Raw genomic sequence first — 111565 nt, forward strand, 5'->3', positions numbered from 1 at the left:
GTAGTGGTCCGTCGCCTTGGTGCTGATGACGTGCGGGATCTGTTTCGAGTGCGCCGTACCCTGGAGTTGCAGGCCATCGCCAATGCTCGCCCGCTACGCGAGTACCAGTCCGATCGCATGCTCGATGCCATGGAAGCGGCGGAGCTTGCCCGGGAGCGCGAGGACTGGCGCGCCGTGGGAACCCATGGCCTGCGTTTTCACCAGCATGTGGTGGGGTTGCTGGGCTCGCCACTATTCGATGAGTTCTTCACCAACGTGGTGGCGCAGTTGCGCCTGGTGTTTTGTACGGCGCCGGATGAGGCGCGGTTTCAGGCGCCCTGGCTGGTCCGTGACCGACAGATCCATGAATGGCTTCTGGGGGGTGACAAGGCGGCCGCCATCGAGGCCATGGAGTTGTATCTGGACGACTCGGAGCGCCTGCTGTTGGACATGCTCGACCAATCCCTGTGTCACTGAAAGAGGGCGATACCCATGTACAAAGACTATCCAGCGGCTTATCAGGTCAGTAAAGGTTCGGCGCTACAGGTGGATAAGGCGTTTTACGAGCGCATTCGGCACAATCAAGGCCAACGCCATCTGATCGAGCAGTTCGAGGTTCCGATTCGTACCGGACGCGCCTGGAAGGTGCCCGCCGGGCACGTATTTCGGGTGACCACCCCGGTAGGGCCGCAGGTGGGCGACTTCAACGTATGGAATGCCAACGATCCGCGTGAGCGCCTCTGGGCTGCGCGCACCCGGCAGTTGCAGGGGGCGCATGTCAGTACCCACGACCGGCTCTGGTCGAACCTGCCTTTTCTGCGGCCGCTGGTGACCATCACCGATGACAGCCTGGCCCATTACGGCATCGACGAGCATGGTGGCCGCCTGCACGATCTACTGGGCACCCGTTGCGACCCCTATGTGAATCGCATGCTTACCGGCGAGGACTTTCACCATCACTGCCATTCCAACCTGACGCGGGCAGTGCTGCCTCATGGCCTGACCGAGTTCGATGTGCATGATGTGTTGAACATCTTCCAGTGCACGGGCCTGAACCATGACGACATGTACTTCATGAAGGCCTGCCCGGCGCAGAAGGGGGATTATCTGGAGTTCTTCGCCGAAATCGACCTGCTCTGTGCATTGTCGACCTGTCCGGGCGGAGATCTGTCCTTGCCGATGTGGGGGCCTGAAGCTCAGGATCCGTTAAGCGTGTGCCGTCCACTGGGAGTGGAAATCTATCGTCTGGACGAGTCGCTGCTCGAAGGCTGGAGCCAGCCGCAACGTGCAGCCTATAAGGGCCAGCACGGGTTGCACATTGCCAAGGCCGAATGGGAGCGCTGAGCATCCAGGCAACCCCTGCACGTTAGGGTGAAGGGGCTGTAGGCTTAACGATCCTGCGCTTCCTTGGCATCCATTTGTGCGTTGCGCTCGGCCACGCGCTTGCGTTGCTCATCGGTCAGCTCGACCTTGTTGGCGGTGTCGCGCAGCATCATCAAGCCGCCAACGATAGAACCGATAGCAACCACCAGAATCAACCAGGCATACCAGGGCATAGGGCTCTCCTTAATGGGCAGTAGCCCGCAGGCGAAGGTTCGCCTTCGGGCCTGCCTATAACGCTTTGAGTTAAAGCGCTTCGCAGTGGTTCCATTGTATGCCTGATCCGCCTGGTGCGAGCAGAGCGCGGTTCAACGGCCGGTGAGCATGGCGTCCACCGGTGCGTCGGCCCGCAGTTGCCCGGTCAGCAGGAAGTAGATGAAGCCCAGGGCCATGAACACCAGAAATATCAGGCCGATCAGGGCATTGAACCAGGCCATGGCCACCAGGCAGACCGCGGCCAGTGCCAGGGCGATGGCCGGCACCAGCGGATAGCCCGGGGCGCGGAAGCTGCGTGGCAGATTCGGTTCCGCCCTGCGCAGTTTGAACAGGCTGAGCATGCTCATGATGTACATCACGATGGCACCGAACACCGCCATGGTGATCATGGCGGCAGTGAGGGTCATGCCGCCAAGGTTGATCAGACCATCGCTGTAGATGGCGGCGATGCCGATCAGGCCGCCGGCGATGATCGCCCGATGTGGCGTCTGAAAGCGCGACAGCCTGGCCAGGGAGGCAGGCAGGTAACCGGCCCGGGCCAGGGCGAAGAACTGGCGCGAGTAGCCGAGGATGATCCCGTGGAAACTTGCCACCAGGCCGAACAGGCCGATCCATACCAGCATGTGCAGCCAGCCGGAACTGTCACCCACAACGGTCTTCATCGCCTGGGGCAGCGGGTCGTTGATGTTCGACAAGCTGCGCCAGTCCCCCACGCCGCCGGCGAAGAACATCACCCCCATGGCCAGCAGCACCAGGGTCAGGATGCCGCTGATATAGGCTTTGGGAATGGTGCGCTTGGGGTCCTTGGCTTCTTCGGCAGCCATGGCCGCGCCTTCGATGGCCAGGAAGAACCAGATGGCGAAGGGAATGGCGGCGAACATCCCGGCAATTGCCGGGGCGCCGAAGGCGTCGGCGCCTGCCCAGCCATTGAGGGCGAAGTTGCTGAAGCTGAAGGCCGGGGCCACCACGCCCATGAACACCAGTAGTTCGGCCACCGCCAGCACGCAGACCACCAGTTCAAAGGTGGCTGCCAGTTTCACCCCAAGAATGTTCAGGCCCATGAATACGATGTAGGCGCCAACCGCGGCATGTTTCGGATCCAGGGCCGGGAATTGCACGTTCAGGTAAGCGCCGATGGCCAGGGCGATGGCGGGAGGGGCGAAGACGAATTCGATCAGGGTGGCCAGCCCCGCGATCAAGCCGCCTTTTTCACCAAAGGCGCGACGGCTGTAGGCAAACGGGCCTCCGGCGTGGGGAATCGCCGTGGTCAGCTCGGTGAAACTGAATATAAAGCAGGTATACATGGTCGCCACCATCAGCGAGGTCACGAGAAACCCCAGGGTTCCTGCCACGCCCCAGCCATAGCTCCAGCCGAAGTACTCCCCGGAAATCACCAGTCCGACTGCGATGCCCCATAAATGCAGCGTGCCCAAGGTGGGCTTGAGTTGTGTGTTCATCGGTTGCTCCCTGAACGATTAGGACGTGCTCGCGGCTGTTCTGTGCAGTGCCCATGCCAGTTCCTGGAACACCGTCGTAAAGCACGAAAAGCTGTCGTATCGAGGATGTTTCGCCGATTTTTAGCACTATTGACCTTCAGTGCATGGGGGCGTGATGCCTCGCATCGGGGCAGCCGCGCTCCAGAGGCGAGCGATGCGCTTCATCGCCCCTCGTAAAGGCTGGATGACGCCAGTCTTTACGCTTTCTTTATGCGCTGCCCGCTCCGTCGATCTCGTTCCTTTACAGGCACCCTGCGGACAATGCCTGCATTCGCGGCAATCGCCGTACCACGGAGACATTCCATGAACATTCTGGACGCGGTGTCGCTGCTGCTGGCAGTGGGCCTGTTCATTTATCTATTGGTTGCGCTGCTGCGCGCGGATCGGAACTAGGAGCTGCGGTTATGCACAGTTATGACTATTGGCTGATCCTCGCCTTCTTCGCTCTGGTGCTGTTGCCCGCACCTTGGCTGGGGCGCTTCTACTACCGGGTGATGGAGGGCCAGCGCACCTGGCTGACCCCGGTTCTGGGCCCGGTGGAGCGTGTCTGCTATCGAATCTCCGGGATCGATCCACAGGTTGAGCAGAGCTGGCAGAAATACACCCTGGCTTTGCTGGCCTTCAATCTGGCCGGGTTTGTCCTGCTGTTTGCCATCTTGCTGTTTCAGGATCACCTGCCGCTCAATCCGCAGCATCTTCCGGGGCAGGAATGGACGCTGGCGTTCAACACCGCAGTCAGTTTCATGACCAACACCAACTGGCAGTCCTACAGCGGCGAAGCCTCCCTGAGCTACCTCAGCCAGATGGTCGGCCTTACCGTGCAGAACTTCGTCAGCGCAGCCACCGGGCTGGCGGTGCTGGTTGCCTTGTGCCGCGGCATTGGCCGGCGTTCGGTGCGCACCCTGGGCAACTTCTGGGTCGATATGACCCGCGCCACCCTCTACGGCCTGTTGCCGCTGTGCCTGCTGCTGGCGCTGTTCCTGGTCTGGCAGGGCGTACCCCAGACCTTTGCCCATTACGTGGATGCCCTGACCCTGCAGGGCAATGACCAGGTCATTCCGCTGGGCCCGGCCGCCAGTCAGATTGCCATCAAACAGTTGGGCACCAACGGTGGCGGTTTCTTCGGCGTCAACTCGGCGCACCCGTTCGAGAACCCCACGGCCTGGAGCAATCTGTTCGAACTGGTATCGATCATCCTGATTCCGGTGGCCCTGGTGTTCACCTTCGGCCATTACGTCAAGGACCTGCGTCAGAGCCGGGCGATCATCGCCTGCATGTTCGCCTTGTTCCTGATCGGCGGTGCTACCTCGCTGTGGGCGGAGTATCAACCCAACCCGGCGTTGCAGAACGCAGCGGTAGAGCAGGCTGCGCCCCTGGAAGGCAAGGAAGCCCGCTTCGGCACCACTGCCACGGTGCTCTGGTCGGTGACCACCACTGCGGCCTCCAACGGTTCGGTGAATGGCATGCACGACAGCCTCAACCCGCTGAGCGGCATGGTGGCGCTGATCAACATGATGGTCGGCGAAGTGATCTTCGGCGGCGTCGGCGCGGGCCTCTACGGCATGTTGCTGAACGTGTTGATCGCAGTGTTCCTGGCCGGGCTGATGATCGGTCGCACCCCGGAATACCTGGGCAAGAAGCTACAGGCCAAGGAGGTGCAGTTGCTGGTAGTGACCCTGATGGTGATGCCCATCGGCGTCCTGGTGCTGGGCGCCCTGGCCGCCAGCTTGCCGGGGCCGGCAGCAGCCATCAGCAACCCGGGGCCCCATGGCTTCAGTCAACTGCTCTACGCCTACACTTCGGCCAGCGCCAACAACGGCTCGGCGTTCGGTGGCTTCAGCGCCAATACCCCGTTCCATAACCTGATGCTGGGCCTGGGCATGCTGATCGGTCGCTTCGGCTACATCCTGCCGGTGCTGGCCCTGGCCGGCAGCCTGGCGATGAAGAAGACCGCACCCATCGGGCAGAACAGTTTTCCCACCCATGGCCCGCTGTTCGTGGCCTTGCTGACCGTGACCATCTTGCTGGTGGGCGGCCTGACCTTCCTGCCGACCCTGGCGCTGGGCCCAATCGCCGAACACCTGAGCATGGGCTTCTGAGGACCTGATGATGAATATGCATGTTCCTGCCTCGAACAAAGCCGCCGATGCGCTCGCCAAGAGCCAGCCGGCCAAGGCCGAAGTGGCGAGTACCGCAATCTCTGCCCTGTGGCGCCCGGCGCTGATCCAGGCTTTCGTCAAGCTTGACCCGCGCCAGTTGCAGCGCTCGCCAGTGATGCTGGTGGTGGAACTGACAGCGATCCTGACCACCGTGCTGTGTTTCATTCCGGACACCGCAGTGCCGACCTTCGTCGCCGCCCAGATTGCTCTCTGGCTGTGGTTCACGGTGCTCTTTGCCAACTTCGCCGAGGCCCTGGCGGAAGGCCGCGGCAAGGCTCGCGCCGACAGTCTCAAGGCCGGCAGTGAGGGCTTGAGCGCTCGCCGCCGGGCCAGCGACGGAAGCTATCAGCTGGTGCCGGCAGTCAATCTGCGCAAAGGCGACGTGGTGCGGGTTGAAGCCGGCGAAATGATTCCCGGCGATGGCGAGGTGATCGAAGGTATCGCCGCGGTCAACGAAGCGGCAATCACTGGTGAATCGGCTCCGGTGATCCGGGAATCCGGCGGTGACCGTTCGGCGGTGACCGGCAACACCCGGCTGGTCTCCGACTGGCTGCTGGTGCGCATTACCAGCAACCCCGGCGAGTCGACCCTGGACCGCATGATCGCTCTGGTGGAAGGTGCCAAGCGGCAGAAGACACCGAACGAAGTGGCCCTGGATATCCTGCTGATCGGCCTGACCCTGATCTTCCTGCTGGTGGTGGTGACCCTGCAGCCCTTCGCCCACTTTGCCAATGGCAGCCTGCCGCTGGTGTTCCTGGTGGCGCTGCTGGTCACCCTGATCCCCACCACCATCGGCGGCCTGCTCTCGGCCATCGGGATCGCCGGGATGGACCGCCTGGTGCGCTTGAACGTGATCGCCAAGTCCGGGCGTGCGGTGGAGGCGGCGGGGGACGTGCACGTGTTGCTGCTGGACAAGACCGGCACCATCACTTTCGGTAACCGCCGTTGCAGCGCCATCTACCCGGCGCCGGGCGTCAGTGCCCAGGTACTGGCCGAAGCGGCCTTGATGGCCTCCCTGGCGGACGACACTGCCGAAGGCAAGTCCATCGTCGAGTACCTGCGGGAGCTTTATCCACAGCCCGAGCCGGGCAGCGATCTGCTGACGGCAGTGCCTTTCAGCGCTGAAACCCGATTGTCCGGGGTCGATTACCAGGGCCGGGTCTATCGCAAGGGGGCAGTGGATTCGGTGTTGAGTTTCGTCGGCCTCAAACGCAGCGAGCTGGCACCGGCCCTGTCCCGGGAGATCGACAAGATCGCCCAGAGCGGCGGCACCCCGCTGCTGGTCTGTGCCGAGGGCCGGATGCTCGGCGCCATTCACCTGAAGGACGTGGTCAAGCCCGGCATTCGCGAGCGTTTCGCCGAGTTGCGCAAGCTGGGTATCCGTACCGTGATGGTGACCGGCGACAACCCGCTGACCGCCGCGGCCATTGCCGCCGAAGCCGGAGTCGACGATGTACTGGCCGAGGCCACGCCGGAGAAGAAGCTGGCGCGCATTCGCCACGAGCAAAACGACGGGCGTCTGGTGGCCATGTGCGGTGACGGCGCCAACGACGCACCGGCATTGGCCCAGGCCGATGTCGGCATGGCCATGAACGACGGCACCCAGGCGGCGCGCGAGGCGGCCAACATGGTTGACCTGGACAGCGATCCGACCAAGCTGCTGGATGTGGTGCAGATCGGCAAGGAGCTTCTGGTGACCCGGGGTGCCCTGACCACCTTCTCCATCGCCAACGACGTGGCCAAGTACTTCGCCATCCTGCCGGCACTGTTCGCGGCGATTTATCCACAGCTGGGGGTGCTCAACGTCATGGGGCTGGCCAGCCCGCAGAGCGCAATCCTTTCGGCCATCGTGTTCAACGCCCTGATCATCGTGGTGCTGATCCCCCTGGCATTGCGTGGGGTGCGGGTACAGGCGGCCAGTGCCGCGCACCTGCTGCGGCGCAACCTGTTGATCTACGGCGTGGGTGGCATTGTCGTGCCCTTTGTCGGGATCAAGCTGATCGACATGCTGTTGACTGCGCTGCACCTGGTGTAACCGGCCTGCAGATCTGAGCGAATCGAGGAGTGAGAGATGACTAGCGTAGTGCGTCCGGCCTTGAGCCTGATTGTGTTGATGACCCTGATCACCGGTGTGGCCTATCCCCTGGTGGTGACCGGCGTGGCCCAGTTGGCCTTCCCGGAACAAGCCAATGGCAGCCTGGTGCGCGATGCCGACGGCAGGGTGCGGGGTTCGGCCCTGATCGCCCAGGATTTCGTCGGTGATGCCTGGTTCCATCCGCGCCCTTCGGCGGGGGCCTTTGCCACGGTATCCAGCTCTGCCAGCAACCTGGCGCCGAGCAATCCGGCCCTGGCCACGCGGGTGATCGAGGATGCCAACAAGCTCCTGGTACCGGGGCAGGGGCCGGTGCCCCTGGCATTGCTGACCACTTCGGGCAGCGGCCTCGATCCACACTTGCCACCGCAGGCAATTGACTATCAACTGGCGCGGGTCGCGGCGGCGCGCAACCTGTCGCCAGCCAAATTGCAGGCCCTGGTGGACGCCCATATAGAGCAGCCGCTGGTGGGGCCGCCGGTGGTCAATGTACTGGCCCTGAACCTGGCCCTGGAACAGCTGTAGCCGCTGCCGAACCTGCGAGGCTGCAAAATGCCCCGCGGGGGCTTCCAGCCTCAGGGAGCGCTGGCAAACGCAACTGAAGTGAGCGCAGATTGAACCGAATGTCTTGTCGCAGAGAGATAACCCATGAGTGATTCCGGTCGCGCCGACGCGCTGCTAGCCGAGCTGCCACGGGACGGCCGCGGCCGGCTCAAGGTGTTCCTGGGCGCCGCCCCCGGGGTTGGCAAGACCTACGCCATGCTCCAGGCGGCCCATAGCCAACTGCGCCAAGGGGTCAAGGTGCTTGCCGGGGTGGTGGAGACCCACGGCCGCGCCGAGACCGAAGCCTTGTTGAGCGGGCTGCCCCAGCAGCCCTTGGTGCGTTCGGAATACCGTGGCGTATTGCTGGAGGAAATGGACCTCGATGGCCTGCTCAAGGCCAAGCCCAAGCTGGTACTGGTGGACGAACTGGCCCACAGCAATGCCCCGGGCAGCCGGCACGCCAAGCGCTGGCAGGACATTCAGGAGTTGCTGGCGGCCGGGATCGACGTCTTCACCACGGTCAATGTCCAGCACCTGGAAAGCCTCAATGACCAGGTGCGCGGCATTACCGGGGTCCAGGTGCGCGAAACCCTGCCTGACTGGGTGTTGCAAGAGGCCTATGAGTTGCTGCTGGTGGACTTGCCGCCCCGAGAGCTGCTGGAGCGTCTGCGGGACGGCAAGGTCTATGTGCCGGAGCAGGCGCGGGCGGCCATCGATGCATTTTTCACCCAGACCAACCTCACCGCCCTGCGCGAACTGGCGATGCAGACCGCCGCCGCCCAGGTGGACAACGACCTGGCCCAGGGCTATCGCCAGTTGGGGCAGGCGGCACCAGCGGTGCGCGGGCGGCTGCTGGTGGGTATCGACGGCGATGCCCAGGCCGAGCGGCTGGTACGTCACGCCAGCCGTGTGGCTCAGCGTCGCCACCTGCCCTGGAGCCTGGTGCATGTGGATAACGGCCGGTTGCGCGACGAGCAGGCACGCTTGCGCTTGCAGGCTGCTCAACAACTGGCCGAGCGCCTGGGCGGGGAAGTGGTCTTGTTGCGCGCCGGCGAGGTGGCCAAGACCTTGATCCAGCACGCCGCGGAGCGTCGCGCCAGCCTGCTGCTGGTGGGGCAGTCCAGGCGCCGCTGGCGCCGGCGCTGGTTCGGTGGCGGCTTGGCGGCGCGCTTGCTGCGCAATGCCGATGGCCTGGAAATCAATGTACTGGACAGCGAGCCCCAGCCCCATCAGCCGGGCCTGCGGGTCAAGCATTCGCTGATCTGGTTCGACTACGTCCTGGCAGTCCTGGCCACCCTCCTGGCCAGCGCCCTGGCCTGGGGGGTGGCCAGTGTCCTGCCGTTGCCGAACATCTCCCTGGTGTTCCTCGCCGCGGTGCTGCTGGTGGCAGTGCGCAGCAGCCTGGGGCCGGCCCTGGCTTGCGCGGCGCTGTCCTTTCTCAGTTATGACTTCCTGTTCATTCCGCCGAACTTCTCCCTGGCCATCCAGCGGGAAGAAGATGTACTGACCCTGCTGTTCTTCCTGCTCATGGCCGCGCTGACCGGCAATCTGGCGGCCCGCCAGCGCCGGCAGTTGCAGGCCTTGCGCGATACCCAGGAGGAAACCGGCGAGCTCCTGGACCTGTCGCGCAAGTTGACTGCCGCCACTGACCGGCAAGCGGTGATCAGCGCCGCGGCCCAGCATTTGAATGGTCGCGACGAGTTGCGTGTCTGCCTGATCAACCGCGACGGGCAGGGTGGATGGAAAGTCGAGACCGGTGGTTCGCCGCAGTTCTCCGAGGCCGAGCGCGCGGCGGCCGACTGGGCCTGGCAGCATGACCAGCCGGCGGGGCTGGGCACCGGGACCTTGCCCTTTGGTCGATGGTGGTGGTGGCCGCTGTCGGTGGATGACGGGCCCCTGGGGTTGCTCGGTGTCTGCCCCCGTGAGGGCGAGGAGTTCAGCGGCCAGCGCCGGCGCCTGCTCACTGCGCTCAGCCAGCCACTGGCCCAGGCCCTGGCACGGGCGCGGCTGGCCGAGGACCTGGAAGCGGCGAGGCTGCACGGGGAGACCGAACAGTTGCGCAGCGCCTTGCTGGCTTCGGTATCCCATGACCTGCGCACACCGCTGACCTCAATGCGCGGCAGTATCGACAGCCTGCTGGCCCTGGGGGAAGCGATCCCCCTGGAAGATCGGCGAGAGCTGCTGGAGGGCACGCGGGATGAGGCCGAGCGCCTGGACCGCTATATACAGAACCTGCTGGACATGACCCGGCTCGGCCATGGGGCCCTGAAGCTGGCCCGGGACTGGGTCGCGCCGGGGGATATCGTCGGCAGTGCCCTGAACCGCCTGCGGGCGGTGCTGGCGCCGTTGCAAGTGGCCACCGAACTGCCAGCGGACTTGCCCTTGCTCTACGTTCATGCGGCGCTGATCGAGCAGGCGCTGGTCAATGTGCTGGAGAATGCTGCCCGCTTCTCGCCACCCCAGGGCCATCTGCAGTTGAAAGTCAGTGCCAGCGAGCAGGAATTGAGCTTCGCCGTCAGTGATGAGGGCCCGGGGATTCCCGAGGATGAGCGGGCAAAGATCTTCGACATGTTCTACACCGCTGCCCGTGGCGACCGCGGCGGGCAAGGCACCGGCCTGGGCCTGGCGATATGCCAGGGCATGGTCGGCGCCCATGGCGGGCATATCAGTGTCGCTGAGGGCATTGGCGGCAAGGGGACATGCATCACCTTGCACCTGCCGTTGCAGACCCAGCCGGAGCTTGAGTCCGACCTGTGAATACCTGTAGAACGCGCTGCGGCCTTGCCGCGTCAGCGCCACACGGATGCGGCATGCCTTGCGCTACGCTTTTGCCTCTTAATTTGTCTTGAACTGAAACCATGAGCCAGACCGCGACCATCCTGGTCATCGACGACGAGCCGCAGATTCGCAAGTTCCTGCGCATCAGCCTGGCGTCCCAGGGATACAAAGTGATTGAAGCCGGGACCGGCACCGAAGGCCTGGCCCAGGCCGCCTTGAACAAGCCGGACCTGCTGGTACTTGATTTGGGGCTGCCGGACATGGATGGGCAGCAGGTGCTGCGCGAGTTTCGCGAGTGGTCGGCGGTGCCGGTGCTGGTGCTTTCGGTGCGTGCCAGCGAGTTGCAGAAGGTCGAGGCGCTGGATGGTGGTGCCAACGACTATGTGACCAAGCCTTTCGGTATCCAGGAGTTCCTGGCGCGGATTCGCGCCCTGTTGCGCCAGGCGCCGAGCGGGGAAGTGCAGGAGGCGGCGTTGCAAGTGGGGCCGCTGACGGTCGACCTGGCTTATCGGCGGGTGCTGCTGGACGGTGTCGAAGTGGCCCTGACCCGCAAGGAATATGCGGTGCTGGCCCAGCTGGCGCGGCACCCGGGGCGGGTAATTACCCAGCAGCAACTGCTCAAGGACATCTGGGGCCCGACCCACACCGAGGACAGTCATTACCTGAGGATCGTGGTCGGGCACTTGCGCCAGAAGCTGGCGGACGATCCGACCCGGCCACGCTTCATCGTCACCGAGGCGGGGGTCGGCTACCGCCTGCTGGGCGCCGATTCCTGAGTTTGCGGCCTTTCGCTACTGGTCCTGCTCGTAGCGGTCCAGGGTATCGCTGGCAATCTCACGGCCCAGGGCGATCAGCTCCGGCGCCTTGTAGAACTCGAAGAAGCGGCAGACGCGCTTGGGCACGTTGATCAGGATATCCGGCGGGTAACCGGCGATCTTGTACTGCGCCAGGGAGGTCTGCATGACCTCGAAGCTCTGGTTGACCAGGTCCAGCAATGACGCCGGGCCGACGTTGTCGATGATGAAGGAGCCGCTGGCGGATTTCGGCGCGCCGTCGGTTTGCGGCGCGGCGGCCGGTTGCTGGGCTTCCGGCTCGGCGCCCTCGACCCATGGATTGATCTCCGCGGCTTCGCTCTTGAAAGCTTCCTGCTCGAGCAGTAGCAGTTGTTCGGCCTGCTTGCGGCGAAACGGCAGGTGTGAGCCCAGGGAGTTGATCAGGCTGTCAAAGCGGCTCTTGAACGCGGGTGGGCGCTGGATCACCGGTAACTGGTAGTGGCGCTGGTTGGTAGAGTTGAGGTTCACCGCAATGATCAGGTCGCAGTGGCTGGAAACCACCGGAACGATGGGCAGCGGGTTGAGCAGGCCGCCGTCCACCAGCATGCGGTTGCCCTGCATGACCGGGGTGAACAGGCTGGGGATCGCGGCGGAAGCACGCATGGCCTGATGCAGGCAGCCTTCCTGGAACCAGATTTCCTGCTGGTTGGTCAGGTCGGTGGCGACGGCGGTATAGGGGATGCGCAGGTCTTCGATGTTCACTTCGCCGACGATCTTGCGGATCTGGCCGAAGACTTTCTCGCCGCGAATCGCCCCCAGCCGAAAGCTCACGTCCACCAGGCGCAGCACGTCGAGGTAGTCCAGGCTTTCGATCCATTCCCGGTACTCGGCGAGCTTGCCTGCGGCGTAGATGCCGCCGACCACTGCGCCCATCGAGCAGCCGGCAATGCAGGCGATGTCATAACCGCGTTTTTCGATTTCCTCGATGACGCCGATATGGGCGTAACCGCGAGCGCCCCCCGACCCAAGGACCAATGCGACACGTTTGCTCATGATTCGTCCCTTCGACAAACAGGCTGCAACAATGCACCCATAGCGCCTCGTGGTTCAATTACTGATGCGCTGCGGGGCCTGTGAGTTTTTTTCTAGGGCCGCCGGGGCCGCGAGGCTATGCTCCTGCAGCTATATTTTCCAAGGGGTGGGACTGGCACTTTTTCCTGCGGCCATCGTCTTAACCTGTACGACTGTTTTCCCTATCTTGAGGTGTCATCGATGAAAGCCTGGATCTGCCTGCCCCTGATTGCGTTGGTATTGACCGGTTGTGCAGGCAAGACTGCCTACCGTGACAGTTGCGGCACGCAGCTGGACGCTGCCTGGCACGAGCTGGACCTGGCCAAGGCCGAAGGTTTCGCTGGCACCGTGAGTTACTCCAAGGCGTTGTCGCTGCTGACCGGCGCCAAGACCCAGCAGCAGTTCGAAGCCTTCGAAGGCTGCACCAACAAGGCCGAGAAGGCGCGTTTCTACATTCGTGAATCCCGGGCCGGGCGCTGAGCCGCGACAGCCGCTAAGCTGGTCCGACAATCATCACCGCGAACCTGAATGATCTGGCGCAATGCCTGTCGCCGGTTCGCGGTGCCGTTCTTGGAACTGGATAAGCCGAAGTCAGGCTTTTGACTCGTGTTGGGGAAGCCTTGATGTCTGCCTTGGTTGATCGTTTGGTGGCTCAGGTTCTGGGCCTGGAAGTGAGTTTGCTGGCTTGTCAGGCCCGCTTGTCGGCCGCCACGGATGCCGAGGCCTTGCATGATCTGCGCATCAGCGTGCGACGCTTGCGCAGCCTGTTGCGCCCGTTGCGTGGCCTGCCCGGAGTGGAGCAACTGGAAGCCGCGGCCAGCGAAGTGGGGCGGGTGACGACGCCGATTCGTGATCGTGAAGTATTGGCGGCCTATCTGCATCAGCATGGCCAGCATGCCGCTGCCGACCGTCGTACCTCACAGCTGTTGCATGAGTACTCGGCAGTGGCCGCGGGGGCGGAATTGGCGCAGTTGTTTCTGGTGCTGGATGTCTTCCCCAGGTTCCTCCGGGCCTCTGAGCGCCAAGGTTTGCTGCGGGGCCTGCGCGGCAGTATCGAAAAACGCCTGGCCAAGCAGTGGAAAGCCTTGGGCCAGGCGCTGCTGGACCCTGCCCACGACCGTCATCGCCTGCGTCTGCTGATCAAGCGGGTGCGTTACGCCGCCGATGCCTATCCCGAGCTGGATCGCTTGCCCTTCCAGGCGATGAAGCGCCTCAAGGCGGCTCAGAGCGCCCTGGGCGATTGGCATGATTGCTGGCAATGGCTGGCCCAGGCCGAGCAGCAACTGGATTTACTGCCCTGTGTGGCGGTCTGGCGCAGAACCATGCTCAAGGCCGAGGCCCGTTCCGATCAGGTGCTGGAGCAACTGCATCGCGATTGCTTCAAGCGGTGAGGGCCGAAGGGCGGCTTATCTGTCCGCTGCTTTGGCCGGAATAATGGCTGTGTGGCTCTGCGACGCTGGTTAAGATCCCTCAGTCTATTTTTTGTCCCCCGAGGTTTTCATGCGTTTCTATGATTTGCTCGAAGCCGTTCGCGGCCAGCCCCAGGCGCTGACCATTCCGGCGGAATGGGCCCAGGGGCGCGCCAGTTTCGGTGGCCTGGTGGTTGCTCTGCAGTATGAAGCGATGCGGGCCAAGGTTGCGGCGGACCGCCCCGTGCGGTCGCTGGCGGTCACCTTTGTCGGCCCGGTGGCGCCAGATGTGCCGGTCAGTTTCGAGGTGGATGTGCTGCGCGAAGGCAAGGCCGTCAGCCAGGTACTGGGGCGGGTCATGCAGGAGGGTCAGGTGGTGACTCTGGTGCAGGGCAGTTTTGGCGCTTCCCGTGAATCGTCCGTCAGTGTGGCCGCCGAACCTGCGCCCGAAATGAAACACTGGGATGATTGCCAGGAGCTGCCTTATATCCAGGGCGTGACGCCGGAGTTCATGCGTCATCTGGCAATGCGCTGGAGCATCGGTGGCCTGCCATTCACCGGCAATCGTTCCCGCGACATGGGCGGTTGGGTGCGCTTGCGTGGGGATGTGAAGGAAGAACCGGTCACCGAGGCGCATATCCTGGCACTGGTGGATGCCTGGCCGCCAGCGCTGTTGCCGCACCTGACCAAGCCCGCCGCGGGCAGCACCCTGACCTGGACCATCGAGTTCGTCCAGCCGTTGCTGGAACTGAGCACTCTGGACTGGTGCAAGTACCGGGTGGAAATCGAACACGCGCGTGACGGCTACGGGCATGCGGCAGCGGCCTTGTGGAATGCTGAGGGCCAATTGATCGCCCTGAGCCGCCAGACGGTGACCATCTTCGCCTGAGCCATCAGTGCCGGTGGCGCTGCAACCAGGCACGCCACCAGGCACCGCTCAGGACAAAGCGCGGAAAGGTCACGAACTGTTCCACCAGCAGCCGTTGCACGGCATCCTTGCGATCACTGAAGGGCTCGGCGGCCTGGGCCTCCAGGCTGTGTCCGTGGCGCTGCAGGCCCAGGGCTGCGAGGATGCCGACCACACCGATGGCCAGGCTCAGGAAGCTCAAGGAAAACACGCCCGAAACAATCAGCAGAAAACCGATGATGAATAGCGGTACGGCAATCAGGTGCAATACCAGATTGGCAGGGTGCTGGTGATTCTGCGGGTAGACGCGCCATTGCCAGGCGGGGAGGTTGGGGTGACGTTTGCCCATGATGATCATCCTTAGTTCTTTAAGACTCATGAACCAAGGATAGGGGCCAGTTGGGATGGCGGCGAATCAAGGCTGGCTATCGGTGCGATAGCCAGTAGAGGGGGGTCGAGGCACTCGGATCAGAGTTTCAGCTGGCCTATGGCTTTGCTCAACTCACCGGCCAGGGTCGCCAGTTCACTGCTGGTGGTGGCCGAGGCAACGGTCTGTTGCACGGTGTTCTCGGTGACATCGCGAATGCTCACCACCGCCCGGTTCATTTCTTCCGCTACCTGGCTCTGCTGTTCCGCTGCGACAGCGATCTGCGTGTTGCTTTCGCGCATCTGGGCTACGGCGCCGGTGATTTCCGCCAGTGCCGCGCCGGCTTCCTGGGCCTGTTGCACGCAGTCATCGGCCTTGAACGAGCTTTCCTGCATGAAATCCACGGCATCCCGGGTGCCGGCCTGCAGGGCCGAGACCATGCTGGTGATCTCGTCGGTGGAGGTCTGCACACGCTTGGCCAGGTTGCGTACTTCATCTGCTACCACGGCAAAACCGCGGCCCATTTCCCCTGCTCGAGCGGCTTCGATGGCGGCATTGAGGGCCAGCAGGTTGGTCTGCTCGGCGATGCTGTGGATAACGTTGACCACGCCATTGATCTTCTGGCTGTCCTCGGCGAGCTTCTGAATCATCTCGGCGGTCTGCTGCACGCCATTGGAAAGCCCGGCGATGGATTTCTGCACCCGGCCCACCACTTCATGGCCGGTACCGGCCAGGGTGTCAGCGGTCTGCGACAGGTCCCGGGTGGCACCGGCATGCTGGGCGATGTGATAGACGGTGGCGGACATCTCGTTGATGGCCGTGGCGGCCTGATCGGTTTCGCTCTGCTGGCCGAGCATGCCGTGGCGTACATCGTTCATGCTTGAGGCCAGGCGTGCGGCGCCCTGGTCCAGCTGCCGGGCGGTATTGGCCACGGTATTGACTACCCGCTGGTATCCGGCCTGCATGGCATTGAAGGCGCTGGCCATCTGACCCACCTCATCCTTGCAGGACAGCGGCACGCGAGCAGACAGGTCGCCGGTCTTCTCCACGTGCAGCATTACGTCCTTGAGGGTGTTGAGCTGGCTGAGGAGAAAACGGATCAGCAACTGCGAGGCGCAGAGCATGGCGAACATCAGGATGAACACTGCGACGGCGTAATTGGTGAAACGATCGCTGAAGACCTGGGCCAGGCTCGGGGCGTAGGCCAGTACGGCGACCTGCTGGCCGTCGGCGCGCTGGATCACGTCAGCGCCCAGTAGCGGATTTTCACCGAACAGCGGCATAGGGTTGAGCTCGACCCAGCCGTTGGCGCCGTTGAGTTCGCTGAGAGTCTGCTCGTTGAGGCTGGGTGTCTGTCCCCGGGAGAAATACAACAGGTGTTCGGCGCTGGGCAGCGCCTGTCCTTCGGGCCAGGCGCCGAGCAGCTTCGCCTCGGCCTGGGCGGCAGCCTGGGCTGTCTGGCTGCGAGCCTGTTGCTCCAGTTGCACGGCGTACAGCACCAATAACAAGGTGGTGACGAAGGCGACTGCATTGACCGCCCAGAATTTGTACTTCAGCGAGATATTGCTAAGCCAGGCACCCATGGAAGGTCTTCTCTGATTGAGCGAAACAGTATTGGCAAGGTGCCATTATTGTGCCGCCATGATCTCGGAAAAATCTTGATGTGGGTCAAGCAATCTCTGGCAAGCGAAAAAACGCCCGAGAGCAGGCGGTACTGTGGCTTGCAAGGTCTTCTAGGGTTTCACCGCGGTGCAACGCAACTTCTCGTAAAACCTCGGTCAGATAGGCCGGTTCGTTACGACCATTTTTCGGCTTTGGCCGCAAGCTGCGGGGTAGCAGGTAGGGGGCATCGCTTTCCAGCATCAGGCGCCCGCGGGGGATGTCGCGTACCAGCGGGTGCAGGTGGGTGCCGCGGCGTTCGTCGCAGATCCAGCCTGTGATGCCGATGTGCAGGTCCAGGTCGAGGTAGCTGAACAGGGCCTTTTGTTCACCGGTAAAGCAGTGGACTACAGCAGCCGGCAAGCGATCACGGAAATCCCGCAGGATGTCCAGCAAGCGCAGGTTGGCGTCACGTTCGTGGAGAAACACTGGCAGCTGCAACTCGACAGCCAGGGCCAGGTGTTCTTCCAGGACTTTTTCCTGTTGCGGGCGGGGAGAGAAGTCCCGGTTGAAGTCCAGGCCGCATTCGCCCACGGCGCGTACCCGTGGCTCTCCAAGCAGAGCGCGCAAGCGTCGCGGGCTGTCGGCATTCCAGTCGCTGGCGCTGTGGGGATGCAGCCCGGCGGTGGCAAACAGTCTCTGCCCGTCGGCGTCCAGTTTCTGGCACAACTCCAGGGCCTGTTCACTGCCTTCGACGCTGGTTCCGGTGAGGACCAACTGGCACACCCCAGCCTCATAAGCACGATTGAGAACGGCTTGGTGTTTTTCGGCAAAACTGGGATTGGTCAGGTTGACGCCGATATCGATGAGTTGCATGGTGCTATCTCCGCCTGCGGCCGGAAAGCATATCAGAGCTGTAGATTTATAAGAAAAACCAAGAACTACAACGAGTTATAGCTGTCTTTTGCTGCCGGACCAGAGCAACGGCCACGTTCTTCAGCGCCATTGCACGGGTCTTTCGCAGCTTGCCAGCGCTCAAGGCGCTCTGTTTCTGGCAATCAATTCTTCAAAAAGCGACGAAGGGTTGAACAGTATTCTTTGCGGAGAACGGATGACCCGATCCTCGATATTGCTCGCGCTGTGCCTGTCATTGCTGCTGCCCTTGCCGGCGCTGGCGCGCTTGCCCGGGCCACTGGAAGCGCACGCCACGGGAAAAGTGCGCGACCTGGCGGAAATCCGCAGCAGCCGGGTACTCCGGGTGCTGGTCAATCAGAGCCGCAATAGCTCCGGAGAAGTCCAGGGCCAGGCCATAGGTGTCGAGTACCACCGCCTGCGCTCGTTCGAGCAGTACCTCAATGGCCATGCTCGCGACGGCCAGGAAATCAGCCTGAAGATCATTCCCAAAGCCAAGGATCAATTGCTGGGTGCATTGCAGCGGGGCGAGGGCGACCTGGTGGCGCCTGGTGAGCTGCTGGAAGCCCAGCCCGGAAATGCGGTCAGTTCCAGCGACCCGATCGTCAGTAATGTTCCCCTGCTGCTGGTCGGGATCAAGGGTGAGCGCCGTTATACACGGATCGAACAGCTGTCCGGCAAGACCCTGACCCTGACTACCGGTAGTGCGGCGGGGGACGCGGTCAGCCAGATCAATCAGAAGCTGGCCCTGCACAAGCTGGCGCCGATCAAGGTGGAGTGGGTCGACCCCAGCCTGGCGGTGGAGGATGTGCTGGAAATGGTCCAGGGCGGCATTTTTCACCTGACGGTTGTCGAGCAGCCGATTGCCGAACGCTGGAGCAAGATCCTGCCCAAATTGCGTTTGGACAGGCAGTTGAAGATCAGTGAGCCGGGTGAAGAACACTGGTTTGTCCGGCGCGATGCGTCGATGCTGCGGGCGAGTATCGACCGCTTCCTCAAGACCTATAAGGCGCCGGCGGATCAGGATGTGGCGTTCCTGCGTATCTACCGACGCCAGTATCAGGTGCACTATCCCCTGGCCCGGGCCGACCGTCAGCGTCTGGAAAAACTGCGTCCGGTTTTGCAGAAGCATGCCGGCGAACAGGGCATGGACTGGCTGAACCTAGCGGCGCTGGCGTTCAAGGAGTCAGCGTTGCAACCCCCTTCCAGAAGCGGCAGCGGCCCTACCGGGCTGATGCAGATCACGCCTTCGGCAGCGCAGCGGGTCGGGGTCAACAATATTCAGTCCGTAGATAGCAATGTGCAGGCAGGGGCCAAGTACCTGGCGATGATTCGCCGTAAATTTTTTGCCAGCCCCAAACTCAATGAGCGCGAGCGCATGGCATTTGTGCTGGCGGCCTACAACATGGGGCCGGAGCGGGTGCAGGGTATGCGCAGTGAAGCCCGGCGGCGGGGGCTCAACCCCAACCAGTGGTTCTTCCAGGTGGAGCGCATCGCCATGGAGCAAGTGGGCATGGGGGCCGTCAGCTATGTTAATAGCGTCAACAAATACTATCTGGCCTTTGATCGTGAACGAGACTCCCTGGAGCCTCCGGAGCGAAAAGTTGCGTCACGTAAATGATCTAAAAAATCGATTATTTTCTTGAGTAATTTCCGCTTTTAACATGATTAAAACTGATTAGTATGGCGACCAACTTTCCTACCTTCACACAGGACTACACAGCATGAGCACACTGACCAACAAGCTACTGGGCACTCGCGCGGGCTACGGCTTGACCGTACTGCGGATCTTCGTCGGCATCATCTTCGTGGCTCACGGCTCGCAGAAACTCTTTGGCTGGTTTGGTGGTGGCGGTCTGGCGGGAACGGCGCAGTGGATGGAGAGTATCGGCCTGGCTCCCGGCTATTTGATGGCGTTGTTATCGGGGGGCACCGAATTCTTTGCCGGTCTGGCACTGATCATTGGCCTGCTGGCGCGTCCCGCTGCATTGGGCCTGTCGTTTACCTTGCTGGTGGCGATTTTCTCGGTGCATATCAGCCATGGCCTGTTCATGGCCAACAACGGTTATGAGTTCGCTCTGGCACTGCTTGGCGGCACTGTCGCGGTTCTGATTGAGGGGGCCGGCAAGCTGTCCCTGGATGCGGCAATCGCCAGGTAAGTCGATGCGCGGGCGGTGTTCCAGAGGCTCTGGATCAGCCGTCGGCAAAGTTATCCCAGGCCTGCGAATGCAGGCCTTTTTCGTTGCTGACAAATCTTGACACTGACCTGTCGGCTTCTCTAGGATGCTGCTCATGCGCCGATTTAAACAGCTACTTGCGGGGCGCCAGGTGAGTCGAAAGATCACTGATAGAAGCTATAGTCAGGCTTCGAAATACCGCTAAAGCGCTGGTTCGGTGTTGCCTCTCACCTGCCCGGCAGAAATCTGAGGCAGAGACACAATACGATGAATGCACCACGCCCCCTTGTACGTCTTGCGCCGATCACGGCGAGTCTTTCCCAGCGCAATCCGAAAATCCTCCTGGGTGGCAAGCACCAGCCCACACTATTGCGTTATCTCGACGGTTGGCCACGACGTTCCCCGGGCCCAGCGGCGTTTCTGATTCAATTTGTCGAAGAAGGTGAGTCCCTGGCACGCTTTGCCAGTGACAGCTTCGATCTGGCGGTCATTCCGGCACCCAGTGCGGCGGATGCTGCGGAAGTCATCAAGCAACTGACCCGCGTCGCTCGCCAGGGGTTGATCATCCGCCGCCAGTTCAGCAGTTGACCCGCCGGTAGTGCATCACGGCTGCTGAACTGCGCCTTGTACAGATCGGAACTCCATTGGACAGACACCGGCTGGAAAGTCTTCAGTCGTGGCGGTTGTCCGTCATTTGGTGGCGATTAATGGCTTGATGATCAAACTACGGCATTGCGTTTGGCCAATTCGGCCAAGGCCACCAGGTTGGACACATTGAAACGCTTGAGTAACCGCACTTTGTAGGTGCTGACGGTCTTGTGACTGATCAACAGCGCATCGGCAATCTGCTGGTTGTTCAGACCGGTAGCCAGCAGTTTCAGCACTGTTATCTCGCGGTCGGTCAGGCGGGAAATCAACACACTCTCCTGGTTGGCGGCGTTGGTGTTCTGCTGCAGGATATTAATGGTGTCTTCCGGAAAGTAGCTGTACCCGGAAAGGATGGCCTTTACCGCATTGGCCAATTCGTGAAGGTTCTCGGTCTTGCACAGAAAACCTGCGGCTCCGGCTTGCAGGCAGCGCAGGGCGAAGTTTTTCGAATCACTTGAGGTCAGTACCAGGGTCTTGACGTGCAGCCCGGCGGACTTGATGTGCGCGATGACCGAGAACCCATCCAGGTTGGGGATGCCCAGGTCGAGGATCAGCAGGTCCGGCAGGTGTTTGCGCACCAGTTGCACGGCATCGGCACCGTTGTCGGCTTCGGCGACGATATTGTGATGATGAGGATCCAGCACCGACCTGATGGCCAGTCTGATCAGTGGATGGTCATCGACGATAATGATGTTGCCCATGTGGTACTTTCCCTTTGCTTTTGAGGTGTTGGTAGTTATTGGCTAGCTCTGTGGGGAATGGGTATCAAGCAGTGTGGCGTGCCGATTGCCGACGCTCTTGTCGAACCTATGCCCTGGGCCGTACGGCTCGGCTGTTTGGCCCTATGATTGGCTGACCTCTCTGAAATCTAAATCGGACAAATCTGATAGTGATGTCCATAGATCGGTGGCAGATGCCGCTCATGACGTGCCGGCTTTGTCGGCTCATACAACTAATGCGCAGCATGTGCATAAGGCTGGAGGCTGATTAGCCAATTGAGTACCAAGCTCATCACACAGGATGGTTACGACGCTCTGAAACAAGAGCTGGACTATTTATGGCGGGAGAAGCGCCCGGATATCACGCAGAAGGTCACCTGGGCGGCCTCGCTGGGCGATCGCAGCGAGAATGCGGACTATCAGTACAACAAGAAGCTTCTGCGGGAAATCGACCGTCGGGTGCGCTACATACGCAAGCGCCTGGAAGACATGAAGGTGGTTTCCTACGCGCCTGAGCAGGAGGGGCGGGTGTTCTTTGGTGCTTGGGTCGAAGTCGAAAACGAGGTGGCCGAGATCAAGCGCTTTCGTATCGTCGGTTACGACGAGATCTACCTGCGCAAGGACTACATCTCCATCGATTCGCCCATGGCCAGGGCGTTACTGAAGAAGGAAGTGGGTGACGAGGCCGTTGTCCACACCCCGGCAGGTGAAACCTGCTGGTGGATCAACCAGATCGATTATGTGAAGTAGGCTCGCCGACCTGGGCAGGCGAGCCTTGGGCTTTCAACCTTCGCGTAATACATTCAGCGGGCTGGCGTTCAATGCTCGACGGGTACCGAAAACTCCCGCCCCGCCTACCAGCAGCGCCCCCACCAGAGGCAACAGTAACAGCCATGGATGCGGGTGCCAGGGCAGATCGAAAGCGAACCGGTAGAGCACCAGGCTGACCAGTTCGCACCCCAGTGCCGCTAGCAGGCCGCTGACTGCACCCAGCAGGCCGAACTCGATCCGCCTGGCTTTCACCAGCAGTTGCCGCTCGGCCCCGAGGGCACGCAGCAGCGCCCCCTGGCGAATGCGTTCGTCCAGGGTGGCCTGGAGCCCGGAAAACAGCACTGCCATTCCTGCCGCCAGGACAAACAGCAACACATATTCCACCGCCAGGGTGACCTGGGCCAGGATGCTGCGCAGTTGTTCCAGCAGGGCTTCGACCTGAAGGATGGTCACTGCCGGGAAGGCCCGGGACAGCTCGACAATCTGCTGATCGTGCCCAGGGCTCAGGTAGAAGCTGGTCAAGTAGGTGGCGGGCAGATCCTTCAAGGTGCCCGGTTGGAAGATCATGAAGAAGTTCGGCTGGAAGTTGTCCCAGTTGATGCTGCGCAGGCTGGTGACCCGGGCCTCCCGGTTGGCGCCGGCGACCGTGAAGGTCAGGTGATCACCCAGCTTAAGCTTCAGGCTCTGCGCCACCTTGGCCTCGACCGAGACGCCGGGCAACCCGTCATCCGGCTGGGCTGACCACCAACTGCCCTCGATAATGCTGTTGCCGCTGGGCAGATCGGCGGCCCAGGTCAGGCTCAGATCGCGTTGTATGGCCCGATCACCGCTGGAATCCTTGCTGACGATCTCCCTTACCGGCTCGCCATTGATGCTCACCAGGCGCCCCGGAACCACGGGGTACAAGGGCGCCGAAGGGGCGGAGAGCTGCACCAGGCGCTCGCTGAAGGCCTGTTTTTCCGCCGGCAGAATGTTCAGTGCGAAGTAGTTGGGGGCATTTTTCGGCAATTGGTTTTGCCAGGTGTCCAGCAGTTCGCCACGCAGCAGGGCAATCAGCGCCATGGACAATAGAATCAGGCCGAAAGCCAGGGATTGCCCGGCCGCAGCCAGGGGGTGACGCAGCAACTGGCCCAGGCCCAGGCGCCAGGGCAGGGCGGCGCGGGCCAGCAGGCGCCGCAGGCTTTGCAACAGCAGCAACAACAAGCCACCCAATACCAGTGCCGCCAGCAGGCCACCGCCCAGCAGGGCGAAGGTCAGCACCAGGTCCAGGCTCAAGCGCCACATGATCAGGCCCAGGGCCAACAGAGCGGCGCCGTAGATCATCCAGGTGCTGGAGGGGATTGGCAGCAGGTCGCGCCGCAGTACGCGCAGCGGCGGCACCCGTCCCAGCGCAGCCAGTGGCGGCAAGGCGAATCCGGCCAGGGCCACCAGCCCGGTACCGATGCCGGCGATGGCGGGTAGCAATCCTCCGGGTGGTACGTCGTTGGGCAGCAGGTCATGTAGCAGGTAAAACAGGCCGAGCTGGGCCAGCCATCCCAGCAACGCCCCACTGAGGCTGGCCAGCAGACCCAGAACGCCCAGCTGTACGCTGAACAGCAGCATGGTTTCCCGGCGTGAGAGGCCCAGGCAGCGAAGCAGGGCGCTGGCATCAAAGCGTCGCGTGGCGAAGCGATTGGCCGACAAGGCTACTGCAACCCCTGACAGCAGCACCGCTACCAGGCTGGCCATGTTCAGATAACGTTCGGCCTTGCCCAGGGCTCCACCGATCTGCTGGTTGCCATCGCGGGCATCCTGCAGCCGCTGGTTGGCGGCCAGCGCCGGCTTGATCTGTTGACGATAGGCTTCAAGCGCCGGAGCCGGTCCGCGCCACAGCTCCTTGAAGCTGACCCGGCTGCCAGGCTGGACCACGCCGGTGGCTTGCAGATCTTGCAGGTTGATCAGGACCCGGGGCGTCAGGCTGTAGAAGTTGCCGGCCCGGTCAGGCTCGTAGGTCAGCACCCTGGCCAGGCGCAAGGTTTTCATGCCGACGTCGATGCTGTCGCCAATCTTGAGGTCCAGCGCAGTCAGCAAGCGCGGTTCGACCCAGGCGTCTCCGGGCGCGGGACCGCCTCCTGGCTCCTCGACCCCATAAGGGGCTGCGGCACTCTTGAGCTGCCCCCTCAGGGGGTAGGCTTCGTCGACGGCCTTGATGCTGGAGAGCTGGATCGCATTGTCGGTGGCAATGACGCTGGAGAACTCGACAATCCGCGCATGATCCAGCCCCAGTTTCAGGCCGCTGTCGAGCTGTTCCGGGCGTGCTGGGGAACTGCCTTCCAGCAGCAGATCTGCGCCGAGGAACTCGGTGGCGCGTAACAGCATGGCGCCGTTCAAGCGTGCACCGAAGTAGCCGATGGCCGTGCTGGCCGCAACCGCTACCAGCAAGGCGAAGAACAGTACCCGCAACTCTCCGGCACGGGCATCGCGCAACAGTTGGCGGACAGCGAGGCTGAACAGGCGCGGCAGCGGCAGACGTGCCATCAGGGCTCCAGAGGGGCGACCAGCAGGCCCGCTTCAAGACGGATCAGGCGCCGGCAACGATGGGCCAGGCGTTCATCATGGGTCACCAGCACCAGGGTGGTGCCGCTTTCCTTGTTGAGTTCGAACAGCAGGTCACTGATGCGTTCACCGGTATGGCTGTCGAGGTTGCCGGTGGGTTCATCGGCAAACAGCACATCGGGTTCGGCAGCGAAGGCCCGGGCAATGGCTACCCGCTGTTGTTCGCCACCGGAAAGCTGGCGTGGCGAGTGGCTAAGGCGCTGGCCAAGGCCGACCCGCTGCAGCAGTTCGGTGGCCCGCTCGCGGGCATCGCGACGGCCGTCCAGCTCCAGGGGCAGCATGACGTTTTCCAGGGCATTGAGGCTGTCGAGCAATTGGAAGGACTGAAAGACAAACCCTACATGCTCGGCCCGGATACGGGCCCGCTGATCCTCGTCCAGCTGGCTCAGAGCCTGGCCCGCGAGGGTGACTTCGCCGCTGCTGGGCAGGTCGAGCCCCGCCAGCAAGCCCAGCAGGGTCGATTTGCCGGAGCCGGAGGCGCCGACGATGGCCAGGCTGTCGCCCTGGTTCAGCTCGAGGCTGAGTTCATGCAGGATGGTCAGTTCACCTTCCGCGCTGGGAACCACTTTGCTAAGGTTCCGCGCAGTGAGAATGCTTGCGCCCATGGAGAATCCGATGCGTGTATGGTTTTTGAGTGCCGGCCTGGCCTTGATGTGCATGGCCCAGAACGCAGCGGCGGGTACGGTCCTGATCGTTGGCGATAGTATCAGTGCGGCTTTCGGCCTGGATACCCGCCAGGGCTGGGTAGCCCTGCTGGAAAAGAGGCTCAAGGACCAGGGTTTTACCGACAGGGTAGTCAATGCCTCGGTCAGTGGCGACACCAGTGCCGGGGGCCAGGCGCGGCTGCCGGCGCTGCTTGCAGAGCATAAGCCTGAAGTGGTGATTCTCGAGTTGGGGGGTAACGATGGCTTGCGCGGCCAGCCGCCCCGGCAATTGCAACAAAATCTTGCTTCGATGATCGACAGCTCCCAGGCCCAGGGTGCCAAGGTGCTGCTTTTAGGCATGCAATTGCCGCCCAACTATGGCGTGCGCTATACCCAGGCCTTTTCCCAGGTCTACAGCCAGTTGGCCAGCGAGAAAAAGGTAGCCTTGGTGCCGTTTTTTCTTGACGGGGTCGGGGGGCATTCCGAACTGATGCAGGCAGACGGTCTGCACCCTGCGGCAGCGGCCCAGGGCAAGTTGCTGGAAAATGTCTGGCCGACGCTAAAACCGCTGCTTTGACGCTTTTCTAGTGACAGTGTTTCGGCTAATGTGGCGCCCCCGATTTGGAGCCCCCGATGCCGCGTCCCGCCTGGTCCCTGTTTGCCTATCAACTGATCGAGCCTGATGAGCAGCTTGACCTGTTCGCCTGCCAGGAAGTTCGGGTGCATCTGGTGACGCGTCAACTGGAGTTGGGCGGCTCTGCCGACCGCACCTTGTGCGGCACTTTGTTGCCCGCGCAACCGCGCTGGTCGAGCGTGGATCGGACGATTTTCCAGGACCAGCGACTCTGCCCGTTGTGCCGGGCGATTCTGGAGTCGCAAAAACGTGGCACGCCGCCAATCTGGCCTGAGCTGCGTTTCGAGTTGTAGGCGGTCGCCAGCAGGCCGTTTCGACAGGGAATTCATGTGTCTGCGCTTGTCTCCCCGGCCTGGCTGCCGAAGCCGGAGGGCGGGGTGTACAATCGTGTTTCTTTCATTCGTTGTTCATGCGAAGGATTATCCGGATGTTGCCCCGCCTCCCTGTCGTCACCCGCTGCCTGACACTCGCCGCCTTGTGTGTGGCCGGTCCTGTTGCCGCATTGGAATTGCCTCTACCGCCGCCGGGTGAAGACATCGTCGGCCAGGTACAGGTGATCAAGGCCAAGTACGAGGATACCTTCGCCGACCTGGGCACGACCTACGACCTGGGTTACCTGGAAATGGTCGCGGCCAACCCGGGGGTCGATCCCTGGCTGCCGGGGGCGGGCACTGAGGTGATCCTGCCTACGCGTTTCATTCTGCCGCCCGGGCCGCGCGAAGGCATCGTGATCAACCTGGCTGAGTATCGACTGTACTACTATCCCAAGGGTCGGAACGTGGTTTACACCTTCCCGCTGGGTATTGGTCGTGAAGGCTGGGGGTCACCGATCGCGCACACCAGCATTACCGCGAAAACCCCGAATCCGACCTGGACGCCCCCGGCTTCGATCAAGGCCGAGCATGCCGCCGACGGTGACCCCTTGCCGAACGTGGTACCGGCTGGGCCGGACAACCCCTTGGGGCCATTCAAGTTCACCCTTGGCACACCGGGTTACCTGATTCACGGTTCGAACAAGAAGTTCGGTATCGGCATGCGCACCAGCCACGGCTGTTTCCGCATGCTCAACAACAACGTGCTGGAGATGGCCGGCATGGTGCCGGTGGGAACTTCGGTGCGCATCATCAATGATCCGTACAAGTTCGGTATCAGCGGCGGGAAAGTCTACCTGGAAGCTCATACGCCGTTGGATGACAAAGGCAATCCTTCGGTGGTCGACAAGCACACTGCAGTGATCAATGCCTTGCTCAAGCGTGAGGACTTGGCCAACAACCTGCGCATGAACTGGGATGTGGTGCGTGATGTAGTGGCAGCCGAAGATGGCTTGCCGGTGGAGATCGCCGTGCCGACGACAGCGCCTGTGACAACAATGTCCAACGCGACCTACGATTTGCAGCAGTAAGCGCTTAAGTGCAACCCGCCGATACCTGCTGGTAGCGGCGGGTTTTTTATTGCCGGTGAAGAACTCCGGGCAATAAAAAAGCCGATCCAAAAAATGGATCGGCTCGATAACAATCCCGAGGGACTATTACTTGCGGCTAGCTTTTTCCAGCATACGCAGAGCGCGCTCGTTAGCTTCGTCAGCAGTCTGTTGTGCTTTTTGAGCAGCAGCCAGAGCTTCATCAGCTTTACGATAGGCTTCGTCTGCACGAGCCTGAGCACGAGCTGCTGCGTCTTCAGTAGCAGTCAGACGAGCTTCGGTTTCTTTGGATACGCTGCTGCAACCGGTAGCCAGAACTGCGGCCAGAGCCAGAGCAGAGAATTTCAGAACGTTGTTCATCGTGTTCCCCTTCAAGGACTTTCTATTAGTAGCTATCACCTCAGAGTGAGGAAATAGCCGGCGTACATACTACCCATTACTTGTAGTAAGTAAACTGACGTAGCGCAAGAAGCAAAAAAAATTCTAGGCGTTGTTTCTTTTTCGAGCAACTTTTTAGCGGGTTGTATAAAAAATATTCAGCGACGAAGCTCCGGGGCCGAATGCTGCTTGTTTGCCAGCATCGTTATCGGAGTTTCCAGGCGCTGTTTCAGAGCCTAGGCTAAAGTCGGTCTATATTGTGTCGACTGCACTTTTCTTCAGAATTTGTTCAGCCCTGAACCTATGTTTAAGCATCTTGTGGGTGACTTTAAGAGGCGGCGCTCGTCTTATGTTTCAGCATCCGGCGATGTACCGTCTCAAGACGTTTGGGTATCGATCCCGACTAAGGATCGTACACAGCCTCAACAAGGTTTTGCGCCGATCTGTGACGAGTGTGGCTTGAGCATTTGTGCCAATGGCGCCTATATTTTGTAACGTGCTGATGGCGCAAGGACGAGAGCTTCTACGGGGCGGCCGACAGGCACGAGGTGGCGTAAGTTGTTCCTTCGCCGGAAAAACATCGGTAAGGTAGGGGTCAGCATTCCAGACCCGCAAGGAGTAGTGATGAGCGAGGCGTTGTCCATCCACCATGACCAGGCTGGTCATCAGTTCGAGACCAATGTGGACGGTCATCGTGCCTACCTGACCTATATGGACCTGGGTAAGCAGACCCTGGATATCTATCGTACTTTCGTGCCCAACGCACTGCGTGGGCGCGGTATTGCTGCGGCGTTGACCGAGCAGGCGCTGGAGTACGCCGAACGCATGGGCTACACAGTGATTCCGTCGTGCTCGTACGTAGAGCGCTATATGGAGCGTCATCAGCGCCACGCAGCAAAGCTCTGACCGGGGCGACCATGAAAAACGCCGGGCTTGGCCCGGCGTTTTTGTGTCTGCAGGAAAGGGTCAGCTGCGATCGCGTTTCGGCAAGACGTCCTTGAGCTTGGCGTGCATGCCGCGCAGGGTCTTCTCGGTACTTTCCCAGTCGATGCAGGCATCGGTGATCGATACGCCGTACTGAAGTTCCGACAGGTTCTTCGGAATCGCCTGGCAGCCCCAGTTCAAGTGACTTTCCACCATCAGGCCGATGATCGACTGGTTGCCCTCGAGGATCTGGTTAGCCACGTTTTCCATGACCAGCGGCTGCAGTGCCGGGTCCTTGTTGGAGTTGGCGTGGCTGCAGTCGATCATGATGTTCGGCTTGATCTTGGCCTTGCTCAGGGCCTGCTCGCAGACGGCGACGCTGACCGAGTCATAGTTGGGCTTGCCGTTGCCGCCGCGCAGCACCACGTGGCCGTAGGCGTTGCCCTTGGTGGTTACGATCGACACGCCGCCCTGGGGGTTGATCCCCAGGAAACGGTGAGGGCTGGAAACCGACTGCAAGGCGTTGATTGCCACAGTCAGGCCACCGTCGGTGCCGTTCTTGAAGCCCACGGCCGAGGACAGGCCCGAAGCCATTTCGCGGTGAGTCTGGGATTCGGTGGTACGTGCACCAATGGCCGACCAACTGATCAGGTCCTGCAAGTATTGCGGGGAGATCGGGTCCAGGGCTTCAGTGGCAGTAGGCAGGCCCATTTCAGCCAGGTCCAGCAGCAATTGGCGACCAATGTGCAGGCCGTCCTGGATCTTGAACGAGTCGTCCAGGTAAGGGTCGTTGATCAGGCCTTTCCAGCCGACGGTGGTCCGCGGTTTCTCGAAATAAACGCGCATCACCAGGTACAGGGTGTCGGAGACTTCAGCCGCCAGTGCCTTGAGCCGCTCGGCGTATTCGTGGGCTGCCTTGATGTCGTGGATCGAGCAGGGCCCAATGACGATGAACAGGCGGTGATCAGTGCCGTCGAGGATATTGCGGATCACTTCGCGACCCTTGGTCACGGTGCGCAAGGCGGTGTCGCTCAGCGGGATGTCTCGTTTGAGTTGATCAGGGGTGATCAGGGTCTCGTTGGAGGCGACGTTAAGGTCGTTGATCGGTAAATCAGCCATCGTGTTACTCGTCAGGTCACGGGTGCCGGCCGCCAGCGATCCCCGCGCGGCGGAGCACAGCGGATTTGAGCGCGTCGGGGAGCGGAACCTTAGCGCGTTAGCCGGTGACTCTACAATGGGCAGGTGGCGGTTTTATTGGGCTATGGCTGTACAAAGGCCTGGTGCACACGGTCTTCGGAATAGTCTTCTGCGTGCTGCTCGACCCAATTCAGCGCCAGTGCCTCAATGCATTGCTGTTCGCTCTGAGGTTCATGCAGGCGACAGTAGCGGGCGATCTGGCACACCTGCTCACCCATGCGCGCGCCAAACAACGTTTGTTCGTCGACGAAAGCGATGCCCACCAGGTAGCCACGCTTGCGTTTCAGGCACCAGGCGACATAGCCGTTGTAACGGGCGTTATCCCCCAACGTTGGCATGTACACCTCCAGCGCGGTACCGCGGCGCCAGGCACGGTGGTAATTGCACGCCATGCCACCGAGGCTGATAGTGTGCAACCGCTGGCGTGAAATACAGGCGTGCTTGCGCAAGGTCAGTTCAACCGGAACATCATCAGGATGAGGCAGAAAACGTCCCATGACCGCAGACTCCGAGTGTCGTCCATTTGACATTGTTTCCCCCAGTATAGTGCTCGAATTGGAACTGACCGATTTCGATATCGACCAGCAATTACTGGGCCTTGGCGGCGTTTCCCTGGTTGTTTTCACCAGTGTCGGCTGTTCCAGTTGCCGTTGGGCCCGGGCGCGGTTGCCGGAGTTGGAGCTACCCATCGACCGTCTTTGCTGGGTCGATGCGGGTGATAATGGCGGTGCGGTTCAGCGCTATCAGGTGTTCCACTTGCCAGCTTTGTTCGTGGTCCGCGACGGTGAGTTTCATGGAGCGCTACAGTCGCGCCTGACGCAGCAGGATCTCAGCGAGAGCCTGCGTCAGGCGCTTAATCGAATACCAGAGGAGTTGCCTTGATGGGTGCAGGCCGTAAACCGCGTGTAGGCATTATCGGGACCGGAGCGATCGGAGGTTTTTACGGGGTGATGCTGGCACGTGCCGGTTTCGACGTGCACTTTTTATTGCGCAGCGAATATCCGGCAGTGCTCGAGCATGGGCTGCAAGTCAACAGCAGCCAGCACGGCAAGCTGACGTTGAAGCCGGCGCAGGCCTACGCCAATGCCGAACAGATGCCGCCTTGCGACTGGCTGCTGGTGGGCGCCAAGACCACCAGCAACCTTGATCTGGCGCCGGCGATCATTCAGGCCGCGGCCACCGATGCCAAGGTTCTGGTGCTGCAGAATGGGCTGGATGTCGAAGACGACCTGCGCGCGGTGCTTCCCGATTCGCTGCATCTTCTGGGCGGCTTGTGCTTTATCTGTGTGCACCGCGCCGGGCCCGGGCAGATCGAGCACCAGGCGCTTGGCGCGGTAAACCTGGGTTACCACAGTGGCCCGGCCAGTGCCGATGCGACCCTGAGCCAGGCGATAGTCGAGGAGGGCGCCGCGCTGTTTCGCGAGGCGGGGCTCGATTCCCAGGCCATGGGCAACCTGCAGCAGGCGCGCTGGCAGAAGCTGGTGTGGAATGTCCCGTATAACGGCCTGTCGGTTCTGCTCCGAGCCAGTACCACGCCACTGATGGCCGACCCCGCCAGCCGCGAGCTGATCCAGGATCTGATGCAGGAAGTGCTGCAAGGGGCGGCGGCTTGCGGGCATGTCATCCCTGCGGCCTATGCGCAGCAACTGTTCAAGTCCACCGAGCACATGCCGGATTACTGGCCCAGCATGTACCATGACTTCCTGCACCAGCGTCCTCTGGAACTGGCAGCTATCTATGCTGCACCCTTGGCGGCAGCGCGGGCCGCAGGTTGTGAGCTGCCGAAGATCCAGGCGTTGTACCAGGCCTTGAGTTTCATCGACCGGCACCACGCCTGAGTTGGGCTTATTACCTTTAAGGGGATGAAATATGGCAAAGGGCCTGGATGGCAAGCTGGTGGTGGCGATCTCGTCGCGGGCGCTGTTCGACCTGGGCGACAGCCACAAGGTCTATCTGGCCCAGGGGGTCGAGGCCTATCGGCAGTACCAGATCGAACATGAAGAGGAAGTCCTCGAGCCCGGTGATGCCTTCCCTCTGGTCAAGAAACTCCTCAGCCTCAATGCCAGCCTGGGCCGAGCCCGGGTCGAAGTGGTGCTGGTCTCGCGCAACAGTGCCGACACCGGGTTGCGTGTGTTCAACTCGATCGAGCACTACGGCCTGGGCATTTCCCGAGCAGCCTTCGTCGGCGGGCGCAGCCCTTATCCCTATCTGGCGGCCTTTGGCAGCGACCTGTTTCTCTCCACCCATGCCGATGATGTGCGCAGTGCACTAGAGGCCGGCTTTGCTGCGGCAACCATTCTGTCCGGCGGCACCCGGCGCGCCGAAAATGGCGAACTGCGCATAGCGTTCGACGGTGATGCGGTGCTGTTTTCCGATGACTCGGAGCGTATCTACCAGTCCGGCGGCCTGGAGGCATTCCAGGCCAGTGAGCGGCAGTCGGCACGAGAACCGTTGCCGGGCGGGCCGTTCAAGGGGTTCCTGGCGGCACTCAACCTGCTGCAGGGAGAGTTTTCCGATGAGGCCAGTCCGATCCGTACCGCCTTGGTGACAGCCCGTTCCGCGCCGGCCCATGAGCGGGTAATCCGCACCTTGCGCGAGTGGAACATCCGCCTGGACGAATCGCTGTTCCTTGGCGGGCTGGAAAAAGCCGCCTTCCTCGAAGCCTTTGCAGCCGACGTGTTCTTCGACGACCAGGCCGGTCACTGCGAGCTGGCTCGCGAAGTGGTCGCCACCGGTCACGTGCCGCACGGCGTGAGCAACGAAACCAAGGCTTGAGTCCTAAAATCCGTGGTTTTTCCTCGGACCTCCCACAGTTCCAGGCACTGCTAAGCTGAATCAATCTCCGCCATCTTGGCAGTTGAGGAGGTCATATGATTCGTTCGATGCTGTATGCCACTGACCTCGGTCTGTATGCGCCCTTTGTGATGCAACATGCCCTGGAGCTGGCTCGAACGTTCAATGCCGACTTACATGTAGTGCACGCCGTGGAGCCCATGGGCCTGTTCGCCGAATCAGTGTTGCAGAGCTACCTGGATGAGCAGTCGCTGAATGAGTTTCACCGCCAGGGCCTGAATACAGTGATGGCCAATATAGAGCAACGGGTGCTGGACAGTTTTCGCGAGGAACTGGGGGAGGGGATGCAGGACCTGACCTTGATCCAGTCGGTGCGGGTGCTTCAGGGGGACCCGTCCCAGGTGATTCTGGAGCAGGCAGGGAAACTCTCTGTGGATTTGCTGATCGTAGGAAGTCACAGCCATGGGGTGGGGGCGCAAACGCCTTTGGGGCGTACCGCAACGCGAGTTCTGCAACTGGCCAAAGTCCCGGTTTACCTGGTGCCTCTGGTGCAGCGTCGACGTCAGGGCGATACCTGAGGATGGAATGGAAAATTCTGAATAAAAGTTCTAGATTTATTCTCCTGACCATTAATATAGTTATATACCGTCGCTGATACCCGTGGCGTCTACCTGCTTTGAGGGATTGATATGAAGCTTCAACAATTGCGCTACATCTGGGAAGTGGCGCACCACGACCTCAACGTCTCCGCTACCGCGCAAAGCCTTTACACATCGCAACCGGGTATCAGCAAGCAGATCCGTCTGCTCGAGGACGAACTCGGGGTCGAGGTCTTTGCCCGCAGTGGCAAGCATCTGACCCGCGTGACCCCGGCCGGCGAGCGCATCATCACCACCGCCGGCGAGATCCTGCGCAAGGTCGAAAGCATCAAGCAGATCGCCCAGGAGTTCTCCAACGAGAAGAAGGGCACCCTGTCCATAGCCACTACTCACACCCAGGCGCGCTACGCCTTGCCACCGGTGATCAGCAGCTTTATCAAGCAGTACCCGGATGTGGCCTTGCACATGCATCAGGGTTCGCCGATGCAGATTGCCGAAATGGCCGCTGACGGCACTGTGGATTTCGCCATCGCTACCGAAGCCCTGGAGTTGTTCGGTGACCTGGTGATGATGCCGTGCTATCGCTGGAACCGCTGCGTGGTAGTGCCTCAGGGCCACCCACTGACCAAGCTGCCGAAGTTGACCTTGGAAACCCTGGCCGAGTACCCGATCGTCACTTACGTGTTCGGTTTTACCGGTCGTTCCAAGTTGGACGAAGCCTTCAGCCATCGCGGCCTGACGCCCAAGGTAGTATTCACCGCTGCCGACGCCGACGTGATCAAGACCTATGTGCGCCTGGGCCTGGGCGTGGGCATCGTGGCCAAGATGGCGGTCGACACCAAGCTCGACAGCGACCTGGTGGTGCTGGATGCCAGCGAGCTGTTCGAATCGAGCATCACCAAGATCGGTTTCCGTCGCGGCACTTTCCTGCGTGGCTTCATGTGCGATTTCATCGAGAAGTTCGCCCCGCACCTGACCCGCGAAGTCATGGCCAAGGCCATTGCCTGCCATAACAAGCAGGAACTGGAAGAGCTGTTCGACGGCGTCGAATTGCCGGTCCACTGATCCCCAGCCTGCCTAGCGGACCTCGGTGACAGTGAACTGTTGCCGGGCGCCCGCCACCACGATCTCCACCTCATCGTCCTCGAACTTGCCCAGCAGGCTGTTGCCCAGGGGCGAGCGGGGGGTGATGACGGTCACCAGTTGCCCCACTACGTAGACCTTCAGGCCCGCGCCATCCGGGCCGAGAAACAGCCACTGTTCGTGGCCGTTCTCATCTTCCAGCCCCAACAGCGCACCGATCTGAATCCCCTTCTGCGGGTCATAAGGGCGCAGGCTCAGGTTCTGCCAGAGGCCCAGGGCCTGGCGGATTTCCTCGACCCGTCGAGCCTGGCCGGCGGCCAGGTAGGAAGCTTCCAGCCCCAGGGTGTCGTACTTGTTCTCGGCGATATTTTCTTCGTGGGTGGCGGTTTCGTAAGCGGTTTGTGCCGCTCGCACCGCGACCTCCAGGTCGTCCCGGAGCTGGTGCAGAATCAGTTGGCAGACGGACTGTTTATTCATGGTCAATTACAGAATTGCAGGACGTTGGCCCGGCTTTTTTCGCTCGGCGCGGTCTGGTCCTGCTGCAACCAGAACTGGCATTTGGGGTTGGACAGGTTGCGCAGGTTGCTGCGGGCGTTGTCCAGGGATTGCAGTTCCTCGTTCTTGCGCAGGTTTTCCTGGTACTGCTCGAACATTCGGTTCTGTGGCTCAGGTGGCGCGGCCACCGGTGGTTTTGCCAACTGCTGCACCGCTTGTGCGACCGGAGCCAATTGCTGGCTGAAAAGGTAGTGCGAGGCCAGCCAGCAGGTCAGGGCGATCGCCAGGAAACCCAGCCACAGGCCCAGGGCAATGCTGGCGGTGAGCGCCAGGAAGTTGAAACTGATGCGCAAGGAGCGACGTGCGGTGGGACGATGGGACATGGCTGCCTCCTGGCGGGCGGTGTTGGGCAAGGGCCGATTGTCGCACGAAGATAATCGCGGTTGGCTCTTCTGCGCAGGAGCATTTATGCGGACAATCGGCGCCTTTGCCAATCGGGGAGTGGAATGAAAGCCTCCTGGGATATTTTCTGCAGCGTGGTCGACAACTACGGCGACATCGGCGTGACCTGGCGCCTGGCCCGGCAACTGGTGGCCGAGCATCAATGTGCGGTGCGGCTGTGGGTCGATGATTTGCGCGCTTTCGAAAAGATCTGCCCGCAGATCGATAGCCAAAAGGCCAGCCAGATTCAGGATGGCGTCCAGGTGCGGCACTGGCCCGTCCAGTGGCCGGACGAGGCGGCGGCCGATGTGGTGATCGCGGCTTTCGCCTGCCAGTTGCCCCACGCCTACATGGACGCCATGGCCGACCGTGCGCGTGCGCCACTGTGGCTGAACCTGGACTACCTGAGCGCCGAGGACTGGGTCGGCGGGTGCCATGGCCTGCCTTCCGTGAAGTTTCGCGGGGTGCAGAAGTACTTCTTCTTTCCCGGATTCCAGGCCGATACCGGCGGCTTGCTGCGCGAGGCCGGGCTGCTCGAGCAGCGCCGGGATTTCCAGGACAGGCCCCAGGCCCGGCTGGATTTCCTGAAATCCCTGGGCGTATCGCCTGTTGCCGGCAGTCGCTTGATCTCGCTGTTCGCCTACGAAAATGCCGGGGTTGCCAGTTGGTTGCAGGCCCTGGCCGACGACGGGCAGCCGACTCATCTGCTGGTGCCCGAAGGCCGCGTTCTGGCCGATGTGCAGCGCTGGCTGGGAGAGGAACCGCTGGCGCCGGGCTGTCCCCAGGTACGCCAGTCGCTGACCGTTCAGGTGCTGCCCTTCGTGCGCCAGGAGGATTACGACCGGCTGCTCTGGTGCTGCGACTTCAACGCGGTGCGCGGGGAGGACTCCTTCGTTCGGGCGCAATGGGCCGGGCGTCCGATGCTCTGGCATATCTATCGCCAGGATGAAGACATCCACCTGGACAAGCTCGAAGCTTTTCTCGGCCTCTATACCCGCACCCTTTCCCCGGGGGCCAAGGCTGCAGTACTGGCCCTGTGGCAGGCCTGGAACAGCGAAGCATCGATGGCCGAACCCTGGAAAAACCTGCTGCAATACTGGCCGGAAGTCGCCGGGCACGCCGAGCAATGGTGTCTGGAACAAGGCTCCCAGCCCGATCTTGCTGCGGCGCTGGTGCAGTTTTACCTAAATTGGATATGATACGCGGCCTAGATTTTTGTAAATCCCATCCAAATTCGGATATTCGCAATGAAAACTGGTAAAGAACTCAAACCCGGTACCGTGATCCGTATCGACAACGATCCTTGGCTGGTTCAGAAAGCTGAATTCACCAAGTCCGGTCGTAACAGCGCGATCATGAAGACCAAGCTGAAGAACCTGCTGACCGGTTACAAGACTGAAACCGTTTACGGTGCGGACGACAAACTGGACGACGTGATCCTGGATCGCAAAGAAGCGACCCTGTCGTTCATCAGCGGCGACACCTACACGTTCATGGACACCACTGACTACACCATGTACGAGCTGAACGCCGAAGACATCGAAGCGGTTCTGCCGTTCATCGAAGAAGGCATGACCGACGTTTGCGAAGCCGTGTTCTTCGAAGACCGTCTGGTTTCCGTTGACCTGCCGACCACCATCGTGCGCCAGGTTGACTACACCGAAGGTTCCGCGCGCGGCGACACTTCGGGCAAGGTGATGAAGCCTGCCAAACTGAAAAACGGTACCGAGCTGAGCGTTGCGGACTTCATCGAAATCGGCGACATGATCGAGATCGATACCCGCGAAGGCGGTTCCTACAAAGGCCGCGCCAAGGTTTAAACCTGGCTCGCCCCTGTAGACGAAAAAGCCCGACCTTGAGTCGGGCTTTTTTATGCCTGGAATTTGCCGTTTCAGACCGAAACGTGCAGGCGCACATCCACATTGCCACGGGTGGCATTGGAGTAGGGGCAGACCTGATGCGCGGCATCCACCAGGCTTTGCGCTTCGTCCTGGGCCAGGCCGGGCAGGCTCACATGCAGGTCGATATCCAGGCCGAAGCCGCCGGGGATCTGGCCGATGCCGACATGGGCAGTGATCGAAGCGTCGTCCGGGATCTTGCGCTTGCTCTGGCTGGCGACGAACTTCAGGGCACCGATAAAGCAGGCCGAGTAACCGGCTGCGAACAGCTGTTCAGGGTTGGTCGCCTGGCCACCGGCACCACCGAGTTCCTTGGGGGTGGCCAGTTTGACGTCGAGGATCTGGTCATTGGAAACAGCGCGGCCATCACGGCCACCGGTGGCGGTTGCAACGGCGGTGTAGAGAGTTTGCATGGTGGAAGCCTCGTGGTAGGTGATTTTCGCGCTAATTATTTGCGCGCTAAGTAAGTGCGAAATAAATGTATCTCGCTAATATTTAGCGCGCAAGATAAATTTTGCTGAAAATCTCTTCATTAGCCTTGAGTCATGGGCAACTCATTGATTCTGAAAAAGATATTTTTTCGGTTGAGAAGCTAGCCCTAGCCGTAGGGGGCTGGCTTGCCAGTAAAGCGTCAAAGACTGTCCTGCAGATGCCCGCGCAACACCTGCAAATCTTCCTGCAACTGACGCAATTGCTCCACGCTCCGGCCGCTGGCCCCGAGGATGCACTGGGGAATGTCCCGGGCTTGCTCGCGCAGCACCCGGCCCTGTTCCGTCAGTTGGACAATCACCACCCGTTCATCTTCCCGACTGCGGGTGCGGCTGAGCAGACCTTCGGCCTCCAGGCGTTTGAGCAGCGGGGTCAGGGAACCGGGGTCGGTCAGCAGGCGCTGGCTGATCTCGCCGACCGTCAGCCCGTCCCGTTCCCAGAGCACCAGCATTGCCAGGTACTGCGGGTAGGTCAGCCCCAGCTTCTGCAGCAGAGGCTTGTAGACCTTGGTCAGCATCAGGGAGGTGGAGTGCAGGGCAAAGCACACCTGGTTGTCCAGCAGCAGTTGATCGCAGGAGTCCAGGGGGGAGCGTTCGGTGGTCATGTTGGCGGCCTTGATCATTAATGGTCATGAATCTAGCGGGCGAGTCTTTAATGCGCCAGATAATTCTCCTCAGGTCTCAGCCCATCGCGCTTTGCAATGCCAGGTCCCAGGGCGGAACCGGGCTGAAGCGGCTTTTCAGGTACTCCAGCAGCAGGCGGCTACGGGCATTGGGGTGCTGTTCCATGCGCAAGGCGTAGATGCCGGCGGTTTCCGGCTTGGGCAGGCCGCCTTCGCAGAACAGCGGCACCAGTTCGCCGCGCAGCAGGTATTCACTCACCAGCCAGGTGGGCAGGTGGGCAATGCCCAGCCCGGCCAAGGCCCCGGAAAGCAGGGCTTCAGCGTTGTTGGCACCAAGGCGTATACGCTGCGGACGATGGCTCTGCACCTGGCCGTCAAGCTCGAAGCGCCAGGCGAACAGCGGCGCCAGGCCATCCCAGTCGAGGCCGTCGTGCTGGCTGAGTTCGGCGGGGTGGCTGGGGGTGCCGCGGCTTTTCAGGTAGGAGGGGCTGGCACAGGCGATACGCACGATGCTGGCCAGGGAGGTGGCGACCATCCGCGTGTCCACGCGCTGGCCGGCGCGCAGCACCAGGTCGACCTTGCCCAGGTGGGAGCCCTGCATGTCGACAAAGCTGTCGATCAGGTGTAACTGCACATCCAGCCCGGGGTAGAGCACCAGGAAATCGGCAATGGCCGGCGCCAAGTGGCGGCGCCCGAAGGCAGCGGGGGCGTCGATGCGGATCAGGCCTTCCGGGGCATGGCTCAGGGAAACTGCCTCGGCCCGAGCCAGTTGCAGCTCGGCAACGATACGTCGGGCCCGTTCGGCAAAGGCCTGGCCGGCGGCGGTGGCGACCACGGCGTGGGTGGTACGCATGAACAGAGTGGTGCCCACGGCGTTTTCCAGGCTGTCGATGCGCCGGGCCACGGCGGAGGGCGTCAGCGGATGGCGGCGTGCCGCGGCGGAAAAGCTGCCCGCTTCCAGCACATCAAGAAACAGCCCCAGTTGTTCGGTCAATGTATTGGGATTCATGATCAACTCGCTTATGCGAAAACGGCAAAGCCATTGTGCGTTGCTATGCGTTTCCGTGCCAGGACCGACTGCGTAGCATGCAGCTCTCAGGTGAGGAGAGCGGTTGTGATCGAGTTGATGATGTATCTGTTGTTGGGCGCGGCGTTGGGTACGGTGGGCGGGCTGTTCGGTATTGGCGGTGGCTTGATCGCGATTCCGGTGCTCGGCGTGCTGTTTGGCCTGGACCAGCAGATTGCCCAGGGCACGGCGCTGGTCATGGTTGTACCCAATGTGCTACTCGCGCTGTGGCGCTATCACCAGCGCAACCGCATAGAGGCGCGCCACGCCTTGCCCCTGGCCCTGATGGGGTTCAGTTTCGCCTGGCTGGGCTCGATCTGGGCGGTGGGCATCGATGCACAGAAGATGCGCATCGGCTTTGTCGCCTTTCTTCTGGTGCTGTCGGCCTACAACCTGCTGCGCATGTTCATGGCCAGTGCTCCGGCCAGCAGCGGGATGCGTTACCCCTGGCCTTGGCTCGGGGTATTGGGCGCCGCTTCCGGGGCCATGGGCGGGCTGTTCGGGGTGGGGGGCGCAGTGGTTGCCACGCCGGTACTGACCAGTGTCTTCGGCACCACCCAGGTGGTAGCACAGGGTTTGTCCCTGGCGCTGGCGCTACCCAGCACCGGGGTCACCCTGGTGACCTATGGCTTTCACCATCAGGTGGACTGGGCGATCGGTCTGCCGCTGGCAGCCGGTGGCTTGCTGAGCATCAGTTGGGGGGTGAAGGTCGCCCACGCCTTGCCCGAGCGGCTGTTGCGCGGCCTGTTCTGCGGCTTCCTGGTGGTGTGTGCGGTGATGCTGGCGTTTAAAGTTTGAAGCCTTCGACGATGTGTTCGGCCAGGCATTCGGTGATGGGCGAGGGCTGGTTGAGGTTGCGCAGCAGCATGATGCTGGCCTCGGGCAGCTCCGGCAGCCCTTCGTTCTCGCCAAGGATGCGCAGGTCCGGCGTGATCAGGCTTTCCAGCTGCGCGGTGATCGCCAGCCCGGCGCTGACCACCGCCATGATTGCCGACAGGCTGGAGCTGTTGTAGGCAATGCGATAGTCGAGGCCGATGGCATCCAGGGCGTTGCAGGCCCACAGCCGGCAAAAGCAGTCGCTGTTGAACATCGCCAGTGGCAGTGGCGTCTGTTCATGGGGCGTGAAGCACTGGGCCACGGCCCAGACGAAGCGCTCCTTGCGCAGCAGTTGGCCGATCTCGCTGCCCGGCTCTCGGGTGACGATGGTCAGGTCCAGGTCCTGGCGTTGCAGCAGTTGCTTGGACGATTCGCAATGCACTTCGATCTGGATCAGCGGGTAGCTCTGGGCGAAGCGCGACAGAATCCCCGGCAGAAAACGCATCACATAGTCATCCGGCGTGCCAATGCGCACCAGCCCCACCATGTGCGGTTCACGCAGGGTATTGAACACTTCGCTATGCAGTTTCAGGATGCGCCGGGCATAGCCCAGCAGTACCTGGCCCTCGGCGGTCAGCTTGACCTGGCGTCCGTCGCGCTGGAACAGCTGGCGTTGCAGCACGTCCTCTTCCAGGCGCTTCATCTGCATGCTCACCGCCGACTGGGTGCGGTTGACCCGTTCTCCAGCCCGGGTAAAACCGCCTTCATCGGCGATGGCGACGAAGGTGCGCAGCACTTCGGTGTCGATGCTGGGGAACTGGGACATTGATCAGATCCTGAGATACATGGGGCAGGAAGCATTCCTGGGCCTGATCTTATTCCTCGAAAGGCCACGGCGTCATCCCTGGCGTTGCGCTTGCAGCCAGGCCAGCACCTGCCGGGCGTTCTGGTCCGGTGGAAACACCGGGTAGAACACCTTTTCGATCTGCCCGGCCTTGAGAATCAGAGTCAGGCGTTTCAGGAAGCGGGTGGCGTTCAATTCGAACATCGGCAGCCCCAGGGCCTCGGTCAATTGCCCCTGTGCATCGGAGAGCAGGGCAAAGGGCAGGTGCAGTCGCTCGACGGCTTCACGTTGATAGTCGCAGTCCTGGCTCGAGAGGCCGAACAGGTTCGCCGCCCCGGCGGCCGCGAGTTCCTCGGCCAGGTCGCGAAAGCCGCAGGACTGCGGGGTACAGCCGCGGGCGCCGGGGGTCATGTCCCAGCCCTCCAGCAGCGGCAAATCCGGTCGTCCCATGCGCGGGTAGACATAGAGCACCGTTATGCCGGGCAGCGTCGACAGGTCGACCCCTTCGCCCGAGGTGGAGGGCAATCGCAGCCCTGGCAAGTGCAGGCCTTGCAAGTGACGGGCTGCGCCATCGTCCTGGGGGGGCGGGATACGCGACCAGTCCACGCTCAGCATGTCTCTCATGACGCTTCCTCCTGATCAGTAGTGCTGGGCAATCGCAATAGGGATAGCTGGATAACAGAGTGTCGATAGTGCTCCTTCAGTTCAAGTAGTACTGCGGATAAATGATGTTCGATCCAGCAATTAATGCTCGTGGCTTTTATTGGTTTTGTCTTTGGCTTTAGTTGTGCTGTGTTATTGGCGATAAGCCTTATCGGTGCTGGCTATAAGTTTTCAAAAAGGTCTGGAGTGTTGGCTATAAGTTGTCGTTTGCTAATTTCGCTGCGCGATAAAAATCAATGAATATGCCCTGGGCCGATTAATGGTCAACTTTGTCGTTGTTTGGGTTTGCCTAAAGAAACATCCGCTACTAGTGTTGCGCTTGCCATGTACAGATGGTCTGTACTGGGATTGCGACCAACTTTGGAGGGTCCTTTCATGAACGTGAAAACGGAACACACTGAGCCAACCACTGCCGAGCTGACACAGCTCAAGACCAAGCTCAAGGCCGGCAAGCTGGCGCCGGAAGACCTCAAGGCGCTGGTGGGCCTGGTGGAACGTACGGAGAAGGCGGCGAAGCAACTTAGGGCAGCCATCGTCGAGTAAATGACGCTAACGCTTTGGAGGGCAGGATCAGAAATGGACCTCACTACTCGAACTACTCATATCGATATATCTGAACCGTTGCGTAGCCCTCCATTTTTAGCGCGCAGCACTATCGGCAGTCACTCGGTACTGCTGCTGGGAAGTCTGGAAGCGCCTATCTCTACACTTAGTGATAATGCTTTTATTGTCGAACGCATTGCCCAGAGTCTCAACTTGTCGGCGCTGGGCGCCCAGTTCAATGCGGAAGAAGTTATTTTTCTGCTGAACGAGCAATATACCGCTGCAGAAGAGTTTGTTTATGGTCACCCCATCTGGCGAAAGATAAGAGAGGGTGATCAAGCTGCGCTCTACGCTTATATCCTGGAAACCCGGCACTACCTGGCTGCCGCGGCCTCGAGGATGTGCCCCTCGGTCAGCCCGGGCATAGGGTTGTCGCCGATCTCCCTGATGCTGTCCAGGCATGCGCTGGAGGAGTGGGATCATGCGCAGTTCTTCAATGAGGCCCTGGAGCTGATCGGCTGTTCCGGCGACATGGTCAGGCTGGCCCGGCCTTTGCCCGCAACCCTGGAGTGGATTCACCTGTCCCGGCAGATCGCGGCCATGGGCGAGCTGGTGTCGGCGGCCTGCTCCGGTTTCATGGAGCACTCCTCGGTGGAGCAGGAGGCGGTGCTGGGTTGGCATGAGTTGCTGGTGGGCCACAACCTGTTGAGCCGCAAGGCGACAGACAAGGTGCTGGGGCATTTTTCCACCGACATCCAGTATGGGCATTCGGATAACTGGAAGAAGGCCGTGCGCACCCAGGACTGCTACCCCGCGCCGGTAGTGGCCACGGTGCTCAATGCAGTCTGCAGCCTCAGCGAAATGATCTACCGCTGGCTGACTGCGCTGGAGCAGGGATGTGCCAGCTCCATTGTCACCGCGGCCCAACTGGTGGCCGAGGAGGGGCTGGACCAACTGTTGCACGCCGCTGATTCGCCCCTGGACGTGGAAATTTTCCAGGGCCTGCCGGTCTGGCCGTCCAGTGTGATGAGCCTGGTCAACGGTGAGCGTTGCGGCGATGACAACCCTGCCGATACCGTCGTTGCGTCCTGCTATGCCCTGGGGCCGCGAATGACGCAACTGGTCATGAGCCCGGCGCCTTTTGGCGCACTGATCAGCCAGGTGCATGAGCAGTTGCTCAATGGCCAGAGCTCCAGCGCCGAGAGTGTGGCGGCCATCGAACAGATGACCACCGACTGGCTGGTATCGGTGGACGGCCACGGCCTGTGGCAACAGATGACCGAGGGCTGCGCAGATGAGCTGATCATCGGCTACATGCTGGAGAACTATCATTACCTGGCCTCGGCGACCCGACATGTCAGCCCGGCCATTGCCGCCTGTGCGGATGCGCGGATCCGCGAGAACCTGTTGCAGCACCTGCAGGATGAGCTGACCCACTGCGACATCCTCAAGCCCAGGCTGCGCGAACTGGGAGTCCGGCGCCCGGAAGCGATGCGACCCTTGCCGACCACCACTGCCTTTGTCGGTTATCTCAGCGACCTGGCACGGCATGACTGGAAGGGCTACCTGATCGGTTCGACCTATCTGCAAAAAAGCCTGAGCGAATGCCGTGGCGATGATCGTCACCTGCGTTTCTACTCGCAGGTGTCCGCCAACAACCCGCGCTGTGCAGCGTTGCTGGGGGCCATGGCGGCCCATGACGAACTGGATGACGAGCTGGGCCACGATCAGCGGCCGTCGCTCAACATCGAGTACCTGCTGGCGCGGGGCGACGTGGGCCGTGACTCGGTGGCACGTGCGGCCATGCTGCCGTCACTGGCCTGGAGCTTTCTGGATGGCATCCGCCAGCACTATTGCACCGGCAAGGACGCGGTGCTGCAGCGCCAGGCCTGGAGCGCAACATGAACCAGCCCTATTTCCAGAACCTGGAGCCCCTGGCGCAGTTGCAGGAATTGTTATTCGAGCGTGATGACTTCGAGGCCCTGGCCAGGCGCTTGCCAGAACCCAGGATGGCTCTGGAAAAGTGGCGCGATGTGTTGCATGGCGAGCTCCTGTCGCTGTTTCGCTGGGGGCTGATTCGCGCCAGGGAGAGCCTGGATGACCAGGGGGCGGGTCAGGGCTATGGCCAGGAAGTCCTGTGCCTGCTGCCCTATTACGGCTTTTGTCTGCATGCAATCCGCCGCGCCGCGCCCTTTGCCTTGATGGGCATACCCACCACGGTGTCGGTGCGTCACGACCGTTATCAGGAGGCCAGTGCAGTGATTGGCGAGTTGGCGGCCGTGCTTGGCGTACAGGATTGGCTGCGGGTCAGTGAGGAATCCTCGGCAGAGCTGGTGCGGCAGTTTCATGGGCGCGATGGCCTGATCGTGCTCACCGGCAAGCAGTCCACCTACAGCAGCCTGCGCAACCACTACCCGGACGCGCGGATCATTGCTGCAACCGGCTGTTGCGGGGTGGTCCTGTCGGTGGAGGAGCAGCCGGCCCGCGTCATCGAGGAACAGCGCCAGGAACACCGGTTGCCGGTCAGTTGCAGTAACCATGGCTACACCGTCCTTGCCGAAGCCCTGACCCCGCAGGCGGCGGTGCTGGCCATCAACGGCGCCCGGCCCGCGGTCAGCAGCACGGTGCAAGAGTTGCTCGGGCAACTGCACCCGTCCATTGTCCTGACTCCCCCTTCGGCTCTGCCGTTGCCCGATGATCTTGGCGGCTACAGCCTGCTGGCCTGTGAAGAGTCGGCGGCGGCCAGCCTCGATGGTTTCGGTCGCGACCCACTGGGCGGCTGGCCCGGGGATTACCGGATCTGAAAGCGGTCCCTGGAAACACCGGTGGGGAACCAGGGCATCAAACTCTGAGATGTATTGCATAAGAAACATTCGTTGGATTGATCCTTGTTCGGGGAAGAGACTGTGCTCATCCCCACTGGAGGACAGGATCATGAAAGCGCAAAAGGGTTATCTGCTGGTTCACAAACTGCCAATTCAGGCGTTGTCGTTACGTGCACTATGGCGCCAGGTGGTCCGCTGGCACGAGTTGGCGCAGGAGCGCCGGATGCTTGCCGGCCTGAGCGATTCGGCCCTGCATGACCTGGGGTTGAGCCGGGCGGATGTGGAGCATGAAGCGGTCCGCCCGTTCTGGGACGATCCGATGCACAAATAACCCGGTGGCCACTACACAAGCCGGTCCAGGGTGCGCTAGCGTGCGGGCAGACCAGGAGACGCTCATGCCCGCACTACCTTCTTTCTCGCTAAAGCAGGCCCGCCGGCTGGCGCTGGCCGCCCAAGGCTTCGGCGGGCGCCAGCCGCCGGCATCGATCAAGGCCTCCCGACTCAATCAGCAGATCGAGCGCCTGGGCCTGTTGCAGATCGATTCGGTCAACGCCCTGGTGCGCGCCCATTACTTGCCGCTGTTTTCCCGTCTTGGCAGTTATCCACAGCAGCTGCTCGATCAGGCCGCCTGGAGCCAGGGGCGCCAGCGCACCTTGTTCGAGTACTGGGGGCATGAGGCCTCGCTGCTGCCGATGTCCATGTACCCCTTGATGCGCTGGCGCATGCAGCGTGCACGCCAGGGGCAGGGTATCTACTCGCAACTGGCGCGTTTCGGCCAGGAACGCCAGGCCACTCTGCGCCGGGTGCTGGCGGCCGTGGAGCAGCAGGGCGCGCTGGGGGCCGGCAGCCTCTCCACCCGCGAAGAACGGGCCGGCCCCTGGTGGGACTGGAGCGATGAGAAGCATGCCCTGGAATGGCTGTTCGCTGCCGGTGAGGTGACGGTGTCCGGCCGCCGCGGTTTCGAGCGTCTGTATGACTTGCCGGAACGAGTGATCCCGGCGGCGATCCTCCAGCAGATGCCGTTGGAGGAAGCCCAGGCCCAGCGCCGGTTGCTGCTGCAGGCGGCCGGGGCACTGGGGGTAGCCACGGAAAAGGACCTGCGGGACTACTTTCGCCTCGATCCCGGCGATAGTCGCGCGCGGCTTGCTGAGTTGTGCGAGTCCGGCGAACTGCTGGGCTGTGAGGTCCAGGGCTGGAAGCAAAGTGCCTATTGCCTGCCCGAGGCGCGGGTGCCGCGCAAGGTCGAAGCCAGCGCGCTGTTGTCACCTTTCGATTCCCTGATCTGGGAGCGTAGCCGTACCGAGCGGCTGTTCGATTTCCGCTACCGCCTGGAGATCTACACGCCTGAGCACAAGCGGGTCTATGGCTATTATGTGCTGCCGTTCCTGCACAACGAGCGGATTGCCGCCCGGGTCGACCTGCGGGCGGAGCGGGCCCAGGGGCGTCTGGCGGTGCACGCGGTGCATGAGGAGCCATTCGGTCTGGACGACGAGGGTGTCCGGGCATTGGCCCTGCAATTGCGAAAGATGGCCGACTGGCTGGGGTTGGAACAGATTCAGCTCAATTGCCAGCGTGATGGCGCGCGACGCCTGCGTGAGGTGCTGGGGTGAAGAGCTTCGCGGGCCAGCCCGCTCCTACACAGCCCTTGCAGGAGCGGGTTTGCCGGCGAAAGCGCTCTTAGCGTTTGACCTGCTTCAAGGTCTCGGCAATCAGGAAGGCCAGTTCCAGAGACTGGTCGGCATTCATCCGCGGGTCGCAATGGGTGTGGTAACGGTCCGACAAGCCATCCTCGGTAATCGGCCGGGCACCGCCGATGCATTCGGTGACGTTCTGCCCGGTCATCTCGATATGGATGCCACCGGCATAGCTGCCTTCGGCCTGGTGGACCTGGAAGAACTGCTTGACCTCGGTGAGGATCTGCGCGAAATCCCGGGTCTTGTAGCCGCTGCTGGCCTTGATGGTGTTGCCGTGCATCGGGTCCGAGCTCCACAGCACCTGCTTGCCTTCGCTTTCCACCGCGCGAATCAGCTGTGGCAGGTGATCGCCAACCTTGTTCGCCCCCATGCGCACGATCAGGTTGAGGCGGCCGGGATCGTTTTCCGGGTTGAGGATATCGATCAGGCGGATCAGTTCGTCGGTGTTCATGCTCGGGCCGACCTTGACCCCGATCGGGTTATTCACCCCGCGCAGGAACTCCACGTGGGCGCCGTCCAGTTGCCGGGTGCGATCGCCGATCCACAGCATGTGCGCCGAGCAGTCGTAGTAGTCGTTGGTCAGGCTGTCGCGGCGCACGAAGGCTTCTTCATAGTTGAGCAGCAACGCTTCGTGGGCGGTGAAGAAGCTGGTTTCGCGCAGTTGCGGCGCGCTGTCCAGGCCGCAGGCACGCATGAAGGCCAGGGTTTCGTCGATGCGGTCTGCCAGTTGGCTGTACTTCTCGGCCAGGGCCGAGTTGGCGATGAAGTCCAGGTTCCACTTGTGCACCTGGTGCAGGTCGGCGAAACCGCCCTGGGCGAAGGCTCGCAGCAGGTTGAGGGTGGCGGTGGCCTGGTGGTAGGACTGCAGCAGGCGGTCGGGGTCCGGCCCCCGGCTTTTTTCATCGAAGCCGATGCCGTTGACGATGTCGCCGCGATAGGCCGGCAAGGTCACGCCATTGATGGTTTCATCGTTGGCCGAGCGCGGCTTGGCGAACTGGCCGGCCATGCGCCCGACCTTGACCACCGGGCAGCCGGCGGCAAAGGTCATGACGATGGCCATCTGCAGCAGCACCTTGAAGGTGTCGCGAATCTTCGCCGCGGAGAATTCGGCGAAGCTCTCGGCACAATCGCCACCCTGCAACAGGAACGCCCGGCCCTGGGTGACTTCGGCAAACTGGCGACGCAACTCCCGGGCTTCACCGGCAAACACCAGCGGTGGATAACTGGCCAGGCTTTGCTCGACCTGCAGCAGGTGCGCGGCATCGGGGTAGTGGGGTTGTTGCTGGATCGGCAGGGCGCGCCAGCTGTCGGGGCTCCAGGGTTGGCTCATCGCGGACTCGAGTGCTTTAACGGTGGGAGGGGCATGTTAGCAGCAAATTAGTGCGTGACCTGCTCCTCTCGCTTGGCCGACAATCGCGCCTTTCCCGCTCGCTGCCGAGCGGTTGGTTTATCGCGCCGGCAAGGTTCTGTGCCCGCGCGGCTAGGAGATGAAATGACTGAGGAGCGCGTCGAGCGCCTGCTCGCCGAAGTGCATGACGAATTCGGCATGATCCGGGTCCTGGAAGTGGCGGACTATCGTTTTCTCGAATTTGGCGATGCCATCGAGCAAAGCTGTGTGTTCACGGCGGACCCCAGTTGGCTGGAGTACGACTACACCCGGGCCATGCTGATCGGTGCCCTGTGCCATGAGGCGCCGGAGAGCGCGTTGTTTCTCGGGCTGGGCGCCGGCACCCTGACCCAGGCCTGCCTGAAGTTCCTGCCCCTGGAAGATGTGGAAGCCATCGAACTGCGACCGGACGTGCCGCGCCTGGCTATCGAGTACCTGGGGCTGGACGACGATCCGCGTCTATATATAAGAGTCGGCGATGCCCTGGAGCTGCTGGACAGTGCTGAATCCGCCGACCTGATCTTCGTCGACCTGTACACCGACGTCGGCCCCGGCGTCGGGCATCTGGCCTGGGGGTTTCTGGAGAACTGCCAGAAGCGCCTCAACCCCGGCGGCTGGCTGGTGATCAACCAGTGGGCCACCGATGATGGCAAGCCCTTGGGCGCCGCCCTGTTGCGCGGGCTCTATCACCGCCATTACTGGGAGTTGCCGGTGAAGGAGGGCAACGTGATTCTGATCGTGCCGTCCGACCTCGACCAAGAGCTGGACCTGCCAGGCCTGAATGCCCGGGCCCAAGCCCTGGCCCCACGCTTGGGCTACTCCCTGCAACCCTTGATCAAGGCGATCCGCCCGGCCACATAAGCCCTTGCTGGCGCCGGCTGGCCGGCGAAGCCGATCTGCCGGCCCCTGTTCAACAGCCCTTGAACACCCCGGGCCGTTTTTCGATCATCGCTCGCACGCCCTCTTTGGCGTCCTCACTGTTCATCAGTTTGTGCACCAGCGGCGCCAGCCCCTGGGCGGCCACCGTTTCCCCTTCGAGCCTGGCCTGGCGTGCCGACATCAGAGTCGCCTGCACCCCCAACGGTGCCTGGCGGGCAATCCGTTCGGCCAGTTCGATAGCCCGGGGCAGCAGGTCTTCGCTGGCCATGACCTCCTGCACCAGGCCCAGGCGCAGGGCTTCATGGGCATCGAATTCGTCCCCGGTCAGCAGCCAGCGCATGGCATTGCCCCAGCCGGCCAGTTGATGCAGGCGCAGGGTCGCGCCGCCGAAAGGGAAGATTCCGCGTTGCACCTCCATTTGCGCGAAGCGGGTATTGCTGGCGCAGAGATTGATGTCGGAGGCCAGCATCAGCTCGATGCCGATGGTCAGGCAGTAGCCTTGTACGGCGACGATCACCGGCTTGTTCACCCGTGGGCCGCTGAACACGCCCCAGGGGTCGCAGCCACCGGCTGGTGCTTGCCAGCCCTGGGCCAGGGCGGCGCCGACATTGGCCAGGTCCAGGCCTGCGGTGAAGTGCTCGCCGTGGCCGAACACCACCGCCACTCGCGCCTCGCTGCTGGCTTCGAACTCGCCGTAGGCCAGGCTCAACTGGTTGAGCAGCTCGAGGTCGAAGGCATTGCGCTTGGCCACCCGGTCCAGGCCGATAAGGAACAGGTGACCACGTAGTTCACGGCTGACACGGCTGGCACTGGGCTGATTCATGAGCGCTGTCCTGGGAATAAAGAGGGGAGGTTGGCGCGGGCGGTTTCGTGCACAAAGGTGAACCGTTTAAGCGCGATGACCAACAGCGCCGGGCCTGAGCAAAATAGCGCGCCGCCGAAGTCTGCGCAAAGCCCATGACAATCGGGTGTTCAGCGGATTTTTCCGATAAAAAAAACTCCCTTTTTTGAGTAATTCCGGTATAGTGCGCGCCGGCCTTTAGCCGGGCCACGTTTAGGTAATGCAATTCCCCGAAGTCAGCTTCGGCTGCTTGTCCGCTGCGCGGACTATCCTTGACGATCCATTCATCCAATCGTTTTCGCAAATCCCCGCCGACAAAGCTGCCAGGGTGACTCTTGAGTCTTACACGGCATGCGCAGCTTTGGAGCATGGGTCTTTGCGGATGCACTTAGAGGCAGACCCATGACCCAGGAAATCGGCGGCTTCGCCGCTCTTGAACTTCATCCCAATATTGTCGCTGCAGTAGTCGCTACCGGCTATGAAGAGCCTTCGGCTATTCAGCAGCAGTCGATCCCGATCATCCTTGCCGGTCACGATATGATTGGTCAGGCGCAAACCGGTACCGGTAAGACCGCTGCCTTTGCCCTGCCTATCCTGCACCGCATTGATCCGTCCAAGCGCGAGCCGCAAGCTCTGATCCTGGCCCCAACCCGTGAGTTGGCGCTGCAAGTAGCAACCGCTTTCGAAACCTACGCCAAGCAAATGCCGGGCGTGACTGTTGTGGCCGTCTACGGCGGTGCGCCGATGGGCCCACAACTGAAAGCAATCCGTAATGGCGCACAGATCGTTGTCGCCACTCCGGGTCGTCTGTGCGACCACCTGCGTCGCGACGAAAAAGTCCTGGCCACCGTGAACCACCTGGTTCTCGACGAAGCCGACGAGATGCTCAAGCTGGGCTTCATGGATGACCTGGAAGTGATCTTCAAGGCCATGCCGGAGACCCGCCAGACCGTACTGTTCTCGGCCACCCTGCCGCAGTCGATCCGGGCCATCGCCGAGCGTCACCTGAAGGACCCTAAACACGTCAAGATCCAGAGCAAGACCCAGACCGTCACCGCAATCGAGCAGGCTCACCTGCTGGTTCACGCCGACCAGAAGACCTCTGCCGTTCTGAGCCTGCTGGAAGTTGAAGATTTCGACGCCCTGATCATGTTCGTGCGCACCAAGCAAGCGACCCTGGACCTGGCCAGTGCCCTGGAAGCCAAAGGCTACAAAGCCGCTGCGCTGAACGGCGACATCGCCCAGAACCAGCGTGAGCGCGTGATCGACTCCCTCAAGGATGGCCGCCTGGACATCGTTGTGGCGACCGACGTAGCCGCCCGTGGTCTGGACGTACCGCGCATCACCCACGTATTCAACGTGGACATGCCTTACGACCCGGAATCCTACGTGCACCGTATCGGCCGTACCGGCCGTGCCGGTCGCGAAGGCCGCGCGCTGCTGCTGGTGACTCCACGTGAGCGCCGCATGCTGCAAGTGATCGAGCGTGTAACCGGTCAGAAGGTTGCCGAAGTTCGCCTGCCGGACGCCCAAGCCGTTCTCGATGCCCGCATCAAGAAGCTGACCAACAGCCTGTCGCCGCTGGTGGCTGATGCTGAAGCGACCCACGGTGATCTGCTCGATCGCCTGACCGCCGACATCGGTTGCAGCCCGCGTGCCCTGGCCGCAGCCCTGCTGCGCAAGGCTACCAACGGTCAAGCGCTGAACCTGGCCGCGATCGAGAAAGAGCGTCCACTGGTGCCCAACAGCGCCCCACGTGGCGATCGTCCTGAGCGTTCCGGTGACCGTCCTGATCGTGGTGACCGTGAGCGTCGCGCGCCAATGCCTCTGGGCGAAGGTCGTGCACGCTGCCGCACCGCGCTGGGTGCCCGTGACGGCATCGCTGCCAAGAACCTTCTGGGCGCGATCCTCAATGAAGGCGGCCTGGCCCGTGAAGCTATCGGCCGCATCCAGGTGCGTGACAGCTTCAGCCTGGTCGAGCTGCCGGAGGACGGTCTGGACCGCCTGCTGACCAAGCTCAAGGACACTCGCGTTGCCGGCAAGCAACTGAAGCTGCGTCGCTATCGCGAAGATTGATCGGCCCCTGGGCTGATTGATCAGGCATAAAAAATCCCCGACTGGTTCGGGGATTTTTTTTGCCTGTCATTTGCCTTGGCGCTGGCGGCCATCAGCCAAATCGGTAGATGTCCATGCCCAGGGCGCCCAGGGTGAAGCCCTGGTGGGCCACGCTGAATTCGCCACCGGCGCCCCGGGCGAAATACAGCGGCAGCAGGTGTTCATCACTGGGGTGGCTGCGCACGGCATTCGGTGCCTGCTGGCGGTAGTCGTGCAGGGCCGCCTGGTCATCGGCCGCCAGCTTGTCGATCATCCAGTCGCGAAAGGCCTTGGCCCAGGGTTCGACGCTTTCCGGGCCAGCGTGCCAGTCCAGGTCCCGCAGGTTGTGGGTGATGCTGCCGGAGCCGATCAGCAACACGCCCTGTTCCCGCAGGCCCGCGAGGGCATGGCCGATACGGGTCTGCAGGGCCGGGCCCAGGCGGCTGGGCAGAGACAGCTGGACCACCGGGATGTCCGCCTGCGGGTACATCAGCGACAGCGGTACCCAGGTGCCGTGGTCGAAGGGGCGCTGGCTGTCCAGTTGGGCGGGCAGGCCTTCGGCCTGGAGCAGCTCCACTACCTGGGCTGCCAGTTCCGGATCGCCCGGGGCCGGGTATTGCACGGCAAACAGCGCGGCGGGGAAGCCGCCAAAGTCGTGCCAGGTTTCCGGGTGCGGGTTGCAACTGACCCGCAGATCGGAGCTTTCCCAGTGGGCCGAGACCACCAGGATCGCCCTGGGCCGGGGCAGCTCGGCTGCCAGGCGAGCCAGGGCCGGGCCGCTGGCGCCGGGTTCCAGCGCCAGCATGGGAGAGCCGTGGGAGATGAACAGGCTGGGAAGCATGAAGAGGCTCCTGAAGGTTAAGATGCGCCATCTTCAATCAGATCAATGATCTAAATCTAATATAAGTTTTAGCGCTTTTTGATCGAATTTTAAGGACTTCTCATGCAAGCGGACTTTTGGCAAAAGCGCTGGGAGCGCGATCAGATCGGCTTTCACCTGGCAGAGGTCAACCCTTACCTGCAGCAGTACTGGCCGGCCTTGGGCCTGGCGGCGCAAAGCCGCGTGCTGGTGCCCTTGTGCGGCAAGAGCCTGGACCTGATCTGGCTTGCCGACCAAGGGTTCGAGGTGCTGGGCATCGAACTGGCGGAAAAGGCGGTGGAGGATTTCTTTCGTGAGCACCAGTTGCAGCCGCAGATCAGCCAGCACGGGGTGTTCAAGGTCTACGCCCACGGGCCCATTGAGCTCTGGTGCGGTGATTTCTTTGCCCTGACCGCCGAGGACACCGCTGATTGCACGGCCCTGTATGACCGTGCAGCCATGATTGCCTTGCCCTCGCCCATGCGACAGCGCTATGCCGCTCACCTCAATGGCCTGTTGCCGAATGGCAGCAAGGGGCTGCTGATCACCATGGATTACGCCCAGGAGCAGTTGGACGGCCCGCCATTTGCGGTGCTCGACGATGAGGTCCGGCAACGTCTGGGGGGCGTCTGGCAACTGCAGGTAGAAACGGAGCGCGACATTCTTGGCGAGAGCTGGAAGTTTCTCCAGGGTGGCGTGACCCGGCTGGTGGAGAGGGTCTATCGCCTGAGCAAGCAGGGTACCGCGAGATAGGTTTTTGGCGGCCAAGCAAAAGGGCGACTTGCGTCGCCCTTTTGGGTATTGCCTTGCAGTGGATCAGCCGCGACGACGCAGGGCCTCGATACGCTCTTCCAGAGGAGGGTGGCTCATGAACATGCGAGCCAGGCCCTGCTTGATGCCACCGTTGATGCCGAAGGCATTCAGGGTGTCGGGCATGTGCACCGGCAGGCCCTGTTCCGAACGCAGGCGCTGCAGCGCGCCGATCATCGCGTTGGTGCCGGCCAGGCGGGCGCCGGCTTCGTCGGCGCGGTATTCGCGTTTGCGCGAGAACCACATGACGATGGCGCTGGCCAGGATACCCAGAACCAGTTCGGCGAAGATGGTCGCCACGTAGTAGGCGATGCCCTGGCCTTCTTCGTTCTTGAAGATCACCTTGTCGACGAAGTTGCCGATGATCCGTGCGAAGAACATCACGAAAGTGTTCACCACACCCTGGATCAGTGCCAGGGTCACCATGTCACCGTTGGCGACGTGGCCGATCTCGTGGGCCAGCACGGCTTTCACTTCATCGGGCGAAAAACGTTCCAGAAGGCCCTGGCTGACGGCTACCAGCGCATCATTCTTGTTCCAGCCGGTGGCAAAGGCGTTGGCCTCATAGGCTGGGAAAATACCCACTTCGGGCATCTTGATGCCCGCTTCGCGGGACAGTTGCTCGACGGTCTGCAGCAACCATTGCTCATGGCGGGTGCGCGGTTGGGTGATGATCTGCGTGCTGGTGCTCATCTTCGCCATCCACTTGGAGATGAACAGCGAGAACAGCGAACCGGCAAAACCGAAGACCGCACAGAAAATCAGCAGCTGATTGAGGTTCAGATCAACCCCATTGGCCGCCATGAACCCGTTGAAGCCGAAAAGGCTCAGGGTGATGCTGGCAATCAGCACGACCGCAAGGTTAGTGGCCAAAAACAGCAGGATTCGCATCATGGTTGTAGAAATCTCCTCAAGCTAAAGATGTAGCGTACTGCGGGGTATATAAGGTGCGACAACCGCCTATTCAATACGGCTTCTATTTCAAACTGTGTCGCACAGGCCGGGTCTAGACGCTTGTAGTTCAACGCCATGAGCCAACGCCAGGGCGGCCGCCACCCGGCTGCGGTGCAGAGGTGTGACAGTGGGCGGGACGGAAAGTGCAAGCTTATAGAAGGGGAGTGGAGCAGGGCAGTGAAGATGTGTTGCTGAATTAATCGCAGTGCGACCAGAGAAGGATCGCACTGCGATTTTTCCGTTACTGGCGGTAGGACTTGAGGAAGCTGCCGATCCGACCAATGGCCTGCTCCAGGTCATCCACCCGCGGCAGGGTCACGACGCGGAAGTGATCCGGCCATGGCCAGTTGAAGGCCGTGCCTTGCACCACCAGGAGCTTTTCCGAGAGCAGCAGGTCGAGGACGAACTTCTCGTCGTTGTGGATCGGGCAGATCTTCGGGTCGATCCGCGGGAAGGCATACAGCGCGCCCATGGGCTTGACGCAACTGACTCCGGGAATGTCGTTGAGCAGTTCCCAGGTGCGGTTGCGCTGTTCCAGCAGGCGGCCCGGGGGCAGCACCAGGTCGTTGATGCTCTGGTAGCCGCCCAGTGCGGTCTGGATGGCGTGCTGGCTGGGCACGTTGGCGCACAGGCGCATGTTGGCCAGCATGTCGATGCCTTCGATGTAGCTCTGGGCGTGCTGCTTGGGACCGGAAATGGCCACCCAGCCGGAACGGAAACCAGCTACCCGATAGGACTTGGACAGGCCATTGAAGGTCAGGCACAGCAGGTCCGGGGCCAGCGAGGCGGTGCAGATGTGTACGGCGTCGTCGTAGAGGATCTTGTCGTAGATCTCGTCCGAGAACACCACCAGGTTGTGCTGGCGGGCCAGCTCCAGCATGCCCAGCAGCACTTCCCTGGGGTAGACGGCGCCGGTGGGGTTGTTCGGGTTGATGATCACCAGGGCCTTGGTGTTCGGGGTGATCTTGGCCTTGATGTCGGCCAGGTCCGGCCACCAGTTGGCCTGCTCGTCGCACAGGTAGTGCACCGGGTTGCCGCCGGCCAGGCTCACCGCGGCGGTCCACAGCGGGTAGTCGGGGGCCGGCACCAGCACTTCGTCGCCGTTGTTGAGCAGGGCCTGCATGGCCATCACGATCAGTTCGGAAACACCGTTGCCCAGGTAGATGTCTTCAATGCCGATACCTTCCACCTGCTTCTGCTGGTAGTACTGCATCACCGCCTTGCGGGCACTGAACAGGCCCTTGGAGTCGCTGTAGCCCTGGGCAGTGGGCAGGTTGCGGATCACGTCCTGGAGAATTTCGTCCGGCGCTTCGAAACCAAAGGGCGCCGGGTTGCCGATATTCAGCTTGAGGATGCGGTGGCCTTCCTCTTCCAGACGTTTGGCGTGCTTGAGCACTGGGCCGCGAATGTCATAACAGACGTTGGCGAGCTTGTTCGATTTGCTGACCTGCATGGCGATGTGTTCCCGAAAATGAACGATCCAGGCGGAGGATGAACTACCGTACTGGGAATCCTGCCGTGTCACACCGGCCTGTAACCCGCACCGGCTGCGGCAAAATCCGTTTGAATGGGTGTAACGCGGCTGCCAGACTGGCGTCTGACGAGGCGCAATCATACGTGCCGCCCGATCCGTGGAAAAGACACAGATCGGGCTTTTTCCGTTGCAGAGGAAGGACCATGGAAAAGCTGGAAAAAACCCTGGAAGAATGGCGGTCGATGCTCGACCCGGAGCAGTACAACGTCTGCCGGCTCAAGGGCACCGAACGGCCCTTCTCGGGCAAGTACAACGGCACCAAGACCGATGGGGTCTATCACTGCATCTGCTGCAATGAGCCGCTGTTCGATTCCAAGGCCAAGTTCGATTCCGGGTGTGGCTGGCCGAGTTTCTACGAGCCCATTGCCGACAGCGCCATGGTGGAGATCCGTGACATGAGCCACGGCATGATCCGTACCGAAGTGGTCTGCGCCAAGTGCGACGCGCACTTGGGCCACGTGTTCCCGGACGGCCCGCCGCCCACCGGCCTGCGTTACTGCATCAACTCGGTGTGCCTGGACCTGGTGCCGCGCTGACCGGTTGGCGATTCTTCGGAATCGCCTTTTGTTCAATTAAATTGCATGCAATTTAATTGAGCGCTATTTTGCTGCCTCTTACTTCCACACATGGAGTTGCCGTCATGACCGACTCACTGCTGACCATTCCCTGCACCACCATCAAGGGTGAACAAAAGACCCTGGCGGACTTCGCCGGCAAGGCCGTGCTGGTGGTCAACACTGCCAGCAAGTGCGGCTTCACCCCGCAATACAAGGGGCTCGAAGAGCTGTGGCAGACCTACAAGGATCAGGGGCTGGTGGTATTGGGCTTTCCCTGCAACCAGTTCGGCAAGCAGGAACCAGGCAACGAAGGGGCGATCTCCGAGTTCTGCGAGCTCAACTACGGTGTGAGTTTCCCGCTGTTCAAGAAGGTCGAGGTCAATGGCGCCGGGGCCCATCCACTGTTCGCGCAGTTGAAAAAGCGCGCACCCGGCGTGCTTGGCTCCCAAGGCATCAAGTGGAACTTCACCAAGTTCCTGATCGGCCAGGACGGCAAGCTGGTCAAGCGTTTCGCTCCGGCAACCAAACCCCAGGACCTGAGCCGCGAGATCGAAGCCCTGCTCAAATGAACGACCTGTCCGTGGATTCACTGAAACTCGATTCCCAGCTGTGCTTCAAGCTGTACGCCGCCTCGCGGGCGGTGGTCCGTGGCTACAAGCCGATGCTCGACCGCCTGGGCCTGACCTACCCGCAGTACCTGGTGATGCTGGTGCTGTGGGAATGGCAGGCAACGCCTCCGTCCCTGCCGACGGTCAAGGCCCTGGGCGAGCGCCTGGCCCTGGATTCCGGGACCCTGACCCCGTTGCTCAAGCGTCTGGAGCAGTTGCAACTGGTGCAGCGCCAGCGGTCCGGGCGCGACGAGCGCGAGGTGCACTTGAGCTTGAGCGATAGCGGCCTGGCTCTGCGTGAGCAGGTGCCGCCGCTGAAGGCGGCGCTGCTGTGCGACAGCGGGATCGATCTGGATAACCTCGATCAGCTGCGCGCCGGCCTGGATCAACTGCTGCAGCAGATCAAAGCTTTGTCGTAGTCGGCACCCAGAGGTCGAGCAGGGCGATCAGTTCCTCGCGCCGGAACGGTTTGGCCAGGTAGTCGCTCATGCCGGCGGCGCGGCAGCGTTCGCGTTCCTCGGGCATGGCGTTGGCTGTCAGGGCGATGATCGGCAGATCCGGCCAGCGCCCGCTGCGCCGGATCTGCCGGCTGGCTTCGTAGCCATCCATGACCGGCATGTTGCAGTCCATCAGCACCAGATCGAAACGATGCAGCTCCAACTGATTGAGGGCTTCGGCGCCATGGGCGGCCACGGTCACCGCGCAGCCGAGCTTGCTCAGCATGCCCTTGGCCACCAGTTGGTTCACCGGGTTGTCCTCCACCAGCAGAATGTCCGCCCGGCGCCGTTGCACCGGCATTTCCAGCTGGGCGTCGTTGAGGGTGATGGTTTCCCCCAGCAACGAGCGTCGCAGGGTCTGATACAACGCATTGCGCGCCAGGGGCCGGGCCTGCTGTTGCAGCGGCGCCAGGGCGTTGGCCTCTTCGCTGGGCAGGAAGCTGCCATAGGCGGTCACCAGCAGGATTGGCGCGCGGATCGCCGGGCGCAGGCCGAACAGGCATTCCGGGCAGTCGGTGATCAGCAGGTCGGGGTCGAGGCCGGCCAGGGAGTCCTCGATATCACAGCGCTGATAGCTCAGGCCCCAACTGGGCAACAGGCTGGCCAGCAGCTCGGCGAGGCCGCTGCCGGCCTCGGTGATGGCGATGATCTTCCCGGCCAGCGCCGGCGGCGGGGCGGCCGGAGTGTGGCAGGGCAGCGGCAGGTCGGCGCAGAACTGGCTGCCGAAGCCGACTTCCGAACTGATGCTCAGGCGGCCGTCCATGGCTTCGCAGAGGTTGTAGGTCAGGGCCAGGCCCAGGCCGGTGCCGCCGTATTGGCGAGTGATGCCGGCGCCGGCCTGGGTATAGGGCTGGAAGATGCGCACCTGGGCTTCCTGGGCGATGCCGATGCCGGTGTCGCAGATCTCGATGCGCACCCCGTCGCCCAGGGTGCTCAGGCGCACATCGACGCGGCCGAAACGGGTGAACTTGAGGGCGTTGGACAGCAGGTTGCTGACGATCTGCCGCACCCGGGTCGGGTCCCCCAGTACCAGGGCGGGGAAGTCCGGGGCGATCAGGCAGGCCAGCTCCACGCTGGCCGCGGCGTTTTGCGACAGCAGGTTGGCGGTGTCCTCCACCAGTACCCCGAGATCGAAGGGAATTCGCTCCAGCTCCAGTTGCCCGGCGTCGAACTTGGACATGTCGAGAATATCGTTGAGCAATTCCACCAGGACCTTGCCGGAGTCATGGGCAATCGACAGCTGCTGGCGCTGCTCGGGGTTCAGCGGGCTGTCCAGGGACAGCGCGATCATCCCCAGCAGGCCATTGAGCGGGGTGCGAATCTCGTGGCTCATGTTGGCCAGAAATGCCGCCCGGGCCTGGGCCATGTCCAGGGCAGTGCGCCGGGCGATCTCCAGTTCCTCGTTGGACTGGCTGAGCCGGGCATTGCTGGCCTTGAGCTCGGTGGTGCGTGCCGAGACGATGTTCTCCAGCTGCCCGAGGTATTCGGTCAGGCGGTTTTCGGCGTTGCGTCGCTGCTGGATCTCGGTGGCCATGATGTCGAACTGCTGGTTGGCCACCTTGACCAGCACCCCGACCTCGTCGTTCTCGTGGCCATGGGGAAAGTCCAGCTTGGCCTGTTTCGGGCTGCGCGGGTCGCGGCTGCTGAGCTCGCGGATCACCCGCACCAAAGGCTTGGTCAGCATCACGTAGAACAGCGCCAGGAGAATTCCGGTGAGGATCAGGCTGCGGGCGAACCCGTTGATCAGGGTGACTTCGGCACGCCGCAGGAAACGGCTGCCGAAGGCGTAGGTATCCACATCCAGGTGCAGGGTGCCGAGGGACTCCTCCGGCAGGTGGCTCAGATACAGGCGATCCTCGAACTGGCGATCGGCGCCGAACAGGAAGTCGCTGATGGCCCGATAGCGGCTCTGTTGCGGTGGCCGTTCGACGTTGGCCAGCAGGGTATTGTTGTTGTCGATCAATTGCGCGCGAATGATCGCCGGGGAGCGCAGCAGGCCCAGGGTCAATTCCTGGGCCAGCTCGGCGTCGATGTTGTAGGCGATGCGCGAGGCCGGATTGTGGCTGATTTCCAGCAGCGATTGGATTTCACGATTGATGGAGGCGTCTTCGCTGGCATAATCGATGCCGATTTGCAGCAGACTGAGCGCGGTCCCCAGAATGAAACCCACCAGCACGGTGAGCCGGGCCTGTTTATAGGACAGGCGGTTGGTGAACTTGATATCCATGGGGGGTTGAACCACTTTCGTTTCCCTTCGCTGCGCAAGCATAGCTGATCATTTTCGGTTGCCGGGCTGGCCGGGCAGCAGCTGATAAAGCGATAGACCCCTTGATCGGGATTGCGTTTGCTCTGTGTGCCGCATCATTACCTTGAACGTGCCTGAGGAAAAGTCGTGGATGCTCGATTGAATGCATTTCTTGAACGTGCCGATGCGGTTCTGGCGCGGATTGAACCCTTGTTGCCCACCCTGCGCCAGCCCATCGACTGGAATCAGTGCCTGGCGGCCCGCTGGCAGCGTGAAGGGCGCAGCGGTTTCCTGCTGCCGCTGGAAGTCAGCCTGGACATGCGCCTGAGCGACCTGATCGGGGTCGACAAGCAGCGTGAGCAACTGGCGCGCAACACCCAGCAGTTCCTTGACGGCCTGCCAGCCAACCATGCCCTGCTCTGGGGCTCGCGTGGCACTGGCAAGTCTTCCCTGGTACGGGCCCTGCTGGCCGAGCACGCCAAGGGTGGCTTGCGGCTGATCGAGATCGAGCGCGACCACCTGGCGGACCTGCCGCGGGTGGTGGAACAGCTGGTCAAGCTGCCCCAGCGTTTCGTGCTGTTCTGCGACGACCTCTCGTTCGAGGCCGGCGAGGGCGATTACCGGGTGCTCAAGAGCGTGCTCGACGGCTCCCTGGAGCAGGCCCCGGAGAACGTGCTGCTGTACGCCACCTCGAACCGCCGGCACCTGGTGCCGGAAAAGGAAAGCGACAACGAGAACTGGAAGCGCGTCGACGGCGAGCTGCATCCCAGTGAAGCCGTGGAAGACAAGATCGCCCTGTCGGACCGTTTCGGCCTGTGGCTGTCGTTCTATCCCTTCACCCAGGAGCACTTCCTCAACGTGGTGGAGCATTGGATCGGCGAACTGGCGCGCAAGGCCGGCCTCGACTGGCAGCGTGACGAAGAACTGGACATCCTCGCGGTACGCTGGGCCACCGGCCGGGGCAACCGCAATGGCCGTTGTGCCTATCAATTTGCCCGCTATTGGGTGGGCCTGCAGTTGTTGGAGCAAAAAGCATGATCGATTTGCAAAGCGCCGGCCAAGGCCTGGACGGTTACGGGCTGCTGTGCGCGCAGTTGGAGTCGCTGCTGGCCGATGAGCGTGATTTCATCGCCAACGCTGCGCAGTTTTCAGCCTTCCTTTATAGCCAGCTGGAGGACCTGAACTGGGCGGGGTTCTACCTCAACCGCAACCAGGAGCTGGTGCTCGGGCCGTTCCAGGGGCAGATCGCCTGCGTGCGGATTCCGTTTGGCCGCGGCGTCTGCGGTACCGCGGCGGCGACTCTGCAGACCCAGCGGGTGGAAGATGTGCACGCCTTTGCCGGGCACATTGCCTGTGACAGCGCCTCCAACAGCGAGCTGGTGGTGCCGCTGGTCAAGGACGGTCGGTTGATCGGTGTGCTCGACCTGGACAGCCCGAAGCTGGCGCGCTTCGGTGTTGCCGACCAGGCGGGAATCGAGCAACTGGCGGCGATCTTTCTGCGCCTGAGCGACTGCTGAAGCCCTCAGGTGCTCAAGCCCGCCTTCTTGAGCAGTGAATCCTGGTCCACCGGGTCGACCTGTTGCGGCGTCAGGAAACGCTCCGCGTAGCGCTGGTAGATCCGCTGCTGGATGAACAGCTCGAACAGCTCGGGATCGATATGGGCATCGCGGCACATCATGGCCATGATGTTCAGCGCCTCGCTCAGGGTCTTGCCCCTTTTGTAGGGGCGGTCTGCCGCCGTCAGGGCCTCGAAGATGTCGGCGATGGCCATCATCCGCGCGGGCAGGCTCATCTGTTCGCGCTTGAGCTGCTTGGGGTAGCCGGTGCCGTCCATCTTTTCGTGGTGGCCGCCGGCGATCTCCGCCACGTTCTGCAAGTGGCTGGGGAAGGGCAGGTGCTCGAGCATGATGATGGTCTGCACGATGTGGTGGTTGATCACATAGCGTTCTTCGGCCGTCAGCGTGCCCCGGGCAATGCTCAGGTTGTACAGCTCACCACGGTTGTACTTGTGGCTGGGCACCTGCAGTTTGAAGCCCCAGGGGTTGTCCGCCGCCATGACTTCCGTGGCGCTGCGCTCCAGCAGGTGTTCGGGCTTGTCCGCCAGTAGCGGTTCCAGCACCGGCAGGCTCGGCGCCGGGGTGCGTTCCTGGCGCTGGTTCTCCTCCCAGGAAACCCCCAGGCGATCGTCCAGGGTCCGGCTCCAGGTGCGCTGGGCGATGCGCTGCAAGCGCTGCTGATCGGCCTCGGCCATGAATTCGGTGCCCATGTTGCAGCGGGCGACAAAGGCGAAGTCATCGTCCAGGGCCAGCAGCCGGGCCTCGCGCTCGGCGGCAAGAGGCTGTTCGTCGCCGCCCAGGGCCAGGGCGCGCCAGTAGTCGATCCAGGCGTCGCGCTTGAGCACCTCGAAGCGGGTGCGGATTTCATGGATGCGGTTGTTCAGGGTTTCCAGCTTGGTGGCTTTGTCCACCACGTATTCCGGGGTGGTGACCTTGCCGCAGTCGTGCAGCCAGGCGGCGATGTGCAAGGCTTCCCACTCGTCCTCGCCGGGCTGGTAGGCAGCGAATCGCGGGTCCTGGCTGGCGGCGGCCGCCTCGGCCAGCATCAGGGTCAAGGCCGGTACCCGCTGGCAGTGGCCGCCGGTGTAGGGGCTCTTGGCGTCGATGGCCCCGGCCAGCAACTGGATAAAGGCATCCAGCAACTGTTTCTGCTTGTTCTGCAGGCGCTGGCTCTCGATGCACAGGGCGGCGGTGGCGGACACGGCCTGGATAAAGGCGATGCGGTCCGGGCTGAGTTTGTCCAGGTCGGCCTCGGCGCCGCTGTCCACCAGGAACAGCAGGAGCATGCCTATGGTTTCGTTGTGCCGGTTGCGCAGTCGGATGCCCATCAGGTGCGCACTGGGACTGTCGAGGGCCAGCAACACGCTCTGCAGGTCCGCGGCCTGATCGAATCCCAGGGTGGTGACCACGCTGTCGTTGTGGGTCAGCTGGCTCAGCCACTCGGGAGTCCGGCTGTCCGCCAGTTCCCGGGAGCCGATGGGGAACTGCGTCATGTCCTGGGGCTGGCCATCGATGATCAGCCCATGGGGCTCCAGGCGCGTGCCCTTGCTTTCACAGAGGTAGATCAGGCCGGCCTGGGCCTGGGCGATCTTCACGGTCTCGAACAGCACCCGTTGCAGCAGCGGGTCGAAACGGGTTTCGGCGGACAGGCTGGCGTTGATCTCGAAAAAGCTCGCCAGGGTGTCTTTCATCCGCGCCATCGAGATGCTCAGTTGATCAACCTCCAGCACCGGTGAACGCCGGGAAACCGGATAGTCGAAATCGAAACTGCGGATCGCGTCGGCTTCCTGCACCAGGGCGTGCAGCGGCCGTACCAGGACCCGGGAGATCAGCCAACCAAGGGGCAGGCACAGCAGCAGGGTGGTGAGGGTGATCAGCGCGCCTTGCCAGCGCAGGCGATAGGCGTCGGCCAGAAGTTCGTCCTCGGGCACCAGCAGCGCCAGTTGCAAGCCGCCGGGGCCGCCCTCGGCGATATGGCCGCTGGCGACAATCCAGCTGCGCCCCTGGGCCTGCAGATGGCCGCCTTCGGTCTGGCCACGCATCAGGGCAGCGAGCGCCGGGCTCAGGTCGTTCGCCTTGACCAGCCGCGCACTGCGTTGTTCCGGCAGCAGCTTCTGGCTGTCCGGGTAGGCCACGACGTTGCCCAGGTCATCCAGCAGGGCAACCTCGGTGGAGGGTGTGACGCGGTGCTTGGCCAGGGTCGAGGACAGCTGTTCCAGGGTCAGGTCGGCGGCGATCACGGCCATCTTGCCGCTGTGCCGGGCCAGGGTAGTGCCGACGTTCTGGGTGGAAAAGAACACATAGGGGCGGGTAGTGATCTGGTCGGCGTCGCCCCGGGCGCTGGAGAACCAGTCGCGGTTACGTGGGTCGTAGCGCTCGTCGGGGTGCTCCAGGCGGTCGATCAATACCAGCGTGGGGTCATAGAACAGCGATTGGGAATGGACTTGGCCGGTGCGCGAGTCGCGTTCGATGCTCCACACCTCGTAGGCACTGCTCTGCGGGGCCTGGCGCCTCTCGCGGATCTGCGGATTGCGCAGTGGCCGCACCATGAAGAAATCGCCATTGGCGTAGCCCAGGTACAGCGAAGCCAGGTCCGGGTTGTCCAGCAGGGCCTGGCTGAAAGGCCGCAGCAGGGTCAACCGGTCTTCCAGGTTCGCCGCCTGGGCCGCCGGCGAGCCCGCCAGCAGGCTGAGCAGATGGCGCATGGGATCGTAGGTGGCCTTGACGTCGCTGCGTACATCCAGCTCGATGCGCTGGAAAAGCTTTTCACTGCTGTCGAGGATCAGCCGCGTGGTCTGCTGGTAGTTGTAGAGGCCCAGCACCACACCCGTCAGGAGCAACAGCAAGGTGAACATTGCACTGATATGGATATGCAGAGGAAAGCGGCGTTGCGCTAAGGCAGGGGTGCTCAGCATTCCAATTCACTCCAAAGGCACACGAGGCATGGCTCAGGACCCAAGCATAGTTAAGGCTGGCACTGCCTGCCTTGGCTTTACCGGGGACCGAGGGTGTCGAGGAAACCGTTGCTACGGGTTTCATGGGTGTGGCTGACGGCGAGGCAATACTGGCCTTTTGCTATTTTCCTGGCAAGAGGCAGGCAGGGTTGCTTCGTGGGGCCGCGCAGGTTGCGATTGAGCCTGGCCTTCGAGGTGTCGGTGCAGGGATTGGGCAAGGCGTATCAGGGCCAGGTCCAGGGCGCGCACAGCGGTGCTGATGACGGTAGCCCCGGCCCGTTCCAGGCAAGCCCGGTCCAGGTTTTCACAGCAGTTCTGCAGGGGTGTGGCCCGGACCATCAGCGCCGAGCCCCTGATCTTGTGGGCCAGTTCCAGCAGGGCGGCGAAATCGTCGGGCGGTATCCTCCCCAGCAGGTGGCGATCCTCACGGCAACACTGCAACAATTTTTCCAGCAGGCTCCGGACAAGCTGCGGCTTGCCATGGGTCAGGGTGAACAAGGCTTCTATGCTGAAACTGTCCGGCCTTGGCAGGGGGCGCAGCGTCGCCAGACGCGAGCCCAGCAACTCCAGCCCCAGGGGCTTGCACAGGCAATCGTGCATGCCGGCATCCAGGCCACGCTGATGCGTCTGCGGGTCGTTGCTGGCGCTGCTGCCGATCAGGTTGACCGCCGGGCCGGAACCTTCGCTACGGCGTATGGCCTCGGCCAGTTGGTAGCCATTCATCAAGGGCATGTTGCAGTCGACGATCAGCAGGTCGAAATCGCCCTCGCGCCATAGCTGATAGGCCTGCAACCCGTTCCCGGCGCAGGTGACCCGGTGCCCGAGGTGCTCCAGTTGCCCTTGCAGCAAGGTCAGGCTGGCAGGGTGATCGTCTGCCAGCAGCACATCCAGCGGCAGTTGGGCTGCAGCCGGCGTGGCGGCGACGGGCCTGGGGGCGACGGCCGTGCGGCCGGGCAAGGTCAGCCTGACCTGCACTTCGCATCCGGGGCCCGTGCGGCCGTGCAGGCTCAGGCTGCCCCCCATCTGCAGGCACAGCTGATGGCTGATGGGCAGGCCCAGACCACTGCTGTCCCGTGGCGACTGGCTGGTCGGTTCCACCTGGGCGAAGGGCTGCAACAGGCGCTGGCGCTCCTGTGGGGGAATGCCGATGCCGGTGTCCAGCACCCGCAGTAGCAGGTCGAAGTGCCCGGGGCGCGCCGCCGGCAGCAATTGCAGCTTGACCTGCACCTTGCCCTGTCGGGTGAACTTGAGGGCATTGCTCAACAGGTTGGTCAGGATCTGCTTGAAACGCAGGCCATCTACCAGTACCTGGGGTTCGGGGGACGGAGCCTGGAATTCCAGGCTCAGGTCCAGGTTCTTCTGCCGGGCCAGGGCCTGGAACACCCCCAGCACTGCCTCGGCGCTGTGGCTCAGGCAGGTCCAGGCCGGGTTCAGTTGCAGTTGCCCGGACTCGATCCGGCTGATGTCCAGCAGGTCGCCGAGCAGCTCCCGCAGGTCACTGGCGGCACCCAGGGCCAGCTCCAGGGAAACACGGTTGGCTGAGCCGGCCTCGGTGCGTTGCAGCACCAGCTCCAGGAGGCCGATGAAGGCGTTCAGTGGTGTGCGGATCTCATGGCCAAGGTGGCCGAGGAACTGGCCTTTCAGGCGGTTGGCCCGTTCGGCCTGCTGCAGGCTGGTGCCCAGGGTTGCCACCGTCTGTTGCAGCGCCTGGACCTGTTGCCGGTGTTGGCGCAGTTGCCGGTACAGGCAGGCCAGGCCCAGCCCGGCAGCAATCGACAGCAACAGCAGGGCAGCAACGCCCATCGGCAGCAGGGCCGGAGTCATGGCCAGGGTACCCGGCACATCGGGGAAGGGGCTGGCTGGCGGTTCATATCAATGCGTTACGCTTGGCCATGTCCACCAGTTCACTCATCGAAGTGGTCGCTAGTTTCTGCATGATGCGTTTCTTGTAGGTGCTGACGGTCTTGTTGCTGAGAAACATGCCGGCGGCAATTTCCTTGTTGGTCTGGCCCATGGCGAACAGCTGCAGGACCATCAACTCCCGGTCATTGAGTGAGTTGAACTGCGCCAACTCCAGCGGCGAGCCAAGGGTGTTGCGGTCAACCTGCAGGGCCAGGCTGGGGAAGTAGTTGTAGCCGCTGCAGATTGCCTTGATGGCGCTGAGCAGCTCGCTCATGTCCTCCTGTTTGCAGACGTAGCCACAAGCCCCGGCGCGCATGCAGCGGTTGGCGAACAGGGCGGCGGACTGGGCGGTCAGGACCAGGATCCGCGAGCGCCTCGGCATGTTGCCGAGGCGCTCCAGCAGTTCCAGCCCGTCCAGCTTGGGAATGCAGATATCGAGGATGACCAGGTCCGGTTCGCAATCACGGACCATCTGCAGTGCATCGACGCCGTTATCGGTTTCACCAACGATCGAATACCCCTCGTGCTCCAGCAGGATACGAATGGCCATGCGCACCACGGGATGATCATCAATGATTAGTACCGAGCCCATACAGGCCTCCAGCCGACCAATGGAAAGCCCGAACGTTAGCCCAGCTGATGGAGGGGAAAAGTTGCGAAAGAGCGGTTAGACGCAATCTAGGAAGCGTCTTACACAGAATAAGGGGAGGGATTACAGGCAGTTGGCATCTAATGGAAGTTCAACAGGGTGGGGCACCCAGGCCGCCCTCCGAGGAAGGAGGGCGGCCATGGCCTCATGGCGTTTTCTGATCGATACCGGCTTGCAGCAACTGGCTGTTGCTGTGACCGCCGACACGCAGCGGGCCGAGGTTGAACACCTGGTCCTTACTGGTGGCTTCGTCCTGTTTGCGGGTCAGCTCGCTACCGGCGCCCAGGACCAGGTTGACCGGTGACTTGGACAGGTTGAGCCCGGCATCGACGCGGTAGTCCGAGCCGGCCAGGGCGTTGCTGGTGACCTTGGAGCCCCCCAGGTCGACCCGACCCTCGCTGGCACCGATGCGTGCACCGGTGAGCGTGGTTTCGCCGCTGACCCGCAGGTTCACCCCTTGCTGGCCACGGATGCCCGAGGCCTGCTCCACACTGTCCTTGCCAGCATGGCTCAAGCCCAGGTTCAAGGTCGGGGTGTAGGAAGTGTTGCCGCTCTTGTCGCCGAACAGCACGCCTTCAGCGGTGTTGGCCACCTTGCTGCCGGTAGTGTTCTTTTCGCTGACCGAGTAGCTGTCGCTGGTTTTCGGCCAGAAGCGTTCCTTGAGGCTGGAGAAGCCATTGCCCACGGCGTCGGCCTTGTCGGCCAGGTAGCTCTTGGCCTTGTCCACACCGTTGCCAAAGGCGCCACGGGGCTCGGGGTTGACGTCGTAGCTGCCGCTGCGGCTGAGCTTCTCGCCCAGGCGCTCCTTGGCGTTGCTGGCCTGGGCGACCACGCTGTCCTTGGCCGAGCCGAGTTTGTCGACGCCCTTGTCCACGGCGTTCTCCAGTTTCTCGCGGTGCTTGTCGAAGCCTTTCTCGGCCTTGGCCTTCAGGTCGTCCTTGAGCGGGCCGGCCGGCTTGGCCAGCTTGTCCACCAGCCCGGGCTGGTTCTTCGCCACCTCCAGCTTGGCGTCGATATTGACCTGGGTGCTGCGCAGGCGGTCCTGGCGGCTTTCGATGTCGAGGCGGCCACCGATGGCCCCGTCGACCCGTTGCGCGTCGATGTTGGCCCCGGCCAGATGCACGTTGCCGGCGCTGTTGAGGACCACCTGGTCGGCCTTGATCAGGCTGTTGTGCTGGGTGGTGCTCTGGCGCTGGTCGACGTCGATCTTGGCCCGGGCGTTGATCCCGCGGTCGATTTTCGGCGAGTCGTGCTCGCTGGCATCGGCCAGGGTGGTCTTGCCCATGCTGCCACCGGCGCCCAGGGTCAGGCCCCAGTTGTCATGGGCCTGGGTAGAGTGCGCCGACTCCTGGAAGATGCCGCCCTGGGCCGCATCCAGGACGACCTTGCCGGCATCGATCCGGGTGCCCTGCAAGTGAATCGCGTCGTCGCCGGTGGCGGCGCTGCCCAGCAGGACCTGGCCCTGGCTGTAGAGTTGCGCGCCGCGCTGGCCCTGGTCGTTTTCAGAGACCCGGCCAATGTTGAAGTTGGCGCTGAGGTTGGCGCTCTTGCCGCTGCTTTGCTCGCTGCTGGTTTTACTGGCACCGGCGGTGAGCCCGCCACCCAGGTTGCTGCCCTGGCTGGTGTGGGTGTCCACGGCGGCTTGCAGGTCCAGCTTGCCGCCAGCGTCCAGGCGGATATCGCCGGTAGGCCGTGCCGCGTTGCCGATCTGCGTGCCTTGCAGCGTCAGGTTGGCGCCGCTGTCGAGCTGCACCGGGCCCTGGCCCTGGATGCTGGCGACCCGCGCCTGGCTGTCCTGCTGCTCCAGGCTTTTGTGGTCCAACTGGACACCGGCACCCAGGTTGAGGTTGCTGCCGTTGCTGCCCGGGGTGGTGCCCAGGGTCAGCGAGGCGTCGCCACGCAGGCTGGAGTTGCTGCTGCTCTGGCGGTCATTGGCCTGGTTCAGCGCCAGTTCACCGCCGCTCTTGAGCTTCACGCCACCCTGACCGCCATTGAACTGGCTGCCTTCGAAGCGCCCGTCGCCGGCCAGCTGGATGTCCACGCCCTGGCTGGCGTTGTAGCTGCCGACCTGGGCCTGGTCCTTGCTGCTGGTGACGGTACTGCTGCCACCGGCGCCGCTGCCGCGGATGTTCAGGTCCTCGCCGGTATTGGTGTAGACCCGCACGCCGGCCTTGGCATCCAGGGCCTGTTCGCTGCTGCTGGTGCTGTTGCTGGCGGCGCTGGCCAGCAGGCTGTCGGCGCTGATTTTCACCGCGCCATCAGTGGCACGGTACTGGGTGCCCTGGTCCTGCAGTTGGCCTTTGACCTTGACCTCGACCTGGCCACCGCTCAACTGGCTGACCACTGCGGTGCCGCTGCTGCTGTCCAGCTGGCGGTTCTGGTGGCTGACGTCCACGTCCAGCCCGACGTTGGGCTGTTCCAGGGCATCGAGTACTCCCGGTTGATGGAACTTGCGTTGGGCCACGCCCTGGATGGCCTTCTCGATCGGCCGGGTGACGCCCTTGTATTCGACGTTGGCGCCGACATCCACTGCCCAGTTGTTGTCCTGGTGGTGGCTGGTTTCGCTGTTGCGGGCGGCCTTGTTCACCACCTCGCCGGCGTTGACCTGCAAGGTACCGCCAGCCTTGACCTGGGCCCCTTCGGTGGTCAGGCGGTTGCCGGCGTTGATGGTCAGGTTGCCGCTGGCGCCGATGTTGCTGGTTTGCGCGGTGCTCTTGCTGCTGCTGTCCTGGCTGCTGTTGTGCGCCACTTCCACGCCGTTGCCGGCCCGGTCCAGGCCGCCGGTGTAATAGAAGCCGCCGCCGGTGGTGGTGCTGTCGCTGTGCTTCTCGGTTGTGTTGTCCGCGGCCAGCAACTGCACATGCTTGCCGCTCAGGCTGGCATCGCCGGCCGTGGCCGCAAGGTCGCTGCCTTGCACCTTGAGATCTTCGCCGGCAGTGACCGCCAGGGTGCCGCCGGTGAGGCTGGAGGCCTGTTGCCGGGTGCTGTCGTTGCTGTCGTTGCGCTGCTGATCCTGGTAGCGCACCCCGGCCCGGTATTGGCCGGTGCCCGGTGCATTTTCCTTGGCGTAGGCGTCGAAGCCGCGCTTCTGGGTGCTGCTGCTGTCGTGCTGGGTGTCTTCGGCGGCCGCGACCTTGATCGTGCCCTTGGCGCTGGCGTCCAGTGCCCCTGCTGCGGCAACCTGGGAGCCGCTGACGGTCAGGTCCTCGGCGCTTTGCAACTTGAGGTTGCTGTCCGAGCGCAACTGGCTGCCGACCGTGGTGCTGCCCTTGTTCTGCTGGCGGCTCTCGTCCTTGGCAATGCCGAAGAACTTGCTGTCCTTGCTGTGGTTGTTGCTGTGGGACGTGTCCCGCACGCCGTCGATGGTCAGCGCGCCCTTGTCACTGATGACGCTGGCCTCGGTGCCGCCCCGGGCCTGGCTGCCGCTGATGCGTACGCTGTCGGCGCGCACGATCAGCTTGCCGTCGGCGTTGACCTTGCTGCCCTGGTTCTGGGTCTTGCCCTGGTCGCCGTCGGCGTTCTTGCCGAAGAAGCCACCGCCCACCAGGTCGCCGGAGTAGCGCTGGTTGCTCTGGCTCTGCTGGCGGCTGGCGCTGGTGATGTCGACGTCCTTGGCGCTCAGCAGGATGTCGCCCTGGCTGTGCAGCTCGGCGCCCTGCAGTTGCAGTGTCTGCTGGCTGGTCAGTTCCAGCTGCTTGCCGCTCTTGAGCTGGCTGGTGACGGTGCGCTGCTCGCTGCTGGCGTTGTCCCAGTTTTCCTTCCACAGGTGCTTGCGATGCTGGCCCTGGTCACGCTGGGTGTGGGTCTCGGTGGCGGCGGTCAGGCGCAGGTCGCCGCCGCTTTGGGCGCTCAGGCGATTGCCGGCCTCGACGCTGCTGCCCTGGATCTGGGTGCTGGCGCCGGAATTCAGCTCGGCATCCTGCCGGGCGACGACCTTGTTACCGTGCTGGCGGCTGTCGCTGTCGGTGTGGGTACTGTCGTAGGTTTCCCAGGTGATGCCGATGGTGCTGTTTTCCCATTGCTGGCGTTTTTCCTGGAGCTTGCGGCTTTCGATGCTGCTCAGGGTCAGGTTGCGCCCGGCGTCGAGCTTGACGTTGCGGCCACTGACATCGGTGGCGGCCAGGGTCAGGTCCTTGGCTCCGTGCAGCTCGATGTCGCCCTGGCTGCTGACCCCGGCACGGATCGCGTCGAGGCTGTTGTCCACGGCCTGGCCACGGATGTCCAGGTCACCGGCGGAACTCAGCTTGACCCCGTCGCGGCCGTCCACCTGGACGGCGCCGACACGCACCCCGGCACCTTCGGCGGTGCTGACGATATTGATCCGCCCGGCCTGCATGGCACCGAACAGGCTGGCGTCGATGCGCTGCTCCTGGGTGCGGCTTGCCGGGTCGACGTTACGCACCTGGCCGCTGGGGTAGTCCAGCTGGTTGCGACCGACGGTGACATTCAACTGGTCCCGGGCCTTGAGGGCGCCCTGGCTGTCGATGCGCGGGGCGATCAGATTGATCGAACCCTCGGCGTTGCGCAGGCCACCGCCCTGGATAGCCAATTGGCCGCGGGCATCCTGGGTGTTGAGCCCTTGCAGCTTGCCGTCCTGGAGTTCCGGGCGGCCCACCACCAGGCTGGCATTGGGGGTGTTGATGAAGCTGCCGCCATTGACCGAGATGCCATTGGGGTTGGCCAGCACGAAGTCGGCGGCGCGGCCGAAGATCTCCTGGGCACCATTGAGTTGCGAGGCATTGCGGCTGATCACTTCGTTGAGGATCACGCTGGCCGCCTGGCCGTGGAACTGCTGGTTGGCCGCCAGTTGCCCGGCCAGTTGCGACTGCCCGGCCTGCAAGGCGTTGTTCAGTACCACGCCCTGTTGCCCGACGTTGTAGTCCAGGAACTGGTTGTGGGACAGGCCGCCGGCATTGGGCGCGACGATGTTGACGATAGGTACGCCACCCTGGTTTTGCAGCTGGGGGATGCCGCCGGGCCCCTCGGCCACGGTGATCCCGCCGGCCAGGGCCAGGGGCAGATGGGAGACCAGCAGCAGGCCGGCGATGGTCCAGCGCAATGTGCCCTGGGGCGAAAGGTGGAACCTGTGAGTGTTGTCAGGCATGAGAACCTCGTTCTGAGTGGGGTGAGCCGGGCGTTGCTTTCTAAGAGGGCAACGGCGCGTGATGCTCAGGTTCGTCGGTTGATTCAGGCTAATCGGCGGTCGGGTCAAATCTGCAGGCTGAACCTGGCCAGCCAGACTTCCGGCTCCGTTCGGAAACCTTCTGGGGTGTTGAGGCTGCGTTGGTAGTCCAGGTCGACCTGGAGTTTTTTCCAGCTCAGGTTGAGCCCCAAGCTGGCACCGCTCAGCTGCCGGCTCCGGGCGCCGTGCTCGGCCTTGATCCAGCCGTTGTCCAGCCCCAGGCGCGGGGTGATCTTGACCGGCAGGTCGTTGTCGAGCGGCAGGCGCAGGGTGTTGCGCCATACCGCGCCAATGGCGCCGGAAGCACTGTTGATGCGATAGCCGCGCACCGCCGAATCGTCGGTGCCCAGCAGTTGTTCGATGGCCGGCAGCGGGTCCGGGCTGTACTGCGCCGAGAGCTGGCTCTGCCACTGCCAGCGCTGGGTGCCCAGCTGGCCGTTGCGCCACTGGCTGAGGCCGGCGCGGTACTTGCGGAACTGCGCCTGGGGTAGGTTGCGCTGTACCTGCTGCGAGTCGCGGTCGGCGCCGAACCAGGTCAGGCCCTGGGCGTAATTCACATCCAGGTTCCACACTGCGCTGTCGAGCCAGAACAGGTTGAGCCCGGCTTCGGCCACGGTCAGGGTCGGGCTCTGGATCTGCAGGTGGGCCTTCTGCAGGTAGCTGTCCACATCCTTGTAGGCCAGTTGCAGGTTGGCGCTGAGCTGGTGGCTCTGGTCGCGCCACAGTACCCGGTCGGCGCGGCCGCTGACCATGTCGGTACGCCCGCTGTTGTACAAGGTGGTGCGGGGCAGCTTGAGCGGCGCGCGGTATTCGGCATGGCTGGCGAACAGGCTGTAGGTCCAGTAGCCGTAGGGCACCGAGTAGAACAGGCTGCTGCTGCGGCTGTAGCGCGGGCCGTGGTTGAGGGTGTCGCTGTAGTTCAGGTTCAGCGCATCGTTGATCTGCAACGGGCTGTCGAGATTGAGGTTGATCGACTGCCGGTCACGCCCGGTGCCGGCGCTGCCCAGGTTGTCCACCCCCAGGCCCAGGCCCCAGCGTGCGGCGCTGCTGCGCGAGCGCAGGATGATCCGCGAGGCTCCGGGCTGGCTGCCGGGGGCGATGTCGGCGGTCAGGTCCAGGGAGCGCAGGCGGTTCAGTTGATCCAGGCCCTGCTCCAGGTCCCGCAGGTACAGGGGCTTGCCGAGCATGCCCGGGAAAGCGCCGCGCAGGGATACCGGCAGGCTCTGGTCGGCCAGTTCGATGGCTTCGACGTAGCCTTCCTCTACCAGGATATCCAGGCTGTGCCCGGCCGCCGGAGTGCTGGCCAGGTAAGGGCGGCTGGCGATGTAGCCGGCCTCTACATAGAGGCGAGTGATGGCCGCCAGCAGCTGGTTGATCTGATTGGCCCCCATGCACGGCGCGACATACGGCTTGATGTAGTCGTTGAGCCGGGCCTTGTCGAACAGGCTGACGCCGCCGATGCGGGTGCCGCTCAGGGGCCAGCAGCGCTCGTCGCTGGCAGTCTGCGCAGGTTGGCTGGGGGCCGCCGGGGTGCTGCTGAAACTGCCGCGCTGCATCTGCCGCTGGCGCTGTTCCAGTTGCAGTTGTTGCAGGTCCCGTTGCTGTTGTTGCTGCAGGCGCAGGGCTTCCTGGCCCGGTTGCAGGTTATCGGCCAGGGCCGGCGTCAGGTACGTCAGGCCCAGCAGCAGTCCCAGGCACCAAGTGCTGGTGTGGGGGAGAAGGGAGCGGTCAGTGCGTAATGAATAGGGCACTTGGCATCCTTACTGTAATAAGACGAAGTGACAGACACTCGGAAAGCCGGGTATGAGGCTCAACTAGTGGCGTCGCTTTTAGTTCTGCCCTGTGAACGCTAGATACCTTCGATATCTATATCTGAGGTTCAGTGCTCAAGTGCTCGGAAGTGACAGTTCCTGAGTAAGTGCCGGATGGGTTAGTGCAAATTCAGGTATGACAAAAGGGTTGAGTGAGTTGCAGTGGAAACGTTACAGCGCAGCGCAAAATTAATTTTTCCGGGGGTGGTCAGCGGGGGGAATAGCCTGTGAAATCGAGACTATCCGAAACCCAAAAGGCTATTTGTACGTAAATTGTAAATACATAGAAGGCTAACGGAATTTGCTTGTCAGCCCTGATTGGAAAGGGGTGTGGCGCTCGGGTGAATTATTCAAAGGTAGGATGTTTGGTTGAATGGCTAACTGGATGTTTAATTCTGTAATCGTCAGTTCGTATATCAACTTGCGAGCGCCAAGTATTTTCGGCTACTTGCTCTTTCTGTTTGAGTAGTTGCTCTATTGTTGTTCTTGTTTGATCGGGCTGTTGTTGCTAGGGGATCTCCTTAGATGTCTTGGTGGTAAGAATTCTGCACTGCATCCATAGTTTCTGGTGGTGCCGCCGGCGAAATTATCGACGTATAGAAAACTATATAGCGATACTCTGGCTAGGGGATTCCCTTAGTTGCAGATTGGATGTCGCAGGTCATATCAAGTGCCTGGCACAGTGGCCGGGCACTTGATGAATGACGGTTATTGCGGGCTGGAGCGCCCGGTCATTTCCCGGGCCATCTCACTGGCATAGCTGTCGGTCATGCCGGCGATGAAATCGATCATGCGCAGGAACGAGGTATGCAACGGCCAGTTCGGGTCCGGTGCGTTATTGCCCAGCAGGTCGAGGATCCGCCGGTTCTTGAACGAGGGGGTCTTGCCGCCATGCTGTTCCAGCGCCGCGCCGCAGAAGGAGTTCAGCAGGATCTCCAGGGTGGTGTAGGCGCCGATCTCGTGCAGGGTCTTGCGCTTGTCCTGGAAGATCTTGCGCCGCGCCACATCCTTGGCATTGAGTACGCAACGCTTGGCCGGACCATGCATGTGCTCCACCAGGTCGCCGTGCAGGGTGCCGGCCAGCAGGGCGTCCTGCTGTTCGACAAAGGCCCGGGCGGCGGCGTTGGTCAGGTGCTCGATGGCCTTGCCCCGCAGGATTGCCAGGCGTCGCCGGCGCGAATCGCTGGGGCCCAGCTGGCGATAGGTTTCCGGCAGGTCGTCGCCCACCAGGCCGAGTAGCAACGCCTCGACTTCGGCGTACTCCAGCAGGTCCATCTCCAGGCCGTCCTCAAGGTCGATCAGGGCGTAGCAGATGTCGTCCGCCGCTTCCATCAGGTACACCAGCGGGTGCCGGGCCCAGCGCTGGTCTTCCAGCTGTGGCAGGCCCAGCTTGTGGGCGATCTGTTCCAGCAGCGGCAGCTCGCTCTGGTAGCAGCCGAACTTGTGCTTCTTGTAGCCCAGGGAGTCGGCATGGCGCGCGGTCCAGGGGTACTTGAGGTAGGTGCCGAGGGTGGCGTAGGTGAGCCGGGTGCCGCCATCGAACTGGTGGTATTCGAGCTGGGTGAGCACCCGGAAGCCCTGGGCGTTGCCTTCGAAGTTGAGGAAGTCCTGGCGTTCGGCCTCGCTCATCGCATCCAGCCAGCCCCGCCCGGCGGCTTGCTGGAACCAGTGGCGGATGGCGTCTTCCCCGGAGTGGCCGAAGGGCGGGTTGCCGATGTCGTGGGCCAGGCAGGCCGATTGCACCACCATCCCCAGGTCGCTGGGCTCACACCAATCGGGCAGGGCGCTGCGCAGGGTCTCGCCGACGCGCATGCCCAGGGAACGACCTACACAGCTGACTTCCAGGGAGTGGGTCAGGCGGGTGTGGATATGGTCGTTGCTGGACACCGGGTGCACCTGGGTCTTGCGCCCCAGGCGGCGGAAGGCACCGGAGAAGATGATGCGGTCGTGGTCTTTGTGGAAAGGGCTACGGCCGAGTTCTTCCGGGCTGTGCACTGGCTTTCCGAGGCGTTCGCGGTTGAGCAGGGTCTGCCAATCCAAGGCGGGTCTCTCCGAAAAAAACTGAAGGGCAGAGCTTCCGGTTTCTCGAGCGTGGCCGCAAGAGGCGCATGGTCTGCGCTTGTGTCGACGCCTTTGCTGGCAAGCCAGCTCCTGCACGGAAATGACCTGGCCTGCGGCCCACCTGTAGGAGCCGGCTTGCCGGCGAAAGGGCCCGCAGTTCGTGCATCCATCGTGGCGCTGCGTTCGCCGGCAAACGGGACGGGGTTACAGGCCGGCCGCGTCGATGTCGATCAGCAGCAGGCGCTGGCCGTTGTCGAAAAACTGCCCGGCGGTCAGGCAATACTGGTTGCTGGTGGCGTCGCGGTAGGTGTTGGACAGGGTCAGGCGTCGCTCCTCCCAGCCTTCGGCCAGCAGGTGATAGAAGTACGGGCGCCAGGACCAGTTGTGGCCAACGTAGCTGCTGTCGGCCTGCCAGCTGTTGTGGCGCCATTCCAGGTTCGGGGTCAGTTGGGTGCCATGGCGGTCGCACTGATAGAAACGCAGCAGCCAGGGAAAGGCCTCGACCCGGGGCAGTTGGCTGATGGGCGCCTGGGCCTGGGCCCAGGCCTGCAGCAGGTTCATCAGCTCGGCCAGTTGCAGGCGCATGCGCATCAGCCGGTTGCGTTCGGCCAGCTTGTGCCGCACGTAGCGCTCGCGCAGGCGGGCGAAGGGCTGGACGAAGGCATCGCTGGGGTAAAACTGTTGCTCGGCCTGGGCAAACAGGAAGCCCTGTACATAGCGCGAGCCGCACTCCAGGGCGAAATCCAGTTCGGCTTCGGTTTCCACGCCTTCGGCGATGATCCAGCAGCCGGTCTTCTCCGCCATCTGCGCCAGGGCCTTGACCACGTCGCTGCTGGGGCCACCCCGGGCCGCGGCCTGGAACAGCCGCATGTCGAGCTTGAGGATGTCCGGTTGCAGGGCCAGCACCCGGTCCAGTTGCGAGTAGCCGGCGCCGAAGTCGTCGATGGCGATCCGTGCTCCGGCCTGGCGATAGCGCTCCACCACTTCGCTGAGGCGTTGGCTGTTGCCCCCCAGTTCAGTGATTTCGAACACGATGCGCCGCGGGTCTACGCGGTTCTGCTGCAATTGCTTGAGGCTGGGCAAGGGCTGCCCGGAGCGCAGGCGGCTGATCCATCGGGGGGAAATGTTCAGGCTCAGGAACCAGTCCGCGGGTGCCTCGTGCAGGCGCCGCAGGGCGTCGTCGCGGATCAGCCGGTCAAGGCGGCGCAGGGCGCTGGAGGGGGTTCGAGGATCGGCGAACAGCGGCCCCACGGACGCCAGTTGGCCATTGTCCTGGCGCAGGCGGCCCAGGGCTTCGACCCCGGCGATACGCCCGGTGGCGGTGTCGATGAAGGGCTGGAAGCAGGCGAGCGGTTGCCCGTCGATCACAGGGCCTCCTTACAAGAGTCTGGGTGGAGTAGGGCCGTGGCTGACGGGTAGGCGGCCACGAACCGGCCCCTGGGTAAAGGGGCCGATCCGGGTTGCTTAGCAAGAATGCAGCCAGATAGCGCCGCTCAGGATTTGCGCGAGGAGCCTTGCATCACCAGCTTGATCAGCGGCACCAGCGTGGTGCCCAGGCGAACCAGGCGTGTGAGGCCGCCGGCACCGCCGCTCTTGGCACCCTTGCCGGTGATGAAGCCCAGTAGCGTCACCACTGCCACGCCCCAGAGCGGGGCGTGCTTGATGCCCAAGCCTTCCTGCCAGCTCTGCCCCAGGCCGCGGACCCGTTGCAGGGGTTGCAGCAGTTGCTGGGACTCGTGGCGGATTTCCTGGCGGTGCATTTCCATGCGCAGGCGGATCAGTACCTTGCGCATTTCCCGGCGTGAAGTGTTCTGCGGGACTTCAGGCAGTTTCATGGCAGGAGGCGCTCCCGATCATTGGCCAACTCTTCGAGGGTGGCGTGGAAAGGTGAGGATTCATCGAAGATCGCTGCCTTGAGGCGCAATCCGCAGAAGATCGCCGCCAGGGTGTAGAACACGCACAGGCCGATGATTCCAGCCAGGCGATAGCTGTCCCACAACAGGATCAGCACCAGTGCAGACAGCCCCACCAGCAACAGCAGGGCGAACACCAGGGCCAGCCCGGCGAACAACAGCAGGCTCACGGTGCGTGCTTTCTGCTCCTGCAACTCGATGCCGAACAGCTCGACATGGCTGTGCAGCAGCCCCAGGACTGCCGCCCCCAGGCGCCGCGAAGACGCGCTCGGGCCGCTGCCGGACGAAGTGGATTCGCCGATAGCCATATCAGCGCCGCGTCGCCAGGAGGCCGATCAGGAAGCCCACGCCGGCGGCGATGCCCACCGATTGCCAAGGGTTGCTCTGCACATAGTCCTCGGCGGCGGTGACCGCTGCCTGGCCCCGCTGGCGCAGGGAGTCTTCGGTCAGTTGCAGGGTCTCCCGGGCCTTGAGCAGGCTGTCGTGGATCTGCTCGCGCAACTCGTCGGCCTGGTCGCCGGCCAGGGTCGCGGTGTGTTCCAGCAGACGCTCCGTGTCACTGACCAGTGCCTGAAAATCCGCCATCAGTACTTCTTGAGCCGTCTTTGCCGTTTTGCTGGCCATGGTTCCATCTCCGTTAGTTGCTTGTGTGAGCTATGAGTGTGAGCCCTGGGCGAAGGTTCACTGCAATTGTCTGGTACAGCTTTTGCTTTGTCCTGGTGCGCCAGGCCCCGGGCCTGCGCCGAAAACGAGCGAGGGTCGCGCTGTAGCCCGCGTAAACCCTGGCCAAGAAAACCATAACCTCAGGTCAGTTCTCACCCCGTGGTTTGTCGTGCCGCCCCCGGCGCGCCAAAACGGTTCACCGAATGCGTGCAATGGCGCGCCCGGGAGCCAACTTGGTGCAAGGAGCGGGGCGCCCTGCCAGGGAACGGCTGGCCGATTTCGGATCTGCCTACTCCATGGAAAATCTGCAAAGCGCTGTGGACACCCTGGTCCACGGTTCCAATACCCTGTTCATCCTGATCGGGGCGGTCATGGTCCTGGCCATGCACGCCGGCTTTGCCTTCCTCGAAGTCGGCACCGTCCGGCAGAAGAACCAGGTCAATGCGCTGTCGAAGATCCTCAGTGACTTCGCCGTCTCGACCCTGGCCTATTTCTTTATAGGCTATTGGATCTCCTACGGCGTGAGCTTCCTGCAACCGGCGGCGGTGATCAGTGCCGATCACGGCTACGGCCTGGTGAAGTTCTTCTTCCTGCTGACGTTCGCTGCGGCGATCCCGGCGATTATCTCCGGTGGCATCGCCGAGCGCGCGCGTTTTGTGCCGCAATTGTGCGCCACGGTGCTGATCGTGGCCTTTGTCTACCCGTTTTTCGAAGGGCTGGTGTGGAACGGCAACTTCGGGGTGCAGGCCTGGTTGCAGCAGCGCTTCGGTGCCGGCTTCCATGACTTTGCCGGCTCGGTGGTGGTGCACGCCATGGGAGGCTGGCTGGCCCTGGCCGCGGTGCTGTTGCTGGGGCCGCGCAATGGCCGCTACCGCGACGGCAAGCTGGTGGCGTTCGCGCCGTCGAGCATTCCGTTCCTGGCCCTGGGCTCGTGGATCCTGATTGTCGGCTGGTTCGGCTTCAACGTCATGAGCGCCCAGACCTTGCAGGGCGTCAGCGGGCTGGTGGCGGTGAACTCGCTGATGGCCATGGTGGGCGGCACGGTGGCGGCGCTGATCGTCGGCCGCAACGACCCGGGCTTCCTGCATAACGGCCCGCTGGCCGGGCTGGTGGCGATCTGCGCCGGCTCGGACCTGATGCACCCGGTGGGCGCCTTGATCACCGGCGCCATTGCCGGAGCGCTGTTCGTCTGGTGCTTCATCGCCGCGCAGAGCCAATGGAAGATCGACGACGTGCTCGGGGTCTGGCCGTTGCATGGCCTGTGCGGTGTATGGGGCGGCATTGCCTGCGGGATCTTTGGCCAGAGTGCCCTGGGCGGCCTGGGTGGGGTCAGCCTGGTCAGCCAGTTGATCGGCACCGGCCTCGGGGTGGCGGTGGCGCTGCTGGGCGGCCTGGCCGTGTATGGGGTGATCAAGGCGGTCTGCGGGCTGCGCCTGACCCAGGAACAGGAGTACTACGGCGCCGACCTGTCGCTGCACAAGATCGGCGCGGTGAGCCAGGACTGAAACGACGCCCCTGGTATTGATGACCCTGGGCGCTCGCCGCCCGGGGTTTGGTCTGGGTGGCTTCAACCGGCTTGCAGGCGTGCTTCGCAAGCCTCGATGGCCGCCTGCGGGCCGGACACCAGCACCCGGTCGCCGGCTTGCAGGCGCGGGCTGGGGTTCAGCGGCAGGTCGTTGCCATCGCGTTGCACCCCGCGTATATCCACGCCCAGTGCCTCCAGGCCCAACTCCTGCAATGGCCGGTTGCAGGCATGGGCATCGGCGTCGAGGTTGACCGCGTGCATCTGCACCGTCGGCGGTTCGCGGTTGTCCTGGGCGCTGTTCTGGGTGCCGTGATAGAAGCCGTGCAACAGTTGGTAGCGGCTGTGGCGCACTTCATCCACGGTGCTCTGCACTCGCTGCTCCGGCAGGCCGAGCATGATCAGGGCATGGGAGGCGAGCATCAGGCTCGACTCCAGCAGTTCGGGCACCACTTCGTTGGCGCCGGCGGCCTTGAGTTCCGCCAACTGGCTGTCATCGCGGGTGCGCACCAGGATCGGCACCGTGCGGTCCAGGCGCCGCGCCGCCTTGAGCACCGTCAGCGCGATATCGCTCTTGTCCACTGCGATCACCAGCAGCCGCGCCCGTTCCAGGCCGACTGCGGCCAGGAGGTCGCCGCGCCGGCAGTCGCCGTAGTGCACGCAGCTTTCTCCCGCAGACGCTTCCTGGACCCGCACCGGATCATCGTCCAGGGCGATGTAGCGCAGTTGCTCGTGGCGCAGGAAGCGGCCAATGGACTGGCCGACCCGGCCATACCCGCAAATCAGCACATGGCCTTGCAGCTCGGCGTTCTGCGCGCTGATTTCCTCCAGTTGCGCGGCCTGGTTGGGCTTGCGGTGCAGGCGGGCGGTGATGACCGGCGCTGCTCGCAGCAACAGCGGGGTTACCAGCATCGAGCAGAAGGTGGCGGCCAGCAGCAGGCTGCTGATGTCGGGCGGGATCATCTGGCTGAGCTGCATCTGCGCCATCAGGGCGAAGCAGAATTCACCGCCCTGGGCCAGGGCCAGGCCGCTGCGCCAGGCGGTTTCGCCATCGCTGCCGCGCAGCTTGAGCAGGGTCGCCACCACCGAACCCTTGATCAGCAGCAGGGCCAGGGTCAGGCCGGTGATCAGCAGGGCATGGTCGATGAACAGTTGCAGGTCGATGAGCATGCCGATGCTGACGAAGAACAGCCCCAGCAGAATGTCGCGGAACGGGCGGATGTCGGCCTCGATCTGATGCCGGTAATGGCTTTCCCCCAGCAGCATGCCGGCGAGGAAGGCCCCCAGGGCCGGTGACAGGCCCAGCAGGTGGGTGAGCCAGGCGGTGAGCAGGACGATAACCAGGGCCAGCAGCACAAAGAGTTCGGCGGAGTGCGAAGCGGCCACTTCATGGAACAGCCGCGGCAACAACCAGCGGCTGGCCAGCAGCAGGCCGACGAACAGCACCACGGTCTTGCCCAGGGTCGCCGGCAGGGCCCAGTACCAGGCGTGCTCGCTGCTGCCGGCGAAGACCGGCACCAGGGTCAGCAACAGCACCGCCACCACGTCCTGGAACAGCAGCACGCCAATGGCGTTCTGCCCGTGGCTGCTGAAGATCTCGCCAAGGCTGGTCAGTTCCTTGCTGACGATGGCGGTGGAGGACAGGGCCAGCCCGGTACCGAGCATCAGCGCTGCGGTCAGGGGCATGCCGAACAGGGCCAGGAGGACCCCGAGGATCAAGCCGGTGCACAGCACTTGCAGGCTGCCCAGGCCAAACACCACGTGGCGCAGGGCAAGCATCTTCGACAAGGAGAACTCCAGGCCCAGGGAGAACAGCAGGAATACCACCCCCAGTTCCGCCAGGTCGGGCAGGTCCTCACTGTCGTTGACCCAGTCCAGCGCGGTGGGACCGACCATCAGGCCCACCGACAGATAGCCCAGCACCGGGGGCAGGCTCAGGCGCCGGAACAGCGCAATCACCACCAGCGAGGAGGCAAGAATGATCAGCAGATTGGCAAACAACGGGCATCTCCGGACAGGGGGCGGGCAAGGCAAAGCCTAGAGGCAAAAAAAGGCGCGAGGATTACCCGGGCCGCAGAGAGTGACGCTGATTCAGGTCATTGTTTGTCGAGAATGTCTCATATTCATGAGCCTTCGCTATGCTCAGAAACTGTCGATAAAGGCGGTGCCCGGGTGACGGGGTTATCCACAGGACCCTGCCAGTGAGGTGTCGGAGAGGTGTATGGAGCGTCTGTATTCACTGCAAGGGTTGCGGGGCGCCGCGGTGTTGGGCGTGGTGCTGTTCCACATGATGTCGGTGGAAATCAAGTATTCGGGCGGTGACATCCTGCTGCCGGTCATGCTGAATTTCTTCCAGCTCGGGGTCGACCTGTTCTTTGTCATCAGCGGCTTCGTGATGGTCATCGTCAGTCGTGGGCGCTTTCAGAAAACCGTCGAGACCCAGCGCTTCCTGTTCAACCGCCTGTCCCGGATTTACCCCACCTACTGGCTGTATTTCTTCATCACCCTGGGGGTGTATCTGTGGCAGCCGGCGCTGGTGAACAGCTCCCACGGCGGCTCCAACCTGTGGATGTCCTTCCTGCTGCTGCCCAATGACCGGGTGCTGCTGGTGATGGTGGCCTGGTCGCTGCTGTTCGAACTGTGGTTCTACCTGATGTTCACCCTGTTCCTGTTCTTCAAGGAAAAGCGCCTGCCGCTGATCCTGCTGCTGTGGGCGGTGGCGCTGGTGCTGTTTAACCTGCTGCAGAACTGGCAGGACTATTCCCCGGCGCTGAAGATCATCCTCCATCCCTACGCCCTGGAATTCATTGCCGGCAGTGCCCTGGCGCTGTTCTTCTACGGGCCCCATAGCGCCAGGGTGCCGACGGCGCTGGTCTGGGTCGCGCTGGCGGCGGCTCTGCTGGTGGGGTTTCCGCTGATCTACGCGTACCAGCTGTTCTTCACCGAGGGCTTGCCGAGGATGCTCGCGGTGGGCCTGACCTTCGGTACCCTGACCCTGTCCCTGGCCTTGCTGGAGCGGCGGCAACTGATCCGTATGCCAGGGTTTCTTACAGCCACCGGTGATATGTCCTACACCATCTATCTATCCCACTTACTGGTGCTGGGGGTCGTCGGCCGGGCCTGGCAGGTGATCGGCGCCTGGCCCGAGAGCTATGTGGATAACCTGGCCTTCATCGTGCTGATGATGACGGCGGTGGTCTGCTATGGCTGGGTTGGCTATCACTTTTATGAAAAGCCGATCCTCGATCGTGCCACGGCCTACTGCAAGCGCCGGTTCAGTACCGCCCCCCGTCGCAAACACTACGATCCGGTGTAGTCGTCCGGCCCTTCCTGCTTACTCGGGTAGCCATCGATGCCGAAAGTGCTCAACGCAAACCTCGACGCGCTGAAAGTCCTGCTGGCGGTGATGGTGGTGGCGCTGCACTGCAAGCTGCTGGGGGGCAATTACACCTGGGTCGGCTACTTGCTGTGCAACGGCCTGTTCCGGGTGGCGGTGCCGACGTTCTTCATCATCAACGGCTACTACCTCTTCCAGACCCTGGAGAGCGGCCACTCCTTCGCCCAGTGGTTCAAGCGCGGCCTTCTGCTCTACCTGTTCTGGATGCTGGTCTACAGCCCGCAGTACATCGACCCGAGCACGATCGCCAGCCTGGGCGGGGTGCTGGGGGTCGTGAAGAAGCTGCTGATCGGCTATTTCCACCTCTGGTACCTGGTGGGCATGCTCGGCGGCGCAGCGATGCTGCTGGTGCTGCGTCGCTGGCGTTCAAGTGCGCTGATCGGCCTGGCCCTGACGGCGTTCCTCATCGGTCTGGGCCTGCAGTACGCGCGGGTCTACTACGAACTGCCCAACGGCTTTCTCCAGCACTTCAATCAGAACGACTACACCGCGCGCAATTTCCTGTTCATGGGCTTCCCGTTCATGGCCATCGGCTTTCTTTGTGCCCGGCATTGCTTGGCAGAGCGGCTCAGCCGGCGCGGGGTGTGCTGCTGGCTAGTGCTGGGGTTGGGGCTGATCCTGGCCGAGGCGGCGCTGAACTTCGCCCTGCGCGCCGATGTAGAGCAGAATTTCGACTTCCTCGCCTCGTTGCTGGTTATTGCCCCGGCCCTGTTCCTGTTGCCCCAGGTGTACTTCCGGGCCTCCCGGAGCAACTTCGCGGCCAAGCTGTCTTCGGCGGTGTATTACGTGCATCCCTGGTTCATCTTCGGCGCCTTGTCCCTGGGCATGGCCTATGGCAACGGCATGGCCGGGCTGGTCCTGCTGCTGGCCTTTGGCGTTGCGCCGCTGTTGATCATGGCCAGTCGCCGGGTCCGTTTCATTCTCTGAGGGCGCCTGGTCGACGGCTTTTTCTCTCGGGCCTAGAATAGGCACCTGTTCTTTTTTGGTTGCCCAGCCATGCCCCCTGAATGCCAATTGTTCGGCACCCTTGGATGCCACCTGTGCGAACTGGCCGAGGCCGAGCTGATGCCCCTGGTGGAACACGGCCTGATGGTCGAACTGGTGGATATCGCCGACAGCCAGCAACTGTTCGACAGCTACGGCCTGCGCATCCCGGTACTGCGCCGGGTGGATACTGGCGCCGAGCTGGGCTGGCCCTTCGACGCCGAGCAAGTGGTGGCCTTCCTGCGCTGATGCACCAGGGGGGTGGGCAGGGTTTCCGCCCGTCGCTCATCGTGCGAATTCATTGGCGAGAGCTCTCGATTGGTTTACTGTATGCATATACAGCTATCGAGGAGTCTCGCCATGTCTCTCACTTTCCTGACCGGTACCGAACGCTCGCAACCGATGCCAGCCCGCTTTGCGCCGCTGGGTGACAGCGAGCCTGCGGCGTTGGCCGATGGTCCCAGCGGCAGCGGTTTTTCCCTCGACCGGACCCTGGGCCTGGGCGCGCCGCAGATCCATGGCCTGCTGGTGGACGATGACAACCTGCTGGGGTTCGGCATCTATCCTGGTGACCGGTTGATCGTCGACCGCTCGGCCACTCCGGCGGTCGACCAGTACCTGGTGGTTCGGGCCCAGGGCGCCAGCGAATACTCGCTGCGCCTGCTGGCGCCCGATCCTCGTGGCGGCTTGCTGCTCAAGGCGGCGCGCCCTTCAATCCCCTCCATCGTTCTGGATGACCTGGGCTCGATCGAGATCTGGGGCGTGGTGTTGTGGGTGGTCAGTTATGTGGGGCGCAAGCAGCCCTGATGAGTGTGGTGGACGCTTCAAACCGTTAAAGGAATAGATGATGGTCAATGTCGAACAACTGAAAAACAGCGTGAACAGCATGTCCACCGATGTGGTGCGTGAAGCGGTGCTTGAGCTGCGCCTGGACGGGTTGGTCACCGAAGGCAAGACGCCTTTCAACAAGCTGCACTTCAACACCTGCTTTGCCGAGATCGAAGCCTTGTTCCAGCGTGCGGGCTACCACCGGCAACTGGATGTGGTGGGTTACCAGGGGCTGTTGTACGCCCTCTACGATCCGGGCCGCTGGGAGGCGGTGGATGTATTGCGCTGGCTCAAGGAGTTCACCGAGGCCGCGGCCCAGGCCAAGCAGTCCTGCGCCTGAAACCTCGGAAACTGTTCCTAGGTTCCTTGTGGCGGCTGTTGGATAATGCCGCCCTGCATTGATCCTTCGAGCTTTTTGTATGTCATCCGCACCTTTTTCCGCTGCACAGCATCAGGCCAGTACCCTGTACCTGCCCCCGGGCTCCTGGGCGACGGTGCTGGATTGCCTGTGTGATCACTTCAAGGCCATCAGTCGCGAACAGTGGCTGGACCGTATCGCCCGTGGCCGGGTGCTGGACGGGCAGGGCCAGCCCATCAGTCTGGAGCTGGCCTATCGCGAAGGCTTGAGGATTCACTACTTTCGCGAGGTGCCGGATGAAAAGGTGATTCCGGTCGAGGAAACCATCCTCTACGCCGATGAGCATCTGGTGGTGGCGGACAAGCCGCACTTTTTGCCGGTGACCCCGGCAGGAGAGTACGTCGAGCAGACGTTGCTGCGGCGCTTGATCCGGCGCCTGGGCAACCCGCACCTGGTGCCCCTGCATCGTATAGACCGGCATACGGCTGGGCTGGTGCTGTTCTCCGCGAACCCAGACAGTCGCTCGGCCTATCAGGCGCTGTTTCCCACCCGCAAGATAGAAAAACGCTACGAGGCGATTGCCGCTGCCTTGCCGCAGTTGAACTTTCCGCTGCTGCACAAGAGCCGGCTGGTGGACGGTGAGCCCTTCTTCCGCATGCAAGAAGCGCAGGGGCCAAGCAATACCGAAACAGCCATCGAGGTCAGGGAGAAACACGGCGAGCTGTGGCGTTACGCCCTGTACCCGGTCACGGGCAAGAAGCACCAACTGCGGGTGCATATGAATGCCCTGGGAGCGGCGATCTGCAACGATCCCTTTTATCCCGAGGTGCTCAAGGACATCGAGGACGACTATGCCCGGCCGCTGAAGCTGCTGGCCCAGGGGCTGCGTTTCATCGACCCGTTGAGCGGGCAGGAATGCGAGTTCGAGAGCCGCATCAGCCTGCAGTGGTGAATACCCAGGCGCAGAAACAATAAAACCCGCACCAGGCGGGTTCTATTGTTTTCAGGTCGACAACCGTCAGGCTTACAGCTCTTTGACGGTACGGACCTGATCCTTGTTGATGCGAGTCTGCTTGCCGTCCAGCTGTTCAAACTCGTAGAAACCGGAATCCTTGTCGTATTTAGGGGTATCGACGGCCTGGATTTCGCGACCGTCATTCAAGGTGATCACTGTCGGCGAGGCGCAACCGGCGAGAGTGGCCAGGCCCAGTGCGAGCATGAGAGTGGCGAGGGTCCGTTGAGTCATTGTGTGTCTCCGAAATGAGTACTTTTGAGTGCTGGTCTTCAGACGTATACAACGTCTGCAAGTTCCTTGGCCAGGGACATTCTGCCACGTTGCCGGGCAGATCGCAGGCGTTCGCCGCGGCAGATTAGCCGAGTTCGCAACAGCGTCTACCCACTGGGGGCTATTGCCGAGGCCACAGCGGCGGCAGGCCGGAGCGCTGTGATATAACAACGGGCTGTTTCTCCTACCTTTGGATCGAGCCTATGAAAGCCAAGGCTGATGTACCTTTTGCGCCGCTGAACATTGCGGTACTGACTGTCAGTGATACCCGCACCCTGGAAACCGACACCTCCGGGCAGGTCTTTGTCGAGCGCCTGGGCGCCGCCGGCCATCGTCTGGCGGCACGGGTGCTGCTCAAGGACGATCTGTACAAGATCCGCGCCCAGGTCGCGACCTGGATTGCCGACGACGTGGTGCAGGTGGTGCTGATCACCGGCGGTACCGGCTTCACTGGCCGTGACAGCACCCCGGAAGCCGTGGCCTGCCTGCTGGACAAGCAGGTCGACGGCTTTGGCGAACTGTTCCGGCAGATATCGGTCGCCGATATCGGCACCTCCACTGTGCAGTCCCGGGCACTGGCAGGGCTGGCCAATGGCACCCTGGTGTGCTGCCTGCCGGGTTCCACCAATGCGGTGCGCACCGGCTGGGACGGCATCCTCGCCGAACAGTTGGATTCGCGGCACCGGCCGTGCAATTTCGTTCCTCACCTGAAACAGGCGGCACCCTGTGAATCCCGCGGGTAAGCCGGGCAAGCAGGGCGCCCTGATGCCGGTGGAAGAGGCATTGGAGCGCCTGTTGGCGATGGCCGGTTCGGCCCCCATCCTCGAGCGTGAGCGCTTGCCGTTGGCGGCGACTCAGGGCCGGGTGCTGGCCGAGGCGCTGATCTCCAGCCTGGACCTGCCGCCCTGGCCTAACAGCGCCATGGACGGTTACGTCCTGCGCCTGGAGGACTGGCGGGGGGAACCCCTGCCGGTCAGTCAGCGGATCTTTGCCGGTCAGGCGCCTGAGCCACTGCAGCCCGGGACCTGCGCGCGGATTTTCACCGGTGCGCCGGTGCCGGCCGGGGCGGACTGCGTCGAGATGCAGGAAAACGCCCAGGTCCAGGACGATCAGCGCGTGCTGTTTAGCGAACCTCTGCAACTGGGTCAGAACATTCGCCCTCAGGGCCAGGAAACTACGGTGGGCGAGCAGGTGCTCGCGGCTGGCACTCGCCTGGGGCCGATCGAGCAAGGCCTGGCTGCCTCCCTGGGGTGCGCCGAGCTTGAAGTGGTGCGCCGGGTCCGGGTGGCGGTGCTGTCCACCGGTGACGAATTGGTGGAACCTGGCCAGCCCCTGGGGCCGGGCCAGATCTACAACAGTAACCGGGTGGTGCTGTGCAGTTGGTTGCAGCGCCTGGGCTGTGAGGTGCTGGATGCGGGAATCCTCCCTGACGATCTGGCCGCGACCCGCCAGCGCCTGGCGGAACTGGGGGAGGTCGACCTGATCCTGTCCACCGGTGGTGTTTCGGTGGGAGAGGCGGACTTCCTGGGCATCGCCCTGCGTGAAGAGGGCGAGCTGGCCCTGTGGAAGCTGGCGATCAAGCCCGGCAAGCCGTTGACCTTCGGCCATTTTCGCGGTGTGCCGGTGATCGGCCTGCCCGGCAATCCGGCATCGACCCTGGTGACCTTCGCCCTGCTGGCGCGCCCCTACCTGTTGCGTCGCCAGGGCGTGCGGCAGGTGCAGCCCCTGAGCTTCCAGGTGCCGGCGGGTTTTGCCTGGCCCCAGCCCGGTAATCGCCGCGAGTACCTGCGGGGGCGCCTGGAGAATGGGCAGGCGATTATCTACCGCAACCAGAGCTCGGGCGTATTGCGCAGTGCGGCCTGGGCCGAAGGGCTGGTGGAGGTGCTTGAAGGGCGGACCCTGGTGCAGGGCGATCGGGTCAACTTCATTCCTCTGAGTGAAGTGCTGGATTGACCCCGGCAGCGCGGGCCCGGCTGCCACCGGCCCGCGCCGAGCGGTTTAACGCAGCAGCAACAGCAGCAACAGGCCGAAGCGGCTGTGCAAACCCCAGGTCACCAGGCCCGCCAGCAGTGCAGCGGCCAGTACCGCCCTGGCCAGGCGCTTGAGCCACGACAGGTGCCGACAATGACGCGGCAGCGGCTGCGAGGAGAGAGGCAGGTCCAGCTCCCGGGGGGAGCGGGCGGCCACCCAGGGCTGGTCCTGCAGATGCTTGAGCGGTGATCGCGCTTGCGGATAAAACTCCTTGTCTTTCATGACGGTGCACTTCCTTGTATGAGGCGTCAGTGCCTGACATGCACAGTCACTGATTGGCCCCGCAGGGTCAATTCAGGTGATTCTCTTTCTTCGGTCAGAAAATTCACTTTAGGCCTGGGGGCTCGGTTCAGGCATAGGGGCTGTCCCAATAGCGCTTGTACATGCCGAGCTTTCTTTTCAGGCCCAGGGGCAGGTAGCGCTCCTGCTGACTGAGTTTGTAGGCGAAGAGCTTCACCGCGTTGCGCAGCAGCGACCCGGGCCATTGCCCCAGGCGCCCGGGGCCGAGGAAGCGCAGTTCGGACTGGACGTAGCGCAGGCCTTCGCCACCGGCGCCACCGAAGGCCTGGCGGATCCAGGGTTCCCGGGCATGGAATACGCCAATGTCGAAGTAGCGGCGGAACTCTTCCTTGAGGCTGTAGTTATGGGAGTGGCGGCAGCAGGCGCTGCCTTCATAGGCAACCTTCCAGCCGGCCAGCAGCATCTTCGCGCCCACATACATGTCTTCGGACAGGATCACATGGTTGGGAAAGCCGCCGACCTGCATCAGCGCCTCGCGCCGGTAGGCGGAAAACGAGTTGGACATGAAGGCGGTCTTGATCCCCAGTGCCGGCACATCGGCCAGGCTTTTCACCTGGGAAGTCGGCGGATAGTTGAACAACCGCGCATGGCTGGCCAGGGGGCTGGCATCGAGGTGCGGCAACTGGCGACCGCACACGGCTCCCACTTGCGGGTCGGCGAAGGGCGCGACGATGCGGGCGAGACCTTCGGCATCCTCCAGGTAGGCGTCCTGGGTCATGAACACATAGAGGTCGTAGTCGGCGTTGCGCTCCACCATCAGTTGTCGGGTGCCGCCGTGGTTGAAGTCGCGGCTGTCGATGCGCAGCACATTGGCACAGCGTGCCAGCGCCAGCTCGTAGGTGCCGTCGCTGGAGCTGGAGTCGACGATCAGGGTATCGAAGGGCGCGCTCTGGATTTCCAGGGAATCCAGCAGCCGCGCCAGGTCCTGGCATCCGTTGTAGGTGGGAATCACACAGGCCACGCGCAGTGTCGACATTGTCCAAGCCTCCGGTTCAGGTCAGGTTCTGGCGCCAGGGCCGCAGCCAGGCCGCGAGGATCAGCAACAGCAGCAGGCCGCAGGCGCTGCTCAGGCCCAGTTGCCACCAGATCGAGGTCAGCGGATGCAGGAACAGCGCCGCCAGGGCCATGCCACCCAGGCCGATCAGCCAATGACTGCGCCAAGGCACCAGCCCCAGCAACTGCTGGCGGCGCATCAGCAGCAGGCCGGTGAGGATCACCCCGCAGATCGCCGCCAGGGCGATGCCGATCAAACCGAGGAAATACGGCAGCGCCGCCAGCAGCAGGGCATTGAGCAGGCTGCCGGCCAGTTCGCAGTTGAGCGGCATGCGGGTGTCGCCGGCGGCATAGGCGTAGCGCGCCAGCAGGGCGTTCCAGGCGCCGAACATCAGCGGTACCGAGAACCAGGCCAAGAGCTCCGGCAAGGGGCTGTCCGCCGCTTGATCGGGCAGCAGCAGGTGCACCAGCGCGGCGGCGGCGCCAATCAGCCCGACCACCGCAGGAATGGTCAGCAGGGTGGCGCTGCTCAGGCCTTTGCGCAGCAGGTCCAGGCGTTGTTCGCCGGAGCTGCCGCTCATCAGCCCGAGCAGCACCTGATTGAGGCTCATTAGGGCGATCAGCGGCAGGTTGATCAGCTTGCGTGCCAGGTTGATCCAGGTAACCGCCCCTTCACCCAGCAATGAGGCCGCCATGCGCTCCAGCAGGGCCAGGCCCTGGCTGGCGAGGTTGCTGCTCAGCAGCGGGCCGATGCGTTGCAGCAACTCGCGCCCGGCCCCGGGCGCGGCCTGCATGCGCCAGGGCTGCCAGCCATCGCGCAGCAGGCTCGGCAACAGCACCGTTGGCATCAGCAGGCTGCCGAGCACACAGGCCGCGGCCAGCCCGGTGGGGGTGGCGGCATGGTGCAGGCTTGCCAGGTAGATCACTGGCGGCAGGTTGAACAGCAGCGAGCCCAGGCCCGCCAGGACAAAGCGGGCGCGAGCCTGCAGAGGGACGCAGAACAGGCCGTGGAGAATGAACCCCGGCGCGCACCAGGCCAGCCAGTGCAGGCCGCCGCTGGCCAGGGCATAACCGTCGCTGCCCAGGCCGGGGCCGATCAGGCGTACCCATAGCGGCGCGCCGAGGCTCAGCAGCAACGCCAGCAGCAGGCCACACAGCAACAGGCGGGGGGCCAGGGCACTGAGCCAGGCCTGTTGCTCCCCGGCCGAGCGCTGCTGGTACAGCGGCAGCGCGGCGGCGCTCAGCAGGCCCGCAGCCAGGGCCATGCGCAGGGCCTCGGGCAGGAACATCGCCACCAGGAAACCATCGCTCTGGCCACTGGCGCCCCAGGCCGCCACCAGCAGCCATTCCCGGGCAAAGCCGGCGGCCAGCCCGGTCAGGGTGGCTAGGGTCAACCACAGCGTCGCGCCGAACATGGGCCGGGCTTAGTGGAACAAAGTGAACAGGCCTTTGCCGCCCACTTTGTAGTTGAGGTTGCGGCAGCGCTCGCCCTTGATCGCCGCGTCCGGCCCGCTGACGATGGCGTAGGGCGGTACCGGCTTGGACACCACGGTCTGCCCGCCGACCACCGCGCCTTCGCCGATTTCGGCGCCAAACGACAGCAGGGCGCGGCTGGCGATCCAGGCGTAGTCATGGATGTAGATCGGCCCGCCGATGGCCCAGAATTCCGGCTCCTTGAGGTCGTGGCCACCGGCGATGATCAGCACATGGGAGGCTATGGTCACATGGTCGCCAATGATCAGCCCGCCCCGGGCGTCCAACTGGCAGTGCCAGGCCACGGTACTGTCCTGGCCGATGCGCAGGCTGTCGACACCCAGCACCTCGGTATTGCGCCACACCGTGGAGCCCTTGCCGATCTTCGCGCCGCCAAGGCGCAGCCAGAACAGGCGCAGGGTGTGGCTGGGGATCTTGCAGATGAGGATGTTGTAGATCTGCTCCCAGACCCGCAGCATGCGGTCGCGCAGGGTCGGCCAGTTGATTCCGTACATGGGAATCAGCGCCCCCTTGAGTTCGTGGCCCAGCAGTTTGTAGAAACGCCGGGGCAGGGGCGGCTCGATCTTCGATTCGATGTTCAGGTAGCTGATGTAGGTCAGCACGTTGCCCTTGAGCGGTTGCTCGAACACGACGTCGTTCTCCAGCATCCACTGATAGGCCGCCTCCAGTTCTGCAAGGCTCACCCCCATTTTCTGCGCATAGTCAGGCAAGGCCTGTTTCAGGTTCTGCGAGTGGAAGAGGCGATGTTTCATGGCTGGATTCCTGAGGGTGGGGAGTCTGGAGTAACCCTGGGCGCCGCAGCGCCGGCCTTGAGTCGCAGGCGTCTGGCTTCATGCAGGTTCAGGCCCAGCAGCAGCCAGAACAGGGCGATCAACACCTGGGTGAAGCTGAAGTAATGGTCGAACAGGCCGCTGATCAGTGCGGCGCTGAGGCCGGCGCCGCTGCCCAGCCAGAGGGCGTTGTCCCGATTCAACTGGATGGCCACCCCGGGAACCCGGGTTTCCCGCCACCAGCTCCAGATCACCGCGACGAACAGCAGCATGCCGGGCACGCCGATCTTGTAGATGTAGTTCAGCCACAGGTTGGAAATCCCCCACAGGCCGGTGCCGGGCACGGGTGGGTCGACCTTGAAGCCAATGCCGAAGGGGAACATCGCCATGGCGGCGGGGAAGTGCGAGTACTCGTCGACCCGCACGCTGGTGCTGGCATCGTTGGAGGTGAACAGGGTCAGCAGGCGGTCCTGCAAGGGCGGATAGGACATCAGCAGCAAGGCCCCCAGAACGAAGCCACCCATCAGCATGCGCCCGGTGTAGGGCACCCGCTGGCGGGCCATCCAGATCAGCACGATCAGCAGGCTGAGCAAGGCTCCGCGAGAACCGGAGAGCAGCAACCCGGCGGCCCCCAGCAAGGCCACCGCCAGGCCGAGGTTACGCTGCCAGCCGCTGCGGGTCAGGCCGAAACAGAAGGCCAGGGGCAGCAGCAGGGCCATGGCGCCGCCGGTGACGTTGGGGTGCATCCACGGCGAGCCCATGCGATTGGCCAGGGCGCTGAGGCTGTCGCCCAGTACCGCGATGCCGCCGTAGCCGAGCTTTTCGAGGATCGGGGTCATGGCCGTGGCGCTGCCGTTCTTCAGAAACACCGGGATCGACAGCAGCAGGAGCAGCAGGGTCCCCAGCAACAGGCCACAGACCAGTCGCTCCCGGGCCTTGGCTTGCTGCAACAGGCGCCGCACCAGAAACAGCGCCGAGAGGTTGAGCAACCAGCGGACCCAGTTCACCGGGCCATTGCCATCGGCGTTCACCGTCACCTGGCCGATGATGAAGGGCAGGGCACTGAAGGCCATCAGGGCCAGCAGCAGCTTCTCGGTACGCAGCAGCCTGGGCGGCCGGGGCAGGTTGGAGAACAGCCCCTGGGCCAGGATGCTGGCCCAGACCAACAGCAGCAGGGCTTCGGAGACGGTGGTGCGCAGGCCGATCTGCACCGTCGAATAGGGCAGGAAGGTCGCCAGTACCGCGAACAGCAACAGCCCGCGCATGGGCTGGCGGACCACGGTCACCGCCGCTGCGATGCCGACCATCAGCACCAGCACCTTGAGCGCTGGCAGCAACCAGATCAGCACGCCGAAAACCAGGCCGAAGATCAGCGCCAGCGGCAGGGCGATGGGCATTACTTGAGCTCCTCGAGCAATTCATTGAAGCGCTGGCGATAGGCATCCTCGGCGTAGCCGGCCGCCCAGGCCTTGAGGGGGGCGGGGTCTTCCGGCGGGGCGCTGGCCAGTTGCACCATCAACTGGCTCAGCGCGGCGCTGTCGGTGGGCGAGAAGCGCGGGCTGCCCGCCGGGGTGATCTCGTCCAGGGCCGAGCCGCTGGCCACCGCCACCGGAGTGCCGACACTCAGGGCCTCGATCACCGGCAGGCCGAAGCCCTCGGCGTAGGAGGGCTGCCACAGGCGCTGGGCCTGGCGGTACACCCCATGCAACTGGCTGTCGCTGAGGTCGCTGAGAAAGTGCAGGCCATGCACGGCGCGCAGCTCGCTGGGCAGGTGGTCCGGTGCGCCGATCAGCACCAGTTCCGGTACGTCCGGGGATTGCTGGCGCGCGGCCTGCCAGGCGGCGACGAACCAGGGAATGTTCTTGCGCGGCTCGCGGGTGCCCACCGCCAGCCAGTAGCGCTCGGGCAGTTGCAGGTCGCGGATGTCGGCGGGTTCGCCCTGGAAACCGGTAACCAGGTTGGGCAGCACCCGGACCTTGTCCCGGGCCTGGGGAAAGAGCTTCACCAGTTCGTCGGCGGTGTACTGCGAAGGTGTCCAGATGCGGTCCGCCTGCTTTACCGAATGGCCGATGGAGAGCTTGTCGGTGAGGCCATAGACCCGCTCCTTGAGCCGCGAGCCGTGGCTGTTGGTCAGGGTCAGTTGGAACAGGTCATGCAGTTGCAATACATAGCGCAGGTTCTTAGGTTTCCTGCCCAGGGGCAGGCCCATGTTGAAGTTGCAGATGTACAGCTCCACCTCGGCCTCACGCAGGGCCTCGGGCAGAAAACCGCCCTCGAAGCGCAGCCGGTTCGGCAGGCGATGCACCCCCTGCAGTGGTGCGCCCCACCTGGGGCAATGCACCCGGCGGCGCAGCGGATGGTCTTCCGGGGCGACGCCGAACAATTGCAGGCTGACCTGCGGATTGGCGCGCAGGGCGTCTTCCAGTGCCAGGTTCTGCCGGCCGATACCACTGTTGCTGTAGCCCGCGGCGGGGCGGTAATCCAGACCTATGCGCATACGGACACTTCTTCTTTGTCAGAGGGGAGTTGGTGATAGACCGCTTCCAGCTGGGCCGCCGCGGCGCTCCAGTCATGGTGGGCCAGCACGTAGTCGCGCCCGGCGGCGCCGATGCGTTGCAGGCGCTCGGGATCGGCCAGGGCCTGGGCGAGAATCTGCGCCAGGGCCCCGGGGTCTTCGCTGCCCAGGTAATGCTGGCCGTTCTCCACCTGCAGCCCGGAGCTGCCCTGGGCCGTGGTGACTACCGGCAGGCCGGCGGCCATGGCCTCCAGGACCTTGAGCTTGGAGCCGCCGCCCTGGCGCAGCGGGGCGAAGAACAGCGCCGAGCGCCGTTGCAGGTCCCGCAGGTCGGGGACAAAACCCTGCCACTCGATGCGCGGGTCGGTCCAGCGCTGGCGGAAACTGTCCGGCAGGGCGTAGCCGCAGATGGCGAAGTGCACCTCGGGGTTGATGGCCCACAGGCGCGGCAGTATCTCTTCCAGGGCCCATTGCACCGCATCCAGGTTGGGGCTGTATTCGTAGTTGCCGATAAACAGCAGGCGCTGGCTGCCAAGGTCCGGTTGCACCGCGGCGTAGTGCCCGCAGTCCACGCCGTTGACCACCACCGCGGCCGGTTTGCCACTCAGCCGGGCCAGGGTCAGGGCGTCCTGTTCGGTCACCGCGATGACCCGGGCCGCCTGCTGGAACACCCGGCGTTCCCAGCGCCGGTAGCGCCATTGGTCGTAACGGGTAAAGGGTTTCGACCAGGCCGGCAGGCGGTCGTAGCTGGCGGCACCGAGGGCCGACTCGACGTTGTGTTCGGTGAGGATGAACGGGCGCTGCAATTGCTTGAGCGGCTGTTCGAAGGGCTGGAAGCTGTAGCTGTGCTCGATCTGGATCACGTCCCAGGGTTCCTCCAACAGCTCGCGAAAACGCTGTTGCAGCGGCACGGCCAAGCCGTTGACGTCGGCCAGCATGGGGTAGGGCGCGAACAGCACCGAGAACAGGGTCTTGAGGCTGCGCAACGGCCGCCGCGGCAGCACGATCAGGCGTTCCAGCCAGGGCTCCAGGGCCGCGCGGGTGGCGTCGTCCAACGGGGTTTTCGATTGCACCAGCAAGGTGATGCGGTGCCCGCGGGCGGCCAGGGCCCGCAGCAGGTGGTATTGCCGGGTCTTGCCGCCGCTGGTGGCGGGCCAGGGCAGGTAGGGCAGGGTCCAGAGGATTTTCATGCTCACCACACCAACAGTTGCAGGCTGGTTTTCAACGGCACGCTCAGGCCCGCTTGCCCGCTCAGCTCGGTGCGGGTGCCGGTCAGCGGATCATGCAGCGTGGCCGCGTTGAGCCCGGGAACCTGCAGGCTGGCGCCGCTGGCGCTCCAGAACATCCAGACGTGGGAGCCGTCGGGCCGGGTCCAGGCGATGCTGTACAAGTCGCTCGGGGCGTTGCTCAGGCCGGGGGGATCAGCCGGGGCCAGGCTCGGCCCGGTGGTGTCGAGAAAATATTTGAGGGCGTTGTAGACCGGCTTGGGTTCGCCGGCCAGGTCCACCAGCCCGTAGGACTGGTCGCGGTTGCTGGCGCGGGCATCCAGGTCGCTGAGGTTGAACAGGAAGATCCGCTGGTAGTCCATGGCCGCCATCAGGGCCAGGCGGCGCAGGGTGTAGTCGGCCTGGCCGTTGACGCCGATCATCGCCTGCATTTCCCGGGCTCCGCTGGTGTAGCTCGACCAGCCCCACTCGGTGGCCCAGACCTGTTGCACGCCCTGGCTGTGCAGCGCGTTGTTGAGGAAGTTGCCGCGTACGAGGAAATCCTGGGCCGCGGCATCGTCGCCTTCCGGGAGCTCGGAATAGGGGTGGTAGGCGGCAATCAGGTTTTCCGTGCCCAGGCCCTGTTGCAGCAGGTCTTCGAGCATCAGCCCCGGGGTGCTGCGCATCTGGCTGTAGTAGGCCATGCCCGCGGTCGCTACAGGCTTGTCGGGAATCGCCGCGCGAATGGCGCTGGTGGTGGTCGTGAGCAACTGGTCGTAGGCGTCGGGGTCTTCCTTGGGCAGCCAGACGATGTTGGGTTCGTTCCACACCTGCCAGGTGTTCACCTGGGGATAACGCTGGGCGAGCATTTTCATGCGCTGGGCGAAGACGTTGAAGTCCTTGGGCGGGTACTGGTCGGAAGGGGGCGAGCGGCTGGGCACGTTGGCGGCGAAGGGCGCCGAACCCACCATGTAGGCCAGGACCCGGTACTGGCGGCCCTGCATGGCGTTCATCGCGGCGTCCAGGGTGTCCAGCTGCAGGTCATTCTCGCTGGGTTCGATCATGGCCCAGTGAATGGCCAGGCGGACCCAGCTCAGGCCCAGGGCATCGAGCCGGTCCATCTGCTTCTGGTAGGCGCCGGGGGTGAAGTACTGGAACTGCGCGTTGACCCCGAGAAAATCCTTCCACACCACCGCTCGCGGCGCGCGCAGGGTGGTATCCGCCAGGGCGTTCCAGGACAGGCAGGCGAGCACCAGCAGGGCAATCGCCGAGCTACGTCGCATAGGCATGGGCCGGGCCTCCACAGGCATCGCTGAACACCCGGGCAAAGCGCTCGGCGGTATGGCTCCAGACCCGCCGGGAGCCGATCACCGCGGCGTGCTCGGCCCAGCGCTCCACCCGTTCCGGGCTGGCGCACAAGTGGCTGAGTTCGGCGGCCAGGGCGGCGACGTTGCCCTGGGGAAAGATCACGCCGTTGTCCTGGGCCACCTCTTCGGCGAAGGAGCGGGCGTCGGAGGTGATGGCGCCGCGGCCGCAGGCCACCGCCCAGGACAGGGCGCCGCTGGTCCCCCGTAGCGTGCCCAGGAGCTTGAGCTTGCTCGACTCGCGGTAGGGCAGGACCATCACGTGGTGGGCCTGGATCACCTTGGGAATGTCCGTGGCCGGCAGGTCCAGTTGCCAGTCGATGCTGTCCTGCAGGTTCAGGCGCTGGATGTGCTGGCGCAACTGGTCGAGGTAGCTGCCGGCGCTGCCGAAGGCCATTTCCGGTTCACTGCCCCCGGCCAGGGTCAGGCGCATGCGCTCGCGCATTGCCGGTTGCTGGGCGAAGGCCATGGCCAGTGCATCCAGCAGATCCTCGATGCCCTTGCCGCGGTAGATGAAGCCGAAATACAGCAGCCTCAACGGGCTCAGCGGCGGCAGCGGCCGGGCGGGGATGGCCAGGTTGCCATGGGGGATCACCACCATCTGCTCCGCACGCAACCCCATGCGCTGGCGCAGGCAGGCGCCGCCGGCGTGGGTCAGGGTGATCAGCCGGGTGAGGCTGCGGGCCAGCTGCTTTTCTTCGTGCAGGCACAAGGGGTCGGTCAGTACCGTGGCGATCTGTGGCAGCGGTGAGGGCAGCCGCGTGGCCAGGGACAGCGGCCAGGGCAGGCTGGCCCGGCGCCAGACCAGGCGTTCGGGGTCGTGCACCGTGGCGCTCAGCGGCAGGCTGGGGAAACGCTCGCGCAACGCCTTGAGGGCATGAAACTCCGCCAGCCGGCCACCGCCCAGCTCGGCGTGCACCAGGTCGATCCCCTGCCAGTCACTGTGCGCCACCCGCTCGATGGCGCGTTGCGGGTCGTTGCCCAGCCCGGCCAGCGGCGTGCTGACTTTCAGCCCCAGGCCTTCCAGGGCGGCACGCAGGTGCGCGGCGTAGTCGGCAATGCCGTTCTGCTCGGGAGGCATGGGTGCCAGCAGGGCAATGTGCATCAGTGGGGGCTCCTGATCCGCGCCAGGAAGTTCAGCACGTTCTCCGGGATGCCGAAGCGCCGGCGGTTGATGATGATGCCGTCGACCCGCTTGAAGGCGGTGGTGAGAATCGACAGGGCGTTTTGCAGCACGGGCACCGTGGTGGTTTCGGCTTCGACGATCAGGGCGATCAGGTCGGCCTCGCGCAGGCTGACGAAGGCTTCCTGGTTGGAGAAGAAGCCCGAGGCTTCCAGCAGGACGATTTCGCCGGGCACCGCGTTGGGTGCGCCATTGACCCGCACCACGTGCCCGCGCTCCTGGAGCAGGTCGCGCAGGTGCGCGGTGACGAAGCTCACGCCTTCGCCGCGGCGTGCCGAGGTCACGCCGATCACCAGCCCCTGCAGGGCCACCTGCTTGAGGGGCAGGATGCCGTACAGGCGGTAGAGGCTGGCGGTGAAGGCGCTGTTGCGTTGCGGCAGGTGGCTGTCGAGGTCTTGCAGGCTGGTCCAGACCTTGACCCCGAAGCGCTCCTCGATCTGGTCGCCGTCATGGATGCGCTGGTCCAGCAGATAGAAGAAGTACAGCGCCAGTAGGCCCACCGCCAGGCTCAGGGGGATGGCGGCGAGCAGCATGCTCAGGCTCTTGGGAAAGACCCGGCTGGGTTTGAAGGTGGCTTCTTCGATCACCGCGATGTTGCTGATCTGGCTCTGGTCCAGCTCGCGGTCGATGCGGGCTTTCTCGGTGCTGTCGCTGTACAGCGCGAAGCTTTTCTCCGCCGCGCTCAGTTCCCGTTGCAGGCGTGCCAGTTCAGGTTCCACGGCCAGCGCCTGGCGCCGTTCCTGTTCGAGCTTGAGCAACTGGGTTTCCTGCTGGGCGGCCTGGGTCTGCAGGCGGCTGAGGCTGGCCTGCTGGTCGGCGAAGCTGTTCTGCAGGCGGGTGTAGACCGGGTTCGGGGCCAGGTTTTCGCTGCGTTGCACAGTGCCGCTTTCCGATTTCAGCAAGGCTTGCAGGTTGGCGATTGCCGCATCCATGGCGCGAACCGGAGGGGCGCCTTCCTTGAAGGTGCGGAGCATTTCCTGACGCTCGATCTGCTTGGCGTTGATCCGCTGCTGCAGGTCCTGGCGGTCCGGGTTGAGGCTCATCTGGCGGCCGATGCTGATTTCTTTCTTCATGCTGTTGAGCTGCTTCTGGATGGTCTCCAGGCCGCTGCGAGTGGACGCCACTGCTCGGGTGGTATTGAGGTGTTCGCCCTTGAGGTTGTTGAGATTGCGCGAGATATCGTTCAGGCGCTCCTCGATGCTCACCGCCCCCAGTTGGTTCAGGTAGTCAGCGATCTGCTTCTTGTAGCCGAGGATGCGCTGGTTGGTGGCGCCACTTTCGGTTTCATAGAAGGCGTACAGGCTTTTGCGCCCGAGGGTTTGCGCGCGTTCCTGCTGGTACTGCTCGATCCAGCTCTTGACCACTGTCTGGGCCACTTTGGGGTCGTTCCAGGTAAAGCTCACTTCCATCACCGAGGAGCCTGCGGCGTGGGTCACGCTGAAGCTTTTCAACATGCGTTCGGTCAGGCGTTCCACCGGGGTTTGCTTCTCCACCAGGCCCACCAGTTGCAGGGCCCCGCGCAGCAGGTCGACGATGCCTTCCACCGCGCCCTTCACGGCGTTCTTGAGGGTGGCCAGGGCACCACTTGGCTGGGGCTGGCGGGACAGGTCGTCGAGGTACTTTTCCGCCACTTTGCGGGCGATGGGCTCGCCGCCGAGGATGCGCTCCTCATCGATGATCGGATCACGCTGGGCGCTGGGAATCACCACAGCCTGGCGATCGGCGATCTCGATCGGCAGGGTGCTGGTGTCGCGCCCCGGCTTGACCAGCAGCAGGGCGGTGGACTCGAAGCGATTGGGCAGCAGGAAGGCACCCAGCAGGATGATGACGAAGGTCACCAGGACGGTGATCTTGACCTCGCGCTTGAAGATGAAGAACAACCGCAGCAAATCGCGAAAGGAACGGATATTGATCATATGGGCTGTCCTTGGCGATCAATTGGTGGATTGACGGTTGATTTCGTAGCTCGCCCCGATGCCGATCGACTTGGTGAACGGAATCAACTGGTTGAGGTACACGTCCACCCACTCGATGCCGTTGCCGACGCTGGACTTGGGCACGAACACCACATCGCCGCGTTGCAGCAGCACCGGGGCGGCGCCGGCGTTGCCGGCGATCATGAATTTGCGGTAGTCGAAGAAATAGGTCTTGTAGCGGCCGTCCTCGCCCTCGCGCAGCAGGGCGATATTGCGGCTGTCGCCCACGTTCAAGAGGCCCCCGGCGCCGACTATGGCCTGCTCCAGGGTGGTGGTCACGGTCACCGGCAGGGACGCCGGGTTGCGTACCGAGCCGCCGACGAACACGGTGTTGCCCGGTGCCTGGTTGATGTTCACGGTCAGTGCCGAGTCCTGGTAGATGTTCTTCAGCTTGTTTTCCAGGACCTGGGTCAGTTGCTGCGGAGTCAGCCCCGCGGCCTTGACCTGCCCGGCATAGGGGTAGGCGAAGGTGCCATCGTTGAGCACGGTGAACAGCGTCAGTTCGTAGATCGAGTTGGCGGTGAATGCCGAGATCGATGGCGCCTCACCAGTGTTGCGGACGATGCGCAGGGTGTCCCCCGGGCGAATCCGCTGGGGCGGCAACGGTTGGCCGGCCAGGGCATCACCGGCCCGATGGGCGGCCTCCAGGTCCTGGCTGGGCGGCAGTTCCACCTTTGCCGGAATGGAGCAGGCGCAGAGCATGAGAACACTGGAAATCAGCAGGAGTCTTTTCATCGAGCGGTCTTCCTGGCGTGCATAGTCACAACTCCCTGTCGGGCCAGATTGCTGCTTGGAGCGTCAGTTCAGGTCTTGGCGGCTTCGGCGGGAGCTCGCCCGTAAATGTCGTTGAAGCGCACAATGTCGTCTTCGCCGAGGTACTCCCCGCTCTGTACTTCGATCATCACCAGGTCGATCACCCCGGGATTGACCAGGCGGTGAGTGCGGCCGGGCTTGATGAAGGTCGACTCATTGGTATTGAGCAGGAATTCGTCCTCGCCATTGGTGACCAGGGCCATGCCGCTGACCACGATCCAGTGTTCGCTGCGGTGGTGGTGCATCTGCAGCGACAGCGAGGCATTGGGCTTGACCATGATGCGTTTGATCTTGAAGCGCGGCCCTTCCTCGAGCACGGTGTAGGTGCCCCAGGGACGGGTCACGGTGCGGTGCAGCTTGTAGGCGTCGTGGCCCAGGCGCTTGAGTTCCTGGGCGATCAGCTTGACGTCCTGGCTGCGGTTGCCGTCGGCCACCAGCAGGGCGTCCGGAGTGTCGATGATGATCAGGTTGTTCAGCCCGACCCCGCCCACCAGGCGCTTGCGCGAGTCGATATAGCAGTTGCTGACATCGTGCAGCACGGTCTCGCCGTTGCACTGGTTGCCATGTTCGTCCGCCGGGGTCAGCTCGCGCACTGCCTGCCAGGAGCCGATGTCGCTCCAGCCCAGCTGGCAGGGCACCACGGCGACTTTCTTCGAGCGCTCCATCACCGCGTAGTCGATGGAGATGTCCGGGGCCTGGGCAAAGCTGTCGCCATCCAGCTCCACTTGCAGTTCGTGCTTGCCCTCCTTGCGGTGGCTCTGCTCCAGGCAGTGTTCGACGGCGCTGACCACCTCGGGCACGAACTCGCGCAGCTCCTGCAGGATCACGTCGGCACGCATGCAGAACATCCCGCCGTTCCACAGGTGCAGGCCGCCATCGACATAACGCTGGGCGGTGGCGGCGTCGGGTTTCTCGACGAAGCGGCTGACCTGGAAGCTGTCCTTGTTCAGGCCCTGGCCTTTCTCGATATAGCCAAAGCCGGTCTCGGCGTGGGTGGGTACCAGGCCAAAGGTCACCAGCCAGCCTTGCTCGGCCAACTGCCGGGCGCTGTCCACGGCGTTGGCGAAAGCCTGCACATCCTTGATCAGGTGGTCGGCGGGCAGCACCAGCAGCTGTGCGTCATCGCCATACAGGCGGCTCACGTGCAGGGCGGCGGCAGCGATGGCCGGTGCGGTGTTGCGCCCGAACGGCTCAAGGATGAAGTCCAGCTCCACCCTGGCCTTGTTCAGCAGGCGATAGTCGTCGAGGGTGCGAAAGAACACCTCGCGGTTGGTCACCGTCAACAGGCGGCCGACGTCCTTGAGCGCGGTGGCGCGCACAAAGGTTTTCTGCAGCAGGCTTTCGCCGTCTGGCAAGCGCATGAAGGGCTTGGGCATCGCCTCGCGGGATACCGGCCACAGGCGGGTGCCGGCGCCGCCAGCAATGATGCAGGGAATGAGTGTGCTCATTCAGAAGGCCTCGCGGGTCATGATCACGGATGGAACAGTGCGGAAGAGAATGTACAGGTCGAACCAGACCGACCAGTTTTCGATGTATTCCAGGTCGAACTCGACACGTTTCTCGATTTTTTCCAGGGTATCGGTTTCGCCCCGATAGCCGTTGATCTGCGCCAGGCCGGTAATCCCCGGCTTGACCCGGTGGCGCGAGGTGTACTCCTTGACCGCCTCTTCGAAGAGAATGCCGGCGGCCTTGGTCGCGGTGGCATGGGGGCGCGGTCCGACCATGGACATGCTGCCGCCGAACACATTGAACAGCTGGGGTAGTTCATCGAGGCTGGTCTTGCGAATGAAGCGCCCGACCCGGGTGATGCGCGGGTCGCCCCGGGTGGTCTGCTTTTCGGCATGTGCATCGGCCATGTGCTGGTGCATCGAGCGGAACTTGTAGACCTCGATCAGCCGGTTGTTGTAGCCGTAGCGTTTCTGCTTGAACAGCACCGGGCCGCTGGAGTCCAGCTTGATCGCCAGTGCCACCAGCAGCATCACCGGCGACAGCAGCACCAGGGCGATGCTCGACAGCACCATGTCTTCCAGGCGCTTGAAGAACGGCGACCAGCCCCGCAACGGTACTTCGGAGGCGTTGAACATCGGCAGGTTGGCGACTTCGGTGATGCGGTTGTGGGCGTGCCGGAAGGCCACCATGTCGGGCACCAGCAGCACGTTCACCGGCAGCCTTCGCAACTCGCGGATGACATAGGCCATGCGGTTTTCCGCCGACCAGGGCAGCGCCACCAGGACCTGGGTAACCTTTTCCTCGCGGATCAGCCGCTCCAGGTCGCTGGAGTTTCCCAGCAGCGGCAGGTTGCACAGGGTCTTGGGCAGGCGGCCGATGCGGTCGTCGATGAAACCGGTCACTCCGGAGCGGATGTCCTGATGCTGGGCCAGGTATTCGGCCAGGCGCTGGCCGTTTTCCGTGGCGCCGAGAATCACCGCGTTCTGCAAGAACACGCCGCGCTGCATCAACTGTTGGAAAAGGGTCAGCAGCACCAGGCGCTCGATGCCGAACAGCACGAAGCTGCCGGCAAACCAGCCGAACAGCTCGGGGTTGCCGATGGTGTTGAACATCTTCATCGAGTGATGCATGAACAGCAGCACGCAAAAGGACGAGGCCCAGGCGAAGAGGGTCAGCTGGAAGCGCAGCTGGTTGCTGAAGATGGATTCGGCGTACACCCCCAGGGCCTGGAAGATCAGCACGCTGATGAGGGCGAAGAACACCAGCAGGGTCAGGTCGCTTTTCAAGGCATCCTGGCTGTTGTTGGACAGCAGGATCAGCAATAGCCCGGGAAGGATTGCAGTCAGCCCATGAACCACACGGATGCCGAACAGGAAGTACTCGACCATGCTGGGGCGAGTCAGTAACAGGCTGTCTACAGGTTGCAACCGCATAAGATCAATTCCCTCGACCTAAGGCACACCGGTTGACTGGAGAGATCGCGAGGAAGTTCGCAATGTTTGCGACTTCCCGTCGTCTGGTCCCGGCACCGAAAAAAGCCACGTCCCTTCATCCCCAGGCGTGGTCGGCATTCAAGTGGGAAAACCGTGCCCTCTGCGTATTCAGGTGGGGCCCCGGCGCCGGTCAAGGTGATGACCTGCACTTCCTCATCTAAACGACAGGGGTCAGTAAAGCTCATGAAACAGCGACCCGCTAATTGGAAGCCGGACCGTGCCGGACGAATCCCTGCCTCCCTGCGGCTAAGCTGCCGGATTGCCGGGGGGCCATGGCCAGACTGCTTCCGGCAAAAAAATAAATTCCGACGACAGACTTTTTCTGCGGGCGGCAGGGTCAACATCCTTCATGGAATCCATAACCGGAGTCAGGGCTGATGAGTGAGCGCAAGGCATTGTTGATACTGCACGGCAAACAGGCCCTCAACGAGGAGGTGCGCGCGGCCGTCGAGGCCCGGCGCGCCGCCGGCTGGGACTTGCAGGTGCGCCTGACCTGGGAGGCGGGGGATGCCCAGCGCCTGGTGCAGGAGGCGTTGGCTGCCGGCCATACCCGGCTGATTGCCGGCGGTGGCGACGGCACCCTGCGGGACATCGCCGAAGCCCTGGCCAATGCCGACGCCCCGGCCAGCCTGGTGCTGTTGCCGCTGGGCACAGCCAACGACTTTGCCCGGGCTGCCGGCGTGCCGCTGACCCCGGCGGCGGCCCTGGACCTGCTGGATGTGCCGGCGCGGGCGATCGACCTGGGGGAGGTCGGCGGGCAGATGTTCCTCAACATGGCCACGGGCGGCTTTGGCAGCCAGGTCACCGCCAACACCTCGGAGGATTTGAAGAAGGTCCTGGGGGGCGCGGCCTACCTGTTCACCGGTCTGTCACGTTTTGCCGAGCTGAGCGCGGCCTATGGCGAGTTGCAGGGGCCGGGTTTCCACTGGCATGGCGAACTTCTGGCCCTGGGCATCGGCAACGGCCGTCAAGCGGGCGGCGGGCACGAGTTGTGCCCGGGGGCCCTGGCCGATGACGGCTTGCTGGATATCAGCATCCTGCCGGCGCCCCAGGAACTGGTGGGCACATTGAAGAACCTGCTGGCGGGCGGGTTGGGGATCGACAATCTGTTTGTCCGGGCACGCCTGCCCTGGGTCGAGATCAAGGCGTCCCGAGGCCTGGACATCAACCTCGACGGCGAGCCGCTGCAGGGCGATACCTTGCGTTTCACCGCCCGTCCTGGCGCGTTGCAGGTGCATCTGCCCGAGGATTCGCCGCTGCTGGGAGGCGCCCGCTGAGTCAGTCGTCGAGGCTGATGATGCGTTCGCGCACGGCGAACAGCACCAGCCCGGCAACGTCGAAGATCTGCAGGCGCTTCATGATCTGCGAGCGGTGGGTTTCCACGGTCTTGATGCTCAGGCCCAGGCCCAGAGCGATCTCCCGGGTGGATTTGCCGCGCACGATCAGCCGCAGGATCTCCAGCTGGCGGGCCGTCAGGTTGTGGTTCTGCTCCGGTGGCGGAGGTTGCTTCTGAGCCCGGGTCAGGGCCTGGTTGATCACCGTGTGGGCGATGGCCGGGCTCAGGTAGCGTTCATTGTTGCGCAGGGCCTGGAGGGCGTGTTCGAGTTCTGTGGCGGTGGTGTCCTTGAGCAGATAGCCGTGGGCGCCGCATTCCAGGGCCTGCATGATCAGGGCCGGGTCGGTGTGCATCGACAGGATCAGCACCTTGCTCTGCGGGTGGAGCGCCTTGAGCCGGCGCAGGGCGTCGAGGCCGCCGGTGTGTTTCATCGACAGGTCCAGCAGGATGATGTCCGGATGCAGCCTTTCGACCATTTCCAGCAGGAACGAGCCATCGTCCGCCTCACCGATCACCGCGTATCCGGGAATGTCCATGACCAGGGCACGCACGCCAGCCCTGATGAGCGAGTGGTCATCCACCAAGAGTAAATTACAGGTCAATGTAAAACCTTATTCGTGCTGGCCCGCTCCAGAGTGCGAGGGGCCCAGGGAAAGAGTGCTTCAATCTGTGTGCCTTGGTCGGCCTCGCTGGTGACCTTCAACAGGCCGCCCAACTGACTGATTCGTTCCTGCATTCCGGCCATGCCGCGCTGGCCCTGGGCGCCCGGGTCGCTGGCCGGGGCGAAACCCTGGCCATCATCGCTGATGAACAGCGACAGGCCTTCGGGCAGTCGTTGCAGGCGTACCAGCAGGTTTTTCGCCTGGGCGTGGCGCAGGATGTTGGTCACTGCTTCCTGGGTGATGCGAAACGCTGCAACGGCCATTTCCTCGGGAATGCCCGCCAGGCGCTGGTGGCACTCCAGGCTCCAGTGAACCGAGGTGTTTTCCAGGGTCTTGAGCAGGTGGGCGCGCAGGCTGGCTTCCAGCCCGAGGCTGGCCAGTTGCCGCGGGTTGAGGATGGCGGAGACGTCCCGCACCTTGGCCAGGGTCTCTTCCAGGGTGGTGCCCAGCACCACGCAATGTTCTTGCAACTCGTCCGGCAGGCGGCGCTTGAGCCAGTCGGTCTGCAGCTTGGCGGCGGTCAGCAGTTGGCCGATGTCGTCATGCAGTTCACGGCTCAGACGGTGCCGTTCGTTTTCCTTGACCTCCAGCAGGCGCTCGGCGAGTTCCTGGGGCTGGAAGCGGATGGATTTGCGCGAATAACCGTATTGCATCCAGATGCAGGCCAGCGCCGCCACGTTGATGACCAGCAACCCCAGAGGCAGAGGCCGGCCCAACCAGTAGACCAGCACACTGGCCAGGGTCGAGCAGGAGCACAGCAACAGGCTGAGCCAGCGCAGGTGATCACGGGAGGGGGGCCAAGAGAAGAATGACTTGAGGCTGGCGTACATAGCGGATGGAGCCAATGGATGTTCGCTGCGAAGAGCCCGGTCAAGTATGGATGACGAGGCTTGTTTGGGAAACGGTGCTCTTTGAATACCCGGTTTCAATCAACGCTGTCTGTTCGTGTTGTACAGGCTGAGTAGTAACTGCCGCCATTGGAATCAATGTGCCATTAACTGTGTCCGTTTATGCGCCGCATAATACCACCGAAGATACCGTCGGTCGCGTTTATACGTTCAGTCATATAGGACTTCAGAGTCAGGAACTGGTGGGTAGCGGTACGTCGGTACCATTGGCGCCACGTGCGCCCGAACATCGCGCAAAGTGTGCTGGGGAGCGGGTTTGCCATCAGGCACAGCGCATTGAACAGCAAGTCCCGGTGACGTTGCTAGTTGGCTTTATGGAGTGATTGATGTCGCTCTTGGGTATGAATTAATCAATAACGACCGGGTGCTTGGCAGTTGGCCCGATATTTTGTCGATGTTGTGCAGTAGGGCGATGAGTGGCGAGAGTTTTATCCGCTGCCCCGCCGGATAAATACAACTTCAGTGGCTGCAAGATGGATATGTGCAGTTACAGTTCTGTCCCACTTGCTCCGTCAGTTCTTCGATCAGCATGACTTGTTCGCTGTCGTCCAGATTGAGCTGGCCGTTGCGCGGGTCGATCAGTTCCAGTTGCCAGGCCATCAGCGTCAGGCAGCTCTTCAAGGCGTCGAGGATCGGATCGTTGAGGTCCAGGGGATGGGGGGTGCGCTTGAGCACGCCATGAATATGCAGGGAGAATTCGGCCAGCGGGCTGACTGCGTGGCGGGCCGCGGCCTGGGCCAGGCTCAGCAGGCTGGCGAGCAGGCAGTTGATGGCCTCTTCATCGTTTCTGATCAGGTGCAGGTGGCTCAGGCAGTCTTCCGATCTGGCCAGCAGGGCCTGGGCTTCAAGCAGGAACTCGGGCAGCGGTGTGGCGCACTCGTGGCCGTCCTTTAGCATGCTTATCTCCATGACTGCGTGTCCGATGGCTTGATAGGGCGTTGGCTGAACGGTTTGCAAGTTGGACGCGATAGGTGCAGCTGGATTGACGTTATAGCTGAATGCTTGCCTGCGGTCGCAGCCTGCCGAGCGAGTCGAGTGGCCTCGAACCCGGTCCGTGCGCGCATGCCGGCCACAGCAAGGCGGCGCGAGCGCGCTGGGGCAGGATGAGCGAGGGTAGTGGGGCTTGAAAGGGGGCCAAGCCACCTTTCTGCGATCAAAAACAAAAGCCTGACTCCGTTCATGCAATGAGAATGGCGTCACATTAATGGCTATTGGATATCGCGAATATCAGGCTGGTCCTGATTGTTGATAGGGGATTCCCCTAGGCACGGGAACCTTGCACCGAAATAGAGGTCTGGCCGGCGCAGAGGGTGGTGCTGAATTGACCGCGCCAGTAAAGCATGATGTTAATGTGACATCAACGGCTTTGTGTGGCAATTTGCATGCGGGTCAAGATACGGCAGACCCGGCCGATATCTGTCTTTAGTGAATTCATCAGAACAAGCCCAGGAGTCATTAATGGCCGGCATTCTCGACACGGTAGATCAACGCACGCAACTGGTGGGTGAGAATCGCCTGGAAATCCTCATGTTCCGCCTGGCCGGCCGGCAACTGTTCGCGATCAACGTGTTCAAGGTCCAGGAAGTGCTGCAACTGCCGAAGCTGACGCTGATGCCTCAGCGCCATCCCTTTGTCTGTGGGGTGGTCAATCTGCGCGGGCAGACCCTGCCGGTCATCGATCTGTCCCAGGCCATCGGCATGCGCCCGCTGGTCCCGGGGCCCAACAGCACCATCATCGTTACCGAGTACAACCGCTCGGTGCAGGCGTTCCTGGTCGGTGGCGTGGACCGCATCGTCAACATGAACTGGGAAGCCATCATGCCGCCGCCCACCAGCGCCGGGCGCCAGCATTACCTGACCGCCATCAGCAAGGTCGATGACCAGTTGGTGGAAATCATCGACGTGGAAAAGGTCCTGGCGGAAATCGTGCCCTACAACGCCAAGGTTTCCCGGGACAAGCTGGAAGATCCGGTGCTGGAGCGTGCCCGTGGCCGCGAAGTGCTGCTGGTGGACGACTCCAACGTGGCCCTCTCGCAATTGCGCGACACCCTCGGCCAGCTCGGGGTCAAGATGCACATCGCCAGTGATGGCCTCAAGGCCCTGAACATGCTCAAGGCCTGGGCCGACACCGACGTGGTGATGACCGACAAGCTGCTGATGGTGTTCACCGATGCGGAAATGCCGGAAATGGACGGCTATCGCCTGACCACCGAGATCCGCAACGATCCGCGTTTGCGCGGGCTTTATGTGGTGCTGCACACGTCCTTGTCCGGCAGCTTCAACGAATCGATGGTGAAGAAGGTCGGTTGCGACAACTTCCTGTCCAAGTTCCAGCCGGACAAGCTGGTGGACGTGGTCCGCCAACGGCTGATGCTGGACGAAGCCGACGCCTGACACGGGCCTTGCGCCGGCGCTCCTTTGTTTCGGCTAGATGCTGGTATAGGGTGAGCGCTTTTGCCCATACAGGGAGCTGGACATGCGTCTTAGCGCGCTTTACCGATACCCGTTGAAATCCGCCAGGGGCGAAACCCTGCAACAGATCGGCCTGGACAAGCTCGGGCTGCAAGGGGATCGCCGCTGGATGCTGGTGGATGAGGCCAGCGGGCGTTTCCTGACCCAGCGCGCCGTAGCGCGGATGAGTCAGCTGTCGGCCTTGTGGAATGACCAGGGCGGCCTGACCCTGAGCGCCCCAGGCCACTCCACCCTTGAAGTAGCGCTGCCGGGTGCGGATGCACTGTTGCGCGGCGTGACCATCTGGCAGGACACCTTGCGGGTTCCCGATGCGGGGGACGAAGCTGCGGCCTGGGTCAGCGAATTCATCGGCAAGCCCAGCCGCCTGGTGCAGGTTCCTGCGCAGCGGGCACGGAGCACCGCCGCCGGTTATGGCAGGGACGATGATCAGGTGGCCTTCGCCGATGGTTTTCCCCTGCTGCTGATTGGCCAGGCCTCCCTGGATGACCTGGTCGCTCGCGTGGGCCGGCCCCTGGAGATGCTGCGGTTCCGACCGAACCTGGTGGTCGAGGGCAGTGCGGCCTTTGCCGAGGACGACTGGAAGCGCGTGCGTATCGGCGATGTCGAGTTCCGTGTGGTCAAGCCATGCTCGCGCTGCATTCTCACCACCATCGATCCGCAGACCGGCGAGCGCAGTGTAGACCGCGAACCGCTGGCCACCTTGCAGAAGTACCGGGCCCGGGCCGATGGGGCGATGTTCGGCCAGAACCTGGTCAATGATGGCAACGGTCGCTTGCAGGTAGGGATGGCGGTGACGGTTATCGAATAACCGGTGCCACCTCGAAAAATGCCCGTCTCCTGGGAGACGGGCATTTTTTATTCCTGGGTAACGCCGCGATGCTCGATCAGCCGCGGTATTCGCACAGGTAGGCGGTGTCCACCGCGACTTTGAGCTGGAACTTGCTGTTGGCCGGAACGTTGAACTGGCTACCGGCCGGGAAGGTTTCCCAGTCTGCGCTGTCTGGCAGGCGCACGGTCAGGGCGCCGGAGACCACGTGCATGATTTCCCGTTGTGCGGTGCCGAACTCGTATTCGCCCGGGGCCATGACGCCAATGGTGGCTGGGCCTTCGGCCGTGCCGAAGGCAATCGACTTGACGGTGCCGTCGAAGTACTCGTTGACTTTAAACATGGGCGATTCCTCAAGAAAGGGTCAAAAAGGGCGGCCAGTATGCACAAGGCCTTCAGGGCCGTCACCTGCCGCCATCAAGGAAGAATCAGCGGTAATAAGCGTGCTGTATTGCGCGCATCTTCCAGGGCCCGATGCTGCTGGCCGGTGAACTGCATGCCGGCCAGTTGCAGGGCTGCATTGAGCCCCAGGGGCCGCTCCAGGCGCCGGGCCTTGGCGAAGCGCTGCTTGAGGTTCATGTGCGGCACCTCATTGAGCAGGCTGTGCAGCTGTTGGTTGTGCCATTCCAGCTGCAACTGCTTGCGGTCGTAGTCGCCCCAGCTGGCCCAGCCTTCCAGGCGCGGCTGATGCTGGCCGAGCCAGCGCTCGAACAGGCCCCAGACCTCGCTCAGGGGCGCGGCGCTGTCGATATTGGCCTGGGTGATGTGGGTCAGTTCGCGGCAGAA

107 protein-coding genes (2 of these 107 running past the window's edge) are annotated in these 111565 nt (G+C 63.0%); 52 read left to right on the forward strand and 55 right to left on the reverse strand.

Features of this window, described 5'->3' with window-relative positions; all coding sequences use genetic code 11:
- Positions 1-456 carry the 3' portion of a GntR family transcriptional regulator gene (locus tag AC1RL5_RS26525; RefSeq protein ID WP_072450636.1) on the forward strand. It extends 198 nt beyond the left edge of the window, so the window shows 456 of its 654 coding nt (coding positions 199-654); its start codon lies beyond the left edge, outside the window; its stop codon occupies positions 454-456.
- A 15-nt stretch (positions 457-471) separates the two neighbouring features.
- Positions 472-1323, forward strand: a complete 852-nt coding sequence (locus AC1RL5_RS26530) for an urea carboxylase-associated family protein (RefSeq protein ID WP_011062572.1) — start codon at positions 472-474, stop codon at positions 1321-1323.
- A gap of 44 nt (positions 1324-1367) precedes the next feature.
- On the opposite strand, the gene AC1RL5_RS26535 is transcribed toward AC1RL5_RS26530, so the two are convergent.
- Positions 1368-1535, reverse strand: a complete 168-nt coding sequence (locus AC1RL5_RS26535; protein ID WP_011062571.1) for a DUF2897 family protein — start codon at positions 1533-1535, stop codon at positions 1368-1370.
- Between the two features lie 132 nt (positions 1536-1667).
- Entirely contained in the window at positions 1668-3032 is a 1365-nt protein-coding gene (eat, locus tag AC1RL5_RS26540) for an ethanolamine permease (RefSeq protein ID WP_011062570.1), read from the reverse strand.
- A gap of 342 nt (positions 3033-3374) precedes the next feature.
- Here eat and kdpF point away from each other — a divergent pair, with 342 nt between their 5' ends.
- The 6 genes from kdpF (at position 3375) to AC1RL5_RS26570 (ending at position 11419) form a co-directional block, all read left to right on the forward strand.
- Positions 3375-3464, forward strand: a complete 90-nt coding sequence (gene kdpF / locus AC1RL5_RS26545) for a K(+)-transporting ATPase subunit F (RefSeq protein ID WP_019092894.1) — start codon at positions 3375-3377, stop codon at positions 3462-3464.
- An 11-nt stretch (positions 3465-3475) separates the two neighbouring features.
- Positions 3476-5170, forward strand: a complete 1695-nt coding sequence (gene kdpA, locus AC1RL5_RS26550) for a potassium-transporting ATPase subunit KdpA (protein WP_123576870.1) — start codon at positions 3476-3478, stop codon at positions 5168-5170.
- A 10-nt stretch (positions 5171-5180) separates the two neighbouring features.
- Positions 5181-7265, forward strand: coding sequence for a potassium-transporting ATPase subunit KdpB (gene kdpB / locus AC1RL5_RS26555; protein ID WP_123576868.1), 2085 nt, complete (start codon positions 5181-5183; stop codon positions 7263-7265).
- Between the two features lie 36 nt (positions 7266-7301).
- A complete protein-coding gene (gene kdpC / locus AC1RL5_RS26560; RefSeq protein WP_077934595.1) occupies positions 7302-7847 on the forward strand; it encodes a potassium-transporting ATPase subunit KdpC in 546 nt (181 codons plus the stop codon).
- Between the two features lie 123 nt (positions 7848-7970).
- On the forward strand, positions 7971-10622 hold the full coding sequence (locus AC1RL5_RS26565; protein WP_015636554.1) for an ATP-binding protein: 2652 nt from the start codon (positions 7971-7973) through the stop codon (positions 10620-10622).
- Between the two features lie 101 nt (positions 10623-10723).
- Positions 10724-11419: a response regulator gene (locus tag AC1RL5_RS26570; RefSeq protein ID WP_011062565.1), complete on the forward strand. Its 696-nt coding sequence runs from the start codon at positions 10724-10726 to the stop codon at positions 11417-11419.
- 15 nt (positions 11420-11434) lie between these two features.
- Here AC1RL5_RS26570 and AC1RL5_RS26575 read toward each other — a convergent pair whose 3' ends face one another.
- A complete protein-coding gene (locus tag AC1RL5_RS26575; RefSeq protein ID WP_011062564.1) occupies positions 11435-12469 on the reverse strand; it encodes a patatin-like phospholipase family protein in 1035 nt (344 codons plus the stop codon).
- A gap of 219 nt (positions 12470-12688) precedes the next feature.
- Here AC1RL5_RS26575 and AC1RL5_RS26580 point away from each other — a divergent pair, with 219 nt between their 5' ends.
- The 3 genes from AC1RL5_RS26580 to AC1RL5_RS26590 all read left to right on the forward strand — a co-directional run bounded on the left by AC1RL5_RS26580 (position 12689) and on the right by AC1RL5_RS26590 (position 14785).
- Positions 12689-12967 carry a hypothetical protein gene (locus AC1RL5_RS26580; RefSeq protein ID WP_011062563.1) on the forward strand — a complete coding sequence of 93 codons (279 nt, stop codon included), beginning with the start codon at positions 12689-12691 and terminating at the stop codon, positions 12965-12967.
- Between the two features lie 143 nt (positions 12968-13110).
- Positions 13111-13878, forward strand: coding sequence for a CHAD domain-containing protein (locus AC1RL5_RS26585; protein ID WP_072450632.1), 768 nt, complete (start codon positions 13111-13113; stop codon positions 13876-13878).
- Between the two features lie 109 nt (positions 13879-13987).
- Entirely contained in the window at positions 13988-14785 is a 798-nt protein-coding gene (locus AC1RL5_RS26590; RefSeq protein ID WP_011062561.1) for an acyl-CoA thioesterase, read from the forward strand.
- Positions 14786-14789: 4 nt separating this feature from the next.
- Here AC1RL5_RS26590 and AC1RL5_RS26595 read toward each other — a convergent pair whose 3' ends face one another.
- From AC1RL5_RS26595 to AC1RL5_RS26605, 3 genes are all read right to left on the reverse strand, one after another.
- Positions 14790-15152, reverse strand: coding sequence for a terminase (locus AC1RL5_RS26595; RefSeq protein ID WP_026019949.1), 363 nt, complete (start codon positions 15150-15152; stop codon positions 14790-14792).
- Positions 15153-15271: 119 nt separating this feature from the next.
- On the reverse strand, positions 15272-16753 hold the full coding sequence (locus AC1RL5_RS26600; RefSeq protein ID WP_011062559.1) for a methyl-accepting chemotaxis protein: 1482 nt from the start codon (positions 16751-16753) through the stop codon (positions 15272-15274).
- Positions 16754-16838: 85 nt separating this feature from the next.
- Positions 16839-17645 carry a TatD family hydrolase gene (locus tag AC1RL5_RS26605; protein WP_011062558.1) on the reverse strand — a complete coding sequence of 269 codons (807 nt, stop codon included), beginning with the start codon at positions 17643-17645 and terminating at the stop codon, positions 16839-16841.
- A gap of 235 nt (positions 17646-17880) precedes the next feature.
- Here AC1RL5_RS26605 and AC1RL5_RS26610 point away from each other — a divergent pair, with 235 nt between their 5' ends.
- From AC1RL5_RS26610 to AC1RL5_RS26620, 3 genes are all read left to right on the forward strand, one after another.
- Positions 17881-19302: an MltF family protein gene (locus AC1RL5_RS26610; RefSeq protein ID WP_011062557.1), complete on the forward strand. Its 1422-nt coding sequence runs from the start codon at positions 17881-17883 to the stop codon at positions 19300-19302.
- A gap of 103 nt (positions 19303-19405) precedes the next feature.
- Positions 19406-19840, forward strand: a complete 435-nt coding sequence (locus AC1RL5_RS26615) for a DoxX family protein (RefSeq protein WP_072450630.1) — start codon at positions 19406-19408, stop codon at positions 19838-19840.
- A 285-nt stretch (positions 19841-20125) separates the two neighbouring features.
- Positions 20126-20446, forward strand: coding sequence for a hypothetical protein (locus AC1RL5_RS26620; protein ID WP_011062555.1), 321 nt, complete (start codon positions 20126-20128; stop codon positions 20444-20446).
- A 131-nt stretch (positions 20447-20577) separates the two neighbouring features.
- On the opposite strand, the gene AC1RL5_RS26625 is transcribed toward AC1RL5_RS26620, so the two are convergent.
- Complete coding sequence (locus AC1RL5_RS26625) at positions 20578-21207, reverse strand: response regulator transcription factor (protein ID WP_011062554.1); 630 nt, start codon at positions 21205-21207, stop codon at positions 20578-20580.
- Positions 21208-21501: 294 nt separating this feature from the next.
- Between AC1RL5_RS26625 and greB the strand changes: the two genes are divergently transcribed.
- Positions 21502-21975, forward strand: a complete 474-nt coding sequence (gene greB / locus AC1RL5_RS26630) for a transcription elongation factor GreB (protein WP_065365470.1) — start codon at positions 21502-21504, stop codon at positions 21973-21975.
- Between the two features lie 33 nt (positions 21976-22008).
- Here the strand turns inward: greB and AC1RL5_RS26635 are convergent, their stop codons facing one another.
- Positions 22009-24513, reverse strand: a complete 2505-nt coding sequence (locus tag AC1RL5_RS26635) for an ABC transporter permease (protein WP_123576864.1) — start codon at positions 24511-24513, stop codon at positions 22009-22011.
- Complete coding sequence (locus AC1RL5_RS26640; protein WP_011062551.1) at positions 24513-25196, reverse strand: ABC transporter ATP-binding protein; 684 nt, start codon at positions 25194-25196, stop codon at positions 24513-24515. Before AC1RL5_RS26640 ends, AC1RL5_RS26635 begins: the two co-directional genes overlap by 1 nt.
- 10 nt (positions 25197-25206) lie before the next feature.
- Between AC1RL5_RS26640 and AC1RL5_RS26645 the strand changes: the two genes are divergently transcribed.
- The 3 genes from AC1RL5_RS26645 (at position 25207) to AC1RL5_RS26655 (ending at position 27271) form a co-directional block, all read left to right on the forward strand.
- Complete coding sequence (locus AC1RL5_RS26645; protein WP_492589405.1) at positions 25207-25812, forward strand: arylesterase; 606 nt, start codon at positions 25207-25209, stop codon at positions 25810-25812.
- 56 nt (positions 25813-25868) lie between these two features.
- Complete coding sequence (locus AC1RL5_RS26650; protein ID WP_007931378.1) at positions 25869-26162, forward strand: hypothetical protein; 294 nt, start codon at positions 25869-25871, stop codon at positions 26160-26162.
- A 134-nt stretch (positions 26163-26296) separates the two neighbouring features.
- Positions 26297-27271 (forward strand): L,D-transpeptidase family protein, encoded by a 975-nt coding sequence (locus tag AC1RL5_RS26655; RefSeq protein ID WP_015636545.1) that lies wholly within the window; start codon positions 26297-26299, stop codon positions 27269-27271.
- Between the two features lie 126 nt (positions 27272-27397).
- Here AC1RL5_RS26655 and oprI read toward each other — a convergent pair whose 3' ends face one another.
- Entirely contained in the window at positions 27398-27649 is a 252-nt protein-coding gene (oprI, locus tag AC1RL5_RS26660) for an outer membrane lipoprotei OprI (RefSeq protein WP_003448337.1), read from the reverse strand.
- A gap of 642 nt (positions 27650-28291) precedes the next feature.
- On the opposite strand from oprI, the gene AC1RL5_RS26665 reads away from it, so the two are divergent.
- Positions 28292-28573 (forward strand): GNAT family N-acetyltransferase, encoded by a 282-nt coding sequence (locus AC1RL5_RS26665; RefSeq protein WP_011062548.1) that lies wholly within the window; start codon positions 28292-28294, stop codon positions 28571-28573.
- A gap of 60 nt (positions 28574-28633) precedes the next feature.
- Here the strand turns inward: AC1RL5_RS26665 and AC1RL5_RS26670 are convergent, their stop codons facing one another.
- Positions 28634-29710, reverse strand: a complete 1077-nt coding sequence (locus AC1RL5_RS26670; protein WP_011062547.1) for a 3-deoxy-7-phosphoheptulonate synthase — start codon at positions 29708-29710, stop codon at positions 28634-28636.
- 140 nt (positions 29711-29850) lie between these two features.
- Entirely contained in the window at positions 29851-30285 is a 435-nt protein-coding gene (locus tag AC1RL5_RS26675) for a PilZ domain-containing protein (RefSeq protein ID WP_210712183.1), read from the reverse strand.
- Between AC1RL5_RS26675 and AC1RL5_RS26680 the strand changes: the two genes are divergently transcribed.
- The 5 genes from AC1RL5_RS26680 (at position 30284) to cysB (ending at position 34245) form a co-directional block, all read left to right on the forward strand.
- Entirely contained in the window at positions 30284-30670 is a 387-nt protein-coding gene (locus tag AC1RL5_RS26680; protein ID WP_011062545.1) for a thioredoxin family protein, read from the forward strand. The genes AC1RL5_RS26675 and AC1RL5_RS26680 overlap by 2 nt on opposite strands.
- On the forward strand, positions 30670-31626 hold the full coding sequence (locus tag AC1RL5_RS26685; RefSeq protein ID WP_011062544.1) for a putative 2-dehydropantoate 2-reductase: 957 nt from the start codon (positions 30670-30672) through the stop codon (positions 31624-31626). The genes AC1RL5_RS26680 and AC1RL5_RS26685 overlap by 1 nt, the downstream gene beginning before the upstream one ends.
- A gap of 31 nt (positions 31627-31657) precedes the next feature.
- Positions 31658-32563: a 5'-nucleotidase gene (locus AC1RL5_RS26690; RefSeq protein WP_015636544.1), complete on the forward strand. Its 906-nt coding sequence runs from the start codon at positions 31658-31660 to the stop codon at positions 32561-32563.
- Positions 32564-32658: 95 nt separating this feature from the next.
- A complete protein-coding gene (locus AC1RL5_RS26695) occupies positions 32659-33159 on the forward strand; it encodes a universal stress protein (RefSeq protein ID WP_011062542.1) in 501 nt (166 codons plus the stop codon).
- A gap of 111 nt (positions 33160-33270) precedes the next feature.
- Positions 33271-34245 (forward strand): HTH-type transcriptional regulator CysB, encoded by a 975-nt coding sequence (gene cysB / locus AC1RL5_RS26700; protein ID WP_011062541.1) that lies wholly within the window; start codon positions 33271-33273, stop codon positions 34243-34245.
- 12 nt (positions 34246-34257) lie between these two features.
- Here the strand turns inward: cysB and AC1RL5_RS26705 are convergent, their stop codons facing one another.
- Positions 34258-34740, reverse strand: coding sequence for a GreA/GreB family elongation factor (locus AC1RL5_RS26705; protein WP_123576857.1), 483 nt, complete (start codon positions 34738-34740; stop codon positions 34258-34260).
- A 2-nt stretch (positions 34741-34742) separates the two neighbouring features.
- Entirely contained in the window at positions 34743-35141 is a 399-nt protein-coding gene (locus AC1RL5_RS26710) for a hypothetical protein (RefSeq protein WP_011062539.1), read from the reverse strand.
- A 123-nt stretch (positions 35142-35264) separates the two neighbouring features.
- On the opposite strand from AC1RL5_RS26710, the gene earP reads away from it, so the two are divergent.
- Together earP and AC1RL5_RS26720 are read left to right on the forward strand one after the other, a co-directional pair.
- Positions 35265-36398 carry an elongation factor P maturation arginine rhamnosyltransferase EarP gene (earP, locus tag AC1RL5_RS26715; RefSeq protein ID WP_123576855.1) on the forward strand — a complete coding sequence of 378 codons (1134 nt, stop codon included), beginning with the start codon at positions 35265-35267 and terminating at the stop codon, positions 36396-36398.
- A 48-nt stretch (positions 36399-36446) separates the two neighbouring features.
- Positions 36447-37019, forward strand: a complete 573-nt coding sequence (locus tag AC1RL5_RS26720) for an elongation factor P (protein WP_007931398.1) — start codon at positions 36447-36449, stop codon at positions 37017-37019.
- Between the two features lie 71 nt (positions 37020-37090).
- Here AC1RL5_RS26720 and AC1RL5_RS26725 read toward each other — a convergent pair whose 3' ends face one another.
- From AC1RL5_RS26725 to AC1RL5_RS26735, 3 genes are all read right to left on the reverse strand, one after another.
- Positions 37091-37510: an organic hydroperoxide resistance protein gene (locus AC1RL5_RS26725; protein WP_072450622.1), complete on the reverse strand. Its 420-nt coding sequence runs from the start codon at positions 37508-37510 to the stop codon at positions 37091-37093.
- Positions 37511-37728: 218 nt separating this feature from the next.
- Complete coding sequence (locus AC1RL5_RS26730; RefSeq protein ID WP_011062536.1) at positions 37729-38190, reverse strand: MarR family winged helix-turn-helix transcriptional regulator; 462 nt, start codon at positions 38188-38190, stop codon at positions 37729-37731.
- Positions 38191-38266: 76 nt separating this feature from the next.
- Positions 38267-39217, reverse strand: coding sequence for a LysR family transcriptional regulator (locus AC1RL5_RS26735; protein WP_011062535.1), 951 nt, complete (start codon positions 39215-39217; stop codon positions 38267-38269).
- 105 nt (positions 39218-39322) lie between these two features.
- On the opposite strand from AC1RL5_RS26735, the gene AC1RL5_RS26740 reads away from it, so the two are divergent.
- Complete coding sequence (locus AC1RL5_RS26740) at positions 39323-40072, forward strand: sulfite exporter TauE/SafE family protein (protein ID WP_072450621.1); 750 nt, start codon at positions 39323-39325, stop codon at positions 40070-40072.
- Here AC1RL5_RS26740 and AC1RL5_RS26745 read toward each other — a convergent pair.
- Complete coding sequence (locus AC1RL5_RS26745; RefSeq protein WP_041119395.1) at positions 40062-40916, reverse strand: LysR substrate-binding domain-containing protein; 855 nt, start codon at positions 40914-40916, stop codon at positions 40062-40064. The genes AC1RL5_RS26740 and AC1RL5_RS26745 overlap by 11 nt on opposite strands.
- 72 nt (positions 40917-40988) lie before the next feature.
- Complete coding sequence (locus tag AC1RL5_RS26750; protein ID WP_492589404.1) at positions 40989-41558, reverse strand: peroxiredoxin; 570 nt, start codon at positions 41556-41558, stop codon at positions 40989-40991.
- A gap of 414 nt (positions 41559-41972) precedes the next feature.
- On the opposite strand from AC1RL5_RS26750, the gene AC1RL5_RS26755 reads away from it, so the two are divergent.
- The 5 genes from AC1RL5_RS26755 to AC1RL5_RS26775 all read left to right on the forward strand — a co-directional run bounded on the left by AC1RL5_RS26755 (position 41973) and on the right by AC1RL5_RS26775 (position 46575).
- Positions 41973-42140 carry a hypothetical protein gene (locus AC1RL5_RS26755; protein WP_492589403.1) on the forward strand — a complete coding sequence of 56 codons (168 nt, stop codon included), beginning with the start codon at positions 41973-41975 and terminating at the stop codon, positions 42138-42140.
- Between the two features lie 447 nt (positions 42141-42587).
- Entirely contained in the window at positions 42588-44045 is a 1458-nt protein-coding gene (locus AC1RL5_RS26760; protein ID WP_176876736.1) for a thiaminase II/PqqC family protein, read from the forward strand.
- Positions 44042-44944, forward strand: coding sequence for a hypothetical protein (locus AC1RL5_RS26765; RefSeq protein WP_145712484.1), 903 nt, complete (start codon positions 44042-44044; stop codon positions 44942-44944). Before AC1RL5_RS26760 ends, AC1RL5_RS26765 begins: the two co-directional genes overlap by 4 nt.
- 130 nt (positions 44945-45074) lie before the next feature.
- The gene (locus AC1RL5_RS26770; protein WP_041119391.1) at positions 45075-45296 is read left to right on the forward strand and encodes a DUF1127 domain-containing protein; all 222 of its coding nucleotides are present in this window, start codon (positions 45075-45077) and stop codon (positions 45294-45296) included.
- 64 nt (positions 45297-45360) lie between these two features.
- Positions 45361-46575 (forward strand): winged helix-turn-helix domain-containing protein, encoded by a 1215-nt coding sequence (locus tag AC1RL5_RS26775; RefSeq protein WP_093407882.1) that lies wholly within the window; start codon positions 45361-45363, stop codon positions 46573-46575.
- Positions 46576-46642: 67 nt separating this feature from the next.
- Here AC1RL5_RS26775 and AC1RL5_RS26780 read toward each other — a convergent pair whose 3' ends face one another.
- Complete coding sequence (locus tag AC1RL5_RS26780) at positions 46643-47989, reverse strand: class II 3-deoxy-7-phosphoheptulonate synthase (protein ID WP_093407887.1); 1347 nt, start codon at positions 47987-47989, stop codon at positions 46643-46645.
- Between the two features lie 162 nt (positions 47990-48151).
- On the opposite strand from AC1RL5_RS26780, the gene AC1RL5_RS26785 reads away from it, so the two are divergent.
- A complete protein-coding gene (locus AC1RL5_RS26785) occupies positions 48152-48907 on the forward strand; it encodes a spermidine synthase (protein ID WP_011062527.1) in 756 nt (251 codons plus the stop codon).
- A 49-nt stretch (positions 48908-48956) separates the two neighbouring features.
- On the opposite strand, the gene AC1RL5_RS26790 is transcribed toward AC1RL5_RS26785, so the two are convergent.
- Entirely contained in the window at positions 48957-49748 is a 792-nt protein-coding gene (locus AC1RL5_RS26790; RefSeq protein WP_015636533.1) for a crotonase/enoyl-CoA hydratase family protein, read from the reverse strand.
- A 420-nt stretch (positions 49749-50168) separates the two neighbouring features.
- On the opposite strand from AC1RL5_RS26790, the gene AC1RL5_RS26795 reads away from it, so the two are divergent.
- Positions 50169-51842: a DEAD/DEAH box helicase gene (locus AC1RL5_RS26795; RefSeq protein ID WP_011062525.1), complete on the forward strand. Its 1674-nt coding sequence runs from the start codon at positions 50169-50171 to the stop codon at positions 51840-51842.
- Between the two features lie 91 nt (positions 51843-51933).
- Here AC1RL5_RS26795 and AC1RL5_RS26800 read toward each other — a convergent pair whose 3' ends face one another.
- Positions 51934-52701 carry a DODA-type extradiol aromatic ring-opening family dioxygenase gene (locus AC1RL5_RS26800; RefSeq protein ID WP_053159698.1) on the reverse strand — a complete coding sequence of 256 codons (768 nt, stop codon included), beginning with the start codon at positions 52699-52701 and terminating at the stop codon, positions 51934-51936.
- Between the two features lie 102 nt (positions 52702-52803).
- Between AC1RL5_RS26800 and AC1RL5_RS26805 the strand changes: the two genes are divergently transcribed.
- Complete coding sequence (locus tag AC1RL5_RS26805; RefSeq protein ID WP_072442864.1) at positions 52804-53472, forward strand: thiopurine S-methyltransferase; 669 nt, start codon at positions 52804-52806, stop codon at positions 53470-53472.
- A gap of 63 nt (positions 53473-53535) precedes the next feature.
- On the opposite strand, the gene htpX is transcribed toward AC1RL5_RS26805, so the two are convergent.
- Positions 53536-54423 (reverse strand): protease HtpX, encoded by an 888-nt coding sequence (gene htpX / locus AC1RL5_RS26810; RefSeq protein WP_015636531.1) that lies wholly within the window; start codon positions 54421-54423, stop codon positions 53536-53538.
- 301 nt (positions 54424-54724) lie between these two features.
- Positions 54725-55936, reverse strand: a complete 1212-nt coding sequence (locus tag AC1RL5_RS26815; RefSeq protein WP_011062521.1) for a pyridoxal phosphate-dependent aminotransferase — start codon at positions 55934-55936, stop codon at positions 54725-54727.
- A 224-nt stretch (positions 55937-56160) separates the two neighbouring features.
- On the opposite strand from AC1RL5_RS26815, the gene msrB reads away from it, so the two are divergent.
- The 3 genes from msrB (at position 56161) to AC1RL5_RS26830 (ending at position 57601) form a co-directional block, all read left to right on the forward strand.
- Positions 56161-56553, forward strand: coding sequence for a peptide-methionine (R)-S-oxide reductase MsrB (msrB, locus tag AC1RL5_RS26820; RefSeq protein ID WP_011062520.1), 393 nt, complete (start codon positions 56161-56163; stop codon positions 56551-56553).
- A 104-nt stretch (positions 56554-56657) separates the two neighbouring features.
- Positions 56658-57143: a glutathione peroxidase gene (locus AC1RL5_RS26825; RefSeq protein WP_011062519.1), complete on the forward strand. Its 486-nt coding sequence runs from the start codon at positions 56658-56660 to the stop codon at positions 57141-57143.
- Complete coding sequence (locus AC1RL5_RS26830) at positions 57140-57601, forward strand: MarR family winged helix-turn-helix transcriptional regulator (protein WP_072450614.1); 462 nt, start codon at positions 57140-57142, stop codon at positions 57599-57601. Before AC1RL5_RS26825 ends, AC1RL5_RS26830 begins: the two co-directional genes overlap by 4 nt.
- On the opposite strand, the gene AC1RL5_RS26835 is transcribed toward AC1RL5_RS26830, so the two are convergent.
- Positions 57585-59906 carry a hybrid sensor histidine kinase/response regulator gene (locus AC1RL5_RS26835; protein ID WP_011062517.1) on the reverse strand — a complete coding sequence of 774 codons (2322 nt, stop codon included), beginning with the start codon at positions 59904-59906 and terminating at the stop codon, positions 57585-57587. The two genes, AC1RL5_RS26830 and AC1RL5_RS26835, sit on opposite strands and share 17 nt — an antisense overlap.
- Before the next feature lie 165 nt (positions 59907-60071).
- Between AC1RL5_RS26835 and AC1RL5_RS26840 the strand changes: the two genes are divergently transcribed.
- Together AC1RL5_RS26840 and AC1RL5_RS26845 are read left to right on the forward strand one after the other, a co-directional pair.
- The gene (locus AC1RL5_RS26840) at positions 60072-60962 is read left to right on the forward strand and encodes an ATP-binding protein (protein ID WP_019092871.1); all 891 of its coding nucleotides are present in this window, start codon (positions 60072-60074) and stop codon (positions 60960-60962) included.
- On the forward strand, positions 60959-61441 hold the full coding sequence (locus tag AC1RL5_RS26845; protein ID WP_011062515.1) for a GAF domain-containing protein: 483 nt from the start codon (positions 60959-60961) through the stop codon (positions 61439-61441). The genes AC1RL5_RS26840 and AC1RL5_RS26845 overlap by 4 nt, the downstream gene beginning before the upstream one ends.
- 5 nt (positions 61442-61446) lie before the next feature.
- Here the strand turns inward: AC1RL5_RS26845 and AC1RL5_RS26850 are convergent, their stop codons facing one another.
- From AC1RL5_RS26850 to AC1RL5_RS26895, 10 genes are all read right to left on the reverse strand, one after another.
- The gene (locus AC1RL5_RS26850; RefSeq protein WP_492589402.1) at positions 61447-64395 is read right to left on the reverse strand and encodes an HD domain-containing phosphohydrolase; all 2949 of its coding nucleotides are present in this window, start codon (positions 64393-64395) and stop codon (positions 61447-61449) included.
- A gap of 120 nt (positions 64396-64515) precedes the next feature.
- Complete coding sequence (locus AC1RL5_RS26855; RefSeq protein ID WP_492589401.1) at positions 64516-66258, reverse strand: response regulator; 1743 nt, start codon at positions 66256-66258, stop codon at positions 64516-64518.
- A gap of 43 nt (positions 66259-66301) precedes the next feature.
- Positions 66302-66928 (reverse strand): response regulator transcription factor, encoded by a 627-nt coding sequence (locus tag AC1RL5_RS26860; protein ID WP_019096116.1) that lies wholly within the window; start codon positions 66926-66928, stop codon positions 66302-66304.
- A 202-nt stretch (positions 66929-67130) separates the two neighbouring features.
- Positions 67131-72089 (reverse strand): hemagglutinin repeat-containing protein, encoded by a 4959-nt coding sequence (locus AC1RL5_RS26865; protein ID WP_492589399.1) that lies wholly within the window; start codon positions 72087-72089, stop codon positions 67131-67133.
- A gap of 104 nt (positions 72090-72193) precedes the next feature.
- Positions 72194-73918: a ShlB/FhaC/HecB family hemolysin secretion/activation protein gene (locus AC1RL5_RS26870; RefSeq protein ID WP_011062511.1), complete on the reverse strand. Its 1725-nt coding sequence runs from the start codon at positions 73916-73918 to the stop codon at positions 72194-72196.
- 768 nt (positions 73919-74686) lie between these two features.
- The gene (locus AC1RL5_RS26875) at positions 74687-76018 is read right to left on the reverse strand and encodes a deoxyguanosinetriphosphate triphosphohydrolase (RefSeq protein ID WP_011062510.1); all 1332 of its coding nucleotides are present in this window, start codon (positions 76016-76018) and stop codon (positions 74687-74689) included.
- Between the two features lie 225 nt (positions 76019-76243).
- Positions 76244-77407 carry an EAL domain-containing protein gene (locus AC1RL5_RS26880; protein WP_145712503.1) on the reverse strand — a complete coding sequence of 388 codons (1164 nt, stop codon included), beginning with the start codon at positions 77405-77407 and terminating at the stop codon, positions 76244-76246.
- Between the two features lie 125 nt (positions 77408-77532).
- The gene (locus tag AC1RL5_RS26885; RefSeq protein WP_011062508.1) at positions 77533-77874 is read right to left on the reverse strand and encodes a hypothetical protein; all 342 of its coding nucleotides are present in this window, start codon (positions 77872-77874) and stop codon (positions 77533-77535) included.
- The gene (locus tag AC1RL5_RS26890; RefSeq protein WP_011062507.1) at positions 77871-78260 is read right to left on the reverse strand and encodes a phage holin family protein; all 390 of its coding nucleotides are present in this window, start codon (positions 78258-78260) and stop codon (positions 77871-77873) included. The genes AC1RL5_RS26885 and AC1RL5_RS26890 overlap by 4 nt, the downstream gene beginning before the upstream one ends.
- Before the next feature lies 1 nt (position 78261).
- Positions 78262-78576, reverse strand: a complete 315-nt coding sequence (locus AC1RL5_RS26895) for an ElaB/YgaM/YqjD family protein (protein WP_011062506.1) — start codon at positions 78574-78576, stop codon at positions 78262-78264.
- A 335-nt stretch (positions 78577-78911) separates the two neighbouring features.
- Here AC1RL5_RS26895 and AC1RL5_RS26900 point away from each other — a divergent pair, with 335 nt between their 5' ends.
- On the forward strand, positions 78912-80120 hold the full coding sequence (locus AC1RL5_RS26900; RefSeq protein WP_011062505.1) for an ammonium transporter: 1209 nt from the start codon (positions 78912-78914) through the stop codon (positions 80118-80120).
- A 62-nt stretch (positions 80121-80182) separates the two neighbouring features.
- Here the strand turns inward: AC1RL5_RS26900 and AC1RL5_RS26905 are convergent, their stop codons facing one another.
- Positions 80183-82138: a monovalent cation:proton antiporter family protein gene (locus AC1RL5_RS26905; RefSeq protein WP_072450609.1), complete on the reverse strand. Its 1956-nt coding sequence runs from the start codon at positions 82136-82138 to the stop codon at positions 80183-80185.
- A 220-nt stretch (positions 82139-82358) separates the two neighbouring features.
- On the opposite strand from AC1RL5_RS26905, the gene AC1RL5_RS26910 reads away from it, so the two are divergent.
- The 6 genes from AC1RL5_RS26910 to AC1RL5_RS26935 all read left to right on the forward strand — a co-directional run bounded on the left by AC1RL5_RS26910 (position 82359) and on the right by AC1RL5_RS26935 (position 86656).
- On the forward strand, positions 82359-83453 hold the full coding sequence (locus AC1RL5_RS26910) for an acyltransferase family protein (RefSeq protein WP_015636519.1): 1095 nt from the start codon (positions 82359-82361) through the stop codon (positions 83451-83453).
- A gap of 36 nt (positions 83454-83489) precedes the next feature.
- Positions 83490-84461: an acyltransferase family protein gene (locus AC1RL5_RS26915; RefSeq protein ID WP_072450608.1), complete on the forward strand. Its 972-nt coding sequence runs from the start codon at positions 83490-83492 to the stop codon at positions 84459-84461.
- Positions 84462-84530: 69 nt separating this feature from the next.
- A complete protein-coding gene (locus tag AC1RL5_RS26920) occupies positions 84531-84767 on the forward strand; it encodes a glutaredoxin family protein (protein ID WP_011062501.1) in 237 nt (78 codons plus the stop codon).
- A 111-nt stretch (positions 84768-84878) separates the two neighbouring features.
- Positions 84879-85325, forward strand: a complete 447-nt coding sequence (locus tag AC1RL5_RS26925; protein WP_011062500.1) for a S24 family peptidase — start codon at positions 84879-84881, stop codon at positions 85323-85325.
- 40 nt (positions 85326-85365) lie between these two features.
- Positions 85366-85686: a hypothetical protein gene (locus AC1RL5_RS26930; protein WP_025127223.1), complete on the forward strand. Its 321-nt coding sequence runs from the start codon at positions 85366-85368 to the stop codon at positions 85684-85686.
- A gap of 79 nt (positions 85687-85765) precedes the next feature.
- Positions 85766-86656 (forward strand): pseudouridine synthase, encoded by an 891-nt coding sequence (locus AC1RL5_RS26935; protein ID WP_103406974.1) that lies wholly within the window; start codon positions 85766-85768, stop codon positions 86654-86656.
- A 72-nt stretch (positions 86657-86728) separates the two neighbouring features.
- On the opposite strand, the gene AC1RL5_RS26940 is transcribed toward AC1RL5_RS26935, so the two are convergent.
- Entirely contained in the window at positions 86729-86950 is a 222-nt protein-coding gene (locus AC1RL5_RS26940) for a YgdI/YgdR family lipoprotein (protein ID WP_015636515.1), read from the reverse strand.
- Positions 86951-87192: 242 nt separating this feature from the next.
- On the opposite strand from AC1RL5_RS26940, the gene moaB reads away from it, so the two are divergent.
- Together moaB and AC1RL5_RS26950 are read left to right on the forward strand one after the other, a co-directional pair.
- Positions 87193-87732: a molybdenum cofactor biosynthesis protein B gene (moaB, locus tag AC1RL5_RS26945; RefSeq protein ID WP_015636514.1), complete on the forward strand. Its 540-nt coding sequence runs from the start codon at positions 87193-87195 to the stop codon at positions 87730-87732.
- Positions 87716-88942, forward strand: coding sequence for a molybdopterin molybdotransferase MoeA (locus AC1RL5_RS26950; protein WP_103406975.1), 1227 nt, complete (start codon positions 87716-87718; stop codon positions 88940-88942). The genes moaB and AC1RL5_RS26950 overlap by 17 nt, the downstream gene beginning before the upstream one ends.
- A gap of 45 nt (positions 88943-88987) precedes the next feature.
- Here AC1RL5_RS26950 and AC1RL5_RS26955 read toward each other — a convergent pair whose 3' ends face one another.
- The 13 genes from AC1RL5_RS26955 to AC1RL5_RS27015 all read right to left on the reverse strand — a co-directional run bounded on the left by AC1RL5_RS26955 (position 88988) and on the right by AC1RL5_RS27015 (position 104515).
- Positions 88988-89242, reverse strand: coding sequence for a hypothetical protein (locus AC1RL5_RS26955; RefSeq protein WP_072450606.1), 255 nt, complete (start codon positions 89240-89242; stop codon positions 88988-88990).
- 127 nt (positions 89243-89369) lie between these two features.
- Complete coding sequence (locus tag AC1RL5_RS26960) at positions 89370-90296, reverse strand: glycosyltransferase family 2 protein (RefSeq protein ID WP_011062494.1); 927 nt, start codon at positions 90294-90296, stop codon at positions 89370-89372.
- A 16-nt stretch (positions 90297-90312) separates the two neighbouring features.
- Positions 90313-91728, reverse strand: coding sequence for a lipid II flippase MurJ (locus AC1RL5_RS26965; protein ID WP_072450605.1), 1416 nt, complete (start codon positions 91726-91728; stop codon positions 90313-90315).
- Between the two features lie 9 nt (positions 91729-91737).
- Positions 91738-92559 carry an acyltransferase gene (locus tag AC1RL5_RS26970; protein ID WP_072450604.1) on the reverse strand — a complete coding sequence of 274 codons (822 nt, stop codon included), beginning with the start codon at positions 92557-92559 and terminating at the stop codon, positions 91738-91740.
- A complete protein-coding gene (locus AC1RL5_RS26975; protein WP_103408130.1) occupies positions 92556-93974 on the reverse strand; it encodes an O-antigen ligase family protein in 1419 nt (472 codons plus the stop codon). The genes AC1RL5_RS26970 and AC1RL5_RS26975 overlap by 4 nt, the downstream gene beginning before the upstream one ends.
- Positions 93974-95074: a glycosyltransferase family 4 protein gene (locus tag AC1RL5_RS26980; RefSeq protein WP_103408131.1), complete on the reverse strand. Its 1101-nt coding sequence runs from the start codon at positions 95072-95074 to the stop codon at positions 93974-93976. Before AC1RL5_RS26980 ends, AC1RL5_RS26975 begins: the two co-directional genes overlap by 1 nt.
- Positions 95065-96282, reverse strand: a complete 1218-nt coding sequence (locus AC1RL5_RS26985) for a glycosyltransferase family 4 protein (protein ID WP_103408132.1) — start codon at positions 96280-96282, stop codon at positions 95065-95067. The genes AC1RL5_RS26980 and AC1RL5_RS26985 overlap by 10 nt, the downstream gene beginning before the upstream one ends.
- A 2-nt stretch (positions 96283-96284) precedes the next feature.
- Positions 96285-97580 carry a cellulase family glycosylhydrolase gene (locus tag AC1RL5_RS26990; RefSeq protein WP_492589460.1) on the reverse strand — a complete coding sequence of 432 codons (1296 nt, stop codon included), beginning with the start codon at positions 97578-97580 and terminating at the stop codon, positions 96285-96287.
- Complete coding sequence (locus tag AC1RL5_RS26995) at positions 97570-98766, reverse strand: glycosyltransferase (protein WP_011062487.1); 1197 nt, start codon at positions 98764-98766, stop codon at positions 97570-97572. The genes AC1RL5_RS26990 and AC1RL5_RS26995 overlap by 11 nt, the downstream gene beginning before the upstream one ends.
- On the reverse strand, positions 98766-100760 hold the full coding sequence (locus tag AC1RL5_RS27000; RefSeq protein WP_492589398.1) for a lipopolysaccharide biosynthesis protein: 1995 nt from the start codon (positions 100758-100760) through the stop codon (positions 98766-98768). The genes AC1RL5_RS26995 and AC1RL5_RS27000 overlap by 1 nt, the downstream gene beginning before the upstream one ends.
- A gap of 18 nt (positions 100761-100778) precedes the next feature.
- On the reverse strand, positions 100779-101555 hold the full coding sequence (locus AC1RL5_RS27005) for a polysaccharide biosynthesis/export family protein (protein ID WP_072450601.1): 777 nt from the start codon (positions 101553-101555) through the stop codon (positions 100779-100781).
- A gap of 68 nt (positions 101556-101623) precedes the next feature.
- Positions 101624-103081 carry a mannose-1-phosphate guanylyltransferase/mannose-6-phosphate isomerase gene (locus tag AC1RL5_RS27010; RefSeq protein WP_011062484.1) on the reverse strand — a complete coding sequence of 486 codons (1458 nt, stop codon included), beginning with the start codon at positions 103079-103081 and terminating at the stop codon, positions 101624-101626.
- Positions 103082-104515, reverse strand: coding sequence for an undecaprenyl-phosphate glucose phosphotransferase (locus AC1RL5_RS27015; RefSeq protein ID WP_072450600.1), 1434 nt, complete (start codon positions 104513-104515; stop codon positions 103082-103084).
- A gap of 437 nt (positions 104516-104952) precedes the next feature.
- Here AC1RL5_RS27015 and yegS point away from each other — a divergent pair, with 437 nt between their 5' ends.
- Entirely contained in the window at positions 104953-105852 is a 900-nt protein-coding gene (gene yegS / locus AC1RL5_RS27020) for a lipid kinase YegS (RefSeq protein ID WP_072450599.1), read from the forward strand.
- A 1-nt stretch (position 105853) separates the two neighbouring features.
- On the opposite strand, the gene AC1RL5_RS27025 is transcribed toward yegS, so the two are convergent.
- From AC1RL5_RS27025 to AC1RL5_RS27035, 3 genes are all read right to left on the reverse strand, one after another.
- Positions 105854-106513, reverse strand: coding sequence for a response regulator (locus AC1RL5_RS27025; protein WP_011062481.1), 660 nt, complete (start codon positions 106511-106513; stop codon positions 105854-105856).
- The gene (locus tag AC1RL5_RS27030; RefSeq protein ID WP_072450598.1) at positions 106510-107403 is read right to left on the reverse strand and encodes a sensor histidine kinase; all 894 of its coding nucleotides are present in this window, start codon (positions 107401-107403) and stop codon (positions 106510-106512) included. Before AC1RL5_RS27030 ends, AC1RL5_RS27025 begins: the two co-directional genes overlap by 4 nt.
- A gap of 537 nt (positions 107404-107940) precedes the next feature.
- The gene (locus tag AC1RL5_RS27035; protein WP_015636500.1) at positions 107941-108378 is read right to left on the reverse strand and encodes a hypothetical protein; all 438 of its coding nucleotides are present in this window, start codon (positions 108376-108378) and stop codon (positions 107941-107943) included.
- A 561-nt stretch (positions 108379-108939) separates the two neighbouring features.
- On the opposite strand from AC1RL5_RS27035, the gene AC1RL5_RS27040 reads away from it, so the two are divergent.
- The gene (locus tag AC1RL5_RS27040; protein WP_011062478.1) at positions 108940-109875 is read left to right on the forward strand and encodes a chemotaxis protein CheV; all 936 of its coding nucleotides are present in this window, start codon (positions 108940-108942) and stop codon (positions 109873-109875) included.
- Between the two features lie 82 nt (positions 109876-109957).
- Positions 109958-110761 carry an MOSC domain-containing protein gene (locus AC1RL5_RS27045; RefSeq protein WP_492589397.1) on the forward strand — a complete coding sequence of 268 codons (804 nt, stop codon included), beginning with the start codon at positions 109958-109960 and terminating at the stop codon, positions 110759-110761.
- 76 nt (positions 110762-110837) lie between these two features.
- On the opposite strand, the gene ppnP is transcribed toward AC1RL5_RS27045, so the two are convergent.
- Together ppnP and AC1RL5_RS27055 are read right to left on the reverse strand one after the other, a co-directional pair.
- Positions 110838-111122, reverse strand: a complete 285-nt coding sequence (gene ppnP / locus AC1RL5_RS27050) for a pyrimidine/purine nucleoside phosphorylase (RefSeq protein ID WP_011062476.1) — start codon at positions 111120-111122, stop codon at positions 110838-110840.
- A gap of 74 nt (positions 111123-111196) precedes the next feature.
- Positions 111197-111565, reverse strand: the 3' portion of a protein-coding gene (locus AC1RL5_RS27055) for a 3'-5' exonuclease (RefSeq protein WP_011062475.1). It continues 171 nt past the right edge of the window; only the last 369 of its 540 coding nucleotides appear in the window; its start codon lies beyond the right edge, outside the window; it ends in the stop codon at positions 111197-111199.

Source organism: Pseudomonas sp. GW822-FHT06D10, from assembly GCF_058799535.1.

Coding starts and splice junctions, on each gene's coding strand:
- AC1RL5_RS26530 (WP_011062572.1), top strand. CDS start 472: ATGTACAAAGACTATCCAGCGGCTTATCAGGTCAGTAAAGGTTCGGCG.
- AC1RL5_RS26535 (WP_011062571.1), bottom strand. CDS start 1,535: ATGCCCTGGTATGCCTGGTTGATTCTGGTGGTTGCTATCGGTTCTATC.
- eat (WP_011062570.1), bottom strand. CDS start 3,032: ATGAACACACAACTCAAGCCCACCTTGGGCACGCTGCATTTATGGGGC.
- kdpF (WP_019092894.1), top strand. CDS start 3,375: ATGAACATTCTGGACGCGGTGTCGCTGCTGCTGGCAGTGGGCCTGTTC.
- kdpA (WP_123576870.1), top strand. CDS start 3,476: ATGCACAGTTATGACTATTGGCTGATCCTCGCCTTCTTCGCTCTGGTG.
- kdpB (WP_123576868.1), top strand. CDS start 5,181: ATGAATATGCATGTTCCTGCCTCGAACAAAGCCGCCGATGCGCTCGCC.
- kdpC (WP_077934595.1), top strand. CDS start 7,302: ATGACTAGCGTAGTGCGTCCGGCCTTGAGCCTGATTGTGTTGATGACC.
- AC1RL5_RS26565 (WP_015636554.1), top strand. CDS start 7,971: ATGAGTGATTCCGGTCGCGCCGACGCGCTGCTAGCCGAGCTGCCACGG.
- AC1RL5_RS26570 (WP_011062565.1), top strand. CDS start 10,724: ATGAGCCAGACCGCGACCATCCTGGTCATCGACGACGAGCCGCAGATT.
- AC1RL5_RS26575 (WP_011062564.1), bottom strand. CDS start 12,469: ATGAGCAAACGTGTCGCATTGGTCCTTGGGTCGGGGGGCGCTCGCGGT.
- AC1RL5_RS26580 (WP_011062563.1), top strand. CDS start 12,689: ATGAAAGCCTGGATCTGCCTGCCCCTGATTGCGTTGGTATTGACCGGT.
- AC1RL5_RS26585 (WP_072450632.1), top strand. CDS start 13,111: ATGTCTGCCTTGGTTGATCGTTTGGTGGCTCAGGTTCTGGGCCTGGAA.
- AC1RL5_RS26590 (WP_011062561.1), top strand. CDS start 13,988: ATGCGTTTCTATGATTTGCTCGAAGCCGTTCGCGGCCAGCCCCAGGCG.
- AC1RL5_RS26595 (WP_026019949.1), bottom strand. CDS start 15,152: ATGGGCAAACGTCACCCCAACCTCCCCGCCTGGCAATGGCGCGTCTAC.
- AC1RL5_RS26600 (WP_011062559.1), bottom strand. CDS start 16,753: ATGGGTGCCTGGCTTAGCAATATCTCGCTGAAGTACAAATTCTGGGCG.
- AC1RL5_RS26605 (WP_011062558.1), bottom strand. CDS start 17,645: ATGCAACTCATCGATATCGGCGTCAACCTGACCAATCCCAGTTTTGCC.
- AC1RL5_RS26610 (WP_011062557.1), top strand. CDS start 17,881: ATGACCCGATCCTCGATATTGCTCGCGCTGTGCCTGTCATTGCTGCTG.
- AC1RL5_RS26615 (WP_072450630.1), top strand. CDS start 19,406: ATGAGCACACTGACCAACAAGCTACTGGGCACTCGCGCGGGCTACGGC.
- AC1RL5_RS26620 (WP_011062555.1), top strand. CDS start 20,126: ATGAATGCACCACGCCCCCTTGTACGTCTTGCGCCGATCACGGCGAGT.
- AC1RL5_RS26625 (WP_011062554.1), bottom strand. CDS start 21,207: ATGGGCAACATCATTATCGTCGATGACCATCCACTGATCAGACTGGCC.
- AC1RL5_RS26635 (WP_123576864.1), bottom strand. CDS start 24,513: ATGGCACGTCTGCCGCTGCCGCGCCTGTTCAGCCTCGCTGTCCGCCAA.
- AC1RL5_RS26640 (WP_011062551.1), bottom strand. CDS start 25,196: ATGGGCGCAAGCATTCTCACTGCGCGGAACCTTAGCAAAGTGGTTCCC.
- AC1RL5_RS26645 (WP_492589405.1), top strand. CDS start 25,207: ATGCGTGTATGGTTTTTGAGTGCCGGCCTGGCCTTGATGTGCATGGCC.
- AC1RL5_RS26650 (WP_007931378.1), top strand. CDS start 25,869: ATGCCGCGTCCCGCCTGGTCCCTGTTTGCCTATCAACTGATCGAGCCT.
- AC1RL5_RS26655 (WP_015636545.1), top strand. CDS start 26,297: ATGTTGCCCCGCCTCCCTGTCGTCACCCGCTGCCTGACACTCGCCGCC.
- oprI (WP_003448337.1), bottom strand. CDS start 27,649: ATGAACAACGTTCTGAAATTCTCTGCTCTGGCTCTGGCCGCAGTTCTG.
- AC1RL5_RS26665 (WP_011062548.1), top strand. CDS start 28,292: ATGAGCGAGGCGTTGTCCATCCACCATGACCAGGCTGGTCATCAGTTC.
- AC1RL5_RS26670 (WP_011062547.1), bottom strand. CDS start 29,710: ATGGCTGATTTACCGATCAACGACCTTAACGTCGCCTCCAACGAGACC.
- AC1RL5_RS26680 (WP_011062545.1), top strand. CDS start 30,284: ATGACCGCAGACTCCGAGTGTCGTCCATTTGACATTGTTTCCCCCAGT.
- AC1RL5_RS26675 (WP_210712183.1), bottom strand. CDS start 30,285: ATGGGACGTTTTCTGCCTCATCCTGATGATGTTCCGGTTGAACTGACC.
- AC1RL5_RS26685 (WP_011062544.1), top strand. CDS start 30,670: ATGGGTGCAGGCCGTAAACCGCGTGTAGGCATTATCGGGACCGGAGCG.
- AC1RL5_RS26690 (WP_015636544.1), top strand. CDS start 31,658: ATGGCAAAGGGCCTGGATGGCAAGCTGGTGGTGGCGATCTCGTCGCGG.
- AC1RL5_RS26695 (WP_011062542.1), top strand. CDS start 32,659: ATGATTCGTTCGATGCTGTATGCCACTGACCTCGGTCTGTATGCGCCC.
- cysB (WP_011062541.1), top strand. CDS start 33,271: ATGAAGCTTCAACAATTGCGCTACATCTGGGAAGTGGCGCACCACGAC.
- AC1RL5_RS26705 (WP_123576857.1), bottom strand. CDS start 34,740: ATGAATAAACAGTCCGTCTGCCAACTGATTCTGCACCAGCTCCGGGAC.
- AC1RL5_RS26710 (WP_011062539.1), bottom strand. CDS start 35,141: ATGTCCCATCGTCCCACCGCACGTCGCTCCTTGCGCATCAGTTTCAAC.
- earP (WP_123576855.1), top strand. CDS start 35,265: ATGAAAGCCTCCTGGGATATTTTCTGCAGCGTGGTCGACAACTACGGC.
- AC1RL5_RS26720 (WP_007931398.1), top strand. CDS start 36,447: ATGAAAACTGGTAAAGAACTCAAACCCGGTACCGTGATCCGTATCGAC.
- AC1RL5_RS26725 (WP_072450622.1), bottom strand. CDS start 37,510: ATGCAAACTCTCTACACCGCCGTTGCAACCGCCACCGGTGGCCGTGAT.
- AC1RL5_RS26730 (WP_011062536.1), bottom strand. CDS start 38,190: ATGACCACCGAACGCTCCCCCCTGGACTCCTGCGATCAACTGCTGCTG.
- AC1RL5_RS26735 (WP_011062535.1), bottom strand. CDS start 39,217: ATGAATCCCAATACATTGACCGAACAACTGGGGCTGTTTCTTGATGTG.
- AC1RL5_RS26745 (WP_041119395.1), bottom strand. CDS start 40,916: ATGTCCCAGTTCCCCAGCATCGACACCGAAGTGCTGCGCACCTTCGTC.
- AC1RL5_RS26750 (WP_492589404.1), bottom strand. CDS start 41,558: ATGAGAGACATGCTGAGCGTGGACTGGTCGCGTATCCCGCCCCCCCAG.
- AC1RL5_RS26755 (WP_492589403.1), top strand. CDS start 41,973: ATGAACGTGAAAACGGAACACACTGAGCCAACCACTGCCGAGCTGACA.
- AC1RL5_RS26760 (WP_176876736.1), top strand. CDS start 42,588: ATGCTGTCCAGGCATGCGCTGGAGGAGTGGGATCATGCGCAGTTCTTC.
- AC1RL5_RS26765 (WP_145712484.1), top strand. CDS start 44,042: ATGAACCAGCCCTATTTCCAGAACCTGGAGCCCCTGGCGCAGTTGCAG.
- AC1RL5_RS26770 (WP_041119391.1), top strand. CDS start 45,075: ATGAAAGCGCAAAAGGGTTATCTGCTGGTTCACAAACTGCCAATTCAG.
- AC1RL5_RS26775 (WP_093407882.1), top strand. CDS start 45,361: ATGCCCGCACTACCTTCTTTCTCGCTAAAGCAGGCCCGCCGGCTGGCG.
- AC1RL5_RS26780 (WP_093407887.1), bottom strand. CDS start 47,989: ATGAGCCAACCCTGGAGCCCCGACAGCTGGCGCGCCCTGCCGATCCAG.
- AC1RL5_RS26785 (WP_011062527.1), top strand. CDS start 48,152: ATGACTGAGGAGCGCGTCGAGCGCCTGCTCGCCGAAGTGCATGACGAA.
- AC1RL5_RS26790 (WP_015636533.1), bottom strand. CDS start 49,748: ATGAATCAGCCCAGTGCCAGCCGTGTCAGCCGTGAACTACGTGGTCAC.
- AC1RL5_RS26795 (WP_011062525.1), top strand. CDS start 50,169: ATGACCCAGGAAATCGGCGGCTTCGCCGCTCTTGAACTTCATCCCAAT.
- AC1RL5_RS26800 (WP_053159698.1), bottom strand. CDS start 52,701: ATGCTTCCCAGCCTGTTCATCTCCCACGGCTCTCCCATGCTGGCGCTG.
- AC1RL5_RS26805 (WP_072442864.1), top strand. CDS start 52,804: ATGCAAGCGGACTTTTGGCAAAAGCGCTGGGAGCGCGATCAGATCGGC.
- htpX (WP_015636531.1), bottom strand. CDS start 54,423: ATGATGCGAATCCTGCTGTTTTTGGCCACTAACCTTGCGGTCGTGCTG.
- AC1RL5_RS26815 (WP_011062521.1), bottom strand. CDS start 55,936: ATGCAGGTCAGCAAATCGAACAAGCTCGCCAACGTCTGTTATGACATT.
- msrB (WP_011062520.1), top strand. CDS start 56,161: ATGGAAAAGCTGGAAAAAACCCTGGAAGAATGGCGGTCGATGCTCGAC.
- AC1RL5_RS26825 (WP_011062519.1), top strand. CDS start 56,658: ATGACCGACTCACTGCTGACCATTCCCTGCACCACCATCAAGGGTGAA.
- AC1RL5_RS26830 (WP_072450614.1), top strand. CDS start 57,140: ATGAACGACCTGTCCGTGGATTCACTGAAACTCGATTCCCAGCTGTGC.
- AC1RL5_RS26835 (WP_011062517.1), bottom strand. CDS start 59,906: ATGGATATCAAGTTCACCAACCGCCTGTCCTATAAACAGGCCCGGCTC.
- AC1RL5_RS26845 (WP_011062515.1), top strand. CDS start 60,959: ATGATCGATTTGCAAAGCGCCGGCCAAGGCCTGGACGGTTACGGGCTG.
- AC1RL5_RS26850 (WP_492589402.1), bottom strand. CDS start 64,395: ATGCTGAGCACCCCTGCCTTAGCGCAACGCCGCTTTCCTCTGCATATC.
- AC1RL5_RS26855 (WP_492589401.1), bottom strand. CDS start 66,258: ATGACTCCGGCCCTGCTGCCGATGGGCGTTGCTGCCCTGCTGTTGCTG.
- AC1RL5_RS26860 (WP_019096116.1), bottom strand. CDS start 66,928: ATGGGCTCGGTACTAATCATTGATGATCATCCCGTGGTGCGCATGGCC.
- AC1RL5_RS26865 (WP_492589399.1), bottom strand. CDS start 72,089: ATGCCTGACAACACTCACAGGTTCCACCTTTCGCCCCAGGGCACATTG.
- AC1RL5_RS26885 (WP_011062508.1), bottom strand. CDS start 77,874: ATGAAACTGCCTGAAGTCCCGCAGAACACTTCACGCCGGGAAATGCGC.
- AC1RL5_RS26890 (WP_011062507.1), bottom strand. CDS start 78,260: ATGGCTATCGGCGAATCCACTTCGTCCGGCAGCGGCCCGAGCGCGTCT.
- AC1RL5_RS26895 (WP_011062506.1), bottom strand. CDS start 78,576: ATGGCCAGCAAAACGGCAAAGACGGCTCAAGAAGTACTGATGGCGGAT.
- AC1RL5_RS26900 (WP_011062505.1), top strand. CDS start 78,912: ATGGAAAATCTGCAAAGCGCTGTGGACACCCTGGTCCACGGTTCCAAT.
- AC1RL5_RS26910 (WP_015636519.1), top strand. CDS start 82,359: ATGGAGCGTCTGTATTCACTGCAAGGGTTGCGGGGCGCCGCGGTGTTG.
- AC1RL5_RS26915 (WP_072450608.1), top strand. CDS start 83,490: ATGCCGAAAGTGCTCAACGCAAACCTCGACGCGCTGAAAGTCCTGCTG.
- AC1RL5_RS26920 (WP_011062501.1), top strand. CDS start 84,531: ATGCCCCCTGAATGCCAATTGTTCGGCACCCTTGGATGCCACCTGTGC.
- AC1RL5_RS26925 (WP_011062500.1), top strand. CDS start 84,879: ATGTCTCTCACTTTCCTGACCGGTACCGAACGCTCGCAACCGATGCCA.
- AC1RL5_RS26930 (WP_025127223.1), top strand. CDS start 85,366: ATGGTCAATGTCGAACAACTGAAAAACAGCGTGAACAGCATGTCCACC.
- AC1RL5_RS26935 (WP_103406974.1), top strand. CDS start 85,766: ATGTCATCCGCACCTTTTTCCGCTGCACAGCATCAGGCCAGTACCCTG.
- AC1RL5_RS26940 (WP_015636515.1), bottom strand. CDS start 86,950: ATGACTCAACGGACCCTCGCCACTCTCATGCTCGCACTGGGCCTGGCC.
- moaB (WP_015636514.1), top strand. CDS start 87,193: ATGAAAGCCAAGGCTGATGTACCTTTTGCGCCGCTGAACATTGCGGTA.
- AC1RL5_RS26955 (WP_072450606.1), bottom strand. CDS start 89,242: ATGAAAGACAAGGAGTTTTATCCGCAAGCGCGATCACCGCTCAAGCAT.
- AC1RL5_RS26960 (WP_011062494.1), bottom strand. CDS start 90,296: ATGTCGACACTGCGCGTGGCCTGTGTGATTCCCACCTACAACGGATGC.
- AC1RL5_RS26965 (WP_072450605.1), bottom strand. CDS start 91,728: ATGTTCGGCGCGACGCTGTGGTTGACCCTAGCCACCCTGACCGGGCTG.
- AC1RL5_RS26970 (WP_072450604.1), bottom strand. CDS start 92,559: ATGAAACATCGCCTCTTCCACTCGCAGAACCTGAAACAGGCCTTGCCT.
- AC1RL5_RS26975 (WP_103408130.1), bottom strand. CDS start 93,974: ATGCCCATCGCCCTGCCGCTGGCGCTGATCTTCGGCCTGGTTTTCGGC.
- AC1RL5_RS26980 (WP_103408131.1), bottom strand. CDS start 95,074: ATGCGCATAGGTCTGGATTACCGCCCCGCCGCGGGCTACAGCAACAGT.
- AC1RL5_RS26985 (WP_103408132.1), bottom strand. CDS start 96,282: ATGAAAATCCTCTGGACCCTGCCCTACCTGCCCTGGCCCGCCACCAGC.
- AC1RL5_RS26990 (WP_492589460.1), bottom strand. CDS start 97,580: ATGCGACGTAGCTCGGCGATTGCCCTGCTGGTGCTCGCCTGCCTGTCC.
- AC1RL5_RS26995 (WP_011062487.1), bottom strand. CDS start 98,766: ATGCACATTGCCCTGCTGGCACCCATGCCTCCCGAGCAGAACGGCATT.
- AC1RL5_RS27000 (WP_492589398.1), bottom strand. CDS start 100,760: ATGATCAATATCCGTTCCTTTCGCGATTTGCTGCGGTTGTTCTTCATC.
- AC1RL5_RS27005 (WP_072450601.1), bottom strand. CDS start 101,555: ATGAAAAGACTCCTGCTGATTTCCAGTGTTCTCATGCTCTGCGCCTGC.
- AC1RL5_RS27010 (WP_011062484.1), bottom strand. CDS start 103,081: ATGAGCACACTCATTCCCTGCATCATTGCTGGCGGCGCCGGCACCCGC.
- AC1RL5_RS27015 (WP_072450600.1), bottom strand. CDS start 104,515: ATGCGGTTGCAACCTGTAGACAGCCTGTTACTGACTCGCCCCAGCATG.
- yegS (WP_072450599.1), top strand. CDS start 104,953: ATGAGTGAGCGCAAGGCATTGTTGATACTGCACGGCAAACAGGCCCTC.
- AC1RL5_RS27030 (WP_072450598.1), bottom strand. CDS start 107,403: ATGTACGCCAGCCTCAAGTCATTCTTCTCTTGGCCCCCCTCCCGTGAT.
- AC1RL5_RS27035 (WP_015636500.1), bottom strand. CDS start 108,378: ATGCTAAAGGACGGCCACGAGTGCGCCACACCGCTGCCCGAGTTCCTG.
- AC1RL5_RS27040 (WP_011062478.1), top strand. CDS start 108,940: ATGGCCGGCATTCTCGACACGGTAGATCAACGCACGCAACTGGTGGGT.
- AC1RL5_RS27045 (WP_492589397.1), top strand. CDS start 109,958: ATGCGTCTTAGCGCGCTTTACCGATACCCGTTGAAATCCGCCAGGGGC.
- ppnP (WP_011062476.1), bottom strand. CDS start 111,122: ATGTTTAAAGTCAACGAGTACTTCGACGGCACCGTCAAGTCGATTGCC.